The sequence below is a fragment of the Maribacter sp. 2-571 genome (assembly GCF_050589625.1).
Taxonomy (GTDB): Bacteria; Bacteroidota; Bacteroidia; order Flavobacteriales; family Flavobacteriaceae; genus Pelagihabitans.
Map to the genome: position 1 here is coordinate 1 of NZ_JBNGOP010000018.1, position 106,908 is coordinate 106,908.

Here is a 106,908-nt window from a genome sequence, read left to right on the forward strand (position 1 = left end):
CGAATTTCAAATTTCAAAGAACGACAATTGCAACCAATTGAAAATCTTTTAGTTACAACCGGACACTATTGAGTAGTGAGTAGTGAGTAGGTGAAAAAATAAATTCAAACGTCAAATTCAAAATTAGAGCAATACCCACTAACTACTTTTTACTCACCACTAATTACCGCCAACTGCTAATTGCTAATTGCTAATTGCTAATTGCTAATTGAAAAAAGACCGCTGCGCTGAAAGAACAAGGACAAAAGACAAGTTCAAGTGCAAGTGTCAAGTTCAAACTCAAATCTAGAAGAATTACCGCTAACCAATTTTTACCAATTACTTTTTACTCACCACTAATTACTGCCAACCGCAACTGCTAATTGCTAATTGCTAATTGCTAATTGCTAATTGCTAATTGCTAATTGAAAAAAGACCGCTACGCTTAAAGAACAAGGAACAAGGAACAAAGACTAAAAAAGTTCAAACTCAAGTATCAAATTCAAAAAAATCAGAAGCGTACCTGCTAACCGCTTTTTACTAATTGTACTTCCCTGATCAGGGTTGACCGTTTTAGGTTAATACTTCATTGTACACATTGTTTATTGCTAATTGTTCATTGTCAATTGAAAAAAGACCGCTACAGAAATTTAATACCCAGCGACCGCACTAAAACAGCTTTATTTTCGTTATGGATGGACCAAATTTAACCTACTTGCTGTTATGTTCCTTTCAAAAGAAAAAACCGACCTGTGTTTCAGGTTAAGTATTTCGGTTACCGTATTCGGTGCGCTGTTTAAAATCGTCCCTTCATTTCTTACCCTACTGGGTGTTATCGGAATGGTTGTTTTCCTGGGCATCCAATTGTATCAAAAAAATGAGAGGACCGCACTGGACTATAGCAGAATGCTCCTGATTATTTGTTTCGCAGGCAATTATTTGTCTCCCTTTTTCGGTTGGACAACTACCCATTTGTTCACCATTGCCACAAAATTGTCCCTTATTGTATTTTTGATCTTATATCTTAAAAAAATCATCGGCCCCCTGCTTGAAATGGGGCAGAACCGCCATCTGTTGTTCAGCGGCTTTGGAAGGGAAGAACTTTCCTATATCCTAGCCGATATGGCCACGGTATATATCGTAATCGCCTCTTTGTTTACCATTTTAGGATGGGAATTGGGCATTCTCAATGGCAGCTCCCTATTGATCGTGGGGCTCTTCGCCGCCGTACTTTCGATTGTGGCAAGTCCGAGAATGCAGAAATCCTAGGACTACCTGCTTCCGCTACTATCTAATACCCTTTTAACTTTGAAATAGCACTAATAAATGGTTTCTTTTTCAGTTATTCTTCGTTAAAAGCCTGTCCCCAGCTTGACTGGGGATCTAACCGTAGCTACGGCTATGCTTCCGTTTTTCGCCTTGAATACCCAAAAATAATTCAATTTCTATACGTACCGTTTCAAAGTTGAAAGGGTATAATATCTTCCCTACGCTTCGGATAATTGTTGGGACCCAGCAAGGGGTAACTACCCGTGATTCAACTTCTTTTTAAACTCTACATTTGTAGAATTAAAATATTTGCTCTATGTTTGTAGAACAATATCGAAATTTTCGAACCAAAACGCTGCTACATGCAATTGTCGAAATCGGAGGAAGAATTGATGAACATTTTATGGAAGCAACAAAAGGCTTTTATGAAAGACCTTTTGGAGGCATACCCCGACCCCAAACCGGCCACCACTACGGTCGCCACTTTGCTCAAACGCATGAGCGATAAGGGCTTTGTGGCCTACACCCGTTCGGGACGTTCCCGCGAGTACTACCCTTTGGTAAAAAAGAAGGATTATTTTTCCAAACATGTGAACGGACTCATCAAGAACTTTTTTAACAATAGCGCCTCTCAATTCGCTTCTTTTTTTACGGAAGAAACCGATTTAAGCAAGGCAGAATTGGAAGAACTAAAAAGCTTGATCGACAACCAAATCAAAAAGAAATAATATGCTGTTATATCTTCTAAAATCCGGGATTTGCCTTGCCGCACTCTTGGTGTTCTATAAGCTGTTTCTGGAGCGTGAAAGCCTACATACCTTTAAACGTTTTTATCTTTTGGGCGCGCTGGTTTTTTCCTTTATCATCCCCGCATTGGTGTTTACCGAACGTGTGGTGGTATATCCTTCGACCGAAACAGTGGCCACCCCGTTTGTTGGGGCAAGTCCGGCGCCGCAAGTACCACAAAAACTTACAGCGGACATCGTGGATATCGCTCCCTTGCTATGGGGTATTTATTTCTTGGGATTGGCCTTCTTCGGTATTCGGTTTTTCAAACAGCTGTTCCAAATCGTCAAAAGGATCCGTAGCAATCCTAAAGAGCGGACCGCGCCTTTTACCCGTGTTTTGTTGGAGGAGTATTTTCCACCCCATACCTTCTTCCATTACATTTTTTTGAACAGAGAGAAGTTGCGATCTGATGAAATTCCCGAAGCGGTGCTCTTGCACGAAGAAACCCATGCGAAACAAATACACAGCATCGATGTAGTACTTATTGAAGTGCTTTTGGTGCTGCTATGGTTCCACCCGTTGCTCTACTTTTTTAGAAAAGCCATAAAACTAAATCATGAATTTCTTGCCGATCGTGCGGTGTTAAAAAAAGGTGTGGCCTCATCGACCTATCAAAACACCTTACTGTCCTACATGGCGCCCAAAGGAAATCAGTCGTTCATCAACGCAATCAATTATTCATCAATCAAAAAACGTTTTACCGTCATGAAAACACAAACATCAAAAAAGGTCATTGTCCTTAAAAGCATCGTACTGCTGCCGCTCTTGGCACTCTTGTTCTTCAGTTTTACCGAATCCCGGGTTATAACCGTATTCGCTGAAAAAACAGCAGTGCCCCCGCTACACGAAAACGATCGGGAAAATGATCAGGAGAATAATTCAGAAACGGAGTCCTTGGATGTCCAAGATCCAAAAGCGGAGATTCCTTCAACGAGCGGGTTATCCGAAGAAGCTCTTGCCAACTATGGCGTTTTGGCCCAAAAATATTTAAAACAACCTAAGGAAGATAGAAAAATCCCCCTTGAAGACCTGCGACAACTTGAAGCTGCCTATCAAAAAATGACCCCGGCGCAAAAGGCGGCAGCACCCCCATTTCCTGAATGCGCGCAAACAAGCAAAAAAGAACTGGTGATCCTCATTGAAAACAATCGCATCGTCCTGAACGGTGAGGTGGTAACACTGGATGCATTTCCCAAAAAAATTGATGCCTACACCGCCAATTGGGAGGAGACCGATTATACGGAGGCCAGCACCCAAGTGCAGCTCCGTAACGTTTCCAACGATTTTTTGGATAAGGTGGATGCAGCCTTTAAAAAGACCCACTTTTCCAAAGCAAACGGTGGTACGGGCATCGTTCCTCCGCCCCCTCCACCTCCGGTAAGTCCGAGTATGGGGCATACTCAGGGCGTTCACCCAGTGGAACCACTACACTCCCCCGAAGTCGAGATCGTTGAGGATGAAATAACGGAAATTATTGAACATCAAGAGGTCTACAATGAACAATCCATTGTACATTCTCCCACAGCCCCTATAGCAGTTGGCGTATTAAACACTGGCCAAATAAAGAGCAGCTATACGAATAGTCCCCCTTCCCCTCCCGAACCGCAATCGCCGCTCGACCTCGTTATCGAATTGGCAAAAGAGGGAGCAGCGTTTTTTTATAAGGGAAACGGCATCACTTCGGACCGTGCGATCGATATCTTAAAAAACAATGAGAAACTGAGTATTGATGTATCCCGAAAAAATGGAAAAACGCCTGTCGTTAAAATCGATACGCATTTTTAGGATACTGCAAGCCAAAAAACTAAAGCCTTCAATTTGAAGGCTTTTTTTGTAACAAATGGCACCAATTAGCGTTCTAATAGCAATAGCCCCCTCTAATCAAGGACACGGTATAGTACATCATCAATCCATTCGCTATTGGCCCATCTGTTGGGTGTATGGCGTATCCATAAAACGAAACACTCATGTTACAACGCTTTTTCATTCTCTGCTCGGGAGCGGACACCACGCTCTTAAAAACCTGTTCCGAAGGGGAACAAAACAAGTATGCCGGTATCGGCGCTACCGTTTTCTTTACCGCGGTAATGGCATTCATCGCCAGTAGCTATGCCCTATATACTGTTTTTGACAATCCTTACACTGCCGTGTTTTTTGGTCTTATTTGGGGATTATTGATCTTTAACCTGGACCGATATATCGTTAGTACCATAAAGAAAAGCGGGAGTTTTGGCAATGAGCTGTTGCAGGCCTTTCCAAGGATCATATTGGCGGTCATCATCGCCGTTGTTATTTCCAAACCTTTGGAAATGAAGATTTTTGAAAAAGAGATCAACCAGGTATTGCTGACCCAAAAAAACGAGATGACCTTGGCGAACAAACAGCAATTGTCCTTGCAATACACCCCTACCGTTGAACAATTGAATCGGGACATTGCGGTACTGAAAGAAGAGGTAGCCACAAAAGAAGCCGCTACCGATGCGCTGTACGATATTTATATTTCGGAAGCGGAAGGAACGGCAGGCACCAAACTTTTGGGCAAAGGGCCGGTTTATACCGAAAAACGCGAAAAGCATGATGCCGCCTTGGCCGAACTGCAACTGTTAAAGGAGACAAATGCACAAAAAATTGCGGCCATCGAGTCCGAAATCACCAAATGGAATACGGAATACGAAACGGTGGTTGCCAACACGCAACCCGTAATCGATGGTTTTGATGGGTTAATGGCGCGTATCAACGCCCTGGAAGAACTGCCCTGGCTTCCCTCGTTCTTTATTTTCCTATTGTTTTTGGCCATTGAAACCGCCCCGATCATCGCAAAATTATTGGCACCGAAAGGAGAATATGATTTGAAGTTAGAAGATCAGGAATCGGCTATCGGTACGTGGATTACCCAAAAGGTTGAAGAACGAAAAAAAATACATGCTACCCATACCCAATTGAACGAAAAAATATACGCGGAAATAAGCGAGGAAGAGGAAGTTTACGCCTACAAAAAACAAAAAGCCGAAGCCTTGATGCGCCGTCAAGCGGATGCTTTTCACGACATGCAGGTGAACCGCTTGTAAAGTTCAAAAACAAGTGTCAAGTTCAAATTCAAAGTTAGAGGAATACCTACTAACTACTTTTTACTCACCACTAATTACTGTAAAACTGCTAATTGCTAATTGAAAAAAGACCGCTTCGCTGAAAGAAAAAGGAACAAAGACTGAAAAAATTCAAGCTCAAGTGTCAAGTTCAAGTGTCAAGCTCAAATACAAATGTCAAATTCAAACCCAAAACTAGTGCAGGGTTTGGAGTTATGAGTTAGGAGTGCAGTGCCTCCGTGCGAACTGCTAATTGAAAAAAGACCGCTGTGCCGAAAGAACAAAGCCTAAAAAAGTTCAAACTTTTTACTCACCACTAACTACTTTTTACTTACCACTAATTTACTGCAAACTGCTACGGTTAATTGCTAATTGCTATCACCCTTTAACCCGTCCAAGTCCTTCTTCTTTTGTCTTTTTGTCCTTCGTCCCAATCAAATTCGAATACAAAACCAATGCTTCTCCCACTACGTACCCCTTCCTTTCTATTTATTCCTGTTGACCAACTACCACCAGATAGGCTTTACTCCATACGTTTCACCAACACTACCCAATCCTGTTCTTCCACGGTCGAAGGCAAGCCAAGTGCCACAGTAGTTCCGGCCGCTACCTGTTTTACGGTTCCCGACAGTAGTTCCCCACCCTCAAGAGGGTTATACCAATGCACGCTGAATTTGCCTGTCTCATCCCCTAAATTAAGGGTCACGTTCTTTTGCGGACCGGGGACATACGCGGCATACACGGTACCCTTTTTGTAAAAACAATACCCTTCATCAATACCGATCAGATTGTGTCGGGGCTGCATTTCCCAATAGGGCAAATGTTGTTCAAAGAACTGCATGGCATGGTGCGTCAACTCCCATAACCGATCTGTAGTACGCCAATCTTCCGTATTCAGATCGTTGTAAGCATTATGGGCGCCATAATACCACTCTACCCCTGCAGCACCGGACATCAGGGTTCCCCATAACACGTAGCGCCTTAAGGTATCGTGCTGAGGGGTTACGCTGTCGGGTACCGCCCCGGTATGCCACATTCCGATCTCGTCCATCGTTATCAACCACTCTTTTCCGGACCGTTTGGATTTCGCCCGCCAGTCGGCGAGGATACCCGCTGCCGATTCCCGTTTGTCCACCTGTAGCGACAGGCCGTCCAGTTCCTTAAAACCTACAATAGAATCCAGCACGTTGCTTCGCGCGGGCTCATGGGAATGGGTATGCAATAGCACGGGATGGTTATAAGGGTCTATCTTTTTCAGATAGGTGGTCATTGCCTTGCGCTGAGCATCGTTTTGCGCAATGGGAGTAAAATCGGCCGGGCCATTTTCTTCCCCAAGATTGAATTTGAGGGCCAAATGATGTCCGAAACGCGCCATTAACTCCTGAAAATACAACTGGCGTAACGGTCCCGTATCCCCATCATGTAACATCGTTTCGTTCTCGGTTTCCTGGAGTACCATATGCAGCATCAGCCCTTTCTGTTGCATGTGTTGAAATACCAGTTCCCATTGGGCCAGTTTGCTCACATCAAAACGGGTGAAATCGTCCGGATCGTTATAGGGCCAAACATCCTTGCCGTCCCCTTTGATGTTCATCGTCAGAAAATAAACCACGTTCATTCCTTTGGAAGCCAAATAGTTCATCGCGCCGATAAGTCCTTTCCCCTTGCCGTTTTGCCAGCTAACATCGCCCTCTTCCCAGTCGCCCAAATGCGGCATAAAACTATGGATGGTATCGTTGGTATGAGCCTCACCGTCATTCCTGGAACTTTGCATACGATAGGTACCGTCAAAATCTTCAAAAGCTAGTAGGTTTTCCGGGCTATCGGCACCCCCCTTGATCCAATAAGCGCCATCCTCCCCAAACCTAAAATAGCCATTGGATACCACCAATCGGCCTTTTGCCCGAAAGTCGGGTAACCGTTTATCCGAAGGCACTACCTCGAACACCCCTTTAGCCCCTTTAATTTCAATACCGGTCCCATTTTCGGAATTCGGTTTCACAGCAATGGAATCGCCTTGTTCCAGTTGGGCCGTGTATGTCCATTCCCCTATTCTATCGGGGGTAAAGCGTACGCGCCAAACATTCCCCGAATCGGCCCCGGTTTCCCCGGCATTACCATCGGCGGCATAAAAACCACGTACTTTATACTGTTTTTCGGCGTGGGTAAAGGTAACCTGCAATCGATAATTTAAAAATGGATTGTTTTCAGCGGCCTCCGTTGTTTCCGGCCCCTCAAAATCCAATGTCACCGTATGCCATTGTTGATAATTGGTCAGGGCTTCGGGCGCTTTTTGCTCCTCTTTGCAAGCGGTTAATAGCAACACCAGGCCAAGAAGCGGTAGCAAACGATAACAATTTTTCACGGTTTCAGTTTTTGGATGATTTTAAAAAGAAGCTGGCACAGCACAAGGTCCAGCTTAAGATGCCCCCTTCGATGATCCTTTGGAACAGACCGATATACGGACCTTCGGGGTCGGCAAATAAAAGTACTACAAAAGTCAGTGACACACCACCGCACACCAGTGAAACTAGCCACAATTTTGATGGTATATCCTTTTTTTTAAGTTCAAAGCCTATTCCAAGCAAACAGAAAGGTACCGTAATATAAGTCAACAGACCCATAGTATTGTGTATCAATTGAGAAGCCGACGGATGTTCCTTATCCAAAACACAGCCAAAATCGCAAGGGAAATATGCCGTAACCATCGTTCCAACACCATAGCACAGGGCGAACGTAAAAAAGCACACCTTTAATCTCAAACTCCGTGGTAAACCGATAGGGGCCAAAAAACCAAAACTGGCAAGCAATATTCCCGCTATAAAAAAAGCCTTTTGAAAAATGTCGGCATTTGGCACCCCGTTGGCGTAACTTTCGCTAATAAATTGCGAAATAGGATCATAGCCCGGTATTTGCAATCCTGCCCAAACACTGGTGGTTACAAAAAGAAGCGCTCCAAAAAAACCTAACAGAAAAAGAAGATACCGCATACGAACAATTTTAGTTTCCCCAAATTCTTTTCCATAAGGAAGACAGGAGCCGTTTGGCATCCGTATCGTATTTGGGTGTTTCCATCACGGTTATTCCCGTTGCCGTGGGCCGTAATTCATAGCTGAACACAAACTGCGTTTCCTTGGGGTCTATACTGAGCAATCCAAAACGAAGGTCGTTGAAATACAAACGGTCTTCCCTTTTACTGATCGTATACCACCCTTCGGCTATGGTAATGAGGCGATTTACGTTGTCGTTCGTTTTTAAATCACCCAACAACTGATGGTTTTTGGGATAGGCCGTAAAATGGATCGGCTTGGAATCGAAAAACGAATAGTTCCCTATCAAATAGGCATCGCCGGCTTCTATATTGGCCGTCCAAAGCAAGGTGTTCATTGGTGTGGGCCGGGTATCTATTTGTTGATAGGCTATCCCTTGTTCCGTAAGGCTATCCGTAAATTTGGCATAGGCGATTCCCTTCAACAACAGCGTGAGCAACAGGTAAGCACTGCTGACCACTAAGCCCAACCGGTTGTACGTTCTCCTTTTTTCGGTGGTACGTTTATAGCACATTGCCAATAGTAGAAAGGTTAAAAAAGGTAGCGTATATAAGGGGTCGATTACAAAAATGTTCTGAAAGGCCAAACGTGTTTTAAAAGGCCAAAATAACTGGGTGCCCCAGGTCGTAAAGGCATCCAATACGGGATGGGTAAACAACCCCCAAAAGAAGAGCCAGGACCAGTCCTTCCAGCTCGCCTCACGACCGCGATGCAGCTTCCATACCAACCAGCCGAACACGGGCGCGAACAAAACGCTAAAAACAAGGGAATGGCTAAAGCCGCGATGCCATTCGATAGCGGTAACGGTATCGGTAACATAATTTACCAAAACATCAAGGTCAGGAATAGTACCCGCAATGGCACCGTACCATATGGCCTTATTACCTACTTTTTTACCTAAAACCGCTTCACCTACCGAAGCGCCGAGTACTATTTGGGTCAAAGAATCCATAAGGATAGGGTTAACGTTTCAAGTTCAAGTGTCAAGTTCAAGTATCAAATTCAAACACAAATGTCAAATTCAAGTCTAAATTTAATACACTATTTTTCACTAACGGTTCGGGTAAGCGTAGTGCGAAGGCTAGGAAACCTTTTGTTTTCGTCTTAGCACCAAGCAAAAGTTTTTGGTTTTACTTTTTCTTTTATTTTCCAAAGCTAAATCCTTAGGGTTTAGCGACATTATAAATATACTCAGACCTTTCGGTTTGGCCCTAAAGTCCGCATTATGTTTGGGCTTTGTTATAAAACGTTCTTAGTCAACCCCTAAATCATTTGCGAAAGAATGATGTAATTCAATTTCGCTTATTGGTACGCCAATTCTATCTTCCGTAATTCCGCAAATAATCCGCTCAACTTCATATTTGCTAGATACTTTTTCAATATCGATTAGTTTATCTCGGTTTAAAGATATTGTCCAATCGATTAACTGCCTGATTGTTCCTCTGGAAACAGGCATTGTCCGTTTAATGGTTTTAATTCCGAAAATTTTGACGTGAGAATCTAATTCTGGATTGAAATCTAAAGCAACCAAACAAGGTATTTCAAGTCCGAGTTCTGTTTCAAATTGACTCCATTTTTCTTTTAGTTCCGTTTGAGTAAGCAATTCTGATATTTTCGTATCAGATCCTATTTTCTTTTGGCTTGAACTCAAATTTCTTAACACTTTTCTTATTCGATAAAATACTATTTGGGTGAGGCATTTATCCGTAGGATTTTTAATAATTCTGCTGAAAACAATATCTGCGAAATCTTGAACCGTATATATGTTTTCCGCTTCGGAATCCTCAATTCGTATTCCGAATTTGTCCTCAATTGACATTACTAATTCGACTGAATCCAATCCCATTATCTACTTGGTTTAAATGTTTTACAACTACTAAATACTGACTACTGACTACTGACTACTGACTACCGCAAACTATCAATTCTCAACAAAAAACAACCACTCCTACCCCACGATCCCCATCTTTTTCAACAAAAACGAGGCGTTCATGTTTTGGCAAATCCCTTGTTTGAGAGTGTAATCGAAAAACAGTTCCCCGTCTACGATTTCGGCATCAAAATAGTAGTTCTGTATCCGGGGCCATTTTTCGGAAGCCTCGCAAAGACTTAAATCATGTGTAGCGATGATTCCCGTTGCCCCCGACCCTACCAATCGCTCTACAAACTGACGGGAACCTTTGGCCTTGTCGATACTATTGGTCCCTTTTAGAATTTCATCCAATACGATGAAATAACGATCCTGCTGAATATTGTCTACTACAAAACGGAGCCGTTTCAGTTCGGAAAAAAAGTAGGACTCGTCATCCGTTAGGGAATCCGTGGTACGCATGCTCGTAATGAGCTTTATGGGCGCGTAGCGTGCGGTTTCGGCACAAACGGGCAAGCCCATATTGGCCATAACGATGTGTAGCGATACGGTGCGCAAAAACGTACTTTTCCCTGCCATATTGGCCCCCGTGACAATAAAAAACGCCTCATTGTCGATCAAAAAATCGTTCTTGACACTTTTGGAAGGGTCCAACAAAGGGTGGGCCACCTGTTTTGCATCCAAAACGATATCGGCCTCCACAATTTCCGGGAAGGTATAGGTTGGATGGTTGTACGTAAAATTTCCCAACGTGTTATGGGCATCAAAAAAAGCCACAACATCGAACCATTTGGAGACTTCCGGACCATGGTCCCGTATCCATTGTTCTACCCGAAAAGCGTATGAAAGTCCCCCTAGGAAATATCCGTTGCCAAAAATCAAATAAAAGACATTGTTATTGCTATCGAGTCCGCCCAACAACTTGGCAAATTGTCGTAAGAACGTAGAGGTCTTTCCTTTTTGCAACAGGACTGTTTGCCGCATTTCCTCTAATTTTTGCGAAACGAAGGTTTCGTTTTCAATCAATACCAATAACTTATGGTACTGCCGAAAGGTGCTCTGTATTTTTGAGGCCTGACCGGCCAAATTCCTAATTCGCTTTAAATAGACTCCGGACAGACCAAGCCCTAAAAAAATCCAGGCTATTGGAAGCAAACCATGTACAAATCCGAAAAAATAGGCGATCAAAACCGTAATTGATATTCCGGAGAATGCCAATGGCACCCACTTCATAAGCTTCGGCACAAAAGGCGTATAATCGGCCATCCAACCAACGATCACTTCCGTAGTCGTTTCCGTTTTTACCAACTTGGCGATAGCCGTAAAGTGCTGCCGCCAATCCGGTTTTTCGGCCAATTCCCGTATGGCTTCCTGCTTTTTTGGAATATCCGTAATGGCATTTTCGAGCAACAGTGTTGCCAAGGTATCGTTCCCATGTTGTAAGGCCGTTCTATCGAGGTATTGGTAGAACGAACCTTTACCAAAAAGATCTACATCCTGACTGTAATAATGTAAGGGATGTTTATACTCGCTTCCATCGGGACGATCGTGAAAATCCCTTGCGAGCACTTTTATCTCGGTTTCATTGATCGTCACCAATTCTTGCAAGGTGTCCCTTTTGAGCCTGAGGTCGGTATGGCGCGACAAAAGATAGAGAAACAACGCGATGCCACCAAGCGGAATGATCGCGACCCATTTAGGCGCACCGGAAAGCGCAAATGTCCCTACCACAAAAACGCAAAAGACAAACAGCCGAAGCATGCTCGATGCAAAAAGACTTTGCTTAACCTCTTCCAATTTTTCTTGAAAGGATGCGACTCTATTTTTATAAAATGTGACAAGTGATGGGTCTGTGGACATTAAAAGAAACTTTGATATCAAAGATACTGGAAGCGGGGCGTCCGGCAAATGGTGTTTCTTAATTACCGCTCTTTAACTGGTTTGATGCGGAAACGCATCAAACTCGGCCTTTACTTTTTTGGTAAACTTGGAAACCACCAAATCGTACGAATGGTCGGTCAGTTCCAGAATCAATTTTGGGGGAAGGTCGTTGAAATACAGGGTATTCCAATGTACCTTGCTCATATGATAGCCCGGAATAATGGCACCATCATACTCCTCACGAAGTACAACGGCCCTTTCGGGATCACATTTTAAATTGGCCTGTGGCGGAACACGCTCCAAGCCACACAAGGCGAGCATCTTCCCCATCACCTTGAACACCAGGGTTTGTTCGTCAAATGGAAACGATTCAGTAACCCCTTTTTTGGAGAGACAGTATTCACGGAAAGCTTCGATGTTCATCAGTTCTTTTTTGAAAGTCGTTCAATAGGCCAACGCTAGCAACAAAAAGCCAGCACGGATGCGCATGCTCATGGTTTCGGTTCCTTCTTCAACATCCAACAAGAGCACGTTGAAATGGTATCAATTGACGCCTTTGGAATCGTAAACGATTACCTTGGTCCATAGCTTGCTCGATTCCGCTATAAACAGTTTGTGCGGTGCCTCGTCTTGATACTTTTGTTGGTCCTCCGCGGAAGCAAAGGTCACGATCAGGGAATACGTAAACGAGCCGTCCACAACATCACGACTGGCTTGGGGCGGTTTTCCTATAAATTTGGTTTTGGCATAGGCAGAGGTGTCCAAAAACTTTTGGAGCGAACGCTCAAAAGCGGCACAGTCCTCGGCATTGTCAGGGTGTTCCAACCAAAAGTATACGGTATGGGCAAAATTGGCATCAAATTCCTTCATATCTGTTGTGGTTTGACCATGAACGATCATGGTAAATAATAAAAGTACCAATACGGTCAATAGGTTTTTCAAAAGTTGTGTTTTAGTGATTATCGTCCCTTTTAAAGACGCTCTTTTTTTCTTCCAATAGTTTCGGCTTCACCGATCCCGCCTCTATTTCCAAAGCGGTATAGTCCAACTTCCACCCTATGGTTTCGGCAAGACTTTCAATCAACAAAATCGTATCCAATGCCTCTTTTCGGGCGGTCTGCATCAAACCGCTTTGCGGTATCTTCTCTCGAATATGCTTTCGCGCTTCTTGGTTCAGTAGATTAAGATCGCTTGGCGTAAAGGCATTGAACATGCCGTTTTTAATATCGTAAAACTCCAGTTCAGGTTCGATCGATAACACCTCGGGTTGCGGAAAATCGGTAAGGGTCACTTTTTTGTTCGCCACATCGGAGGTCATTCTAATTTTGGACAGGTCGTAGCCAATATGTGCCTTGGCATTGATGACGATAAGCGCTTTCTTCTTACTGCTGATCAAGCTCAAAAACCGTTCCTTGGTATTTTCATAGGTATAAATTTCGGCAAACTCCCCTTCTACCGAAACCAGTTTGCAAACACTCTTGATCTTTTCGAGAAGTACCGTAGACTGATGTTTGGTAACCTCTTTTCCCTTCTTCTTTCGGAAAACCGAAAAAACCCAATAGGTAGCGATAGCACCGAGGGCCAATCCTAAAATAGTGTCGAACACGTTATCCATACGCTAAATATAAGAAGATTTGTAGCGCCGCCGCTATTGGGATACCGTTTTGAAGAGCACCGGTCTGCTCGGACTGGCATCATTTTCAAAAGGGGCCACCTGTAGGTTTAAAAAATAAGTCCCGTCCGCAATATGGTTCCCCACGTACACCAACTCCGTTATAGTCGCATTGGCCCGTGGCGTTCCCTCCAAATCCCAAAAAGCACGGTGTGCCAACAATGCGCCGCTGTCCTTTTCCTTGTCCACAGAAGGAAGGTCGATCAATAAGTGTTGAATCCCCTTATCCACAAGCAACCGAGCGGCCTCCTCCAATACATAAGGTGGGTTGGTATTGGAATAGTGGCGCTGTCGTTTTTCGTCCAAATTGGGAAGGGTACGGATCACCACGGCCTCCCGTTTTTTATTTCCAAGGGCGTACTGTAACTGTTTTCGGGAAATCACAAAATCTTCCTGATACTTTTCAGGGGCAATGGTCACTACTTCCGTTAGAAAGAAAAACTGTTTCAGCTTTTGGTTTATGGAATGAAACTCCGCCGTAACATGCCCGAGACATTCGGTATGGGTACCATGGGCATGCGGATTGAAGGCAATATCGTTAAAGTTAATGGGAGCGCCTTCCGTGACCTTGCCCACAAACCCCTCCGAAATGTGGGGCGTTATTTTAGGGTGATCTACGTACCAGGCATTTACATTGGTAGCATCGCCCCGCAGGGATATGGAAATGTCCAAAGGTTCGGAAAGATCGAAAGTCCTATTTTTAATCTTGGCAATCACGAATTGCTATTTGTGCGTTAAACCTGTTTTCTGCATTACAAAATCTACCACGGCTCGAAAATGCTTCAAAACCGGATAAACGAATACGATTATCATCGCAAAACTACTAAATTCGATAGGAAGCTACGGTTCACCCCAAATTCACCATAAAAAGGTCCGCTGCCATACCGTCCGCCAAAAAGAGTCCTTTGCGTGTGGCGCGCAAGGTATCGCCATCGAGATACAACAGATGATCTTCGATGTACTTTTCGGCCCTGTCTAGGGCGTAGTCCGCATACTTCACTCCATATTCAGCGGAAATCTGATTCATAGAAACGCCCCAAATGGTGCGTAGTCCCGTCATTATGTACTCATTGTATTTATCGGTCGTAGAAAGCGTTTCTACTTCCATCGGTACCATCCCGTCGGCTATAGCCCTTATATATTTGGGATTGTTGTTCACGTTCCATCCCCTACGTGTACCATCGTACGAATGTGCGGACGGACCGATGCCAATATATTTTTTTTGTTGCCAGTACGCGGTATTGTTTTTGGAGAAGTATCCCGGTTTTCCAAAATTGGAAATTTCATAGTTATCATAACCCGCCTCCTCCAACATTTCAGCCAATAGCAGAAAATGTTGTTGGACCACGGCATCGTCCACCACGGTAACCAGCCCTTTTTTCACAAAATTTGCCAAGGGTGTTTTGGGCTCCACAGTTAGCGCATAACTGGAGATATGCGGCACTTGAAAGGAAAGCGCGCGCTCAATATTTTCACGCCATTGTCGCTCGTCCATACCGGGTATCCCATAAATCAAATCGATGGAAATATTATCGAAATAACGTAAGGCTTCTTCAATACAGGATATCGCTTCTTTGGCATCATGCGCCCGGTTCATCAACTTAAGATCTTTTTCATGGAACGACTGTACCCCAATACTCAGCCTGTTGATGGGGGATGCGGCCAATTCCGCTACTTTTTCCGATGTAAGGTCGTCCGGATTGGCCTCCAACGTAATTTCAGGTGCTTCGCTTACCCGATAATGTTCGTAAACCGAAGCAATGATCGCGTCAATTTCGGCCATAGATAACACGGATGGCGTACCTCCCCCAAAATAAATGGTCTCTACGAGCTCCTCCTTAAATTCCTCCTTCCGCAAACGCAGTTCTTCCCGCAACGCGGCGACCATGGCTTCCTTTTTCCCCAGAACGGTCGAAAAATGAAAATCACAATAGTGACACGCCTGTTTGCAAAATGGGATGTGGATGTAGATACCGCTCATTTATTCGCGGTTTGTACAATTAACAATGGACAATAATCAATGAACAAAATATATTATGGATTTGGTTTACTTCTTTTTCAAACGAGTAGCTTTAAGAATGGAAAACATAATACGGGAGAGCTCATCCGCATTTTGAATCAAATCCTTTGCTTTTTGCTTTTCAAGGTATTCGGCATCACTTAGCAGGCTAAGCCAGTACTTTGTTTCCAAACTTTCCTTATAAGCAATAGATATTTTGGCGGAAAAATCTGCAGGTGAAATTGCTCCATTAGCTTCTGAAATATTTGCCCCAATCGACGTTCCCGAACGTAACAATTGTTTGGAAAGAACATATTCTTTTTTGTCCCTAATCAATCCCTTGTAAAGTTTAACGATTTCCAAAGCAAAAGTATAGGATTTGGCAGCTAATGGGTTCTCCTTTTTACTCATAAAACCAATTGTTTATCTTCATTTTTAATTGATTATTGTTAATTGCTAATTGTCAATTGACCTTTTTAGGGTTCTGCTTCACAAACGCATCCCAACCCGAGTAGCTTTTTCCGATTTCCACGCGGCCGGAATTATAAAAATGGCATACGGCTGCGGCAAGACCATCGGTACCGTCCAAATTTTTGGGGAGTGTTTTGAGGGCCAGCATGCCCTGTAGCATTTTGGCCACCTGTTCCTTACTGGCATTTCCGTTTCCGGTAATCGCCATTTTTATTTTTTTGGGGAGGTATTCCGTTATGGGTATTTGACGGGAAAGTCCGGCGGCCATGGCCACACCCTGGGCACGTCCCAATTTCAGCATCGACTGCACGTTTTTACCGAAAAAAGGCGCCTCTATTGCAATTTCATCGGGATGGTAGGTGTCGATTAATTCGATGGTACGTTCAAAAATCAACTTTAACTTGGTATAAGGGTCGTTGTACTTTTTAAGCAGCAACTCGTTCATTTGCATAAACTGCATCTTTTTGTTGACTACCTTGATCAATCCGAACCCCATAATTGTAGTTCCGGGATCGATGCCCAATATGATTTTTTCGTTCTCCAAATCTTTTTTCTTCAAATTCGAACACCCAGCATGTCCGAAGTTTTTATCCACGCCACTCATAACTCTTGGCCCATAACTTATCAACTGGTTACCCCCAAAGAAACTGGATTACTTCACAGTACCCAAAACGATGGGAATCCGAAATCGGGCCTTTACCGGTATACCGCGTTTCAGGGCAGGTTGCAATTTGGGCATGTGCTCTAGCACATCGGCAATCATGGCATCAAAGTCAGGGAGTTGCTCATCGGTATCCGCAGTTTTTTGAATCTCCAAAATGGATACCTGTCCCTCCCGATCTACCAAAAAATCGACCTGTACCAAGGTATCCTGTCCAGAAACCGGTGTCAGCTTCACATGTTCCAAGGCTTTTGTAAAATAGGAGAGTACCTCCTGTTCAAAGCAAGCACGCTGCCCGGCTTTGGTAAGGGTTTCGTCGCAGTTGGCGAACAAGGGATAACTATCGACCTCGTTCCAATCGATAGCCACCATTTCCTGCTCTACCAATTCCCTTGTTTTTTTCTCTTGGGAAACGAACAGGTCACAGCCAGTCAATAAAACCATTAAACAAAGGAAAAACGTGTGTTTCATTCCAACGATATTCGCGTTGAAAATTACGATATTTTCGTCAGACAGGCCGTTTGGAGCGGCACCCTTTTTGGGAATAGGACCTGCCGTGGTCCCTTGGCATCATTTTTTGGCCCCGAAATGGATTTCTTCTTTTAGTTCCCGGCTACGTCTTTCGACCATACTGGATGCATAGGAGGTTTTTGTACCAAATTTCTTTTGAAAGTTTCGATAATACCCCAAACGTATTTCAGGGTCTTTGTAGTACTGGTCGGCCACTGTGCAGATTTGAAAATACGCTGTTTCATTTGTGGTATCTTCCGCATAGGCCTTTTGATAATATTCCAATGCCGTTTTTAAATCGTTCCGCTCCCGAGCGATCATGGCCAGGACGTTGTATTCCTTTATCAATGAAGGTTGTTGTACCGCAATAGCCTTTTTGTAGGCGACTTCGGCACTATCGAGCTGTTTAAGGTTTTGGTGAACGGTCCCGAGGCCAAAATAGGCATCGGCATCGGTGTTGTCCATGGACAGAAGTTTTGTATAGGTATCCTTTGCCTTGTCGAACTGCCAGTTTTTTTGATAGCAATGTGCAAGTTTCAGGTAAACGTATCGTTTTTCCTCTCCGTGCCCCAATACCCTTTCGAACCACGGAACGGCATTCTCGAACTGGTGGTCGTTGTATAAGATCAGTGCCTTTAAATTAATCATGGCCACGTCGTTACCATATAGCCGTAGGCCCTGATCTACATATTTCAGCGCAGCGTCCCGTTCTTGTTGCACGGTATGGTATTTGCCCAACTTAAAAAGACTTCGCAGATGGGTACTATCAATGGAAACCGCTTTTCGAAAAGCCACAAGACTGCTTGCGGTTTGGTCCATTTTTTCATGGAGCAGTCCCAAATAATAATGGTACTCGGCATTGGATCCGTCGCGTTTGACCAAATCGGTAAAAAGCTTTCTTCCCGTATCAAAACGGCCGGTCTTTAACAATAGCTTCCCCAATTCGAACCGTGCGATCTGCATCGTGGAATCTTCGCTTGTTAGCTGTTCGTATTGCGCAATGGCCTTATCATAATTACCGATTGCCCGATAGGCCCTTGCAATTTGAAGGTTTGCGCTTTTGGAAGAAACAGCTGCATACGCGTTTATCGCTCGGGCATAGTTCCCTAGCGCATATAAACTGTCGGCCACTTGAAGTTCCCGGGCAGCAGGTGTCTGGGCGACCGCGCCATAGGAACAGTGAAGGATCAAAAAAGCATGCCAAACCTTTCTCATTGTAGCTTAAATGTTATGGGTATCATGTACATCACACCTACCGCGTCGCCATTGGCCCTTTTACCTGGTTTCATTGTTGGCAACTCGGAAATGATCCGTTCGGCCTCGGCTTCTAGCACAGGGTCGGGACCTCTTTTGGCGATATGCGCTATGGTACCTTCTTTTGAAATAAGGAACATGACGCTTACCCGACCTTGGATTTTCGCTTCCTGGGCAGCTTTTGGGTATTGAAAGTGTTTTGTAATATGTGCCCGCATCATTTTTTGAAAACAGGCCCTTCCGTCCGAATCGTCCTCACAACCGGGAAACACCGGCACCTGTTCTACCATTTCAAAAGGAACCGAATTTTTTAAAAGCGCTATAACGTTCTGTGGAAGCGATGCAAGCCGTTCCGATTCTCTTTTCTCGTTTGCAATTACTTCCTGCGGACTCATACCTTGTCCTTCCAGACGAAAATGCACCGGTAAGGAGTACGACACATTGACCGCTTTACCGGATGCCTTTCCGGGGACCATAGGTGGGAGTCGGGACACATTACGGACTACCTCATCCTCCAAGAGCTGGTGCGGCCCCCGGGTTCGAAGGCCCTGTATCCGGCCTTCCGTATTGATAACGAACATTACCGAAACCCTACCCTCAATTCCTTTTTGTTGGGCTTCCAACGGATAACGGAAGTTTTTGCCGATGTGCTTTTGCATCATTTTTTGGAAACACTCCCTACCATTCGCGGCCCCTTCACAACCTGGAAAAACCGGAAACTGCTCAACGGTTCCAAAAGCCGCGCTATCACCGTCCAATGCTACCTTCAATTGTTCCGCCTTGGCATCAAAAAGACTAAAATCCGAACCCACCGTTTCAGAGTCGATGGTCATTTGTACAGGGAGCAGTTCCCCGCTCGGCCCTGAAATGAACGAACCTTCGGAAGCAGGCCGAAACGTAATGACGGTGGTGGCGTCCGAGAGTTTAAAATCATTATCCGTATCGGCCAACGACCGAAGACCGGAGATCAAGCTTTTTTCCTCGGAAGACGAAAGGTTTTCCACATCGGCCACCACTATACTAGCGGTGGAAGATCCGTTGGTTCCCGATTCCCGTTCACAGGAGGTATAACACAATATTCCGAATAAGAAAGGGAGCAGTAACAAATACTTTAATTGTAAAATGCGCTTTGATTTTGCTTTTGTTAACATGACGATTCGTTTTTTGATTAATGATGTTTTGAAAAAATGATTGATGAATGAAATATGATCTGTTTGGAACGCCTGGGAAAGGAGTTCTTGATACTGTTGCTTTTTGTTGGTCTTGGCCACCTTGGCATCGGCAATAAATTCATGTACCTCGGCAATACGGGCCTGATATACATATACCAACGGATCGAACCAGGCAACAATGCGCATCAACTCAAAAAACATAAGGTCCGCCGAATGCCATTGTTTAATATGGACCAACTCATGTTCAATGATGGTTTTATGTTCACGCGCCAAAACCTGGTCCCCCAAAAAAATGGATTTAAAAAAGGAGAAGGCCGCGTTACTGTCCGCGATGATGATCCGGGTGAAGTTCGGAAAAACCGATAGGGTTCCCTTTCTGCGAAGGCGATAGAGCCGTATCATTTTATATCCCAAGAACAAAGCGGCCAAAACCGTGCCCGCAATATAGACGACCTCCTGCCAAGAAAGGGAGACCATTGGAGCCTGAGCGGTCACTTCTACGATCTTAGTTTCCTGGAGGGGTATCAAAAATGCCGTATATCCCTCAATAGCTTTTGGAACCGTATTCCGAAAGGCTTCAAGCTTTACCCACGGTAGTACCAAGGATATGGAATAGGTAAACATCAGATACGCCCGGTTCCACTGAAAAAAGGTTTCCTTTTTTAACCAAAGGTCATAAATGACCAAAAAAACCAGTTGAAAGGCAATGCACTCCAATAGATACCGTATCATGCGTCGTCTTTTTTAATTTCCTTCATGATCGCCTCCAACTCGGAAAGGTCCAAATCATTTTTCTTCATAAAAAAAGAGACCATGCTTTTGAACGATCCTTGAAAATAACCATCGACCAATTTGTTGATCGATTGATTGCTATAGTCCCCTTTTTTCACCAAGGGATGGTAAATGTGCCCCTTCCCTTCTTTTTCATGACCAACAAAACCCTTGCTTTCCAGAATACGGACAATAGTAGAAACGGTATTATAAGCAGGTTTTGGTTCGGAGAGCGCTTCAATTATGGTGGCCACATTGGAGCGCTCCAATTGCCATAGTACCTGCATGACCTCCTCTTCGGCCTTTGTCAACTGTTTTACCTTTTTCATGGATAGCGGTTTAAAACTAAAATCTTAGTTCAAATATAACTAAATATTTAGTTTAAACTAATTTTTTAGTTGAAAAATAGTTCAACCGATATAATGCGATTGTCCGTTCGGTCCGTATCGTCACTATATGATCGCTAAAACCTATATTCGAAACCTACAGCACGAAACTGCTTTTCGGCCGAAGACTGTAACAAATCATTAGTACCTTCGTCAAACCACAAACATCTTTTATATGGACATTGCGTTATTGCTGATCGGATTGTTGTTCACCATCGTGGGGCTCATTGGAAGTTTTTTGCCGGTACTCCCCGGACCTCCCTTAAGCTGGGTCGGTCTGTTGCTTTTATACCTCACCGACGCGGTTCCCGATGATTGGTGGTTTTTGGGAATAACCGCCGCCGTGGCCCTGATTGTGTTTGCCCTGGACTATGTAATACCGGCAATAGGCACCAAGAAGTTCGGAGGTACCCGAGCGGGCGTCATCGGCACCACAATAGGATTGATCGTCGGACTATTGGCACCGATTCCAGGGGGGATCATTGTCGGTCCTTTCCTGGGAGCGCTTATAGGGGAACTCTCCAATAAGGCCGACAACAAAACGGCCCTCAAAGCGGCCTTTGGTTCTTTTTTAGGTTTCCTGACCGGTACTTTTATGAAGTTTGTGGTCGCCATTATTTTTATGGGACTCTTTCTATCGACTGCCTGGGAATATCGGGCGGCCATTTTTCCTTACTTTAATTGAAGCGCTATTCGATCCAATCGACTTTATGTTCGATAGCTCCTCTGATAACATCGGGAAGGTCGCCATCATAATGGCCCATATAAAAGAAACCCAAACAACGTTCGGCTTGGTCAAGTTGGAAGAACTCGTCCATATACCTTATAAGCCCCGGTGAGCTCCAATACGCCCCTATTCCCATTTGGGTGCAACAAAGCCACATGTTCTGTACTGCCATCGAAACCGCGGCCACCTCTTCCCATTCCGGAAGGCTTTCCTTTGGGTCGCGCTGCATACAAATCGCAATAACAGCGCCGGCCTTCACGGGGTTTTCCAGTAACTTTCGAATCTTGATCTGTTTTGGACGCGCTTCAACTTCCTGGTATTTGTTGGATAAAAACTGCCCCAACCGTGCTTGGGAAGGCCCATGCAACACCTTAAAACGCCATGGTTCGGTTTTCTTATGTGTAGGGGCCCAATTGGCCGCTTCCAAAATTTTTTCAATATCGGCCTTGGTAACTGCCTTATCGTTGTACTGCGCCGGAAATACCGAACGCCGATTCCTTATAATATCAAATACCATTTTAAACTTTATTTTTTTCGCTATCTCGCCCGAAATTTCACTTCTTTTTCATCACATTCTGTTCTATCCTTCCAAGATTCCTTTTGCAACTTCCCTTGGAACGGCCTACTCCAACCAACTCTTGTAATACCTTCCATCATCGATATCAAGGGCGGTTTGCGTAAGCTGCAGGGGCTTAAAGGTATCGACCATTACCGCCAACTCCTCCGTTTTCGACTTCCCGATACTGGCTTCATAGGTCCCCGGATGTGGTCCGTGCGGTATTCCCGCGGGATGTAATGAAATGTACCCCTTATCGATTCCCTTACGGCTCATAAAATCCCCATCGACATAATACAACACCTCGTCCGAATCGATGTTCGAATGGTTATACGGAGCCGGAATGGCCTGGGGGTGGTAATCATACAAACGCGGACAGAAAGAACAGACCACAAAGGCACTCGTCTCAAACGTTTGATGCACCGGTGGTGGCTGGTGCACCCGACCGGTAATCGGTTCAAAATTATGTATGGAAAAACCATAAGGAAAATTATAACCGTCCCAGCCTACCACATCGAACGGATGGGTTGCGTACTCCAAATGGTGCAGCTGCCCCTGTTTTTTCACCTTTATGGTAAATGATCCTCGCGCATCGTGCGTTTGTAAATTTTGAGGCAATTTGAAATCCCGCTCGCAGAATGGGGAGTGCTCCAAATGTTGTCCGAACCAATTCCGATAGCGCTTTGGCGTATATATCGGGTGGTAGCTTTCGGTCAGTAACAAACGGTTATCCTCGGTATCGAATTCCATCTGATAGATCATGCCCCTCGGAATAAGGAGGTAATCGCCATATTCGAACGGAATCTCACCCAACATGGTTTTGAGGGTACCCGTTCCTTGGTGGATAAAAAGCAGTTCATCGGCATCCGTATTCTTATAAAAGTAATCGGTCATCGATTGCCGTGGAGCCGCCAAACCTACATGTACGTCCGAATTGAAGAGTACCGTTTTCCTACTATCCAAAAAATCATCTTCCGGGCGTATGTCCAAACCTCTCAGCAACCGCGATTTAATATTGTGGGTCACCGCAGCCTTTGGAGCAATATCCAAGGTTTCCCCGACCGCCTTTACCTGTGTCGGGCGATGTAAATGATACATCAACGACGACATGCCATCGAAACCTATGGTCCCGAACAATTGCTCATAGTGCAGGGTACCGTCCTCCTTTTTAAAAATCGTATGTCTTTTGGAAGGTATGCTACCCAGTTTGTGATATAACGGCATAAAAATTCAGCTTTAAATACTTCCTAAAATTACGACAATTTTTTTCGCAAGGAAAGCTGACATCGTTCCTACAACGCCCTACATACGTAGCTTAAAATATGCCTTTCATCGGTAGCTTTGACAACTGGGCGAAAATATCGTACCGATTATCTTATGTTGTTTACCTTGCCTTCTATTACCGTATCGTTCGGTATAAATTACCAATTAATCCGTTTGTGCATACTAACCACAATAATAAAAGTGTTGAACACCTTTTGTTATTGGCCAAACCAAATTGAAAATGAAAGAACTCAGCACCAGCGCCAAGGCCAAAAAGGCCGCGGAGGAGTGGGAACGCCTACAGGATTCCCGAAAAATCAAAAAAATCATCACCGACATCACGCAGGAAGCCGCACCAAAAAACGACGACCTTACCCACGGAGACCAAGAACAAACAGAATTGAAGAAAAGTCAAAAAACTGATAAAGGTCAATTATTGGACAGTGCTTGAAAGCACAAGGCTTATACCATTTTAACTTTGAAATAGCACTAATAAATGGTTTCTTTTTCAGTTATTCTTCGTTAAAAAAAATAACCGTAGCTACGGCTATGCTTAGATTTTTCGCCTTGAATACCTAAAAAACAATTCAATTTCTATACGTACCATTTCAAAGTTAAAATGGTATTATATACCTATATTTCTAGCGTTCCGCTTGTAATACGGACACCTTGGGACTAGACAAGATACTTTAGAAAACAAAAAAAGCCTTCCGATTTGGAAAGCCTTTCATTGGCCCGCAACGTGTTCCGTTTCGGGTTACAACACAACGGCACAAATATAGTAAAGCTATTTTGATTACGCTGATTTTAGGGAACGAAATGCTTTTTTGAATCTGGTTATAAACGAAATTCAGTCCATATTTCTATAAGCCATCGGCGCATCCCTTGCAAAAATAAGTATGTCCTAGCGATGAACGACCATTTAAAACGACCATGCGTTCAAGCGTAAACGTTTGTCGAACTTATGGGTAGCGAAGCGTATATTTTTCCAACGCCCCTTACATTCTCCTAATTTTGTAATCGCTTATCACGTAATCGATAACCTACAAAATGAGGTTCGGAAAATACTTATCGGCAATGGTTCTTTTAATAGGGGTATCCTCATGTACCTTGGACGAACCTGATGAGGAAAGTCTGCCGCCAATGGATATCGTAGAAAGCGCGAACCTTCCCGTACCTGTGGACGAAACCTCCGAACCGACCGATGCCCTTATGACCTACCAATGGGTAAGCCAAATGCAATTACCGAACGGTTTGCTAGAAAGCGCCTCGGACACCGATTTTGTATCCCTTTACGATAATGCCCTCGCGGCCTTGGTGTATATCGGACATGGGGACTTTACCTCCGCAGAGCGTATTTTTGATTACTTTGAAAGCCATATCGAGGACGAACTACAACAGGAAACCGGCGGTTTTTTTCAATTCAGGAACACCGAAGGCATGGAAGGGGAACGCCGTTGGCTGGGCGATAACGCCTGGTTGCTTATTGCCTTGAACAACTACCACAATACCACGGGAACCGAACGGTACCAAAAACTGTCCACGGCATTGGAACGCTGGATCCGAAGTTTACAGGATGTCGATGGGGGACTCATGGGCGGAACCGAAGCCAACGGTAACGAAATACACAAGGTTACCGAAGGCATCATCACTGCCTTTAACGCAGTACCGGGCTATGACAATTTTCATAAAGGCATTTTACTTTTTTTAGAAGAAAACCGCTGGGACAACGTTTCGCGCACCCTTACGGCATGGCCGGAAAATCCCGCATACCTGCATGCGCTGGACCTTCATCCGCTCGGACAGGGTATTTTTGAAGAATTCCCAAAATCCCAGTTGTATCTGGCGGACGATTGGTACTTGACTACAAAGACCAATACCACGAACGGCGAACCGATCACCGGCTACTGTTTTGATGTCGATAAGGATGTGGTTTGGCTGGAGGGGACCGCACAAATGGCGATGGCCTTTGACCGGATAGGCGATATGGGAAAAGCTTCGGAACTGTTGAGCTCCCTTGAAAGGACCTTTATCCAAGCTACCGCGATGCAGGATGCCCAAGGCATCCCATACGCGACCAACCTTGGCAGCACTTACGGATCCGAAATGCTATGGGACCACGCAGATTTTACCCCGGCACTCTCGTCAACGGCCTGGTACCTGCTCGCCAAAAAAGGGTTCGATCCCCTTGCAGTAGGCAAGCAAAAAAATATTCCGGAAACCGATAGGTTCTGGATTCAGAATGAAACGGCAAAACTGCCCTAAGGCCGATAACAAAAACAGCGGCTCTTTTTCTTAAAAACCAATTGACCACAATGTCCTACCAGTTGGTACCATTGCTAGGCATGGGCCTTTGACCCCAACACCTCAACGATGCATTTACTGAAAAAACCCTTGTACCACCAACCCATTCCTTAGCCTTTTCCCCAGCGTTCCATTACCAAAAGCAGCAACCACCGTCCGCTTGCGCAACCCCTCGAAAAAGCGTACATTAAATAGCTTTAAAAACCCAAACCATGAAAAAGAAAGCTTCTAGAAGGACGTTCCTTAAAAAAGCCACCTTGGGATCTGCTGCGCTTTCCAGCGCTCCCTATGTTTTTGGCGCCCCTTATCACGAAACAAGGTTGCTCAAAAGAGATTACCGGAACGAATCCTTTGAGGCCAACGACCAGATTCAAATAGGGCTCATAGGAGCAGGCATTCAAGGCATACATGACACCAGTTCGGCCCTGCAGGTTCCGGGGGTAACCCTTGTGGCCGTTTGTGACCTTTACAACGGTAGGCTCGACAGGGCAAAAGAACTGTGGGGCAACGATCTTTTATTGACAAGGGACTACCGGGAACTGCTGGCACAAAAAAATATCGATGCCGTAATCGTTGCCACACCAGATCATTGGCATATGAAAATAACGGTCGATGCGCTGCGTGCCGGAAAAGCCGTCTACTGTGAAAAACCCATGGTACAACGTTTTGATGAAGGAAAGGACATCATCGAAGCCCAACGGAACACGGGCCGTATCTGCCAGATCGGTAGTCAGGGAATGGCATCCTTGGGCAACGAAAAAGCGAAACAGCTTTATGAGGAGGGCGCCATTGGAGAACTGGTCATGCTCGATATGTACTCGGACCGCTACTCTTCCGAAGGGGCATGGCAATACCCCATTCCTCCCGATGCCAGTATGGAAACCATTGACTTCGATACGTTCTTGGGAAAAGCGCCCACCGTTCCCTATGAGCCAAAACGCTTTTTTAGATGGCGTAATTATAGGGATTATGGTACCGGTGTTGCCGGCGACCTGTTCGTGCACGCTTTTTCCACCCTTAACTATGTGATAGGTTCGCACGGACCCAACAGGGCCATGGCGACCGGAGGGCTCCGCTACTGGGATGACGGACGGGACGTACCCGACGTCAACATTACCTTGTACGACTATCCAAAAACGGATACCCATGCCGCTTTTAACGCCGTATTTCGTATTAATTTCGTCGCCGGAAATGGAGGAGGTTCCGGTTTCAAACTCGTTGGTACGGAAGGGGTCATGGAAATCGGTCAAAACAGCCTTACGCTGGAACGGTCCAAACTAAACATGATCCCGGGCAAATACTCCATGATCGCCTATACCGAGGCTACCCAACAAAAGATAAGGGAGGAATATGCGGCGAAAATGGCGGAAGCAAGAACCGCGGACCTAAAAACTGGAACGCTTACTTGGAACGCGCAAAAAGACTACAAAGGCGCACGTTATGAACATTTTACCAACTTTTTCGAGGCCATTAGGGGTACTTCAAAAGTTATTCAGGACCCAATTTTCGGAATGCGTGCGGCGGGAGCCGCTTTATTGGCGAACGAGAGCTACTTTAAAGCGCGACCGGTTACCTGGGATGCTACAAAAATGCAACTGACCTAGAATCCGAAGGGTTTTTGGAACATTAAATTTTAAAGGTAATGACGGGTATTTTGGCCTGGTTCGCAACGTCCTCCCCTATACTTCCCATAAAAAAACGGGAGATCCCGGTTCGCCCATGAGTGGGTATGCCGATAAGGTCGGCACCAACGGATTTTCCATAATTCAAAATTCCCTTTTCGACCGAGTAATCGTTATAAATGACAACTTCGACCTGGGTACAGGCCTTCTGTAAAAAATGTTGTATCCTGTTTTGGAGCTCGGCCGTACTCCCGAACGTGTCGCCCGGGGTATTGATATACACCAAATACGGGGCTACCGAAAATAATTCGGCGAATGCCAACGCTTTTTGAAAGGCAGATAGGCTTTCGTCCTTAAAATCGCAGGCAAAAACAAACCGTTCGATGAGAAATTCCTCAAAATCCTTTTTCACTACCAATACTGGTATTTCGGCACTTCGCACCACTTTTTCGGCATTGGAGCCAATAAATAGGGCTTCCAGACCATCACTTCCGTTAGAACCCATCACTATGAGGTCCGATGCGTACTCCTCGGCAATTTTATTGAGCTCCACAAAAACCTTATAGGGCTTTACAATGGCCGTGACCGAAATCCCTTCCAAATAATCCTTGTCCAGAAAACCGCTCAACTTTTTTTCCGCAGCCTTTAAAAAAAATACCGCCTGCTGGGCTTGTTGGCTGTCCGTGGACGAGAAGACGGCATCGGAAAGTTCCAACATGTGCACCGTTATAATGGTAGCATTGTGTTTATTGCCCAGATATGCGGCAGCTTTTAAGGCAAATTCCGATTGTCTTGAAAAATCGATGGGGACAATAATGTTGTTCATGAGCCATTAGTTTCCCTGAAAGATACTACATATCCGGTTCTTGACTTAATCTAGACCAAAACGGTTGCCGCCCTAAAAACGCCTAGAAGGATTTAGGGCAAGCACCTATTGGTCGGTCCATTAAAGCGCCAGCGTACTAAAGGAAATCATGATATACAAGACCACCGCGATTACGAGTGCCGAAGCGACAATGTCCCAGATATTATAGCTTGCCTTATTGTTCTCCTTTTGTTCAGCACTAACGCTACCAAATGTAAGCCCTTGAAGCTGTGCCTCTGTTGGCTTCGGATAAAACATACTTACTGTTACGGCGATGGCCACACAAATGGCAAAAAAGTAGGCCCCAAAGACCAACCAATTGATATCGGCAATATTGAACATAAAACTACCCTCCGCGAAACTGGATTTCATAATCTCCAGGGTGAGTTTTGTAAATCCGATAATCAGTCCGCCTACCAAGGTAGCAATAGCGCCGTTGGCATTGATACGTTTATAGAAGATACCAAGAAGAAAAACGGCCGTTATCGGCGGGGAAATATACGCCTGAACGTTTTGCAGGTATTCATATAATCCGTCCGAGAGTTGGGTGATCACGGGGATCCATAAAAGTCCCAGTCCTACTACAAAAAAAGTAGCGATACGGCCTGTTTTCACCAATTCTTCCTCGGGCTTTTCCGGTTTTATCTTTTTGTAAATGTCCAAGGTGAACAAGGTGGAGCACGAATTGAATACCGAAGCCAGCGAACTCATTAAGGCGGCCAAAAGGCCAGCGGCCACCAAACCTCTCAATCCCGAGGGAAGAAGGTTGCTCATGAGTACCGGAAACGCCTCATCCGGACTGTCCCAATCGAGTTTTCCCTGCATTTTCAATCCAAGGGCCACAACCCCTGGTATCAGAAACAAGAAAATAGGCATGAGTTTTAAAAGTGCCCCAAAAATACTCCCCCTTCGTCCTTCTTTTATGTTCTTTGCGGTCAATACCCTTTGAACGATTACCTGATCGGTACACCAATACCAGATACCGACAATGGTACTGGTCAAAAACAAGGGCAACCATGGAAAATCCGGATCACTGTTCGGACGCCACATATTAAAATAATCGACACCTACGGTGGTTTTCAGCTCGCTCCATCCCCCAACGGCATCCAAGCCCATTACGGTAAGTACCCCCGCACCGATGACCAGAACTATGGCCTGAATGGTTTCGGTATATACTACGGCACGCATTCCACCCAAAACGGTGTAAAGACCGGTAAGGACCACCGTGGCCACGGCACCGATCCAGAAAGGAATTCCGAGCAATGCGGACACGACTACCCCACCGGCATAAATGGTAACCGAGACCTTGGTGAGTATATAGGCGATCAACGACACGACCGACAATACCCAACGGCTACGGGCATCGAACCGTTTTTCCAAGAACTCCGGCATGGTAAACACGCCACTACGTGCATAAAAAGGTAAAAACACCCAACCCAACATCAATACGATCCAGGCATGTAGCTCGTAGATCAGCAAGGGCATTTTATCGCCCGCTCCATTTCCTGCAAGGCCCACTACATGTTCCGAACCGATATTGGAAGCAAAGATGGAGGCCCCGACAATGAACCAGCCCATGTTGCGCCCGGCCAAAAAGTAATCCTCCGTATTTTTCTGTTTTTGCCGGATCACCCACCAGGCGACGCCCAAAAGAATTAAAAAGTAAAACGCGATAACCACCCAATCGAGCGTGTCCAGTCCTTTCATAATCTATGTTTATGTATTGGTTGTTGTTCTAATAAGTTAAACGATTAAACTGTTGGTGCTTCCACTTCACGGAAACACCTTCAACAAAATATATTCGTGCAAATTTCCCCAAATGTAAACCGAATACGATTCCATTCCCTTAGGCACCGTTTGCGTTTTAACAGCTTACACCATTTTAACTTTGAAATGGCGTTACTTTCGCTTTACTAGATTTCCAAATAGCGTTTATTCGGAAACGAAGGGTCAAAATATAAAAATTTTAGCGATTGCCGGTTCCTACAAGCACATTTCTTGGAATGTATTTCCCCACCTAGTCCCTTTTTGTCATAAAAACCTATTTTTGCAACATAAAAAATAAAACACATGACCTTATTATTGATGGCCGCGGGAAGCGGAAGCCGCTACGGAAAATTAAAACAGTTTGACGACCTTGGACCAAAAGGGGAATTTCTTATGGAGTTCGCCATGTACGATGCCATTAAAAACGGGTTCGACCATGTGGTCGTCATCACCAAAAAGGAAAATGTCGTTTTTTTAAAGGACCATTTGACAGGGAGGCTTCCGGAATCGGTACGATTGGACGTTCTTGCCCAAGAACTTACCGACCTTCCCGAAGGGGTTACCTTTACCGGGGAACGACCAAAACCTTGGGGTACCGCACATGCCGTTTGGACCGCCCGTAATGTCATCAACGATCCTTTTTGTGTGATCAATGCCGATGATTTCTACGGACAATCGGCCTACGCCAATGCGGCAACCTTTATCAAGGAAAATCCACAGGAAGATCATTATGCCTTGGTGGGATATACCTTAAAGGACACCTTATCCGAACACGGATCGGTTTCCCGAGGCGTATGCAAAACCGATGGCGATGCCTTGATTTCGGTCGATGAACGATTGAAATTGGAACAAAAAGGCGATAAGGTAGTCGACGCCGATTCCGGATTGGAATATACCGGGGACGAATTGGCCAGTATGAATTTCTGGATCTGCAGGCCATCAATTTTTAACGTTATCGAAGAAGAGTTCCGTACATTTTTACAGGACGATCATCTGATCAAGACCAGTGAACTCTACATTCCGAAAACCATTCAGACCATGTTGAAGGACGGGCTTGCAAAAGTAAAGGTAGTACCTACCAAAGATCAGTGGTTCGGGGTTACCTACGCGAGTGACCGTGAAGTCGCGGTGGAAAGCCTGCAACAAAAAACGGATGCCGGCCAATACGTTTCACCCTTATGGCCCTAAAGCCATATTCCGAAAAAACCTTAAGGGCGCTGTTGGAAGCATTCAACGTTCCCGAGCAAAACTATCGCTTTCGGCCCCTAACGAACGGTCTCATTAACGAAACCTTTCTGGCGCAGGGCGAAAAAGGGAACGCCTATGTACTGCAACGGATCAACACATCGGTTTTCCCGAACGTATCGGGCCTTATGAACAATATGGAACGAGGGCTATCTTTTCTAAAGGATAGCTCCTATCCCCCACCGCTACTTTTAAAGACTGCAGCTCATAAACATTTTATTTTCCATAGCGGGCTGGGGTACTGGAGGGCAATGCGCTATGTGCCGGACAGTATTAGCTTCGATACCCCCCAGAAACCGGAAATCGCTTTTGAGTGCGGAAAAGTAATCGCAAACTTTCACCGTCGACTGCGACAGGCCGATCCGGAAGCATTTACCGACACTATTCCCGATTTTCATCGACTGGACGCCAGAATCGAACAATTTGAAAAGGCCTTGGGCGGGGCAAAGACCGAAAGGTTAAAAAATGCAACGGAAGCCATTGCGTTTGCCAAGGATACCGCCACAACTTTGATCGGGGCGCTGCCAAAAGGACTTCCCGATCGCATATGCCACAACGACACCAAACTGAACAACATTCTTTTTTCCAAAAAGACGGGAAAAGCACTTTGTTTGATCGATCTGGATACTTTGATGAAAGGGTATTTTCACTATGATTTTGGCGATGCGGTACGTACGCTAGCGAACCCCGCACCGGAAGACGGGCAAGATCATGGAAACATTACCTTGGACCTAAAAATGGTCGCGGCTTTCGCAAAGGGCTTGGCGCATAGCGGACCATTTTTGAACGATAACGAACTAAAAGCAGCCTCTTTCGGAGCCCTTTTGATGCCTTTTTTACATGGCATCCGGGCTTTGACCGATTACCTTAATAACGACCTGTACTACAAAACAGTTTATAAAGAGCAAAACCTGGACCGTTGCCGGAGTCTTTTTAATTTTACCGCAAAGGCACAGTCCCATATGAATGCCATGTCGCATATTGTAACAACCACCTTAAAATCGGTATGACCTCCCCTGACCGGGTCCTGATTTAAAGTCGTACTTCCTATAAAATGAAGGCCTTTAACCGCTCATGCCTTTTCCAAATTTAGTATTTTAGTTCTCTACTACAACGGAAGATACATGCTAAAGAAGTTTCTGGGTTTATTGGTATTGATGATGGTCGCCGCTTGCGGTAAGGAAGCGCGTTCCAAACGGTTCGTTCATTTGGATGCCGACAAAACGGGTATCGATTTTGTCAACCGTATCGTTGAAAACGACAGCATCAATGTTGTTCATTTTCAATATTGCTACAACGGTGGCGGTGTGGGTATCGGCGATTTTGATCAGGACGGAAGACCCGATGTGGTCCTTACCGGAAATCAGGTCAGTTCACGAGTCTATTTGAACAAGGGTCAGATGACGTTCGAAGATATTTCGGAAAAGGCCGGTTTTAACACGGATAGTTGGGTGACAGGGGTGTCCATAGTGGATATCAACGCCGATGGCCGTGACGATATCTATCTAAATGTCGGTGGTGCCAACTGCGACGGAAATTGTGAAAATCTGTTGTTCATCAACCAAGGTAATGGACCAAATGGAATTCCACACTTTACCGAACAGGCCGAGGCGTATGGCCTTAATGACGGCAATTATGCCCAACAGGCCGTTTTTTTTGATTACGATAACGATGGGGACCTCGATGTGTATATCCTACATAACGGAAATTCCATAATCGATAAAAACAATCCGATACCCAAACAACACATACCACCACATTTAAAGGATTGGCTGTTGCGGAACGATGCGGTAGCTGGTAAGGACCATCCTGTATTTACGAACATATCGGAAGCGGCCGGCATTGTGCACGGAGGGTTCGGGCTCGGGATCGGCATCAATGACTTCAATTCGGACGGGCTCATCGACATTTACGTGGCGAACGATTTTATTACCGAAGACCTCCTGTACCTCCAAAAAAGACATCCCGACAGTCTAAGTCCGTGGTTCGAGGAACGCAGCAAGCAGTTTTTAGGGCATGAGACCTATAATGCCATGGGAATGGACTTTCAGGACATCAATAACGATTCCAGGCCCGATATTATGGTGGTCGACATGCTCCCCAAGGAATACGAGCGACAAAAAAAGATGTTGGGCATGACCAACTATGACAAATACCTTTTGGCGCAGCGGAACGGGTACAGTTCGCAATACGTGCACAATACCCTTCAATTGAACAATGGAAAACTTCATGAAAAACAGTTGAGCACTAGTGAGGTAGGTTTTATGAAAGGGATTTCCAGTACGGACTGGAGCTGGGCGCCTTTGATGATCGATCTTGATAACGATGCCGACAAGGATCTTTATATTTCTAATGGCTATGTAAAGGATGTTGCCGATCTGGACTATATCAACTATGCGTCAAAAAACAATATGTTCGGCACCAAGGAGGAGCGAACAGAAAAGCAGATACAATTTACCAAAGATCTGGATAGCATTTACCTACCGAACTTTATCTATGAAAACGACGGTGCCCTGAACTTTACCGATGTATCAAACGACTGGGCCTTAAAAAAACCTTCCTACTCCAACGGTGTAGCCTATGCCGATCTGGATGCCGATGGAGATTTGGACCTGATCGTAAACAACATCAACCAACCCGCGTTCGTATTGGAAAACAACACTTCTAACGACCCCGACAACCGTTTTCTAAGAATCGTACTGGAGGGAACGGTCAAAAACCCGGACGCCCTGGGCAGCAAAATTACCGTTTGGAACAACGGGACACCGCAGTATCATTTTCAATCCGTAGTCCGGGGATATCTTTCCTCTATGGAACCCATAGCGCATTTTGGGGTGAAGGACAGTATTATCGATTCCGTGCAGGTCACCTGGCCAAATGGTTTGGCCACCGTACTAAGGAACGTACCCGCGAACCAAACGCTCACCACCTCCATTACCAAAGCGCAAAAACGGAGCGCTCCTTCGATTGCCGCTACCTTGCTATTCAACCCTATAGATAGTCTGATTCCATATCGGCATACCGAGAATGAATTTAACGAATACAACAAACAGCGGCTTTTGATGCGGCAGCACTCCCAAAGCGGACCTTGCCTTGCGGTAGCCGACATCGACGGGAACAAGGGAGACGAACTTTTTATCGGCGGCAGCGTGGGAAGACCCGGGCAGGTTTGGAAACAGAACAAAGCGGGTGTTTATGAAGTTTCGCAGAGCTTGGACACCGATTTTGAGGATGCCGATGCGCTATGGTTCGATGCGGATGGTGATGGCGATCCCGATCTATATGTTGCCAGCGGCAGTACAGAATTTCCAAAAGGGTCGGAAAAGTATCAAGACCGGCTATATTTAAATGATGGTAAAGGGATATTGACAAGAACGACCGAAAGCCTGCCGAAAAATTTTGATAGCAACCAATGTGTCCGAGGGACCGATGTGGACCATGACGGCGATATCGACCTTTTCATTGGTGCTAGGGTACTTCCCGGCCATTATCCCGAAGCACCCAAAAGCCGTCTGTTGCTTAATGAAAACGGTATCTTTAAGGAACAACCTGGCGTATTCCCTACACTTGGTATGGTTACCGATGCCGTTTGGGAGGATATTGATGATGATGGCTGGAAAGATTTGATCATCGTCGGAGAGTGGATGCCCATCCAGGCTTACAAAAACAACAAGGGTACCCTCCAAACCATGGCACTCGCTGTGGTAGATGACAAAGCATCCAATATTCGGACCGAAGGCTGGTGGAACTGCATTTCCGCAATCGATTTTGATAAGGACGGCGATACCGACTTTTTGTTGGGCAACCAGGGAATGAACGGATTTTTAAGACCCCAACAGGAACGCCCCCTGTACGTATACGATGGTGATTATGATAACAATGGCAGTCCCGACCCCATTCTTGGACAGTATATGGATACGGAAAAAGGACGTCAGTTATTACCGGTACACACGCGCGATGATATTGTCGCACAGCTGGTTCCCCTAAAAAAACGCTATCGTACCTATGAAGACTTTGTACAGGTCGATTTTGAAGGACTCCTCGGCATCAAGGACCTTAACAAGGAAACCATGCAGGCCTTTATCTTTACCAGTAGCTATCTGGAAAATATGGGTGGGGGCCGCTTTAAGTTAAGTTCGTTACCGGGAGCATGCCAGTCCGCACCGATCAACGATATCCTCGTTCGGGATTTTGATAATGACGGTACTGCGGATGCGGTACTGGTAGGGAACGATTTTTCGGCCGAAACCTTATACGGTAAATTGGACGCCCTTACGGGACTGTTTTTAAAAGGTTCGGAAAAAGAATTTCAGGTGATTCCCAGTGCCACCTCCGGCTTTTATGTACCAGGGCAGTCCCACAATATCCGAACGATTCAAAGCAATACCGGAGCAACTTACCTTTTAGCTACCCAGAACAACGATTTCCCAAAAGCCTTCACCATATCACAATAATTTTTTTTGCGGTACCTAGGCCTTTACTGCCGTCTTGAGTTGTAGGGTGAACAGTTCGCGGTAGCCGTTTACGGTTGGTAGTGGTCAGTGGTCAGTGGTCAGTGGTCAGTGGTCAGTGGTTAGTGGTTAGTGGTTAGTGGTTAGTGGTTAGTGGTTAGTGGTTAGTAAAAAGTATTGTTTTAAACTTGTGTTTTATCCCTTTTCTGTTCTCCTTTTTCTGTTCTCCTTTTTCTTTCAGCGAAGCGGTCTTTTTTCAATGAACGATGAACAATTAGCAATTAGCAATTAGCAATTAACAATGAGTAGGAAGTAACTAGTGTTAAGTAAAAAGTAATTAGTGGTAATTCTTCTAATTTTGAGCTTGCACTTGACACTTGAGCTTGAACTTTCTTTCAGCGAAGCGGTCTTTTTTCAATTAACAATTAACAATGGCCGATTAGCAATTAGCAATTAGCAATTAACAATGTGTTTTTTTCTAGAGGGAATGACAAGAGCGGTAACGTGTAAAAAGTATGTAGTGGCAATGTTTGAACTTGAACTTGTCTATGGTCTTTGTTCCTTTTTCTTTCAGCGAAGCGGTCTTTTTTTTTAAAAAGCATCTATAAAAAAAGGCGACAACACAGTGGTCGTCGCCTTTTCCAATTAAACTAACTTCAAATTAAAATTATTCTTCCTCTTCGCCCATTGCAGTAATAAAATCAACGGCCGACTGTGGAAGCAATACTTTATCGACAACATGCGCCACGCCATTCTTGGCCGTAAGGTCGGTAAGTAAAAGGCCTGCATTTATGTCATTGGAGGCATCTCCGATAACAAGTGCATCCAGCGTCAAACTTTGAATGATATCCAACGCACCACCATTACTGGTAGCTATCACATCCCCAGCACTTAGATCTTCCGCCAATACACTTCCTCCCGCCACATGGTACAGCAAGATATCTTTGAGTAAATCAATTTCTTCATCGGTGTCAAAATCGTCCAAAGAGTTATAGTCATCACCCAAAAGATCGAGCAGTGCTACAAACGCATCATTGTTAGGTGCAAAAACGGTAGCAGTATTGTAATAGGTGAAATTTGCAGGTACCCTTCTGGCGGCAAAGTCCTCATCCGATTCGCCGTCTTCTTGAACAAAACTTTCGTTCATATCGTCTACGAACAACGCTGCCAATTCCGTTTTCACCAAGGCCTCTTCCAGGATGGACAGCGATGGGGTAGCACCTACAAGCGCTGCCAAATCATCGGAGGCCAACAGGTCCAGAAATTCGAACACCGCAGGAGGCAATAACACCTTATCGATGGTATGTACCACACCGTTAGATCCATCGATATCCGTGGCCGTAATATTGGCATTGTCATCGGAAGCGTCATCCAGTGCAAAAGAGGCACCCGATGCTACAATACCCAAGTCAACCTCGGCCAATGTAGCCTGATCTCCAGCGGCAAGTCCGGCAGCCGCTACACGTACGGGGAGAACATGGTAAGTAAGTATGGTACTGAGCAAACTCATTTCCAAATCGTTGTCAAAATCGTCCAGTGAATTGTAATCGTCACCCAATGACTCAAGAAGTGCTACAAAGGCATCATCCGTAGGGGCAAAAACGGTATAACCCAACTCATTATTATCTTCATCGTTATTCGTACCGCTCAAAGCACCGTCCAAACCGGCCTTCAACACCGCGGCCTCCAAAATGGACAATCCTTCGGAAGCAACCGCAAGTTGCAGAATGGTAGGTCGGGTATCGATAGCCAACGCGTCGATTATGGACTGTGGCAAAAGCACTTTATCTATAATATGGATCACCCCATTGGAGGCAAGATCATCGGCCTCGGTAACCGTGGCGGAAGTCGAGGTTTCGGGACGCTCCGTTTTATCCAGCACTTTAACGCCATCGGCCAAACTGATCTGCACCGTTTCTCCCTGTACGGTAGCCAATTCGCCACCATCTTCCAAGGCACCGGAAGTAACCCTTTCCGGAACTACGTGATAGGTAAGAATGGTTGCCAATGTAGCGCCATCAACACCCTCCAGTAGGGCCCCGGCATCACTAAAGCCCAAAGCTCCGGCCAAATCGGCAAATGCCGCGTCACTGGGAGCAAAAAGGGTAAAAGGTCCGGCACCGCCCAAAACATCGTATAGGTTTCCGTCCGCCGCACGAAGCGCCGCGATCAAACTGGAAAGTTCGGTTCTTCTATCGGCGGCTTCCGCCACCGTTCTGTCGCTGTTATCGGTGATAAGCACGCCGACATCATCATCCTCGTTACAACCCACGCTCAAGAACAGCATAAAGAGGCAACCGAGCAAAAATTTATAATTTTTTGATAGATACATAATCTTCTTATTAAATTGATTTTTATTAATATCCAGGATTCTGATCGGCATTGGTCAGGTCTGGATTTGCATCGATTTCCCTTTGTGGAATCGGTAAAAACTCATGTTTCCCTACCTGGAACCCTTCGATAACATCTGCAGCCAGGCCCCAACGTTTTAAATCAAGGAAACGAATCTGTTCTCCGGACAGTTCTACGGCACGTTCGTGGACCAAGGCGTCAAAAATTTGACTTGAGTTCCCAACCGGAAAACCTCTTCCATTCATTTCGGCAGTTCCATACAAAGGCATCCCGGCCCTTGTACGCACTTCGTTCATGAGGCTGATGGCACGCGCTGTATTTCCTAGCTCGTTCTCCGCTTCGGCCAACATCAATAATACATCCGCATAGCGAAGTACCCGAAAGTTGATTCCGCTATAATCAAAACCATCTTGAGGTTGTACGTCTAAATTCTGGTACTTCCTCCATACCACAGCAGTCAAATTACTAAACGTCAACTCCCCATTGTTATACGAATCCCCATTTTGATAAAAATAGGCTTGGATACGTGGATCATCGGACTCGTATTCCCCGAACAATGAAGGTCGGACGATGATATTGGCAAAGTTTGTAGGAGCGTATTCAATTCCTCTAAAAGTCGTTTCTGCGATACCATTACCGGTGGAGTTCCATTGGTTCCCCCCGATCTGCTTGTCGTAGTTGATCTCAAAAATAGACTCATTGTTAAACTCGCCCGCTTCGTTACCGTTATCCCTAAGATCAACACCTTCGATGCTGTATCCGGTAATAGCGTCAAATTCCGCTTTTGCTTCTGCCCATTCGCCTCGGAACAAGTGCGCTTTCCCTTTTAAGGCCTGCGCCGCACCTTTGGTCGCCCTTCCGTTTTCGGTATCTCCCTTTGCAGGAAGATTGGCAACGGCAAAGGTCAGGTCGTCAAAAATGATGTTATAGATTTCTTCCTGCGTGGCCTTGGCCCCGGAAGAATCACTGGAGGTGGTCGTCTGAAGCGGTACATCTCCCCAAAGGTTGGTCAAATTAAAGTAGTAGAGCGCTCTTAAAAAACGAACTTCTCCCAAACGTTGGTCGATTTCCCCTTGATCGATGTTCTCGATAATACCGTTCTCGGCAGCTTCCAAAACAAAGTTACAACCGGCAATACCGCGGTAGGCCGACTGCCAAAAGGTGAAAAACTCTCCCACGGACGGATCGTAAGTATAGTCCATGAACGCTTTAAGTCCGCCTTGTAAGGCATCGGTCCCCAAATTTTCCTGAGACAGGTTATCGTACAGAAAGAATCCGATCCGACCGTACATTCCCTGGGATTGCAAAAACGCGTAGGCCCCATTTACCGCAGAGCGCAGTTCTCCCGAATTCTTAAAGAAGGTTTCGGTAACGATCACGTTGGGATCCTGAAGATCTAACTCTTCTTCCTTACAGCCGATGATGCTAAACAGCACGGCCATACATGTTAAAGTGATTTTCTTAGTATTCATAATTTTTTTTTTAAAATTGAACTTGAAGTCCCGCTAAAATAGTTCTAGGCTGTGGGTATACTCCCTGATCGATATTCAAACCTACCGTTGTACCACTCTGAAGGGTCGGTGCAACTTCTGGATCATATCCCGAATAATCGGTAAATGTAAAGAGGTTTTGCCCACTAACGTAGAAACGTAGGTTACTGACCAAGCCGTTTACAAATTTACCCAAAACATCATCAGGTATGGAATATCCCAATGTAATATCACGTATTCTGGTATACGACCCATCTTCGATAAACCTATCGGAAGTCAATTCGTTTCCTGTAAAACCAGGTGTTGCCTTCGGAACGGTTTGGGAAGGATTGGTCGGCGACCATCTGTTCAAGATCGCAGTAGTCGTGTTGAACAATCGTGCCTGCTGCTCCAATTGTGCACGAAGACCATTGTAAATATCCACTCCGTATACGCCATTCATGATAATGGACAGGTCGATGTTTTTATAACTGAGGTTTACGTCGAAGTTCAACGTAAAGTCCGGGTTCGGATTTCCGATAACTACACGATCTTCAGCATTGACCACACCATCGTTATTGGTATCGACAAACCTTACGTTACCTGGTTCGGCACCGTTCTGTGTGGCATGGGCCGCTACTTCCGTATTGGTTTGGAAGATACCGTCCGTCTGGTATCCAAAAAAGTGTAGCGGTGCCTCGCCCACAAACAATCTGTTCACATTTTGCTGTAGTACGTTCCCCTGAAGCACGGCTTCGACCGGACCCAAAGAAGTAACTTCTTGAGAAAGGTTTACCGTAGCATTGGCATTGGCGCCCCAGTTGAAATCTCCGCTACTACCGCGGTAACCTAGGTTAAATTCCATACCGGAAAACTCGGTTCCCCCAACGTTTTGTATCTGATTTGCATCGGTTGCCCCTAATGAGGAACGCAATGGAACGGAAAGCAACAACCCGTCACTTTCGTTATTAAAGTAGTCTACGGAAGCGGTTAAAGCGTTGTTCCAAAAACCAAGATCGATACCGAGGTTCAATGATGTGGACTCTTCCCATTGCAACAGTTCGTTAGGGATACGTGCAGGTCGTGTACCACTGACCAACGCCCCGTCGATCACATAGTTGAAATCCGTTAACAATCCGGTCTGGAACCTGTAATCACCAATGTTATTGTTTCCGGTAATACCCCAGCTACCACGTAACTTTAAGGCCGATATCAATTCGTTACCCTCTAAAAAAGGAAGATTGGCGAAGTTCACACCTGCCGAAGCGGAAGGAAAATAACCCCATTGCCGATCGGTAGGGAACCTAGAGGAACCATCGGCCCTGATGGAACCGGACAGTAAAAAGGTTTTGTCAAAATCATAATCGACCCGACCGAATACGGATTGTAGATTGTTTTCACTCTCGAAACTCGATAAATCCCGAACATCTCCCGGATTAAAGTTCTCTACAACATCGGTAAGACTGTTTGCGGTAAAGCCAAATACTTGGTTAAAGTTGGACTTGTTGCGCTCGTAACCGGCCAAAATGCCAATATTGTGTTTTTCGCTGATCGTCCTATTATAGTTCAAGGTATTGGTAATCACCGTAGTCAAAGACTTTTGTCTTCTTTTACGTGTTTCCGATTCCAATCGTTGACGCGATCCCGTTGGAATCGATTTGAAAAATTGGTCTTGCTCATTATGCGACAGGTCCAAACCTACTGTAAGTTTATAGGTAAGTCCGGGTAAAATTTCATAAGAACCGAAAATAGATCCAACAATTTGGGTAGTTGCAAAAACAGAACTACCGTTGCTTAAAATACGAACCGGGTTTTCTGCATCCTGCCCATCTACGGAAGTCGTAATCTCGGAAAAGAAATTCGTTTCGTTGTCAAATACCGGTTTGGTAGGATCAAAACGCAATGCGTTGACCAATACGGAACTGGCACCCGCGCTTCCCTGTTGGTTCTGGGTGGAAAGACCAAGGTTCATCGTTTGGCCCACACTGATCTTATCACTAAGGTTCAAGGTGGAATTTACACCGACGGTATATCGTTCAAAATCGGTTTGAAGTGTGGTTCCTTCTTGCTTCAAGTAACCTGTACGAACACTGTATTTCGCATTTTCGTTACCACCGGAGGCCTCAAGGTCATAATTTTGCCATAATCCGGTTCGTAATACGGCATCTTGCCAATCGGTATCGACCGCCGGATTAACAACATCGGGCTGCAAGGTTTGCGGCAACTGCCTTCCCGGGGTACCGGCATCGGCATCGTATGAAGTCCTGGCATATTCGATATACTCCCTGGCATTCAAAACGTCCAATGTTTTGGTATTGGTAGAAAGTCCTGAAAAAGTCGTAAACGATAAACGAGGCTTACCGGACCTACCGGCCTTTGTTTTGATCAATACTACCCCGTTGGAGGCTCGGGAACCATAAATCGCGGCACTCGAGGCATCCTTTAAAATTTCCACGGATTCTATGGAACTGGGAGGGATACTGTTCAAACTATTCGTTGGAACTCCGTCTACCACAAAAAGTGGCTGGTTGTTCCCAAACGTCCCCAATCCCCTGATGGTGACCAATGGATTGGAACCCGGCGCACCACTATTGGTTACCTGTACCCCTGCGGCACGTCCTTGCAATGCTTGCTGGACACCGACGGCAGGCGTTTGCACAAGGTCTTCACTACTTACCGATGAAATGGCATTGGTTACCGAAGCCCTGCTTTGTGTTCCGTACCCTACCAGAACCACTTCTTCCAACACGTTGGCGTCTTCCGCCAAACTAATGTTGACGGTGGTCTGTCCGTTTACGGCAACCTCTTGTGTTGCATATCCGATATAGCTGACCACCAAGGTGGCATTGCTATCGGCATCGATGGTAAAATTTCCATCAAAATCGGTTTGGGTACCGTTAGTAGTGCCCTTAACAACGATACTTGCACCAGGCAAAGGCGTTCCCGTTTCATCGACGACCGTACCGGTGATCGTGCTTTGCAATTCGATTTCCTTCTCGAAATGCCCCTCATTTTCTAGAGCATTCGCATTGGCGCCATAAACCCCAAAACAAACACACATGGATGCTAACGCCACAGAACGGAACAGCATTCCTTTCTTAAATCGCGTAGTCCACTGATAATAGTGGTTCTTAATCATAATGAATTGAATTAGTTAGTAATTGTGATTGATTTCATGTATTCCTTAAACAAAATAATACACAGTTGGTAAATTTATGTTAAAACACCATGCTACGGTGATCAAATTTTTTCATTTATCTATCACGAATCTTCTATTTTATTCGCAATTTTAAAAGATTTCATCAAAATACACCTAAACAAAACTACTAAAATTTATATTATTTTTAAAAATAGCACTCATTTTTAGCCATTTACTAAGCAAATACGGCTTTTCATTTTGTTTACCGTTAATTTTTATGATAATCTTCCAACTGATACTATTTCTTCTCAATTAATGTTAAGATTCATCAAAACATATTTCATATTGTTTAACACCCATCATAATTACAAGCTTAGGGCGTTAGAATGTACTACCGACCTATAAACTATATGTTCGCTTCAACGTTTTTCCCGAGCACCCCTTTACGACTACCGGTTTCCTATAAACGAAAAGCCATTGATGGAACTTAAAAAGGGATACCCTGAAAATTAAAGTGGCATGACCAAACCGGACCATGCCATAGACGGGGTGGTCTACCGATGCCATCCTTGGGAGCAGTACCTACTTCATTCCATACTTTTTACTAGCGTTTATCATGAAAAGAAGGGCCCTACCAGTGAGGAAGCAGGACCCAAACAAACAAAAGGTTTTTTACAGTGCTTTTTCGGAAACTACTTTTGAACGACCATTTTAAAACGTTGCCCCCCGACCTTTAAAGCATATATTCCTGTCTTAAGGGATACCACGTTCACCTTTGTTTCCTTTCCATCCCCGTTCAACCTACCGGATTTCACCTTACGACCTGCCATATCGAAAATACTATAGAAAGCTGCATTCGAAGGACCAACAATAGAAAAGGAATTTTTGACCGGGTTTGGAAAAAGTTGTATTTCCGATGACCGTTGCTCGGGTAATAGGGCGGTAAAACTGGCAATACCCAAATTGACCGGGTCGGTCTCCACCCAAACAGAGCCACCCTGAGAATTTACGGCCTTGATCCTAAAGGTATATGTAGTGCCGCTCAACCCTGATAATACAATGGCCTCATCGTTTACTCCTGCATCGGGCAAACCGCCTCCGCGATACTGATCTCCGGCCCGAAATGCCTGAATGTCGAAGCCGGTCTCGTTATTGGCATTATCCTTCCACAACAACCGCACACTTGAGGACGATAGCACTTCTGCCCGGACTTGACAAGGCGGGTCGGGTTTCCCTGCCGGACTCGTGGCATTACAATCACCATTGCCCAGACCGTTCCCTTCCAAAACTATAACAGTGGCCGTATCGGTGAAGCCACCTTCATCGGTGGTTACCGATATTGTAGCATTCCCCTCAGAAACGGCGGTTACCCTACCAAAGGCATTTACCGTTGCAACCGCCGTATTGGAGGAACTATAGGATAGGTTTTGGTTACTGGCGTTGGTAGGACTTATCGCAGCAACAAGGTCGATGGAATTCCCGATATCCAAACTGGTACTTCCCGGGGAAAGGCTCACCCCGGATACCGCGACATTGGAATTCCCATCTTCTAGGACGAACACCCATTTGTTCAGGTTTCCATTATCGGCAGCTCCGGAAATCAGGTTGGTCCCGGAATTGGAAGCGGGCCTCATCTGGTAATCGGTAGCTTTGTTGGTCAGAAAAACAGAGCCATCGCCGTCTCCCGTATCCGTTGCGATCCACTGAGATCTGTTGGCACTATTGGTTGCCGTAAACTGCCGCACGTTGGAATTGAGACCGCTTCTGCCCCGAATACGCCTCCCCTCGGCAAACACACTCCCCAAAAACAAGTACCCGTCTCCGGCGTCCGTCTTGGACCATTTTAATGCATCCCCATTTCCACTGTTGCGGTCTGCCCTTAAATTTGAATTCGCATTCGCATTGGTCGACCGTATGAATTTCCCGGTGGCCTTGTTTTGAATGGTATATATGCCATTGGGAATGTTCACCACCGCTCCGGCAGGTTCTTGAACGACCACTTCGATCGTGTCAAAAACATTTGGATTTGACTGGCTTGCAACCGTTATGGTAGCCGTTCCGGAAGCATTTGCGGTCAATACCTTTCCGTTTACCGAAACATTCAATGAACTATTGGTAGCCACCGAGGTATTTCTATTGGGCGCATTATTTGGTAACACGGTAATATCGGTAATGGTAAACGTTTCCCCTTCCACCAACGTTAGCGTATTCGGATTTACGGCAACGCTTTCCACTTGGATCGATCCCGTAGTGCTATAGGCGATGCCTTCACCTTCGATAAGAATGTTATCGATATACAAACGATCGGTAGCTTCGTTTCCAAAAGTTTCGATCTGTATCCTATTAAATTCATCGGGGTTTAATGTACCTCCGCTGATAGGAACCCTAAACGTTTCGAATCGGTTGGCCGGTGCGGTAATCAAAGCGTTTAGATCGACCGACCCGTTAAACTTGTCCAACAACTTAATGTTGATCAGGTTCATGGCCGAACCTATTCCCTGGAGGTCGATCAACACCGTTCCACCGGAAGCCTTTATCGGGTCGAAGCCAACCACTAAAGCCGGACGATCTCCCGGCCGACTCTTATTGAGGCCCAACACAAACTGTGAAGTGTTGCCTTCGGAAGCTTGAGCGTTGCTGGCCGATGTTTGAACATCACTAGTAGCACTATCCACTCCTTCCCACAAAAGGTTCCGGGCTGGAAAATTATCGGTAAAAATCGGAAATTCCGACGGGGGGAGCACCAGCTGGATATCATCGCGGATGGCGGGTTTGGTGTCGCCACGCTGGCCATTTGTTTTTCGTGCCGCTACGCCGTTCCCGCGCGTGGCCATTAGAATTTTTGGCGTCCCATTGGTATTTTCATAATACTTTACCTGCCGAACTACGGGATATTCCACATCGGCGGACCAATCTTCCCATACTACATCACCATTGTTTTGAACGGTACCCCGTACCACCCCATATCCTACTTTAAACTGTTCCCATTTTTGCAAGGGCACGTACAACCGGTCGCCTACCGCTACAAAATCCCCGATCTGCACCTGTCTCTCATCGGTAGCGGTAAAATCGGCCCACCAAGCGGGCTGACCCGTCACGGCCACGGCATCCGCTTGGCTCAAGGCTACTTTCTCAAATACGTTGGCATTGCCGTTGGTCCTAACAAGACCGTCATCCCTAGTAACCGTATAGGTATAGGTCGTACCACCCTTATTAACGGAAGCGACCCCACCGCGCTGCAACAAATTGGTTTGGCTACCATTGCCAATATCCCCTCCGCGGGTCATCTGTGTCCAGGAATAATCGGTACCGGACCGCACCCCACGCCATACCCCGGTACCACATTGATAATACAGGATATTGCTATTATCGGCCTGAAACGTAAACCCTTCTACAAAACTACGGGTGTTTGCCGCACCGTTCGAACCATTGATATCGCGAAAAGTAGTATTCCCACCAGCGATCAAATCGAAAAAATCGTCACAAACATAAATTCCTTTTTCCGTACCGACGTATAATCGGCTCAGGTTGTTGGGGTCTTGATGGAATTGCCAAATTCTACTGTTGGGCAGGCCTACCGCACTTGCGGAACTTGTTGCGGCCGTTTTAATGACCTCAAACCCGTCATTGGTTCCATCGGGACCGCTAAGGTCTAAATCCTTGTATAGAAAATAGGCCCCTTCGGCACGATTGCCGCCACCAAAACCTTTGGAGGCGCTAACCAAAACGACGCGACCTCCATTGGGCCGCTCAATAACCTCTACCCCATGCGCATCGGTGAGTCCTGCGGGGTCTTGAAACATAATCGTTTGCCGCCACGACATTCCACCGTCCCAGCTTTCGACAACGCCATTATCGGCCTGTCCCTGTATCATATAATTCTGGTATGCGGCCACGTCATAGGTAAACGTGGAAGCCGCTCCCCGGTCCCTGTGAAAATTCTGACCCCCAATATTTTTCGTATATCCGGTGTTGATCACTTTCCAATCGGTGTTTCCATTTGCGGCGTCACCCTTAAAAAAGCTTTGTTGCGACATTGCAAAAACACCTCGAACAAAAGGATTGTCGGCGTTGAAGGGCCAGTTGTCAGGAAAATAGGCAGTATGCCTTACCCCACTTCGATATGGGTTCCAGCCAATATCATATGACACTCCGCCATTTGCGATATCACGGCCGTCGTCATAACCGAAAACAATATTATATTCCCCTTGCGACACCGTGTTTCCAGAAACCGTAAAACGTGCTTCGATCAGCTTGTTTGCAGGATTTTGGGTAAGCTGCGAAAACATTACAAAATGTTCGCCGACACTGCTCCCCTGATATACCTGTGGACGCCACATATAAACCGGTTGCGCGGTATTGCCGTTGTTAAAGTCGCTCCAAGGCCCTTTTCCCACATCTTGCCATGCCCCATTGGGATACGCTTTTACAAAAACCCTTGAAAAGTTGTTCTTTCGAAAGATGGCATAGATAAAGTTGCCATCAGGGGTGAAATCGGCTCCCCAACACGTTTCCACATCCACTCCCGATGGGCCATTGATCTTTGACCAACTAGAGGCCTTGTTCGCGGAACGGTACAGACCGTCGGCATTCGCCATAAGCACATCATTTGAATTGGTAGGGTCTACTTCTATGGAATACACCCTACCGTCCCCTGGTGTGGAGGCCCAATTGCTCACCTGCCAGCTGGAACCCCCGTTAGTAGTATAATAGACCGCACGAGGGGTATTGGCCTTTACATAGGCCTCCCCTCCACCGTTCCAAGTTTTAAAATCGGCCCAAGGATAGAGCCTTGTGGTACCGTTGTTGTCTTGGTTCCCGAACCCTGCATAAACATTGTTTGCGTCGTTAGGGTCGATTTCAATAGCAGAAATAATAAGGTTCTTGGTTTGGGGAACCAATTGGTAGTTGCTGCCGCCGTTCGTACTAAAACTAAGACCCAATCCATGCCCGACATAAATGGTATTGCCCCGGCCGATAGCCTTTTGAATAAAAGCGGAAGGAAGTTCGCGATTTTTATCACCGTATATCCAATTCTCGCCATAATCGTCGCTGACATAAAACCCTTCCACATCGGAAGCGAAGAACAAACGACCAGGATCCGAATCGTCCGCGCTCAACGCCTGTACCCTGCCACCGGCCCCCGGATTTAAGGATTGCCAGAAAGGATTTTGTGCAAAGGAAAAGGTGGCTACACCCAGACATAACCAAAAAAATAGTAATTTTTTCATATCCGCATTATTTAGATTGTTTAATTATCGTATTATCGATTTTCAGCCCTAAAACAGGTCGAAAACTAAATAATCTGCAATGCAAACACTATCGGAGCGATGAAATAAAACTCAGGAATCAAAATTAAAACTCAGGACAAACCTTTAAAATATTGTATATCAATTTATTGACTAAACTTTATCCGAATTTCAAGGCTTAGTTACCACCTCTGATGCTTCCTTAAAACATACATTACCATAGCAGTTTATCGGAGGTCGTGATTATTGCCGGGAATTGATACCGTTACACTTTTTCATGGGATGTTTTATAACGTACCCGTCATTCCCATAGAAAACCTATTCGATCGAGGGAAGAGCGATTTAAAAGCGCAGACTAAAAAATAGTCTTGAACCGATAGTAAGGCGAAAACAAAAAAACAATATGAACACTACACCGCTTTTGAAGACATGTTCTTTTTGAACTGCATGGGGGTATACCCGGTATTTTTTTTGAAGTTGACATAAAAAACCGATTCTGACCGAAAACCGCTATCGACCGCAACGGCGTATGCGGTCAGATCATCTTTTCCCTTATCCAACAGCAGGCGCTTCGCTTCTTCGATCCGATAATGGTTGATGTATTCACTGAACGATTTCCCCATGTGCTCGTTTAAAAGTCGCGAGAGGGAATGGGTAGGGATACCCATCGCTTCGGCCAGTTTTTTCTCGTTCAACTCGGTGTTCAAGTATATTTTTTGATTTTCGATCAACGAAACCAAGGTTTTACGATGTGCCTCCACTTCCATAATATCTGCCTCCTCTACCTGTTTTACAATCGGGTTTCCCGTAAGGATCTTAGGATACTTGAACGCAAAATAGATTGTGATCAAAATAATGGAGCATGTAAACACCACGTAGTTAAGACCTACAAGTATTCGGATGTTTTCGCGGGCGACATCGTTCAAATAAGCGGGGTCTACCAACAACACATTTAAGGTGTTTGCCAATGCGATATAACAAAGGATAAAAAGAAAGAACAACAGAATTTTTGGCCATGCGATGAGTACCCGCTGTTTTTTGGTTAGGTACATCACCCGCTTTTTAAAAAACATGTACCCCGTGTAGCCAATGGAACACTTCCAGAAAAAAAGCAGCGATAAATTAAACGCATGGAACGCACTACCGATATAGGAGTCAAAACTATAGGCGGGATTTGTAAGCATATAAAGTAACATGCAGGCCATCCACAATAGTGGCGGTATAAAGTATCGCAGTTTTTTGGGTTCAAAAAAATCCCCAAGAATGTTCTGTAAATAAATGAGTACCAAGGGTGGCAACAACCAATCCAAGGCATCGGGCAAGGCAAGAAGTTCGGGGTTTCGGTACTTTAAATCGGTAAACCTCAGCAAATACTGAAACAAAATATTGAATGCCGTTGCTATAAAAATGGAGGACAACCAATAATTGTTCCTGTTGCGCTTTACCACCGGAATAAGCACCCCGACCACAAAACATTGAATAAAGCCCCAAGTAAACAAGCCTACTTCCATCTCATAAAAATAACAGACCTTAAACGGATCAGCATGCCAAAAAGATAATCAATTTCCGAAGAAGGCAGCGGGCAATACTATAAAATCCATATGGAATTTGAGGACATTTTTCACTTTTTCACTTTGAAATTATAAAGCAAGAACACAAATCGCGTGGAAACCAATACTTTTAAAGTAAAGGACACATTCTGAAGTAAACGCTCTATGATAACCATTGCCCGCCATTTTAGAAGAAAAACCAACCGCCTTACCGCACTTATATCAACTTTGCTCCTACTGGGTGTTCTGGGGTGTGGGCCGCAGCCACAAACCAAGGAAACCAAAATAGAACGCCCGAACATCGTTCTCATCCTAGCGGATGATATGGGATTTTCGGACCTGGGCGCCTATGGTAGCGAAATAGCAACACCGGCCTTAGACAATTTAGCGGCAAATGGACTGCGGATGACGCAATTTTACAACGCATCGCGTTGTTGCCCTACCCGCGCATCGTTGCTTACCGGGCTGTATCCGCACCAAGCGAACATGGGTTTTATGCAAGAAGATTGCAAACTTCCGGGATATGGCGGATTTATTCCCAAGAATGCCATTACCATAGCGGAACTGTTAAGGGCAAACGGGTATTCGACCGCCATGTCGGGAAAATGGCATGTTGGCAATGCCCCTGAAAACTGGCCTACCAAAAAAGGATTTGACCGTTTTTTTGGCTTTCCGCACCATGGCGGTGCTTATTTTTACCCTTTTCCTGGAGATCAGGTCATCGCCGTGGGCGATAGCATCATAACACCACCGGACGATTTTTATTCTACAGATGCCATAAACGACCATGCCAGTGCGTTTGTTACCGAAATGGTACAGGAAGAGGCTCCATTTTTTCTGTATTTGGCGCATGTGGCCCCACATTTTCCTTTACAGGCCAAGGAAGAGGACATAAAGAAATACCGTGGAAAGTACCGACAGGGATTCGAAGCGGTTCGAAACCGGCGGTTCGAAAAACAAAAAAAGCTGGGAATCCTTTCCAAAAACCACCCTATTTCACCAATTGACCCAAAAGTGCCCGAATGGGATGCCCTATCGGAAGGGGAAAAGGATGATTTTGACCTGCGAATGGCCGTATATGCAGCGCAGATCGATGCCATGGACCAAGGGATCGGTAGGCTTGTAGCTACCTTGAAGAAACATGGGGAATTGGACAATACCATGATTATTTTCCTGTCGGACAATGGGGGCACCCGAGAAGATTATTCCAATCCCGACCTCAACGCACCCATTGGCGAAGTAGGTTCTTTTGGGTGTTACAAACTGCCTTGGGCGAACGTAAGCAACAGCCCCTATCGCATGTTCAAACATTGGGGCTATGAAGGCGGTATAAAAACCCCTTTTATCGTACACTATCCCCAGATGATTTCAAAGGGCAGTTTTGATGATCAGCCCGCCCATATCATCGATGTAATGACCACCATTTCGGAACTTGCCCAAGCGGATTATCCCGAAACCTATAACGCCAACACCATCACCCCTATGGAGGGAAAAAGTCTCCTTCCGGTGTTCAGGGGAGCGCAACGGAAGCCACACGCCGGACTCTTTTGGGAACATGAGGGCAACCACGCCGCCCGTATCGGCGATTGGAAATGGGTAAGCTTATATCCAGATTATGTAGATGAACTTTACGACCTATCGACCGACGCGGTAGAAAACCATAACCTTGCCACCGACAATCCAGAACAGTTGCGCCTTATAAAACAACAGTGGCAAGTATGGGCCGATCGCACCGGCGTGCGTCCTTGGGACGAAGTTTTGAAGGCGGAACCCGATCAGGGGCGATTACAAATCTACTATTGAGGCCCGTTAGTTTTCACGTTCCAAGGTATCGGTATAGATAATGACCGTACTATTTTCCGAAGTAAGAACATTATGGTCCTGCCAAAAGTTGAAAGGTATTCCGTTCCGTGTCATTTTGGAAATACGCCCGAATTTGGGGCCCTTCCTGTAAAGCTGAATGGACTCCCCTTGATAATATTCCGGATCTAACTGCAAAACGGCCTTCTCAAAAGTAGGAACGGTAAGCGTGTATTCCGGGCTCCCCGGGGTATGCGGGTATATGCCCAACATGGCAAAGACCACCCAGGCCGACATGGTACCTGCATCATCGTTTCCGGGAAGCCCGTTATGCGCATTGCGGAAATAAGTCTGTAGGCATTGGTGCAAAGAGGAAGCGGTTTTGGTTTGTTTTAATGCCGTATGATTATACATAAACGGGAATCCCAGTCCCGGTTCATTGGTCATATCAAAATGACCTTCGTCAAAAATGGCGTTCAATTGTTTTAAAAACCGGTCGTTGCCCATCGTTTTTTGCAGGGTATCGATCGCATGGGGGATGGAAAATAGATAATTCCATGCGGCGCCTTCAACGTAACCGGGGCCACCACGCAATCCAAAGTTCATTTTGTCCCAAAGCGCCCGCTTCGGATCAAAAGGTTCGTACCAACTGCCATCCCTATTTTTGGGCCGTATAAAACCGGTATCGGCATCATAAAGTTTCAGAAAAGAATGCGCCCTTTTCCAATACCGTTGGTAATCATCCTTTTTTTGCAAACGTTTTGCCATTTGGGCTATTCCATAATCCGCTAGGTTAAACTCCATGGTTGTCGATACCGTGCCCCATACCACACCATTTTTCCATTCAAAATCGGCCACATTGCCAAAATCACCGTCCATGGCAATATAACCTAGATCCAAATACTCCCGTAGTCCCCTTCGCATCATGTTATTTTCCGTTCTATCGGCCTGATCCGTCATCGCCTTATAGGCCAATGCTACATCAAAATCGGCAATTCCCTTTGCATGGGTATCTGCAATTACGATTGCCGCGGGATCACCGACCATAATATTGGGTTCTTGTGCAAAAACTTCCCATTTGGGCAGTCGGCCGGCTTCTTGGTACATCCCGAGCATGGAGCGCACCATGTCCGACTGTCTTTTAGGATAGGCCAATGACAATAACGGATGTACGGTCCGGTAGGTGTCCCATAACGAGAAACCGGTATAGCGTACATAACCTTCCGCCTTTCCAATCTCGTTTCGAGAACCTTGTTTTACAAATTCGCCATCGGCATCGCTAAAGGTCATCGGCATTAACAAGCTATGATATAATGCCGTGTAAAAAACGGTTTCATCGGCGGCCCTACCTCCCGAAACCCGAATTTTTCCCAGTTCGTTTTCCCAAAGGGTCCCTGCCTTTTCACGAACCGAATCAAAAGCAAAACCGCTTTGTTCCGTATTCAAATTTTTTTTTGCCTTGGTTTCCGACACAAAGGAAACCCCTACTTTCAGCTGTAACGTGGTGGGACCCTTGTTTTGATATTCAAAAACGATTCCGCTGGGTTTCTCGCTCAGGTCGTGCCCGAACTTATCATCCCGTTTATTGTTGTACACTACATAAACCGTATCCGCTTCCCGTTCCATTTCGGTATAAAAGAAGGTTTTACTCATGGTATTGGCCCCGCAGAAATAGCCTTCCAGCTGATACCCTTGTACGGCATTGGCCGTATAATCGAGTACCTCCCCTCCCTTAACATGACCTTGTTGCGCGGTCAGGTCCAAAAACACATTGCTCTGTCCTTCTGGCAATTGCAATCGAAAAATTGCAGAACGTACGGTAGTGGTCGTTTCAACCGAAATGGCCGCATCGGTCAATCGAACACTATAGTACCCGGGCAGCGCACCCTGTTCGGAAAAGGTGGAACCGATACTACCGCCTGCAAACGGCCCTGAAGAAAATTTGAGCGGTACGCTTCCCCCAGCAGGACATCCGATGCCCGAAAAGTTCACACAGCTGAAACCATAAATACTGTCCATTCCATCCCGATAGCCCGTTGCCAATTGCGTTTTGGTAAAGTCGAACGTTTGTGGAACGGTCGCCACCATGCCCCATGGAACGGTAGCCCCCGGATGGGTATTTCCCCTAGCGCCCGGATGCTCGTCGGCGCCGCGCTCCGTTCCGATAAAAACATTGACCAAAGGGGTCAATTGCCGTTTTTTCGACAGCGTTTTTTCGTTCCCGACATTCCTGTCCGGACTACAGGAACCCAAGACCAGAATGGCTAAAAGAAAAAGAAGAAGCGTACTGCTATAAGTTGTTTTTGGCATGGTACAATGGATGAAGGCCAAAGCTAGTCCATAACCATAATAGCGGCCTTCTATTTTTAAAAATAACAGTCCTTCAAAGGAGTTAAACCGTATTATTGCATATCGCCGAACCCTATTGAGGTCCCTGTTTTCATTTCGGTATAAACGTAACATGATATGACGATCCTTTTTAAAAATGCTGTTTTCATTTTTTTATTGCCTGTGACTTTGCTCGTTTCCTGCAAAGAACCGACTGAAAGACCCACAGAGAAAAAAGTTTCCGGTCCGGTAGCATGGAAAACCTACAGAGGTGTGAACATTGGATGTAACATTGAAGAGGACGACGTTGCCGATCTGGCCATTAGCGGTGCCAATCTGATGCGATTGAGCATGCCCATGTGCACCCTAATGAATCTGGAACCGCCGTATGCCCTGCAACAAAATGCCTTTCAAAAACTCGACTCCGTATTGTATTGGGCCGAAAAACACCAGCTTTCCGTGTTGATCGACCCACACCGTTATCCCGGCACAAAACACCAATGGACAATGCTCGGAAACGACCCTTTCTGGCAGGATTTCAAATGGCACAATATCTTAATCCGTTTTTGGAGCGAGCTTGCTGAAAGATATGCCGATCGCGGAAACGTCATTGCCGGGTATGACCTATTGAACGAACCGGAAATACCTATCGATCTTAAAAAAGGGAGCCCTCGGGATGTAGGACTGCTCTATGCAAAACTGACCAAGGCCATTCGCGAAAAAGATTCGGTACACACCATCGTTTATGCCCTGCCCCGAGTTTATGATTCCGTTACCAAAAAAATGATGGGCTACCATAAAGGGATAAACTTGATCGAAATTCCGCAAGACGACAATCGTTGTATCGAGACCCACACTTATTTCCCAAAGGAATTTACACATCAGAACATATGGGAACCCGGTGATCCTATTCCATACCCCTCGACCCTAAACAACGTGGAATGGAACAAAACACAATTGGAAAGAGAACAGCAACAGCTGATCGAGTTTAGTAAAGACCATCCGAACACCCCCATTTTGGTAGGAGAGTTCAGCTGTCCCAGATGGACGGGTGAAGACGGACTGGAATACCTTAAAGATGTCATCGATATCGCTGAGAAGTACGGTTGGTCGTGGGCATATCATTCCTATCGAGAAGCCAGCGTATGGGATGCCGAGATGTCGATAACCGATAGAAACGATAGCCTTAGAACAACAAATGCCCCTCGCTGGAAACTTCTAAAAGACTATTTTAAAAAAAATGATGGCGTTCGATAGGGAATGCCCGTTCTTCGACATCTTTAAAACCTTTAGCTTCCAATATGGTCGCCCAATTACATGGTCAGTAGGGGACCAATGTGCCAAATACCTTTCCGAAATCTGAAAAATCAGTACTTAACAGAAACCTTTAGCTAGCGGCATCCTTGGTACCGTTGATCCAAAATGGGGCCGAAAAAAGCCATAAGAGCGTACCCACCAACATCATGGTCTTGTAGTGCGAGATGGACAACATTTCGGCGAAAACGAAAAAACTGGGTATCACGGTCAAACCAAGACCTAAAAACGAAACAATTTGTATTACTTTTTTCATAAAACGATCAATTGGTGGACGCCCCTTGTTTTTGAAACAGCCTTTTTTGAAAGGCCAAGGAAAGCAACAGATAAAAAACACCCCCGGCCAAAAATCCAGGAATGGCCATAAAGAAATAGAAATCCGCATGGGTCATTTCATAAAGCATATAGCTCGTCGCTATCGAGAGTGCCCAGGCCAGTATAAAAATTCCGTTAAAACGGCTACCGGTCGTAAAGGCAACATTCTCTTGAAGGCCCATTTTTGGGAACAGGTAAATATCCGCAAGTACAATAGCTCCCACGGGAGAGGCGCAGAGCGCATAAATACCTAAAAACTGGTCTAGCTTGCTTACGATTGCCGGAAAACACGCCAAAAGTGTCGCCGTGGTACCGACGACCACGGTAACCTTCCATCTTTTAAATCGGGGCATAAGCGCCTGTACCGCCAGTCCTGCACGGTAAATGGTCGGGTTAGCAGTGGTCCACCCGGCGATTACCACACAAATTGCCCCGGCAATACCCGCACCCATAAAAGCGATCTGCCCCGGGGAAGGGTTGTCCACACCATTTTGCAAGGCCACCGCACAAAGGATACCGGAGGCCAACCACGCCATAAAATGGCCGATGAACATTCCAAAAGCCGAGGCCAAGCCATAGCTGGCTTTCTTGGCATACCGATAGATGGACATATCGCCCAAACCAATATGCATGGCGCTGTTGCAAAGCCAAGCAAAAATCAAAATATGCCAAAAAGAATATTGGGTAGCTCCGGCCACGGGCGTTCCTGTCCATATTTTGGTTTCGGCCACCGACCAAAATTCCGAAATGTGGGTGACTCCCAAGGTCGGCAACATGGCGATTCCGGCAGCCAAAAAAATCAAGGGCATCCAAGGGGCAAAAATATTGGCAAAGCGCGATACCCGATCAAAGCCAAAGGTGGCCACTACGGTAATAACGATACCGATACCAAAAATGATCATGATCCACAGTGGATCCGAAGTGTAGAAATCCGTTAGGCCCGGAGCATCAATATTCATCAGCAGACCGATAGAAGAGGCCGAAACCCCGATCATGGCTGCGGCGGCAACGCAATACAACAGGCCATTGACGAAGTTGTAGATAGCGACGGGCACTGCCCCACTTATCTTTTCGAGTTGATAAAAAATGGTCAATCGTGTTTTTACGGCCGCTGGGGCACAAACGAGTGCCCAGCTCAAGGTGGCCAAAATATTTCCGAACAGCAGTCCCCAAAAAACGTCGGTGGCAGCTGCGCCGTGCAATACAAACAATGGACCGATAACAAATTCCGTACCCGCAATATGTTCTCCGGCGACCATGCCCACAAAACTCTTGAATCCTTTTACCGCTTTTTTTGGAACCGGCTCCCTTTCATACTCGTTTACCGCTTCCATCTGTTCGGCAAGAGATCTTTTGCTTTTCGCCATCAACTATTTTGTTTGGTTCGTATTTGTATAACAGGCGGTAATTTGATGAAAATACCCCTGTAAATTCTCCCAATTTATAAAATCATAGCCCTTAACGGTCGTTATGGCGAAATAAATAAAGGTGTTCCCCATTTTTCAAAATACATATGGCGCACCTTGCAACAGCCTAATATTTTAAGGCTACCGAAAACCAAAGGCTCGGCGCGGGTTACAAACACCGTGACAACAACAATTTTGGTCGTGGATTCCTGCAAAAAGACCTCAGGGGTCGTTTTTACCGGTAAACGGTGCGATTAAAAACTTCATATTTACAATTTAAGAGTACCTTAATCCTAAAATAGGAGATATTGTAACCCAATAAAAAGCCATGTTCGATGCAAAAAATGGAATACAATACATATTATGATAAAGTTTTGGGCGGATGGGTCGGTAAATGCGCCGGGGGCATTCTTGGAGCACCGATCGAAGGATTCAAACGCTTTAATACGATCGCGCTCACCGATAGCCTGTTCGAAAACAATTTTCCCAACGATGATCTGGACCTACAGATCTTGTGGTTGGACATGGTGTTAAAAAAGGGAAGCCTTTTAATGCCCCGAGATTTTTCCGAACATTGGAAAAATCATGTTGATTTTCCATGGAACGAATATGGCGTCGCAACAAGAAACATTATGTTGGGCCTTCACAATCCCGATTCGGGAAAACACAACAATCGGTATTGGAACGAAAGCATGGGGTCGCCCATACGCAGCGAACTTTGGGGCATGCTATGCCCCGGACAACCGGAACGTGCCGCCGCCTACGCAAAAATGGATTCCACGGTCGACCATACCGGTTTTTCCGTGGCCGCGGAGGAATACCTTAGTGCCTGTGCCGCACTGGCCTTTTTTGAAACCGATATTCCTACTCTTTTAAAACAAAGTTTAGCGTTTATCGATGCGGATAGCAGTTGCTATCACATGATAGCGAGGGTAATGGATTGGAATACAAAATATTCCTATGAGGTTGTGGCCGGAAAGATAAAAAGTGCCTACGGTGACGCCGATTTTACTTCCGCGCCGATGAACATTGCCTTTACCGTGCTGTCCCTATTGCATAGCGGAAAATCATTCGACTCGCTGATCGATGCCTTACGTTTAGGGCATGATAGCGATTGCATCGTAGCGACCGCGGGAGCGCTATTGGGTATTATGGTCGGCTATGAAAAGCTTCCGGAGGCATGGAAAGAACGGGTCGGCAATGAGCTTATGGTAAGCCCGGAAATCGTAGGCATTTCGTGCCCCGATACCATCACCGAACTCACCGAACTTACCTGCAAGGCGGGTATGCACTTTAATGAAGTTGGCACGCATTTGGCTTTGGGCGATGGGCCCGCCGACAATAGCTTCACCGTGCCCGCACGGCAATTTTTGATTGCCAATGAAGTACTGGAGACGCCCGATCTACGGCAAAATATGCCCGGAAAACTCGCTATCGCATACACCAACGTTACCGATGCGGAACATGAGGTTTTCCTGGCATGCACTTCGCCATACCTCAACGAGGCCTCAGAGGCGTTCCGTATACCGGCCGGACAAACAAAACAGCTCACATTGCCCCTTGTCGGAAACCAACAAACCTTACCAAAACATGCGACCACCTTGCCCTACACGCTTAGCGTAAGTATCAACGGATCCGAAATTGACGAACAAGAAAACGGAATTCCACAATACGGAAGTTGGCTGCTATTAGGCCCATTTATAGCGGACGACCCCGGTTTGGAGCCGCATCACCCCATCTATCCCGATCATGGACTATCGGCATTGCCCTCGGCACGCTATATGAACCATGATAAGGTGGCCTTGGATACCGAATATCTTACACCATCCAAAATAAGGGACTATCTAAGCGAAAAAAGTCTTTTTCACCAAGCTTTTATGGCTACCAAAGTCCGACCCAACGAAATGAACATCCCACTAGGCAACCATTTTTACGGAAAAGGGGAGCGCACCGTATACCTCTACACGGAAATTACATGCGAAAAAAATGAAAAGCAATGGCTCTGCCTGGGAACTACGGCATACACCAAAATATGGCATGAAGATGAGTTGGTATATACATCGGAAGACCAAAAACGCAAATGGCCCGGAACCCATTTTACGGAACTGTCCCTGAAAAAAGGTAAAAACGGCATTCTGATACGATTGGACTTTGCTACCGATACCTTCGATGTGGAAATCGGCTTAAAGGATCACTTGGAAAAGCATCCGCATCAAAGCCAATGGAATACGACCTTACAGTTTACAGCGCCTTAACCGATATACTGGGCATTTGAAGTGCTTGGACGTAAAGAAAAGAATGAAATCTTTTCTCAATGTTTCGCCAAGGTTGCCAAAAAAGGTGGGCGGTAAACGGACCTATTTTCATGACAGGTCAAATGCATTCCACGACTTGTTGAAAATCGTTTGCTCTGTTTATTTGGGGCAAACCGTTGTACTTGGGCACATCCTTTAAACTAACAATAGAGGCAAAGTGGATTTTAGCTTTTTTCCCGATATTTTTTAGGGGTCGTTCCGGTAAACCGACGAAAGTTGGCGTAAAAGGCCGATTCGGATTTGAAGCCACAATCCATGGAAATGCTCAGCATTTTTATGGGGGCGCTATTTTGCCGTTGTAAAAGACGCTTGGCCTCGTTCACCTTAAAATAATTGATAAACTCGTTGAAATTCGTTTGAAAATAAAAATTTAGCAGCCGTGTAATATGCCGAGAGGGCATTTTAATGGCGGCCGCTAAGGCCTTTTGGTCCAAATCGGGACGTACATATACTTTTTCCTTATAAATAAGAGGGTACAAGGCTTCCGAACATTGTCGAATATGCTTTTCGTCTATCGTAGAAGAAATGGTCAGAAAATTGTGTTCCGACAATTGCCCCAACCTTTCGAACTGACCGATATCCGACGTTTTAAACCGTAAAAAACGCCTGAAAAACGAGGTATTTTCTTGAGCCATCAAAACCATGGCCAACGACAAAAAGAACAATAGATCTACCGCCGTTCTAAGCACCGTATTACCAAACCACAATTCGTTGTAATACACCTTGAAAAAAAAGAGCACCAACAAATGGACCGACTTGAGCAACAAGAAAATGAAAAAAATATTCAGCCATGCCCCGGAAAGAAAGGAAATCGGCATTCCCCGCTGCCGTATCTGTTTTATTTTTCGAAAAGTGGCAAAGGTGTAAAACAAAAAGGAAAACAATATAAAATACACCAAGGTGGTATGTTCGTTACTGGCAACATAGGCCGCGAGATCAAAAGAAGGTGCCACTTGTAACTTCACGCCCACAAAGTAGAGCAAATACGCCAAAGGTGGGGCAAAATGGGCGAACAAGGAGGTAAGGATACGTTCCTTATAGCAATAGGAGCTCAAGACGTATATCAACGGGCCAAAACAAAGCTCGATCACATCATGAAAAAAAGCAAATTGCGGAGCAGTGATAAAAAAGCCGGTAAAACGATAGGTATAGTGTACTACCGCCAAACCTCCAGCAAGGAAAAAAAAGAAGCATAGCAAACGTTTTAAAACGTTTCGTTTTCCCATTGCATAACCGACCGCCACCAGAAAACACTGAATGGCCACCCACGAATACAGGCATAAAAAAATCAGCTTCATTTATAACAGTTTTGCGAACGTTCGACGACACCTCTTTCTCCTTAAAACGTGTTGCACCTTCTAAATATAGAAATCTACCGGGGTGAAATACTTTCAAATTATAGTTTCAAAGACATAAATAGCGTCTTGGATCCAATTCACTTATTATTTTAACCTCCTTCACACTTATAAGCTAAAAATCTAAATATCAGTTATTTATCAGCACAGAACAAAGAATGGTGTTCAACATAGTTCACCATTTGGACGATACTGTTTAGCATTTTGTCATTTTTAATAAACATTTAACTATAGTTGCACCTGCAACCTTTTACGATTTTAGCTAGCTTCGTACCGTGAAAAGTGATGAAATCCATTTTGAACAATCCATTGGCCCTTGCATCGGCAAAACATCCAAAATTATGGATTACTATCTCCAAGAGGCGATGGTACGCCATAAGCTCGACCTCACCAAAGAACAGATGATCGTACTAAAGAAGCTGCATGATAACAATGGCATTACCCAAAATGAATTGGCATCCCTTACGTACCGCGACAAGTCTTCCCTTGCCAGACTGCTTACCAAAATGGAGGACAAAGGTTATATCAAGAGGAAACAATCCGAAAAAGACCGAAGGAGCAACAGCGTTTTTTTAACCCCAAAGGGACGTGACATCTTTAAGAAATCCCGTCCTGTGATACGGGAATTGCTTACCATTATGGAGCAGGACATGTCGAAAGAGGAAAAACAAAAGATCATTCAACTGCTCCAAAAAGTACAACAGAATTTCACCCATCAAACCAAAACCCCTTAAACCAGAGCATGAGAAAAATAATCCTATCGGTGATAGCCATTTTGGTCCTTGTTGGCGGCTATTTCGGCGCTAAAAAAATAATAGCAAGTAAAAAAAGTTTCAAGCCCAGGGCGGAAAAAGTAGTAAAGACCGTCTTTGCATCAGTGGTAAAAAACGAGACGGTCAAAATTGTGGTTCCCGCCAACGGTAATTTACAAGCAAAGCGAAGGGTAGCCCTTTTTTCCGAGGTGCAGGGCGTATTCCGGGGAAGCAACAAGCTTTTTAAAACGGGAACGGCCTACAACAGGGGAGAGACCATCATTCGCATTGACGCCGCCGAGTATACCGCCAACGTGCAATCGGCAAAAAGCAACCTGTACAATCAATTGACTTCCATTATGCCGGACCTGCGTTTGGATTATCCCGATATTTTCCCAAAGTGGGAGACCTATCTCAATAGCTTCGATCTGAACAAAAGCACTCCCGAACTTCCGGAATTGGTGACCGAAAAAGAAAAGTTCTTTATTACGGGCCGCGGAATACTTACCAGTTATTATAACGTAAAAAACCTGGAACAACGGCTTTCCAAGTACCGTATTTCCGCGCCTTTTAAAGGTGTGCTTACCGAGGCACTGGTTACCGAGGGCACCTTGGTACGTTCGGGCCAAAAATTGGGCGAGTTCATCAACACGGACGCCTATGAACTGGAAGTGGCCATTAGCAAAACCTTTAGCGACCTGCTCACTATTGGAAAACGTGTGGCGCTCAGCAGTTTGGACGATTCCAAAACCTATGAGGGCAAAGTGGTGCGCATCAATGGAAACGTCGATCAGGCTACCCAAACCATAAAGGCCTTTATAGAGGTAAAGGACAAAAACCTCAAAGAGGGCATGTATCTAGAGGCCCGTTTGGACGCCAAGGAAGAGACAAATGCCATTGAAATAGACCGCAACCTATTGTTGGAGAGCAATCAGATTTTTGTGGTGCGCGATTCCATCTTGGACCTCATCGATGTACGACCCGTGTATTTTAGCGATAAGAAAGTAGTGGTCAAAAACGTTCCCGACGGCACCACCATCATGGCAAAACCGCTTATCGGTGCATATACCGGTATGGCCGTAAAAGTCTTTAAAGAAAAAGCCGTCACCGATAGCCAAGGATCATGAGAAAACTAATTTCCTATTTTATAAAATACCATGTAGCGGTCGATGTGATCGTTATCTCCTTTCTTATTTTTGGTACTGTAGGGGCGTTATCGCTCAAATCCTCTTTTTTTCCGCTTACCGAATCGAAGAATATTTTGATTACGGTCACCTATCCCGGGGCATCTCCCTTGGAAATCGAAGAAGGTATCGTTCTCAAAATAGAGGACAATCTAAAAGGATTGGAAGGCGTAGATCGGGTTACGGCCACCTCCCGCGAAAATAGCGGAAGTATTAATGTTGAGATCGAAAAAGGGCGCGATATCGATTTCATGTTGCTCGAAGTAAAAAATGCGGTGGATCGGGTACCGACCTTTCCCGGCGGCATGGAACCCTTGATCGTTTCCAAACTGGAAGCCGTACGGCCTACCATCAGTTTTGCCGTTAGCGGTGAGAACATTCCCTTGGCCACCCTAAAACAAATTGGACGGCAAATAGAGAACGACATTCGGGCCATCGACGGCATCTCGCAAATAGCGATCAGTGGATATCCGGAAGAGGAAATTGAAATTGCAGTGGACGAAAACGATCTATTGGCCTACGACATCTCCTTTAACGAAGTGGCCACGGCGGTCGGAAACGCCAATATACTTGTTACCGGGGGTAACATAAAGACCGATGCGGAGGAATACCTTATCCGCGCCAATAACCGATCTTATTATGGGGATGAACTTTCCAACATCGTAGTACGGGCCGATCCTTCGGGAAGAACGGTTCGCTTAAAGGATATCGCCCGCATTCGGGACCGTTTTTCGGAAACGCCGAACGCCACTTATTTCAACGGGAACCTTTCGGTAAACGCCACCATAACCAGTACCAATACCGAAGATCTGATCGACTCTGCCGAAAAGGTAAAGGCCTATATTGACGAGTTCAATCAAAAATACGACAACGTACAACTGAACGTTGTGCGCGACCTATCTACCACGCTCACCCAGCGAACCGCCTTACTCACCGAAAATGCGCTTGTGGGAATGTTGTTGGTCCTTATTTTTCTATCGCTGTTCCTGAACATCCGATTGGCTTTTTGGGTCGCCTTCGGGCTGCCGATTGCCTTTTTGGGAATGTTCGTTTTTGCCGGATTTTTCAACGTCACCATAAATGTACTTTCCCTCTTTGGGATGATTATCGTTATCGGTATTTTGGTAGATGACGGTATTGTGATCGCAGAAAATATTTACCAACATTCCGAAAGGGGAAAATCTCCGATACGGGCCGCTATTGACGGTACCATGGAAGTTATACCGCCTATCGTTTCGGCAATCATAACGACGCTTTTGGCGTTTTCCATTTTTTTGTTCCTCGACGGTAGGATCGGTGATTTCTTTGGAGAGGTATCGGTCATCGTTATTTTGACCCTGGTGGTTTCCCTGGTGGAGGCCTTGATCATTTTACCGGCACACCTTGCCCATTCCAAGGCATTGAAAAAACAAGAGGAACCCAAATCCAGTATGGCTAGGGCATTTGCCAAACTGCGCGTCATCAACCGCTCCGGCGATCGTTTTATGGGTTGGATGCGCGACCGCGTGTACAGCCCCGTACTGAAGTTCGCCCTACAGTACAAACTGCTGATGTTCGCCCTGTTCGCTACGGCCCTGATGTTGACTTTCGGTTCCATCGGTGGCGGGATCATCCGTACCGCTTTTTTTCCGAGAATCGCCAGTGATCGCGTACAGGTAGAGCTTTTAATGCCCAACGGCACCAACGAAAAAGTGACCGATTCCATCATTAGCTTGATCGAGGAGAAATCGGAAATCGTTAACCAAGAACTGACCAAAAAGTACCTTAAAGGTACCGGAAAGGTGCTTTTTGAAAATGTTATCCGTACGGTAGGTCCGGGGTCTTCCGCGGCCACACTGACCATTAACCTGTTGCCCGGGGAAGAACGGCCCGATGCCATACGTTCCGATCTGGTAACCAATAGATTGCGAGAACTTATGGGGCCTGTAGTGGGCGTAGAGAGCTTGATATATGGTTCCGGGGGTAATTTCGGCGGCGATCCGGTATCGGTATCCCTGCTGGGAAACAACATTAATGAGCTAAAAGCCGCAAAAAAGGAATTAAAGGATGCGCTGCTGAACAATGCCGCTTTAAAGGATATTGCCGATAACGACCCTGCCGGCATCAAGGAAATACGCCTAGTCCTAAAAGAGAACGCATACCTATTGGGGCTCGACCTGCGGACCATTATGAGCCAGGTAAGGGCAGGCTTTTTTGGGGCACAGGCCCAGCGGTTTCAACGGGGCCAGGACGAGATAAGGGTGTGGGTCCGTTACGATAGGGAAAACCGTTCTTCCATTACCGATTTGGACGAGATGCGTATCGTTACCCCGACCGGGAGCCGAGTCCCCTTAAAGGAAATTGCCGAATATTCGATAGAACGGGGCGATGTGGCCATCAACCGTTTGGAGGGGCAACGGGAGATACAGATTTCGGCGGACCTAAAGGATATAAAGGCTACCAGCCCGGTAGATGTCATGAACGAAATAAAAACGGAGATCATGCCGGAAATACAGTCACGATATCCTACAGTGACCGCCTCCTACGAAGGGCAAAACCGGGAACGCAACAAACTCTTCGATTCTTTAAATTTTGTTGGGCTCTCCGTTTTGGCATTGATCTATATCACCATTGCCTTTACCTTTAGAAGCTTTAGCCAACCCTTTTTACTGTTGTTACTGGTACCCTTTAGTCTTACCGCCGTGGCATGGGGCCATTGGATACATGATTTCCCAATAAATATTCTATCCATGTTGGGTATTATCGCCTTGATCGGAATTATGGTAAACGATGGGCTGGTGTTGATCGGTAAGTTCAACAGCAACCTAAGGGAGGGAATGACTTTCGACGATGCTATTTTTGAGGCGGGACGCTCCCGGTTCAGGGCAATTTTCCTTACCTCCATTACCACCATTGCCGGGTTGGCACCCTTGATGCTAGAGACCAGCAGACAGGCACAGTTTCTGATCCCTATGGCCATTTCCATCGCCTATGGTATCGGTTTTGCTACCTTGTTGACCCTTATCATGCTTCCGCTATTCCTATCCTTTAGCAACTATCTAAAAGTAAATGTAAAGTGGTTGAAGACCGGGGAATCGATTTCGAAAGAAGAGGTAGAGCGCGCCATAAAGGAACAAAAAGAGGAAGCCTCTATGCTAATGCAGCCCGATCTCGACGAACCGATATCAACAAAACTCTTGGAATCGGACCTTGAAGAAACCAACAAAAAGTACCGTTCGATCCCCTCGGAAACCCCTACAGCCAATTCCTAAGAACATGAACAAATTTTTTACGACTACTGTTTTTCTGACCTTACTGGCCACAAACTTGGTACGTTCCCAAGAACCCTTGCTTACCAAGCAGGAGGCCGTATCATTGGCCCTGGAAAATAATTTTGGCATTAAAGTGGCCAAAAACCAGGTAGCGATCGCTGACAATAATTCGGGGATATTGAACTCGGGCTACCTACCGACACTGACCGCAAATGCAAGCGCCGATTACAATCGCGACGATTCTACCATCGAATTTCCGGGACAGTTTCTTCAGGACAGTCTTGGGCTACCCTTGTTAGACCCTACATCGGGAAATCCCGTTTCACGCCCCGATATTGAACTTGATAAGGCCGAGGCGCAACGCTATAACGGTGGCCTTACCGCCAACTACACGCTATTCGACGGCCTCGGGCGCCTATACAACTATAAACGACTAAAGGAGCAGTACCAACTTAGCGAGTTACAGGCCCGCGAAACCATTGAAAATACCATGCTCCAATTGTTCAGTATCTATTTTGAAGTGGCCCGACTTACCGAGAACGAGAATGTGTTGCAACAAGCATTGGAAATATCCACCCAACGTATTACACGGGCGGAATATGCGTTCGAATATGGTCAGAATACGAAATTGGACATCCTCAATGCACAGGTGGACGTTACCAACGATAGCATCAACCTCCTAAATACACGTCAACAATTGGCCAATGTAAAACGGGATCTTAATGTGGTGCTCAGTCAAAATTTAAATGAAACGTTCGCCGTGGATACCTTGGTGCAGTTCACCCCAAAATTACAGTTGGTGACGTTTGTATCCCAAGCGGTCCTGAACAATGTGGCCGTATTGCAGACCGAAAAAAACCTAAATATCACCGCCTATGACATTAAGGTGAACCAGTCGGGTTATTTACCGACCATCGGCCTCAACGGCTCTTACGGGTGGAACTTGAACCAAAGTGCCGCTTCAGCCTTTTTTCCCGGTACCAACAATGAAACCTGGAATTTTGGCCTCGGTGCCAGTTTAACCTGGAACCTTTTCGACGGTGGTGGAACCATGGTGCGGGTCAAGAATGCAAAAATTGCCTATGAGAATCAAGAACTGTTAAAACAACAGGTGCTTTTGGAAGTGGAACGCGATATCCAAAATGCCATGGCCATATACGAGAACAGATTGACCATCTTTGAAATACAGGAACAAAACGTACGGACCAATCAGAACAATTTTATTCGTTCAAAGGAACAGTTTCAATTGGGAAGGATCACTTCCATCGAATTTAGACAGGCACAGATCAACCTATTGAACGCGCAGACCAATAAAAATTTGGCCAAATACGATGCGAAACTGGCCGAAATACAGCTACTACAGCTTACCGGGCAACTATTGAACGTTACCCTTTGACCAATTCATATGAACAACGATTTCACTTTGACACCTAATCCATTTTTGCGATAATGTTCGAACACTTCTTCCAATGCCCGTACTGTTGGGAAGAAATTTCCATGTTATTGGACCCCTCGGTGGGCAGGCAAACCTATGTTGAAGACTGCGAGGTCTGCTGTAATCCCATTGAACTCACCCCGGAATTCGAAGCGAACGAATTGATCGGTTTTGGGGCACGGGACATTGAACAATAGGGCAATCGCCCCAAGGCTCCTCTTTTTCGCCGACAACTCCCATACCAAGTAAAAACTGTTGTTTTTCTACCGATGAATAATAAGGGTAACCCGTAGGTTTAATACCATTTTTGCTTAGGCGGAAAAGAAAATTTAAGCATAGCATTGGCTACGGTTATATTTTATTTTGAAGTATACACGGGAAAGACCCATTTTTTAAAGGGTAAATTAACATCAGCAATGGTACAACATGCCCAATCAACGTGTAAATCAGCATCTTTCCGCATTTTAGATACGAAGTCCTCTTAAATTTCGTTAATCGATTAACCCTTTTTAACTTAAACACGATTTTGTGAGAATTCCATTCCCCCTAATTTTACTCTGCTTAAGCTCCAGTGTACTATTTGGTCAACGCAACACCGATGGTGACGGTATTATCGACCGTGATGACCTAGATGATGATAATGACGGTATATCGGATTACTACGAATCGCAAAACTACAATGCCCTGTTCGGGTGGTTCTTTAATACCCCTCAAGGGACCCTATCCATGGACTATGTGGACGCCAATGTTGCGGACACCGACTATTCCGGGACCGATTTTAGCGTTAGGGATGCCGTTTTTTCCACTACTGGGAACGTTTTTATCAGCGGTATTTCGGCAACCACTACCAACGGAAATATTGCTATTGGCAGCATGACTTCCAATACCTTGGCAGATGCGATGGCCAACAATGATTTTGTGGAGATGTCCTTTACCTTGGGACCTGACATTTCCTATGCGGAACTGTGGGATATTGAATCGGGCTGGTTAACCCCTTCCCGTGGCGATTCATTTTCCAGTAGTACGTTTTTTGCTGTAGATAGCGGTCCGATGACCCAAATTTCCTCGGACGTTTTTCATACCGATGACGGCAGTTCCTATGCCAAATTTGACCTAATGGACATTCCGTTCATTACCTTATACCCTAACACGACCTATACCTTCAGGATCTATATGTATGGACAGCTGGACGACGATGCCGATGACTTCTCGACCATCGACGATCTCCGATTTTTTGTACGCACCTCCCTAAATACGGATACGGACGGTGATGGCGTATTCAACCATTTAGATCTGGACTCGGACAACGATGGTATTTTTGACGCCGAAGAAGCAGGACATGGGGCAGTAGCGAACAATGGAACCATCACCACAAGCGTCGGTTCGGATGGTATACCGGACGTTGTCCAGAACGATCCAGACGACCGAAGGATAAACTACCTGCCCAATGAACTGGCGAATGACGCAGATGCGCTTCCCAATTTCCTTGACCTGGATAGCGACGGTGATGGCATACCCGATAACGTTGAGGCACAAAGTACCTTAGGGTACAATGCCCCCAATCCCGACACCCCGGCGAACTATAGCGCCAATGACGGTGTAAACAGTGCGTACCTCAGCGGTCTACTTCCAGAAAACACGGATGCAGCCGATCTGCCCGATTATTTGGACAGCGATTCCGACAACGATGGAAGCAACGATACCTTTGAAGCGGGATTGCTCTTAAGGGGCACTGACGCCGACAATGACGGCCTAGACAATGAAACGGACGCTACGGTAAACTATGATGTTCCCGGAGGAAACATCCAAAGCCCGGTATCCGGAACACGTTTACTACCCGACCTCGATAACGATGCCCTTACCACCGGCGATGTCGATTTTAGGGATGCTAGTGATGATCGGCCCGATAACGATGGCGATACGGTGGTAAACGATCTCGACTATGATGATGACAACGACGGTATTTTAGACTTTGATGAATCGGAGCGAAACCTGAACGGGCGTTTTGGATGGACGTTCTCCAACCCGTCCGGAACCCTAGGAATGGATCATGAAGACGATGATGTTACCGATACGGACAACACTGGTACCGGTATTCAAATATCCGATTGGGTACTGAGCGCAGCGGAGGACATCACCCTCAATGGGTTGACCGCGACCGGCACGGCAAATGGACTCAACATCAGCAACATCAGCTCCCCTACCCTTGCCGATGCCATAGCAAACGACCATTTTGTCGAAATTACCTTTCGGACCGGAAACACCGTTTCCTTCATGGAATTGGTGAACGTGACCTCGGTCTTGGAAAATCCGGCCCAAGGAGATTCTTTTCTTAGCACTACTTTTTATGCAAGGGAAACGGCGGCAATGGTACAACTCGCTTCAGATGTATCCCATACCGATACCGGAACCGCATCTGCCACTTACGAGTTGATGGACATTGATCCGCAGCCGTTGGCAAGCAACACCAACTACACCTTTAGAATCTATGTATATGGAAGTACGGACGATAGCCCGGACAGTTTTTCCAGACTGGATGACCTGTTTTTTGATATACGGGCAAGTAGTATTGAAAATGTTGACGGCGATACCCTTCCCAACCATTTGGACGGGGATAGTGATGGGGACGGTTGCGGCGATGCCGACGAAGGTTACGCGGACGCACAGGCCGATGTCGACAACAATGGAAGGTATGGAAGCGGATCGCCTGCAACCAACGCCGATGGAACCGTTATAGCGGCATCCTACCAAAACCCGGCAGATGTGGATAGGAACGACATACCGGAATTTTTGGAACTACAAAACCCTCCTACCATTGCCATGCAACCAACGGACATTCAAATTTGCCCCGAGAGCGCAGCGGTCTTTACGGTAAGTACGGAAAATTCGGATACCTATCAATGGCAAACTTTTGACGGAACGGTATGGACAGACCTTTCCAACAATGCCCTATACGATGGGGTCGACACCGAAACGCTTTCCGTAAACGGGGCGACCAACACCGAAAACGGAACACGGTACCGCGTTTTGGCACGTAATGCCACATACGTCTGCCAATCGGTAATTAGCGATGAAGTGGTGCTAAACGTACAAGAGGTACCACGTATGGAAATTGAAAGCGCAAGTGCGTTGGAAGGAGACACCATTGCTTTTCCGATCACCCTTAGCAACAGTGTTTGTGAAAACATAGACATTTCGATAACGCTAGGTCTGCAAAACGGAACTGCCGATGCGGAAGACTATCAAAATACCGAAATCCAATTTACTATTCCGGCCGGTGAGACCAATATGAGCATCCTGGTACCGACTTTTCCGGATAGCATACTCGAACCGGACGAGACCTTTACGATAGCCATCACCGAAACCACGGCGGAGCAACTCAATATTATACAGGATACCGCCACGGGCACCATACTGAATGATGACCAACGACCACCGAACGACGGTCTGGAAGTGTTCAATTTGATATCACCGAACGACGACGGACTAAATGATGTTCTCTTTATAGCGGGGCTTGAAAATTTCCCTACCAATACCGTTTCCATTTATAACCGTTGGGGCGTTTTGGTTTACAATGCCAATGGCTATGATTCCGATACGGTTGCATTCAGAGGTATTTCCCTGGGAAGGGCAACGGTATCCGAGGAAGAAAAGCTCCCGGTAGGCACCTATTACTACATTTTAACCTATGAAAGAGACGATGGTACGAAGGGAGAATTGACCGGTTTCGTTTACATCAACTGAGTCGGAAACCCAGCAAGGCCTTTTTCGCGGGAAGAATAAAAAAATTGCTTTTGGCCAACATAAGCAAAGCTACGCCGCGGTACGTTCGGAGCGGCGGGGCAACGACCCACCATTATCTTACAGATCGGTATTAAAAATTACCGATTCCAGTATCCATGATTGCTCCTATTCGATGTACTTTGTAAGAAGACCCGTTCGGAAAAGTGCTACATGGTCCAATGGGCGTGAATTACCCGTATATCATAGTGTCACCCCCAAATAATGACGATCATGAGCAATGGATACGTGCGTTTTGCACTGGTTATCGGTATTTTCTTTTTTACATTTTCGACATCCGCCCAGATTCCGGCCTTTCCCGGAGCTGAGGGCTTTGGGGCCTCCGCCAAAGGCGGTCGTGGCGGTGAGGTACTCTATGTAACCAACCTGAGGGATTCCGGCGAGGGCAGTTTTAGGGCCGCTTGTGAAGCTTCCGGTCCAAGGATCGTAATGTTCAAATTGGGAGGGACCATCACTTTGGAAACCAGTGTTAAAATCTTAGATCCTTATATTACCATTGCCGGACAGTCCGCTCCCGGGGGAGGAATCTGTCTTAGGACCAAAAACGATGAAATTCCGCTTGTCATGAAAACCCATGACATTGTTATGCGCTACATCAGAATACGGCCCGGCTCGGGAGTGACTGCGGAAGGATCCGAAAACAAGGACGCCTTGAGCATCAAAACAGAAGAAGCCCACGACATTATCATCGACCACTGTTCCATTACTTGGGGGGTCGATGAAACCGTTGCGACCTACACCGGAGATCCGGATAAAAATGTGACCAACCTCACTTTTCAATGGAACATTATCGCAGATGCGTTGGACTGTAATTCCCATCCGGAAGGTTGTCATAGCAAAGGGCTATTACTCCAAAATGCAGAGCAGGTATCCATGCACCACAACCTTTTTGCCAACAATGGTGCACGTAACCCCATGATCCTTTCCGGGGAACACGATCTGGTAAACAATGTGACCTACAATTGGGGAGGATCTGTGGTCAAAATAGAGAATCGCTATGGGGACGTATTTATGAATTACGTAAAAAACTATTTGATTCCGGGAGCGGATAGCGACATGACCGAAAATGGAATTCAGGTAAAAACGCCTGGAATACACTTGTTTTTAAAGGAAAACATTGCGGAACATGTGAGACCGGACAATAGCTTTCCCGAAGATGCGATCGTCAACTTTAGGGAACCCGGCACCGTAGTCGATACCAGGTATCCGTTTCCCTCCATAACCACTACCTCGGCAAGCCAAGCCTATGAGGAGGTACTGACCGATGTTGGCGCTAACCTGCCGGCGCGTGATACAGCCGATAAGGGTACTATAGATGGTGTACGGAACAGGACCGGACGCATTATCGATAATCCCTCGGCGGTGGGCGGATATCCCGTTCTAGAAGAAGGGGTCGCCCCGTTGGACAGCGATTGCGATGGAATGCCCGATGCATGGGAAAGGGCAAAGGGACTAAATGCCAACGATATTACCGACGGGCCTAAAGACCGTAACAGTGATGGCTACACCAATATTGAAGAGTATTTAAATAGTTTGACCGAAACACCATCGGCACCAACTACCGATTGCAATGGCGATGTGGACGGATCGGCCTATGTAGACGATTGCGAAAATTGCGTTGGTGGCAATACGGGTAACGATGCATGCATCCCGATCGAAGAAATCGTTTTTGAGAATTGTCCGGCTTCGGCTTTGGAAGTGGGCACTACCTATACCCTATTGCCCACAATACTTCCCGATAATACTACGGATCCCAGCGTTAATTGGAGCTCCTCCGCCACGGCGGTTGCTAGTGTAGCCTCCGATGGAACCGTTACAACCATTTCCCCGGGCAGCACGATAATAACGGCCACGACCGACGATGATCGTTTTACTGCAAGCTGTAGTATTGAGGTGGTGGACCCGAACAATGAGGGTTCCGAAGAAAACACGCTGCGTATCCCCATTGTTACTAAAAAAGATGATGCGGAAGAAGGTCCTAATGGAACTGTTGACCTCAACAGTTCCGACATAGAGCTAGTGGAAGATCAGGATGCACAAACCATTGGTCTGCGGTTCCGGAACATCACTATTCCCAAAGGTGCGACCGTTACAAAAGCCTATATCCAATTTACTACGGATGAAGAAAAATCCGGTACGACCAGTTTGCAGATCAAAGGGCAGCAAATAGGCGATGCCCCAATATTCAGGACTATCGATACGGATATTTCCGAACGCGCAACTACTGATGCGAGTGTATCCTGGAATCCCAAAGCATGGGAGTTGGTCGGCGAAGCACGGGCCGCGCAACGCACACCCAACCTAAAAACCATCGTTCAAGAAATCATCAACGGAACGGATTGGGCGCCTGCCAATGCCATGGCCTTTATCATCCGGGGCAGCGGAGAACGTACCGCGGAGTCGTATGACGGGGATCGCGACAAGGCGGCGGTTTTGCATATCACATTTAAATCGCCAGAAAATAATTCCGAAACGAACCAGGATACTGCTTTTGTAGCGGAAACAACCGAAAACTCCGATACCAGATTTTTCCCTAACCCGGCCTACGACGCACTGAATGTCTCCAGTTCAAGAGAAATGGTAAAAGCGGTGCTGTTCATAGGTACAACGGGCAAAGTAGCGGTAACAAAGGATATCGATAAAGAAAGTAAGGCAGAAATCGGTATTTCGGGTCTTTCCAGTGGCCATTACCTTTTACAGCTGCGCTATACAAACGGTGAGGCGGAATACCATAAGGTCATTATAGGTTCCGGTACGGAATAAGGTGATGACTTAGAGCGAAACACTGTTTTCGGCTTCCATAACAGATGCCTTTTAGGTAATCTGAAACATGCTACCTTACCGGAAATTCTAAAGTATACCTAAGGGTCACCAACCGATGGCCCTAAAGCAATGGTACTACGGTACCAAATTGTAGATACCCCTCCATAACACCCTTCAGAAAACGTATCGCTAAATAGGGGTTTCCTATGGCTTACCAAGCAGTCCTGTCCCCCTTGGAACATGGAAATCAAATGATATTATAGTCGGATATCACTGGCTTTCAGTACTAAAAATAGGAATTCAGTAGCATTACTATCGATATGAATAGTAATACTATTAAATATTTGTTAATCGTAGTGAAAGAACAAGACCATACCCCTATTTTTGTTCAGGATTTACAAATAAAAATTAAACAGTATGTGGCGATACCTCCTTACTTCATTTCTCTTTTCACTGACAACCATTGGGGTTATGGCACAAGGGCCGGACGAGGAGCAACTGGGTGCGTGGTACATGTATTTCTATAACACCACGTTCGAGAACTCCAACTGGGGAATACAGGGCGATTTCCAATATCGCGACTGGCGTGGCCTAGGGGATCGGGAACAGCTTTTACTGCGTTCCGGACTAACCTATAGCCCGACCGGCTCCAATGTCAAGTTCACCATGGGATATGCAAACATTTCGTCCGGCCGGTTCGGCACCGAAATTGACGACCCCGTTGTGGAAAACCGTATCTATCAAGAAGCTCTTTTTTCGAACACCATTTTAAAAAGGCTGCTGTTGACCCACCGATTTCGGTATGAACAACGTTGGGTGGCCGAGCAGGATTTTAGAACGCGTTATCGCTACAACCTCTTCATCAATGTACCCTTGAACAATTCAACCATAGTGAAGAACACCTATTATACCGCTTTTTATAATGAGCTTTTCATAAACGGGGAGCGCAACATCGGTAACGGTGGAACGGTACCATTTTTTGATCGGAACCGAACCTATTTGGGCCTGGGCTACGCCCTTAGCAGCAAACTTAGGATTCAGTTGGGCTGGATGCAGCAGACCACTTCCAATTGGCAAAAAGGACAATTACAATTTAGTTTACACCATACATTTTAACTTTAAACATTATACAAATGAAAAACGTAAAATCACTTTTTACCGGAATTACACTAATGGCGGTTATGATTGGGTGCAAAGACACTTACAAGAATTCCGAACCGACTCAAACAAAGGTTGTAGCAACCAAAACAGCATCCATAGAAAAGCCCGTAGTCAGTATTTTGACCGCTGAGGAACAGGCAGGGATGTCCCCTGACGAAATTGTGGGAAGACTAAAAAAGGGAAATGAAAATTTCATGAACAACAACCTTACGCGTCGCGACCATTCCGAACAACGTAGAAAAGCCATGATAGGCCAATTTCCCAAGGCGATCGTACTCTCGTGTGTGGATAGTCGGGTTCCCGTAGAAGATGTTTTTGATCTGGGCATCGGCGATATTTTTGTAGCCCGGGTTGCCGGTAACATCGAAAACGAGGACATTGTGGGATCTATGGAATTCGCTACGGCGGTCGCGGGATCAAAGGTGGTCATTGTAATGGGGCATACGGAATGTGGTGCCGTCAAATCGACCATTGACAATGTTGACGCCCGCGCATTGAACATGAATTCATTAGCAAATCTCATCGATGAAATACGGCCCGCGGTAACGGAAACGAAAACAGATGGCGAAGTCAGTTCTAAAAACACCGTTTTCACCAATGCCGTCATTACCAATAACGCCATACGTACCGTAAAAAACATAAGGGAAGCTTCCCCTACCATGGCCGAAATGGAGGATAAGGGAGAAATAAAAATCGTTTCCGCAGTGTACGATATGGAAAGTGGAAAAGTAAGCTTTAACCACGATTGATTACGTCTTGACCCCGTAACATAAGGAAATCCCTTCACGCCAATGTGAAGGGTTTTTTTTGGTCCGTACCTTACTTCCATCATACGCAAGTGAAATGGACCGTTCGCCAGGCCATTTTCATCAAAATTCACACGGACCGTATCGCGATCGGTCTTAAGGACCGTGTTTTTACGGTCCAAAAGACTTCAAAAGAACACGTAATTTTTGGAATCGCATCAATGCCCTTGAGCGCATGTCGCTACTTTTATACAGCGATATCGAGGATACAAAAAACAGCCGGGAAATCTCGGCCCTCATATCCTAACGCAACATTATAACGATACCTATGGGAATTATAGCAAAGGACGACCGCCAACTCACTTTAATTTACAGTTCCAAATCCAACTTGGGAAAACAACTCCTGGCATATGCCGAAAGTCTCCCCATGGAGGTCATCACCAAGGATATCGACAAGGAAAATCTGGGGGATACCCTGTGGACGGAACTTTCGGAACTGTTACAGTTGGAACTAAGCGAAATCCTATCTCCCGAACACCCCGATGCACCTGCTGGATTCGACAGTGGAGCATATGACGTTACGGGCTGGTTAAAGATACTGAACAAGAACCCTGCACTGCTACAAAACGCTATTGCCATAAGAGGAAATACGGCCAAAATGTTGATCTCGCAGGCCGATATCATGTCATTTTTCGGTCAAGATTCCGCAGGTCTGGAACAAAGTCCGACCGGAACGAAGAAACCGGATATCGCCCCCAATTCGGAAGAAGGGAAATTTGTGCCTTAAACAGGGAAACCTTCACCTCTACATTAAGCAAACAATGGTTGTTTCATGAATACGGTTTATAAATCGATGATTACACTATTCTATTTTGATCGAAATGCGGGCAAACGAGGTAAACACCCCATATATTATCGGTCAACTACCGGCGCCCCCTTTCAAATGTCCTAGACCAAATCGCATGGGTTGTTTCCAACAGCGAAATTCCCGCTTCCCTTAACATCCGTGAGATCATACTTTTTGGACTAAATGACCAAAAAAAACCCGTTTCCAACATATACACTTTATTTGTATCGCTGGCTATCCTAAAATCGAACATCGAGTAATCTCGGCAATCCAATGCAACATGGGCGATTTTCATTGCGGAGACCAACTTTTCCTTTAAGGAATCGTCTAATTCGGCGGGACACATGGCAGGTACATTCTCTTTTTTTGATTGGCCCATCAGTTTCCCTGAATCGTTGAACAGCAATTTGTCCTCTGGATTCCGAATAGGATGATCATTATCGACCAAATATTCAATGAAGGGGGGTATTATTAAACCTTCTCCGGATTCAATAAGCGCCCCTCTGATTTCTCTACCCGGAATATACGTCTCAACAAGAATGGAGTCATCGAATTGACCCGCTTTTTTAAATGCGGCGGGCATCTCATTTTTCTCAAATACCAATGATAGTCCATCGGAATTATCGGCATTGTTAGGTTTGATAATCACCGGAAATTGGTCAACACGAACATTGGAAATGATCGTTGGCCCATACTTTAACTTTTGTCCCAGAGGCACAGCTACGCCAGCCTCCGCGACCAAGCTTTTAGCAAGGAACTTATTTTGAGCGACCGCCAAGCTATGACCCGAAGAACCAACGACCGGAATATCCAATACGTCCTCCAAAAGGATTCGAATCGATATCATTCCCTTTTTACAGAACATATGGCATATGGCAATATCGACGGCTCCTATCAAATCCAACATTTCTTTAAAAGATATTTTGGTCAATGGCCCGGATAGTTTTTTAGAAACCGACCAGCGTCCATCAGGATGTGCCACAGCGAAGAGCGATTGAAATCCCATTGGTGTTACGACCTCTCTCGCATACAAAAATGAAAGTTCGTAAAAGAATTTTGACGTAGGCGATCCCACGAGTTGTAAGGCCGTCAGGATCGTCTTTGTATTTTTAGTCTCCACCTGGAACGATTATTTTACCAATGTTAAAGTCAATTCGGGTCCATAGCGCTCCTTTACGGAACTTTTTAATGATTTGATAGGGTATGCTTATATGATTGTTGAACCAAAACGGCCAAGGGTCATACCATTGAAAAACAGCCTCTTTCCCGGTAAACATTCGGATAATCAGCATTTTAGCACTCGAAAGATTCCTACATGTAAGCAGTCGATAGAGTTCGTGATACCACCAATAGGTGTGACCGGAATTTTTCCCCGGTTCAAAATAGTCAGTGGACCTTTCCGATTTCCTATATGCAGCTATTGCCCTTTTGTGGTCGTGCAACAGCGTTATGGCGGAATGGGTCCTCGGATTACATTCGATGGGAATTACGGTACCGTTCTCCTTTAAAATAAAGTCAAAGGATATTTGGCCCGTGGCCCCAAGGCTTTTCACAAAGGAACGAACCCATTCTTTTACCTTTGGGAGATGTAACATTTCGTAATTTACTTGAAACGGTGACGATGCGGAGCAGATGTATAGGTTCAATTCGCCCCATCGTGAAGTTGTGTGGGTACATACCTCATCACCTTCTATAAATTCCTGAAGGACCCACCTGTTGTCGGAGTCGATAGGAAGTGCCATCACACGGTCTTGCCATCCGGCATGTGGCAGTGTTCGTAAGTCCAAACGATACACTGGATCATATGCTATCTTTTTTAAAACATACCTTTTGTCGGAATTAAAATCAAAACGCAACAACTCTTGCTTATTTTCAAAGAGATGGGACTCAGGAACGGACAGTCCAAACGCTTTGGCAATACCTATAAATCGGTGTTTGTCATCCAAGATATCGACCAGATCGAGGTCAAAATGGAATACCTCGGTATTTTTCGGAAAACCAGGTTTGGCCAAGGCATCAAAATAGGCGGATTTAGGTGTGGCCACGGGTACGAACAAATCCACATTTTCCCTTTCCGCAAGGGCTATAAGATCTTCACAATATCCCTCACCTTGTCCTTCGATGTCCGAAATAATATAAAACTTTGATATCGCGTTAGAAAATCGTGTTCCGCACCACCGGTATAAAGGTGTTTCCGCAACGATGACCCTGTCGCCGGCAGCTTGGAACATACGTGCAAGCTGTAAACATTTGGTCATTTTGGCCCCTGTCAAAAGAACCGTTCTGCCCGACCTTCCTGCTTTTGGGTAGGATCGGAAACGGGATATGACAGATAGCAGCAAAGTAGGAATCAACCATAACATACCCAGCGACCAGAGGACCAAGGGCACCACTCCGACTTTCACAAGCTTTTCAAGATTATCCGACACGTCTCACGATTGTAACGCCGTCCCGGAGCGGCAACATCACCTGACGCACTCTTTCGTCGGCCGCCACCATTGCATTGAATGATTTTATGGCACGGCCATTTTCCGTAATTTCAGTCGAGGAAAAGGTCTCTCCCATATAAAGCGTATTGTCGATACAAAGTATGCCTCCCTTTTGGATAAGTTCACCATCCATGAGTGCCGAATAATACTGCGCGTACCCTTTTTTATCGGCATCCAAGAAAACAAAATCGAAGGTTTCGCCCTTCTTCTTAAGATCGTTCATCGATTCCAGGGCATCGCCCTGAACGATTTCGATCTTGTGTGCGTGATTCGACGCTAAAATCTGTTCGCGTGCGAAATTAGCGGTGTACCGGTCATATTCACAGGCATAAAGCTTCCCGTTTTCCGGGAGACCTTCTGCCATTGCTAGAGAGGCGTATCCCGTAAAGGATCCGATTTCCAATATGTTCTTCGCTCCGGAAATTTCCACTAGCATTTTTAGAAATTGGCCTTCCAATGCCCCACTGAGCATTTCTTTTTCCAGAGGTAGGGCCGTAAGGGAGGTATCAAATGCCGATTCCCAATTTAGGGTATTTGTATTCTCCTCGAGGCGCATTAGTTCGTCCGAGGCAGGAGTTGTGTTCAGCTTAAGATAACCTTCCATTGGTACGATAAGGCCGAGGCATTCGTCAACTAAATTTAAAACGTCGGAAGCCTGCCCGCCTTCGGAAAGTTGCCGGCGCAAAAGCATCAATTTTTCACCGAGAATGGTATGGGGCGTTACGGCCCGGTGACCCGATTCCTCTTTTCCAATAGTATTTTCGGTAGTTTTCATTTCGTTAGGCGACTTTGGCGTAAGTAGCAGATCGGTGTGCCGTTTTAAGCTTGTTCCAATTCATATCATCCAAGGAATCGACCACTAAATCGGCAATGTTCTCAACGTGTTCATCGTGGTATTGGCCCAAGGTCGCCACGGTATAGATGCCCGCGGCCTTTGAGGAAAGAATTGAATTTAGCGAATCCTCGATGGCAATACACTCTTCGGGACGTGCATCAAAATGCTTTAGGGCTACCGTATAAATATCCGGTTCAGGCTTACCATTCGCTGCATCCTCCCTATGGAAGATATGACTAAAATCGTTAGCGCTTATGGATGCTTTACAGGCGTCCAAAATGGCACCGGTATTTTCTTTTCCCGTAGTGGTAACCCAAGCGACCTGTATATTGTCATCGATCGCTTCCTTGATCAATTGTGCAACGCCCGCGCGAGGGCCCGTCACTTTTGATCTTACCAAATCACAGGCCAATTGGGTCTTTCTAGAATGTATTTTTTCGATCTGCCCGGCGGACAGTCGATGTCCAGTGGCCATAGCCAACATATCCAGACGGTCCTGACCACCGCTACGTTGCAATAGCCGCTTATATACTCCTTTGTTCCAGTTCCAATCAACCCCATTTTCCTTAAGCGCCTGATTATAAGCCTGCCGCTGTAATTCCGAAGTTTCCGCCACTACACCGATAGACCCGATAAATAAGACTTTTGTTTTCATAATTTCGTTTGGATTAAATTATTTAAAAGTTGAATACATGTTATGGTGGTTTGCAACCGCATATCAGTTTACCCTGTTTGCCAGGTTTAAGTTCACCACCGTGGATGGGTCCTCAAGCCCTACTTCATGACAGTGTGCATCGACTCCCAGTCCGTTACGTTTGAAGGTTTTACAAAGGACCTTGTACTCTAAAAGGGATAATTTTAGCTCTTCGTAAGAAAGTTTGTTCAGATAGCCGCAATCACCAATTTTACCTTTGGGCAAAGGCGCAACAAGATTGCCACCTCTTTTCTCGATAACCTTTATTTGTGCTTGGTAGACCAAATCCGTATTGTCAAGGATCGGATGCCAAAGACTAAGCTCAAATTCGCCGATCAGCGAAAGTATCCGATTTCTATCGTGCTCCGAAATCCATCCCTCCCGATAACTTAGGTAGGCCCCAAAACCCATTCCGCAGGCAACGGCGTGTCCGTGGAGCATTCCGGAAGGTATTTCGTAGCCGGGAGACCACGTATGACCGTAAGCATGGGGTCTACATTGATGGGTCTCGTATAGGTTATCATATTCGGCCTGCACATAACTTCGCATTGCCAAGGCCAGAATGCGTTGACTCCGATCTCCAAGCGCATTATCATCTACCAATGTCCCAAATTGGGAATAGACCAAATCTATGCCGGTTTCTTCCAACAGTTCAAAAAGTTCGGAATCCTTGACTACGGCCATTTTTATTATTTCTGCGATTCCATGACGTACCCATCCGGTGCGCAAGGTTTTGAAAAAGGTACGGTCGGTGAGGGTCATTACGGGAGCGTGGTAAGCGCCAAATAAGTTTTTAAAACCAAACCCGTCACAGCAAGTTCTGGGAGATGGTCCCGCATCGATACCGGACACAATGGACGTGGCCAGCATTACGTAGGGCGTATTCCGATGGTAGAGTGAGCAGGCCAAACCACCAATATCGGCAATAACGCCTCCCCCCACTATGAGCACAGGTTCTTGTCGGGAGACACCGACCCTTTTAAAATCACTTAAGAGTTCCTCCACCATCCCGATACCCTTATCGACTTCCATTGCTCGGTATACCAGTAGGTTCAACGCGATATCGAAGTGTCTAAAATAACGGACAATGTCGTCTCTGTAATGTTCACTTATGTTAGAATCCAACACACAGATACATCTTCCCAAAGGCTGATAAAGGTTTTTTAATATGGTATTTTCAACTTGCAGAACCCCTTCCGAGATATGTATTTCCGTCATAGTGGAAGTGGTCATAACGGCTTCTATATGTTTATCGTCCAAGCTAGTGCTCACGGTACCTTTCGATTCCCGATAGGGCGAGGTAGGATAAATGGCATGGGGGTCGGATTTTTCCAATTCCGCTATTAAGGACTTGGTTTCATTTTGTAGCCCATATTTTAAAATAAGGCTTGCAACACTTGAAGCGCCTTCCGGTTCGGTGGACACCAAATTTTTAAGATATGTCCAGGTATCCGAAGATTTCGGATTAACGATATCTGCAAACTGGGATACCAAAGGAATCAACAATCGTATGGGCATTGCGTAAGCGCTCCTTAATTTTCGCAAAAGAAAAATGGCGTTACTACCGAAGTGATGCCCTAATTCGGTAGCCAAGCTTAAGGAAAAGGCATCAATTTTACGAAATTGTTCCAAAAGCCCCAGAAACGAGGCATCATTGACCAAAACACTGATATTTGCCGTTTCTTCTACCTGTCCCAATAAATTTTGGATGTTGAGACCAACAGTATTCCCTTCCATAGAGTGTTCTTTAGTTAAATAAGAAAAATTAAAGTGAGAAATGTGATTAAAATTCGATTTTGAACGAAAAGTAGTCCTAAAACCCATCGATAATTAACCCGATAAAATGAAAAATTAATAGAATCCGTATAGTGTTAAGGTTTGGCCCGATACTGATATATGCAGCTACGGTGCATGGTATTTTATTTAGGATCGACCAACGAAACGAGAATTTTTGAGAGCTACGTATCGCGTGTACATGTCGTGCAGATGGATAACGTCTTCCTGGGCACTCCGGTAATAAGGGAGTACCGCGACAGCGCGGAATTAGTGCCGCTGGCACCCTTTGTACGTGATCATGAAGGAGATTGTCAAGTTCGAGAACTCTTTATATCCTTAACCTTCCAAAATTCTATAGAGGATTATTGACAATAGGTAAACGGTAAACATTATAACCGTTTTAGTATCCGTAGGAATGTTTGTGCGAAACGGTTTAAGGGTATAAATGTCAAAATGAGACGGAAATCTACCGGTGCTTGCCAATCCGGTTTTTTTAAAGTAGGATCGAGATGCACTGATGATAAACTTCTTGAACACATCGTTTACCCAATCCTTGGGCAACCGGACCAATAGAAGAAATACCCGATCGGTTCGCCTCAGTTTATTGGATTTTTCGACCAAAAACCGATTTCTGTTAAGGTCCAGTATTCGCTTTGTCAAACGGTTGAGTTTCCGGTCGAACAATTTTGAATTGGCCCTTTCCAAGTTTCTCCTGATCCCCGGATCTAAGTTTCCTTTGTTCAGCAAGTAACACACTGTGGCCGTATCGGTTTTCTCGATTAGCAAATGTTCCTTGAGAAACAGATAGTCTTGAGGGTTTCGGAGTATAAGTTCATGATCTTGGAAGTCCGTATGGCCAAAATATAATTTCTCAAGTTCCATATTTAGATACTTGCTATACCCGCCATCCTTAGCATCAAAATACTGGTCGAACAATAGTCTTTTCATAAACACGATATTCAATATCCGTTTTGGTATCCCGTGAGATGCCTTCTGCATCCCGTGCCGGTAATACGCCAAGTTATCCTTGTTTCTCAAGAGTATTGAACCGACAGCATTGGATGGTGTTGTATCTTGAAAGGACATCTATCTGATTAAGACGTTCAAATTATTCCATTTTGCAAAATTTTAAGGATGCTTTTGTTTCAATAATTGACGCTATCGCAAGAACGATATCTTTTGTTTTTATTTTGTCATTTAATTGGACAAAAGGCGTATCGTTATCTGGTGCACAAATAAAAAGCGACCCAAAAAGGGTCGCCCTTGTTATTTATAGGTATGCTATGTTATTTTCCCATATTTTCTTCGCCTTGGAACGGAGCATACTTAAATTTCTGTCCTGCGACCGAAGCGTCGGCCATTAATCCGGTCTTTGGCATCGCAAAGACAGCGGTACCATCCGTAAATTTCAAGTTAACGGAAACTCCCTTTTTAATTGCAATTGCGGAAGCTTCCGCCCCAAGCTCAAAAGATCCATTTTTAAACGCCTCCAAATCCGTTTCCGATTCAAAGAAGATTACCTCGGCAACCGCTTTTCCACCTGCCTTAAAACCTACACTTAATTCTTTGAGATTTGCCATTCCCACTGCGGTCCCGTTATCATATAGCACTCCGTTCCCCGAAGCTCCTCCGATAATGAGCCCTCCCTTACCTACGTTAGGAAAAATTGCGTAGCCTGCCGATTTGGAGAAGTATTCCTGTAATCCCTCTGCCCTATCCAACATTTCTGTTTTCATCCTTTCGGCATCTTCCATAATTCGAATTTCCTTGTCCGTTTGGGCGAAGGTGGATGAAACGAATACCATAAACAATGTGAACGATAAAAATTTAATTTTTTTCATAATGTACAATTTAGATTTTACTTCTTTTTTTGATAACGTTAGTATCGGTAACGATGTAAAATTAAATTACGACTACATCAAGGGTTATTGCTTTTGGCAAAAACCTTGATTCTTTTGAAAAAACCGGTAACGACATGCAGTCGATTTTAACGTGTTAAAAATTTTAGGGACCATGGTACCTCTATTCAATCCTTAACAAAACCTTTGAACCAGATCAATGGCAAACTTTTTCAAGAAAACGTTCTTACGGAAATGGAACTTTTTACTTCGAGCGGTCTAAACTCTTTCTCCCTTACCGTCGCGAGGCTAAAATGACGCTTTTTCACACTTTTTTTGACTTTTCCCTGCCATAGCCCTGCCAGGCGGCTCAAAAAAGACTTCAAAGAGCAGAAAAATCATGTCCCGAAGCATCGGTATCGCTCCGATCCAAAAAGTGAAAACCGCTTCTTCCTTTATTCAATTCTTTATGTACCTATTTCCTTAAACCTTCTAAGCTTCGGTACAAAATGTTATTCATTTTCCTTTAACCATTGTTCGGCTTCATGCGTATACCAATTTTCAGAAAAATTCTTGGAATTTACGATATCCTCAAAATGTTTCCTGGCTTTGGCAATATGTCCTTTTCTACTATAGAAAGTGCCCAAATACGCATGAACATAAGGATTGTTCGGCGCTTCTTCCAATAGTTTTTGCGCTATACGTTCTATATAAATGTCAAAATCGTTAAACGCATCAAGTTCCATGTGAAAGATAACGTCCTTTAAAAAAGTGAGGTTATGTAATAGATTTAAATCGGAATATTGTAAATAATCCGGGTATTTGGAAAAAACATAATTCAATAACCTTATACTCGACTTCAGTTTTTTTTGATCAAATCTGGCCATATAGGATTCCGCCAACGCTTGTCCCAACAGTTTTCGCCTAAAAAAATCTTCGTTCGAAGTCGTTTCAGATATGGCATCCGACTTTTCGAACAAGGGCATCTCGGTCAGTCCGAGCAAATAGTTTTTGATGAAACTAATGGCAAACAAGGATGATGTGACATCGCCATTGATAAGCCTAGCCGAATCACTCGGCAAATTATTATTGGCCAGAATTGTTAAGGTCAGGTTTTCAGACGGAACTTTTAACAACAAACCGGAATAGCAATCATATTGTCCATAGGCCCATATCATGTTCAAATTTTGAAATTGCTGATTAAAGACCCCATACCCATATGGTAAACTATTATAGGCACGAAACATCAACATTTTTGATTTTTCGTTTATGATCAGGTTATTGTCCAATGCATTATTAAAAATCCTCAAATCTTCCAAATTTGAAACGATTCCGGCCGAAGACGAATAGCCATAGTCAATAAAACCACTTTCTATACCATTTTCAACGATATAAGGTTTGGCCAATTTTTTCGTTTGAGTAGAATCTTTCAGTAAAAAGGTATTTTTAAGCTGCAATGGCATCAAAATTTCCTCGTCCATTACTTCAGAAAAAGATTTACCTGTAGCCCGCTCAATGATATTGGTCAGAAACCCGAACCTTGAGCTATAATAAAATTTCTCACCTACCCTTCCCTGTGAAGTATGTGATAAAATGTGCTTTACCAAAATTGAGTCGCCAAATATGGGTTTCTGCAAAATTTCATCTACTGGGGCATCTAGCGACAGTTTTTTTTGCTCTACGAGTTTCATTACCAAAACTCCGGAAAAAACTTTGGTTATCGATGCTATCGGAAATAAGTTGGTTGAATCTAGATTTGTACCGTTTTCCATATCGGACACTCCAAAAAAACGTCGATAAACATTTTTTCCCTCTTTATCGATAGAAACCGCAAGCCCGGGAATTTTAAAATAATCTTTTAATTCTAAAAGTTCAGAAGTGAATTTTTCCTCTTGTTTGCTTTGCGGTTCTGTTTCCGCGATGAAGCCTGAAATCACTATGACCAGGATTACAATTATTGAAGAGCATACAGCTTTCTTAGTGGCAATGTGCATTAGGCCGGTCATTTTCACCTTTTTAAATTATCAGAATTAAAGGATTATCCCTTGTAACCAATTGTTCGTTAACCCTTTCCATCCGTCGTTCTACGCTATTCGTGACTCAAATCCACGTTGTAGATGAAACAACGGAAGGATACTATTTGCGGGCCTGTTCCAAAAAAATCATGCTATCTACCAGGCTGATCGCTCCGAAACCTCTATCATGCCTACTTCACCTCCAGATAAAATTGAAGCGTACGATAGGTGTCGACATCCGGGTACCCGTCACTGGTGGGCTCCAGTCCCTTAAAATGATTTTTCGGGAATAGGGACTGCCCTAAAAGAGCTTTCTTAAGTTTTTTATTCTCTGGTGGTTCGGAATTACCCAGCATCATTGGAGGGTTATCACCATTACCCTCTCTACGTACGCCCCATCTGATATTTCCGGAGGAGTCCCTTAGAAAGTCTCCCTTTTCCTTGGTGTGAACCTCGGATGAAATTGCCAAAGCCAAACCCCTTGAACTTGCCGCCTCGGTAAACCCGATGAGAAACGCATAGGTCTTGCCCGCTTTCAGCACGATTTCCGAACGCTCTGAAAAGTCACATCTAAAAAATATCAGGTGCCCTTCCTGCTCACCAAAAGGTTCGCCCTTTCCATTATCGTAAACAAACTGGCTCGTGGTACCGATATCGGGAAACGATCCACCGATCGAATGATGTAAAAACGTATATGTAGCGCCCTCTATGTAATCGTCCGCTCGATTAAACTGATGATCAAAACCGTGAGTTGCGCTATCCCCTTTTGTTGTACCGTTCTCATTTATCGATAATCCTTTCCCGCTGCGCTTCACTTCGAAAAAAACTATATTCATCTTTGCGCCGATGGCCCCTTTCATTACGGCATTATTTCCCCTTGAGGTTCGCAAAACCAGCGCATCCAATATTACATCCTCCGTGCCACCTACGGTGAATACCTGTCCCAAGTCCCTATTTCTTTGAAAATAACCATAACCATTTTCGTTGGGGTTTCCCTTCCAAACCAAATTTTCGGCATTCACATTGCGTATGCTCGTATTCCCTCCGACTACATCATCTTTTTTCTCGATATGATGGTACATGCCAGGTACCAACTTTTCATGATTCGTCCTATAATTTTTACCTAGATTATGGACGCTAAAAGATCCTTCACTTGTACTACAGCCATAGGCCACCATTGTGCAGCATATTAGGGCGAAAATTTTAGGGATATCGGTTTTCATGTTTTAAATAAATATCATTACGGCCTGGCCGATCTACTATTTGGCAAAGGACAACATGAACGCATAGCGAACTACGGACATATCCGTTTTTTTGTTCTTACGGTCAATGCATAAAATTAAGGTATTTTGGCATTCTTTTAAATGCCGTACAAGATAACGTTATAGAAAATTTTAGTTGTCCGTTAAGGCATAAGCGATAGTGCACATATAGAGTTGAACAGAACGGAACGATACCCCTTTGATTCAAAAAAAGCATACCTTTATATTGGGCACATAGCCTTCGGTTCCGTTAATTTTGTTCCGCCCCGATCATAGGTGCTTAATCCACAAACACATACAAAGGATAAAACATTGGAGCTCACACTATCATTATTTTTAATGATATTTGAATAGGGTCCTAGCCCAACTCTGTTTCTGCCGCATCACGCGAATTTGTACTAATAGAAATATCGATTTTATGTTCAAACATTTTTTTTTAAGTCTTTTATGCCATTTCAGTTTCTCCTTCTCGCTAGCACAAGAAGATGTAAAGAAAAACAACCCGATTTTTGGAGGGTGGTACGCCGATCCGGAAGGAGCCGTCTTTAACAATACGTACTGGGTATTCCCGACCTTCTCGGATGACTTTACCGATCAATTACACTTCGATGCATTTTCCTCCAAGGATTTGGTAAACTGGAAGAAACACGAACGTATTTTGGACAAGAGCAAAATAAAATGGTTGCGCCAAGCTCTATGGGCTCCATCCGTTATAGAGAAAGCGGGCAAATACTATCTTTTCTTTGGGGCCAATGACATCCAGCGACCGGGTAGGGATTCCTTTGACCCTAATAATGACATCAATCATTATGGGGGAATAGGTATTGCCGTGGCGGATGATCCCGGAGGACCATATGAGGATTATTTGGGCAGACCCTTAATCTCCGATTTCTATAATGATGCCCAACCCATCGACCAGTTCGTGTTTAGGGATACCGATGATACCCATTATTTTTTTTATGGTGGATGGGGCCATTGCAATCTAGGCAAACTCAAGGATGATTTCACTGATTTTATCCCTTGGGAGGATGGTAGCAAGTTCAAGGAAATTACTCCAAAGGGCTATGTTGAAGGACCGTTTATGTTCCTGCGAAAAGGTATTTACTATTTTATGTGGTCAGAGGGTGAGTGGACCAACGGAAGTTATAAGGTAGCCTATGCCATGTCCGATAAGGCTACTGGCCCTTATAAACGTGTCGGTACCATACTCCAATCCAAAGAAGGGGATATTGCAACTGGTGCCGGTCATCATTCTGTAATCAACAAACCAAATACCGATGAGTATATAATTGTATACCATCGTAGACCGGTACCCAATGAAGACCGCGACCATAGGGTGACTTGTATGGAGATTATGGAATTCAATCAAGATGGTACCATAAAACCAATTCGAATGACCTTTGAAGGAGTCGGGAATAGTGCTATAGCGGAATGAGTATAAAACCGCAGCCGTGCCTTCCTTGGATTTTGTATCAATTTAGTTTGGTGATTGGAGGATAATCGTTTTAAAAAATTGAGGAGTCGACATTCACCGGTCTACCATCTCGCCAATCTATTTCAAATCAGCAAAGGATCTTCGTTTATGCATCAAACATAACAGCTGGTTCAACCTAAGTTTGTCATATATTAATTATTAATAACGACCATTAAGGTCACAAAAATATTATATTATGAGCACAACTTATGAAAAGGTTACCGATCAATTGGAGGAAATTTTAGAAAAAAACGTAGATGCCGAGAAAGGTTACAAAAAAGCGGCCGAGAACGCCACTGATTTAAATTTAAAAAATTTCTTTGAAAGAAAAGCGAAAGATCGTGGTAAGTTTAACGCCGAGCTAAGGCGTGAACTAAGCTCCAATTATGAGGAAATCGATGAAGATGGGTCATTTGCTGGAACCGTACACAGATCATGGATGGATGTAAAAGCTTTTTTCTCCGGTGATAACGACGAGGCAATGTTGGAAGAAGCAATTAAGGGTGATAAAGCAGCAGTCGAGGAGTACGAGGAAGTTTTGGAAGATAGCACTTTGCCACAATCTTTGGCGACGTTGGTAAGAAACCAGCTAATTTCTATCCGCACGGACCTAAACAACGTCAGAAGATTAGAGGATTTGAAATAAATGAATTAACGAAACCATTCACCGAGTGGTTAGATGTAAACAAAAAAGGGTTTGACTTTAGAAAAAGTCAAACCCTTTTTTAGTAAATTAAGAACAACTCATTTAAGATAACCTGCCCTCCACTACATCGGAACACATTGGCGATATCAGGTTTTCATATCATATTCAGATTTAAGGTCGGTTCAGAAAAAACCCGCTCTAACGTGAATTCGAGATAAGAAATCCAACGATTACCAAGAGAAATAGGCAATAATTTACTATATTCAAGTATCTGGAATTCATATATTTGAGCAAAAAATCGCTTGTGGTTTCCAAAGATGAAATTACCGACCCTGAGATTTCGGGGCTGTCATATCGATGATCTTTGTAAAGAAATGGACCGTGTTCCGGTCCAAATTCGATTCAAAGCGATAATCCCAAGAGGAAAAGGCATGGAAAGTCCAAAATGAGCGATAGCGGGGTAATCACTATCATGATACTGTTTCAGTTGAAAGGTTACCGTTGCCTGAAACATTTTTATATCGATCATGTCAAACGGCACATGAAAGATGACTTTCCCGATACGGTATCCTATTACCGTTTTGTCGAGCTTCAAAAAAAGGCAATGCTGCCAATGGCCATATTTCTTCAAACCTTGTTGTTCGGGAGAATGTTCCGGGATATCCTTTTTGGATTCCACGGTAATCAAGGCGTGCCATTAAAAAAGCGAAAAACGGAACAAGGTCTTCAAAGGTATCGCGACCAAGGGAAGGGGCACCATGGGATGGTTCTTCGGTTTTAAACTATACATGGTAATCAACGAAAGGGGCGAGATACCGGATTTCGTTATGGCACGGGGCAATGTGGACGATAGGCAACCCTTGAGGGACAGGCCCTTCCGCGATAAGGTCTTCGGAAAGATATTCGCCGATAGGGGGTATATCGGGAAAGAACTATTCGAAAAACTGTTCGTGGACGGGATACATCATCCGGTGACCAAGATCTGAAAGAACATGAAAAACGCACTATGCACATTCATGATAAAATATTATTGAGAAAGAGGGCCGTCATCGCATGTGTCAACAACATCCTGAAAGACCAATGCCACATAGAACACACAGGACATAGAAGTTTCGACAACTTCATTAGCAATATGATATCGGGACCGATAGCATACTCCCTCTGTCCGACCAAACCCAATATCAACATCCATAACTTTAGGGCAATACAATAATCCTTATGTTGATCTCACGTTAGTTTAAATCATTAGATAACCTGCACTACAACAACCTAGAATTTAATAGCACCATTTTGAATAGGACAGAAATAGAAAGGAGCGATCATAGCGATAAAGTTGGATGAAGCTCGGAATACGGTCCAGGCAGGTATGACCATTGCCTTCAGTTTTACGACCGCTAATCCTTCAATGCTGTGCTACCAAAACGTTATCCCGGTAGTCAGTACAAACCGGCCTTGACTTTTTACCCCTTTTGGTTCTTTTGTAACCCCGACGGTGCTAGATTTCCGCTCTTTGTTCAAAAATGCGTTTCATCATTTTAAACGGGTGCCAATAGGGATGATGGCCCTATGTTCAAACAAAATTCTTTTCAAGGCACCTTGCACCGGGCATATGTAGGATAGCAGGTAGCTAAGCCTGAATGTTTTGAGAAACATCCTTCTCACCACTTCTCCCGGAACAAGTACGTTGATTCGCCGCAAATTACACTATTGTTTTTCCCGTAATCTGGAAAGAACGCCCTGCGCCCATAGTTCCGAACGTTCGCCAAAGCATTCGGCGATTGCATCGACTCCGATGAGCGTTCCTTTTGCCAATCGCCCCAATACCGACAAACGGTAGGATTTCTCAGAATTGGCAAATTTGACCGAACCATTTTCTTCCGTTCGGATACCCAGATCATCATGTAAGGCTTCAACCTTATCATCCTCCAATAATCGTCGGACAATGGGCGATGCGACCTTCTTTAGCTCAGGGGAATCCAATACGGAGTTGACCATTACTTGTACCTTAATGCTACTGTTCTTGTTGGTCAACCGCCAACCGCTTTCGGTCGTTTCAATATCAGGGTCTCTAATATAGTCCAAAGTCAGCCTTTTCGCAGCTACCAAAGCCAATAGCTGTTGCAGACTATCCACAGGTGGCCCATAAGAGTATCGTTTTAAGCGCTCGTCCAACGCTACTATAGCGGCAATTAGTTCGTCGGATAGCGGGGCGAACGATAGAAGCTCGTACATCGTCGGCTGACAATGTCGCCAAATATGGCCGATGCAAAAATCCAAGCTTACCGCTTTTGTGCCGGTTGCCATACCTACAAAAAAAGCTATCATTTCATTTACCGGTAATTTTTTCGATACGATGAGCGGATGAGAAAAATTTTCGTCCAGTAACCAAGACTTTACCAAGGAACGTATCTCATTATTTTTTAGATTATGTGGACGAGAAATGAGTCTTGACGATGAAAATTTCTCTACAATTAATGGAGCGATGGCATCCATCAAAAACTCCGGAGATTTCAGTTCAATGTCGGATTCAATGGATTTGCGTACCGCCTTTCTAAACTTTTCCAATTGACTATCGGTCGGAACGTAATTTTGGTCGATTTTTTTATTCAAAGGTTTTGGAGCCATCGGAAGACCATCCAAGGAAAATGGAACGAGTACATCGGCCTCCTTTCCCGATGGAAGGTATTTCATTGCTCTGGTCGATTCATCGATAACTTTGAACCGTCCGCCCAATTTTTGGCTTAATGCACGGACAACATCTATCATGGCCAATCCAAAACCTCTTATCCCAATATTTCTCTCGGGCTTTATAGTTCCCGATCGAAGGATGTTTTCAACTGGGTAGGTATCACGGAAAAGTTTGACGTGTCGATTTTGTGCGGCATAGGATTGCCAAGCCTTTAACTGTCCATCAACTTCAGTTGGCTGATGCCCAATGGTCAAGACCGCTTCCGTTGTAGTGAATGTAGTACCATCGTTCAAACAAATGGCTACCGCTCCGTTTTTTGGGGCCACCTGTACTACTTCGCCCTGAACGACCTCCAACAGCCCTTTACTTAATAACGTTTTGGCCATTCCACTATAACGTTCGTTCAGGTATCCCCCCATCTGCGATCGCAGTGGAAACCGATCCAAACTTGAATCGTCCTTATCCGTGTCATACTCGATCCATTCCTGAAAATCTGGAAACGATGGTATCTGGAAATCGTCAAAAACGATGCTACGTCTAGGCCAGATTGCCACTGCCCGCTCGGCAATGTTCAACCAGTTGCTTTTACTCTGATCTGGACCATAAACCCAGCTTGAACCAAGTTGGCCGGATTTTTCAAAAATCAATATTTTGATAAGCGTATTGGTCTTAGCGGCTTCCAAAAATATACTTTCCAACGCGGAAAGTCCTCTAGGTCCAAATCCGATGATAGCAATGGTCTCTTGTTTCATTCCTTTATGTATATCCAATCGATCGTAGTACGCTACTAATACCATTTTAACTATGAAAGAACACTAATAAATCGTTACTTTTTCGGCCGTTCTTCGTTAAAAAGCCTCGAACAACTAAAAAATAATTCAATTTCTATACGCGCGATTTCAAAGTTAAAATGGTATAAGCACTAGGGTAATTTTATTTTTTGATAACTTAATATCGTGAAATCCGTTTTGGTCCCGATAATAGTGATGCCTACTCCGCGGCGGACCGAATTTCTTTTTTACTAGCGATCATCGTGCTCTTTTTTTATTTTAGTGATGGCCCTTGTCCATTTCTTGAAAATAGTATTGGGGCTGGGATATCCTTCGATGTCATATTCCCATGGAATTAGCACCTCCCTATCATTGGTGTGGCGAAGTTCGGGAACCCATTTTCTGATAAATTCGTGTGCTTTATATTTATTTGCCTGATTGACCGGATTTGTATACCATATTTGATATGCCTGGGCATGCCAGTTCATCCAATTGGAAGCAACGTCATAATCGATCAATTTTGATTCAAAATATGCCGCCCCCCAGGTCCAATCGATCTGGTAATCATAGACTAAAAAACTGGAACAGTTTACCCGACCGCGATTACTCATAAATCCGGTAGCGTTTAGTTGTCTCATATGGGCGTCCACGAACGGGATACCGGTTTCGCCCGCGCACCATCGATGAAACAGCTCAACACTGTTCTTAAAATTATAGGTTTTATCGGTATAACCCTGAGTATGGTACACTTTATTTTGAAATCGCATCAGTTTGAACGTAAAGTAATCGCGCCATATCAACTCGAAAATTAGCCACCAGGTACTCTGGTTTTTCTTTACCTCGGCCTCATATCGTTTTACGGTCTCGTAAATCGTTCTTGCAGAGAGGCAGCCCAAAGCTAGGTATGGGGAAAACTTTGAGCTATACTCCATCCCCAGGGATCGGTTTCTCGACCAACGATAACCGGTCAACTGCTCACTTTTAAAAGTATAAAATTCCAAACGCTCCAAAGCCGCTGTCTCTCCCCCTGGAACGTAGGTTTCGGTAAAATTGATACCTTCCCGGAAACCCAACCGCTTATCATCGGGCAGTGTCGACCATGCCCTTGGTTCCAAGGCGATACAGCTCATCTTTTTCGGTTTACGGAAGGTACCTCGCACAACGGCATTCTTTGTCGTATTGATACGATAAGCCTTGGAGGTCAGAGGGATATCGTTAATGGCATAGGGAATATCCTTTAGATGATATAGCGTTCGGCCCCAGGCAAAATCAAAGGTACAACTTGCCTCTACTTCCTTGCCGATCTGACGTATTTGTACCAACTCTTCAGTAGCAAATTCCTGTTCGGCGAAAACAGTATGGCAATTGTACTCTTTTATCAATTTAGGAATGATTATTTCGGGCCTTCCCGTCAAAATCATGAGATTTCCCCCTATCCCCTTTAAGTTTTCACGCAAGTTGGACACACATTGTTTTAGAAAGTGAAGCCGCACCAAATCGGTTTTCGGAAGGCCTAATGGAAGTTTACGGTAACGCTCCGTGTCGAAGATATATACCGGAAGGATAGTTGCCCCGGTTGCGATAGCTTTGACCAAGGATTCATTGTCATGAAGTCGAAGGTCATTTTTAAACCATAGTAGTACATTTTTTTTCATTTCTTGCTTTTACGAGGTATGGTATGCCTTTCTAAAATACGTTCTTTCTCGGCTCGCGCCAGATCGCTTTTTCGATGCCCATAAAGCTTCTGAAGTGCTATTCTACGTGTTTCGGCAATGTCTACTATTCGTTCTGGGTAATCGATTCCATAGCTGAAACCATAAAACGTTTCTTCCATTTCACTAATGGTCCACGGTTCGATAGCAAGGTGTACTGGAAGACGACGGAGCTCGGGAACATATTTTTTGATAAAGACGGCCTCGTTATCATGGTCATGCGCATTTTTTACCGGGTTGTATACCCTAACGGTATTTGTACCTGTAAAGCCGGATTGCATTTGAATTTGACCATAATGGATACCAGGTTCGAAGTCCAAGAATTGTCGTGCAAGCCACGCGCTTATAGTCGTAAAGTGTTGAAATAAATGATGGGTGAGGAAGGACACGATCATGGATCGCATACGGAAATTGATATATCCGGTCTCCACGACACATCGAATGCTTGCATCTACCAAAGGATAACCGGTACTTCCCGCTTTCCATCTTGTCACGAATTCATCGTTCAAGGGTTGCTCCAAATTTAGGAAACCTTTATTGATCGCTTCAAATTCCATACGATGCTCCATCTCAAATTTTTGTATAAAATGACTTTGCCATCTTAAGCGTGATATAAATGCGTTATACTGCTTTTTAAAATTTGTGTTTTTCTTCAGTACGAGCGCTCTTTGGTAAACCTCACGGATCGACAGATTTCCCCATGCGAAATATGGGGAGAGACGGCTACATCCGGTGCGGGCAAGCTCAGGTTTGGAAATGTAGTCGCTATAATGCGCTATACGGTCCTCAAAAAATGAGTTTAGCCATTTATAAGCCTGGAAAATTCCACCTATTTGATACTGATGTACATCGGTTTGTGTTGGGAAGCACTTAAAATGGGCTTTTAGATGTTCGATCTCCTCAATACACGCCAGGTTCGATCGCTCTAATTTTGGTCGAGCCATTTCTGCCGTCATATAAGAATACCAGTTTTCACGCCAAGTCGCCCTGTTTTTGATACCTCTAATGACCCCATTATTCTGAAACTCTTTCCAAGTAATCGTATTCGTATCGCAAAAGGTCGCGAAATTCAAATCTCTAGTATAGGTAATTTCAAGTCCTGTCTCCTCGGTACTGTAGACCGTTGCAATATCATACTTTTGTAAGAGGTTCTTGAAGAAGGATATTATTTCAGATTCGACACACAGGATTTCCGTGTTGTATTTCAGAAAACCTTTATTGAGATCTGCCAGGCTTTCCTTTATAAAATTCTGATGGCGTTCCGCGTAGTGGGCATCATCCCAAATGGTCGGCTCATAGGCGTAAACTAATAAAAGTTTTAGAGGGTCGTTCAGGGCGGCACCTAAAGCCGGGTTATCCATAATTCTTAAATCCCGCTTGAACCAAAATACATTTAGTTTATCCTTTGCCATCCCTCAAACTAAGAATTGTGAACCCCCTCCAGCAACCATGGTTCGACCGATTTTTCTGAATCGCAGGTATGCAGCACTGCAATGTCACCAGTGGTTTCGAACACCACGGCCCTTACTTCGGACAATTCTATTACATTCGCCTCTCTTAATTTTGCTTTAAGATCATCCTCTGTCACGTTCGCCGATTTAAGGTTGTCCCACAATACTTTAGTACCCTCCATTAATAACAGCGGCTCATTATCGACAATATTCTGAAACGCTTTGAATCTCCTTAAGTAAGAAATGAGCCATTGCAAAACGTATACCGATGTCAGACCTAAAACTCCTTTAGAGATACTGACCGAAGAAGAAAGAAGTGTAGATGCAATGATGGAGCCTATGGCTATGGTTACGGCAAAATCGAAACTGGACATTTTAGAAAAGCTACGCTTTCCGAACAACCTGGTCAGCCCTATTACTGCCAAGTAAACCGCAATTACAGAAATCAATAACCAAAACAATGATGCTGCAGACGACAATACCCATTTTTCCATAAGATTACTTTTAAATTCCTTGGAACCTTTCTACTGATGATGCCAATATGGAAAGGTAGCGAGGTTAATTTTAGCGCAGTAACGAAATACGGAAAAAAGCTGCCATTTTTGGAGCCTTGTCAAGTTTATCCAGCACAATGACCGACCGATTTTATACCATCGCCCTAGGAATTTGGGAAGGGAGCCCGCTATTTGGGCACTTTCTTGGCGAAATCTCTATTCTTCGCTCAAACAGGTCACTTATTAAACCATATCGGTCAAGCATGACCTCGAATAATAAATAGGTTTGTACTCTAATCTTAAAATCAAATCGTATGTCGGCACCATGGAAAGATAAGCTTAAAGGCAATTGGAATATTGCAAAGGGAAAGATCAAACAGGAATGGGGGGACCTCACCGAGGATGATCTCGACTATCAAGAAGGAAAAGAAGACGAGTTGGTCGGACGTATTCAAAAGAAGACCGGGGAAAGCAAGGAACGCGTCAATGAGTTTCTCGATAACCTGAAATATTGAATTCATTGATAATGATTGAAATCCCGCTAAAGCGGGATTTTTTGTTTTTACCCCTCAATAGAAATGGCACCTTGTTATTTTGGAAAACCTTACGATACCAAGAAGTCCAATACGGCTAAAAATCAGCTAAAATCCATACCGGACGACAAATCGATTTTATTTGGTGTCCCAACATCTTTTACCTTTCCAAATTTACTTTCCACGGTACTTTGTTCAACGAGGTTCTCCGGCAATTCATTAAGAAAATAGGAACTGGCATCATCACGATTCTCAAGGCCGTTATCGCGCGTTCGGCTTTGGTAAACGGCCGATATAGACGCGGTATTACGTGTCAATATCAGCCGACTCTTTGCCCGGGTCATCGCTACGTAAAGCACGCGTCGGTCCTCTTCAATGGCATCGATACTATCCAACGACCTTGATGAGGGATAAGCCTTAGGAGAAACATTAAGGACGATACATACCTCTGCTTCAAGTCCCTTTGCCGAATGGACGGTAGAGATGATAACATGGTCCTTTTTTTCGTCGGTGTCGAGCTTTGATTCGTTTAGAACATTAAGGCCATTCATGTTCTCGGAATTATCGAGCAGCCCTTCTCCTATGAATTCTCCGAGCGTGGGATAACTTTTTGCAAGCAACTTGAGAACAGGAAAGTCCGCTTTTCTTTTTTCGTTCCAGTCTTTCCTATACCGAAATGCCAAACGGAGCGCCATAGCTTCGTAAGCTGTCTCGACCATTTGACCGACATCCTTCTGCCTATGGATCGTTTCGTATAATTTGGCAATTTTGGTGCCGTCTTCCCCTGGCATGGCGTTTTGAAGGATTTCAGGAATCGCCTCTTTTCCCACATTTTCAATAATATGCTGAAGAATGCGCGACGCGCGTACCTCTCCTACTCCCTCCTGAAAGGTCAGAAAACGAATCCATGCGATTTCATCATACGGATTGTTTACAATACGTAATAGGGAAACCAAATCCTTGATGTGCGCTGCTTGCATAAATTTTCGACCCCCGTAGGTCACATAGGGAATCTTGCGCCTGATGAAAACTGCCTGTAACGATTTGGAGTAATATTGCGATCTTGCCAAAACCAAGTGGTCGGAGAAAGTTCTGTCCTCGTGCGTAAAGTTTTTGAGTATTTCGTCGGCGACCCAATTGGCCTCCTGCCACTCATCACTGACATTTACAAGCTTGGGCAATTCACCTCCCTCACGGCTAGATCGTAGTTTTTTACTATAAGGTACCGGTGACTTTTCCAATAGCCAATTGGATAGGTCCAAAATTTCTTGGGTAGATCGGTAATTTTTTTCTAGTTTAAAGACTTCGGAGTCGGGGACACGCTCCTTGAACAAATGTACGTTTCTAAAATCGGCACCACGAAAAGAGTAGATGGACTGCGCATCATCGCCGACACAAAAAAGTTTACAAATACTGAGAAAAGGGTCTAATAAATCTCATTGTAACGGGTTGGTGTCCTGCATTTCATCAACCAACAGATAATCAAGATGTCCAGATAGAATTTCACGAGCTTCGTCATTCCTTCGTAGCTGCGTAGTAACCACTAAGAGCAAATCGTCATAATCCAAATAACGTTGCTCACCTTTTTTCTGTTGGAATGCCCTTAAGATATTCTCTACGTTTGGTTTTATACTCGAAATCTCAAAATCGGTATCCGCATCTTTTTTATCCTTAAAAAGCTTGAACCGCAAACTTTCTGTTAAACTTTTTTTTGTATTTCGAGCAAAAGAATAAATATCGATGAGCTGCTGTGGTTTAATTCGAAGCTTACCAAAATCGAGGTTTCGATTCCCACAGACCATCTTCATGATACTTAGCTGGTCGTCAGGATCTATAACAGTATATGAAGCTGCTCCGAATAGGTTTGGGAAACGCACGATCAATTGGTTGCACCATGAGTGAAAAGTGGCACCGCTGAGAGCATTGCCCTCGGACCGGGGCAATGTTGCCTTTACCCGTTCAACGATTTCATTGGCAGCTTTTTTTGTGAAGGTGAGTATCTGTATTTTTTTCGGGTCGACTCCTGACCGTATTAAATGTGCGGCCCTCGCTATTATCGTCTTGGTCTTTCCCGTTCCGGCACCGGCAAGCACCAAAAGGTGTTGACCATCGAACTCAACTGCTCTTTTCTGACCCTCGTTCAGGGTTTCGGGGATTTTGATCATACCACTAAGGTAAAATTTTAATCATTCATTTTATAGCTCTCCCGGCCCTAAAACCGATTACTTTTTAACTTATAAAACCATATTAAAATGGCCTTTCATCTTTAAGGGACCTTCTGCCCGAATCAAACCGACATATCCTCCGGGACCATAATCTTCACAGCCGTTTTATTGGTATTTAAATGGCTTGCAATGATGCTCATGGTATGATATGTATTTTTTTTGGTGCTTAGGAACGTTTCTAAATCGATCATACCGATTATACTTTCTTCCTTATCAAAAAAACCGAATCCTTGATAGACGCCGTTCCGCACCAGCACAAATCCATGTTCATTGACGGTACGCCCTTTGCACACGATGGCGTAGTTGTCCCGTTTCTTGTATAACTCGGAAATTGCCCTTTTGGCACGGATATTATAGATCGCTGCGGACTCTCTACCCTCACATACCTTATTACAGCCCTTAAAATCATAGTTGGAACAACACTCATCGCCGCGCCGTAATCCGGCAAATCTGGGGCAAAGCGTAAACTCTTCACAAATATTCTTAAGCTTGCTAACCGCTTCCTCTCGCTTGAAATAGGATATTGCTCCCAAATCCGTAGCGGACTTTCTATCGATCGCAAATTGAATTATTCCTTTTCTATTGATATAGTGGATGATGGTATAAGGTGCCCTCAATTTCTTTTGGGCGATATTGTATTTTGGAAAATGATTCTGAATTTCGTCAGCTTCGAGCAATAAAGCGATGAGCTCATTTCCCGTCTCAATGAAGTCTATTGCTTGGGTCGCTTGGCACATTTCATATTCCTTGCTTCGTTTGTCATAGAAATGGCTTAGCACTCGTTCTTTTATTCGAAGGGCCTTCCCGACGTAAAGGATTTTCCCCTTTGAATCTTTGAAATAATAGACTCCGGGCCGTTGGGGCAGACGACCGAGAATCTCCCGATCTATGTTCAAAGACAGTGCTGTTTTTCGTGCTTTTAAAAAAGAATCGAAAACAATACCGTCATCATCCAGACTTAACAGTCGTTGGAAAAGGATTACCGTAGCGTCTGTGTCCCCTTCTGCCCGATGGCGATTTATTAATGGGATACCGAGTGTAGCACAAAGTCGACCAAGGCTATAGGACAATTTTCCCGGTATGAGTTGCTTGGCAAGTTTAACAGTACACAATTTTTGTCGGTGGAACTTATATCCTAAAAATCGAAATTCCGATTTTAGCACTGTGTAATCAAATGTGACATTATGGGCCACGAAAACCGCATCGTGGGTAATGTCGATGATCTTCGCGGCAATCTCCTCAAAAGGCGGAGCGGTCCTCACCATGTCATTATCGATTCCCGTAAGCTCCGTAATAAATTCAGGAATGCGTACTTGAGGGTTAACGAGCGAAACGAATTTATCCGTAACTACCTCTTCGTTCATTCGAACAATACATATCTCGGTAATACGATTGTTCCTGATACCCTTACCGGCCGTTTCAATATCCACAACGACATATTCCATTCTGTAAAATTTAAATCTCAAACGGTAAAAATACCACACTAAATGGAATAAATCCATACTTTTGGATATATTCCAATTCTCTACAAATTAATTCGAAGTATGAACTACCCAAACCTATTACGCTTAGAAGATGAAATTAAGGCCTTACTTGCTTATAGACTTACCGCGTATCGGTATAAACATATAACGGTAGAGGCATACTACGCAATGAATGAAACCGTGATGTGTCGTATCGAGATTTTTAGTACGGACATCACGATTGCAAATAGGATAGCCAAGTACGAAGCACAAGTAAAAGAAGGGTTTTACCAAGAGGCAGAACGAAACTTGATTGCGAAAATGAAACTTAAAGCAATCAAAGAAGCGATTTAAGTATTTCAGTTTCTTAAATAGATAGTTTAAAATTCGATATGTAATGTCTCCTATAATTAATCGAATCAATGTTTTTAAAATTACTTTTCTTTCCAAAAAATTTGTAGGCCAATAACAAAGCCTTTTTGTGGAAATGGTGGGGTTCTTTAACTATTAAGTTTTCGAAAGGTATTTCCGGGCATTGACCGGTTTCTTTAGTAATTTCAATTCAAACCGTCTCTTTTTCCTTTATAGCGCATAGCATGTGCCGACGCTTTCATCCCGAGCTAGAAGTTTTCTATAAATTTAATGTGCGGTCTCGCCGGTATAATTATCATTTTTCGCCCTAAGACCAAATGGTAAGGATTTAGTCATTACAAACCTAGTAGCGGATAATCACAAGTTTAATTTAAAAATGCTGGGGCGATAACGGTCCTTGGGCCGGAGCCCTTTTAGAATCCGTTCTATTTCTATTTCGTTGACCGAGTGAACTATTTTCTCGATGTAATTTATTTATGGGGCGTGTTGCTACCGTTTTCAAGTTAATAAATTACGAATCGTTTGATCAACTCTTGATGGGGTGAGCAGCATCCTTGGACATGTACACCATTTGCTGCCCAAAGGGAAAACTTTAAAGGCAGGAAATGTTGTTATGGATCAATACTAAAAGTGATGAAGCAAACAAACACCGTGTATTAACATCATATTTGCCAATATAAACATTGAACTCATTTAGACTTTTTGGATTGAAGCGAAAATTTGTGATTTAAAGGCCTGTAGAAGACTTTTTTGAGTTTCATAGCAGGGCTACGAGAGGAAAAAAGGCAAAAACAGGGCTGTAAAGGACAATTTTTCAGCCCCCCGACAGTTCGGGGAAAAAAGTCTAAATGAGTTCATTATAAACCAATCATTATGTCGCTCGTGACCATTATTTTGAACATTTTATTGCCGCCACTGGCCGTTTTTTTGAAACATGGTGTAGGCACCACGCTCTTGATTAGTATACTATTGACCCTTTTAGCATGGCTGCCAGGGGTAATCCATGCATTTATCGTTAACCAATAAATATTGAAAAAATGAAAAAAGTATTATTATTTGTATTCCTGATAGGTTTAGCCTCCAGTTGTAAAGTAGATAAAGAAAAGTCCGGTTCGCTTCCCGAAGTGGACATCGATGTGGACACCGAGGCCGGATCGTTGCCCGAATATGACGTAGATTGGGTCGACATCAATGTTGGCACTAAAACAAAAACGGTAAAAATCCCAAAGGTCGTCGTTGTAATGGAGGAAGAAGAGGTGGAAGTACCCTTTTTGGACTTCAACATGCCGGGAGAAGAAAACAAGGAGCGAACCCTGCTAGTGGAAGCAGAAGTTTCAGGAAAGCAACACAAGCTTGAAATCAAGGAAATAAGGGCCTCACAGAAGAAACTATTTGTTATTTCTACTTTAGAAGAACTTGAAACGGATTTGGGAGAACAGACGTTACGAATACAGGACCAAGTGCAATTAAATGCACCAGAACTAGATGTAAAGCACATTATAGTTGGAGAAAAAGCAGATCGGGTATTGAACAATAGCTACGATTATGTGTCCAGTATGAACGCGCTTCCCGAGCATATTAAAAACGCTCAAGTCATTTATAGCAAATAAACCATGAACATTGGGAAGATTCTTTACATATTTCTACTAACAAAAGGCTAACGGTTAGGGCGATAAGTAAAGAATCTTTTCAATTTTTCAAGTGCGCTCCAAAAGGTGGCTATCGTATTTCTCATATAGCTTTAAAAGGGAAATAGCATCATCTTGAAAAAAGATGGTTCAGCAATTTTCATATCCATATTCTAATCAATGGGCTTTTAAAGGTTTTACCTATTGGTCCGAACACCCGAAAACTTGCTGGGTCTGACCAAGACCCAAGATTCGTTTACCGTCCAGTTCGTCCTTGCTTTCAAGGTCCAAAATAAAACGTTTGGGTCGCTCATAATTAGAGGCCTCTTAGCTCGATTCATGTGGGACCACCAGTAAAACAATCGCTTTCGAGATTATTTTCTTGAAAGCCTTTTTTATTTGGACACGATTTGCTTACAAAAAGTCATTTTTCTCTAATAATTTAATTTGATGTCAAAACCAACTAAATGATTTCATAATACTGTTAATCTGAGTGTCCCTCGTTCGATTCCAAGAGGGGAAGCGGTAACGATAAGGCTTCGGTGGGTTCTGCTCCCGGAGCTTTTTTTATTTGCACATAATTTGAATATAAAATGGAATTTTATTGACTGATTTAATTTACTTTCAATTAGTCTTAAATTATGGTATCCTATTAGTTGTGACGAAGCAACCCCGAAGCGTTGGGGCCGAAGATTTTTGCGGACCCCATAAATACAATCAATCCAACGGATTCAGCACTTAACGCCCTATCTGTTATTGCCATTGTAGCCATTAGTTTTTTCCGCTGTCACTTATCCAATTTATTGTTCCGTCCGATTCAGTCTGCGTTCGCAATTATTATTTTACGTTCTAAAATCCATAAATAGTAGTGTGCATTCCAGCAATTTTCCATTTGCCATTTTCTTTTTCCATAAGCCTTGTTTCCCTTTTTAGTCCACGTAATGAGTCCATTTGTTCAAAACTAACAGATGCCCCATTTCCGTAAAGGCGAACATCTATATCATCGACTAATTTTGGTGTAGGCTCCGGCTCGGGATGTTCTTCTATAAAGGTTTTGACAAACTGGCTTATTTCGTTCCAACCTACAGACTCGGAAAATGTGCTATCTACAAAATTCATATACGTTTTTGACATATTCGGGTCGTGTACCCAATGCTCAGTCCACTTTTCATAGTCTCGTTGGAAAGCATCTTTAGTTTCATTATTCAAAGTTTTCAAAATTGCCGTTTTTTCTTGCTCAAAGCTTACTGTTAGAGTAGTTTCAACTTGAGTTTTTTCATTTGTTACTTCTTTACAACTAACAGCAAAATGTAAAATTGCAAGAAGAACTATAAATAATATTTTTTCTCTCATATGATGTTTTTTTTTGTGGTTAAATGGACTTTTTTATAATTAATGGCAGCAGTTGGATATAGATAATATGATCTATATTTCATTTAAGTGTGGAACTAAATCAGGATTATTTTCAGATAGGAACGGAAGCAATCGCCAGCATCGGTTATTTGAACTTTCAACGCTATCGGTCACCGTGTGCATATTCCTATCGGTCTATTTTCGGTCGTGAGGTATTCTACTTTAATTCTCCTTAAAATTTTCTACTGCCGCCTTTTCTATCGTTAGGCCCGATTTGTAATGCTCCAAGAAAACGTTAAAACCATCCACATCCGTGATATCGGGAGAAATTTCTTGTCTCCGTACATTTGCAAACACCTTCGTCGAAAGGTAGCTGGCGAGATTAACGTTAGTTTCCTTGTTTTTCATGTAATTTGCTAGAATCGCCATCCCCCAGGCTCCACCCTCGCCAGCGGTCGACATAACCGAAACGGGTACGTTCAATGCTGCGGCCAACATCTTTTGGGCGACAAGTGGGGTTTTAAATAGGCCGCCATGTGCTAAAACCCCATCGATCTTCAGCTTTTCCTTCTTGGTAAAAATATCCATACCTATTCTTAACGCGGCAAATGCGGCAAAGAGATGCGTTCTCATAAAATTTGCCAGATTGAAATTGCTTTTCGGCGAACGGACGAACAGGGGCCTACCTTCTGCAAGTCCGGTAATATTCTCGCCGGAATAGTAGCCGTAGCTTAACAGTCCGCCGCCGTCGGCATCCGCTTCAAGAGCCTTATTGAACAGCATGTTAAATAGTTCCGCGCTATCGGTTTTCTGCCCCATCGCTTCGTAGAATTCACCAAACAATCCGACCCATGCATTAATATCGCTCGAGCAATTGTTCGCCAAAACCATTCCTGCGGGACTTCCATCGGGAGTAGCTATAATGTCGATTTCAGGATATACGGTGGACAGACCTTTCTCGAGTACGAACATGGCGAATATCGACGTGCCCACCGAAATATTTCCGGTGCGCTTTTTTACACTGTTCGTAGCGACCATGCCCGTGCCCGCATCTCCCTCGGGCGGGCATAATGGGATACCCGCTTGCAAGCTATCGGATGAATCCAAAAGGTGGGCGCCTGCCTTACTGAGATATCCGGCGTTTTCACCCGCTACATGTACCTTGGGCAAAATATCTCTAAGATTCCAATGGTAGTTTCTGTCGGATATTAAATCCTCAAACTTGTCCAACATAATTTCATCATACCGCCGAGCGCTCTCATCGATGGGAAACATACCGGAGGCATCTCCGATGCCTATTGCCTTGGTTCCGGTCAATCTCCAATGGATATACCCCGACAAGGTGGTTAGGTAGCCGATATTTGCTACATGTTCCTCGTCGTTCAAGATTGATTGGTACAAATGCGCGATACTCCAACGTTGGGGAATTTTAAACTTGAACTGTTCGGTCAATTCCGATGCGGCTTCACCTGTTGTGGCATTACGCCATGTCCGGAACGGAACCAGTAAGTTCCCTTTTGTATCTAGGGCAATGTAGCCCTGCATCATTGCGGAACATCCGATCGAGCCAATATTTTGGATAGTTACCTTATGGTCTCTTTCAATCTGACTTTTTAGATTGCCATAAGCTTCTTCGATTCCAATAATCATTTTATCCAGGTCATAGGTCCAATAACCGTCGATCAATTGATTTTCCCATTCATAGCTGCTTGAATCGATTGTTTCAAATTTGTTATCTATTAGGACGACCTTGATTCGTGTTGAGCCCAGTTCTATTCCTAGCGAAGTTTCACCATTAATGATCCGTTGTTTGATTCTATGATTCATAAATATTTAAATAATCGTTTTTTTGAACTTTACATTATTTCCCTCGTTGGCCAGACAACCACTTTTGATAATCAGCTTTGCCCTTAGCAAACTCACTCGCACTAGAGTAAAAGTGATGTGAACCATCGTTGGCCTCTACATTTAGAACATAATAAATATTTTCCGTCTTTGCCGGATTTAGGGCCGCTTCAATAGCCGTCTTGCTAGGCGAGCTGATAGGGCCCGGTGGTAATCCACGAATCTTTCGAGTATTGTAAGAATGGTCCACTTCAACATCACTTTTGTGAATTATGCCATCCCAACGGCCTAGCAGTTTGGCAATGTATACATTGGTTGCATCAATTCCCAAGGGAATTCCCCGTTCAAGACGATTGTAAATTACAGAAGCAACCAAATCGCGTTCAGCATCTATTTTCGATTCATTTTCAATGAGACTGGCAATGATTATTATCTCCGGTTTTGTTCTTCCAATCTCTAGTGCTAATCCATCCCATTCCGTAAGCCAAACTGACTTAAATTGTTGCACTATTTTAGCAATTACCTCCTTGGGGTGAGCATCCAATTTAAACTCGTAAGTTGTAGGGTAAAGATAGCCTTCAAGATTTTGTGCCTTTGAATCAATATCTTCAATTAAGCTAGTATCATCCATCAATAACAGCACCTGCTTTTCAGTCATCAATGGTTCTACCGGAAATTCTTTAACAATACGTTTGGCAATCTCGAAACGCGTCCAGCCTTCTGGAATAGTAAGTGTTTTCGCGCGTTCTCTTCCGGTCTTAAGTAGGTTAATCACTTCTATAGGGCTTATTGGAGATGGGAATTGGTAATCACCTGCTTCCATCCTAGCATCCCTATTAAAGAATCGTAAATATATCTTAGTTGCAAGAGGTGCTTGGAGAATATTTTGCTCGCCCAACATTTCAAGGATACTATTAGAAGGAGTGCCTTGTTTGATTGTAATATAATTATCAGAATTACTATGGCTTATAGGGCTATTTAGGATATTGTAAAACCAAAAAAAGAATCCACCAGCAATTAAGACGATCAATATTGAAATTACCTTCAGAGGGCGAGTGAATTTCATCTCAGGCTATTTTTACTATCCTTTATTTGAACTTTGGTAACGGTTGAGCGTCGAGTAGACAAGGGGAGTTTCACCCCAAGCCTCTCACAGAACCGTACGTGATAGTCTCCCATCATACGGCTCTTG

Annotated in this window: 77 protein-coding genes and 2 pseudogenes; 31 read left to right on the plus strand and 48 right to left on the minus strand. The window is 44.6% G+C overall.

Features of this window, described 5'->3' with window-relative positions; all coding sequences use genetic code 11:
- Positions 1-702: 702 nt before the first annotated feature.
- The 4 genes from ACRD7P_RS13445 (at position 703) to ACRD7P_RS13460 (ending at position 5,105) form a co-directional block, all read left to right on the plus strand.
- Positions 703-1,248, plus strand: a complete 546-nt coding sequence (locus tag ACRD7P_RS13445) for a hypothetical protein (protein WP_430908150.1) — start codon at positions 703-705, stop codon at positions 1,246-1,248.
- Between the two features lie 362 nt (positions 1,249-1,610).
- Positions 1,611-1,976, plus strand: coding sequence for a BlaI/MecI/CopY family transcriptional regulator (locus ACRD7P_RS13450; protein ID WP_430908151.1), 366 nt, complete (start codon positions 1,611-1,613; stop codon positions 1,974-1,976).
- A gap of 1 nt (position 1,977) precedes the next feature.
- Positions 1,978-3,822: a M56 family metallopeptidase gene (locus ACRD7P_RS13455; protein WP_430908152.1), complete on the plus strand. Its 1,845-nt coding sequence runs from the start codon at positions 1,978-1,980 to the stop codon at positions 3,820-3,822.
- 182 nt (positions 3,823-4,004) lie between these two features.
- On the plus strand, positions 4,005-5,105 hold the full coding sequence (locus ACRD7P_RS13460) for a DUF4407 domain-containing protein (protein ID WP_430908153.1): 1,101 nt from the start codon (positions 4,005-4,007) through the stop codon (positions 5,103-5,105).
- Between the two features lie 541 nt (positions 5,106-5,646).
- Here the strand turns inward: ACRD7P_RS13460 and ACRD7P_RS13465 are convergent.
- From ACRD7P_RS13465 to ACRD7P_RS13540, 16 genes are all read right to left on the minus strand, one after another.
- Complete coding sequence (locus tag ACRD7P_RS13465) at positions 5,647-7,488, minus strand: DUF5060 domain-containing protein (protein ID WP_430908154.1); 1,842 nt, start codon at positions 7,486-7,488, stop codon at positions 5,647-5,649.
- 4 nt (positions 7,489-7,492) lie between these two features.
- A complete protein-coding gene (locus ACRD7P_RS13470) occupies positions 7,493-8,113 on the minus strand; it encodes a DUF998 domain-containing protein (protein ID WP_430908155.1) in 621 nt (206 codons plus the stop codon).
- Positions 8,114-8,123: 10 nt separating this feature from the next.
- Positions 8,124-9,125, minus strand: coding sequence for a metal-dependent hydrolase (locus tag ACRD7P_RS13475; protein WP_430908156.1), 1,002 nt, complete (start codon positions 9,123-9,125; stop codon positions 8,124-8,126).
- 300 nt (positions 9,126-9,425) lie between these two features.
- Positions 9,426-10,019, minus strand: coding sequence for a phosphopantetheine-binding protein (locus ACRD7P_RS13480; RefSeq protein WP_430908157.1), 594 nt, complete (start codon positions 10,017-10,019; stop codon positions 9,426-9,428).
- A 102-nt stretch (positions 10,020-10,121) separates the two neighbouring features.
- A complete protein-coding gene (locus ACRD7P_RS13485; protein WP_430908158.1) occupies positions 10,122-11,903 on the minus strand; it encodes a MutS-related protein in 1,782 nt (593 codons plus the stop codon).
- Positions 11,904-11,975: 72 nt separating this feature from the next.
- On the minus strand, positions 11,976-12,347 hold the full coding sequence (locus tag ACRD7P_RS13490) for an MmcQ/YjbR family DNA-binding protein (RefSeq protein ID WP_430908159.1): 372 nt from the start codon (positions 12,345-12,347) through the stop codon (positions 11,976-11,978).
- A 120-nt stretch (positions 12,348-12,467) separates the two neighbouring features.
- On the minus strand, positions 12,468-12,824 hold the full coding sequence (locus ACRD7P_RS13495; protein WP_430908225.1) for a Dabb family protein: 357 nt from the start codon (positions 12,822-12,824) through the stop codon (positions 12,468-12,470).
- Between the two features lie 52 nt (positions 12,825-12,876).
- On the minus strand, positions 12,877-13,539 hold the full coding sequence (locus ACRD7P_RS13500; RefSeq protein ID WP_430908160.1) for a DUF4230 domain-containing protein: 663 nt from the start codon (positions 13,537-13,539) through the stop codon (positions 12,877-12,879).
- Between the two features lie 33 nt (positions 13,540-13,572).
- Positions 13,573-14,313 (minus strand): cyclase family protein, encoded by a 741-nt coding sequence (locus tag ACRD7P_RS13505; RefSeq protein WP_430908161.1) that lies wholly within the window; start codon positions 14,311-14,313, stop codon positions 13,573-13,575.
- Between the two features lie 130 nt (positions 14,314-14,443).
- Positions 14,444-15,577 (minus strand): radical SAM family heme chaperone HemW, encoded by a 1,134-nt coding sequence (hemW, locus tag ACRD7P_RS13510; RefSeq protein WP_430908162.1) that lies wholly within the window; start codon positions 15,575-15,577, stop codon positions 14,444-14,446.
- A gap of 66 nt (positions 15,578-15,643) precedes the next feature.
- Positions 15,644-16,006, minus strand: a complete 363-nt coding sequence (locus ACRD7P_RS13515) for a four helix bundle protein (protein WP_430908163.1) — start codon at positions 16,004-16,006, stop codon at positions 15,644-15,646.
- A 52-nt stretch (positions 16,007-16,058) separates the two neighbouring features.
- On the minus strand, positions 16,059-16,610 hold the full coding sequence (gene ruvC, locus ACRD7P_RS13520; protein ID WP_430908164.1) for a crossover junction endodeoxyribonuclease RuvC: 552 nt from the start codon (positions 16,608-16,610) through the stop codon (positions 16,059-16,061).
- A gap of 108 nt (positions 16,611-16,718) precedes the next feature.
- A complete protein-coding gene (locus ACRD7P_RS13525; RefSeq protein ID WP_430908165.1) occupies positions 16,719-17,198 on the minus strand; it encodes an energy transducer TonB in 480 nt (159 codons plus the stop codon).
- Positions 17,199-17,297: 99 nt separating this feature from the next.
- On the minus strand, positions 17,298-18,452 hold the full coding sequence (locus ACRD7P_RS13530) for a tetratricopeptide repeat protein (RefSeq protein WP_430908166.1): 1,155 nt from the start codon (positions 18,450-18,452) through the stop codon (positions 17,298-17,300).
- On the minus strand, positions 18,449-20,395 hold the full coding sequence (locus ACRD7P_RS13535) for a TonB family protein (RefSeq protein ID WP_430908167.1): 1,947 nt from the start codon (positions 20,393-20,395) through the stop codon (positions 18,449-18,451). The genes ACRD7P_RS13530 and ACRD7P_RS13535 overlap by 4 nt, the downstream gene beginning before the upstream one ends.
- Positions 20,392-20,763 (minus strand): BlaI/MecI/CopY family transcriptional regulator, encoded by a 372-nt coding sequence (locus ACRD7P_RS13540; protein WP_430908168.1) that lies wholly within the window; start codon positions 20,761-20,763, stop codon positions 20,392-20,394. Before ACRD7P_RS13540 ends, ACRD7P_RS13535 begins: the two co-directional genes overlap by 4 nt.
- Positions 20,764-20,995: 232 nt before the next feature.
- Here ACRD7P_RS13540 and ACRD7P_RS13545 point away from each other — a divergent pair, with 232 nt between their 5' ends.
- Positions 20,996-21,505, plus strand: a complete 510-nt coding sequence (locus tag ACRD7P_RS13545; RefSeq protein WP_430908169.1) for a DUF456 domain-containing protein — start codon at positions 20,996-20,998, stop codon at positions 21,503-21,505.
- 4 nt (positions 21,506-21,509) lie between these two features.
- Here the strand turns inward: ACRD7P_RS13545 and ACRD7P_RS13550 are convergent, their stop codons facing one another.
- Together ACRD7P_RS13550 and ACRD7P_RS13555 are read right to left on the minus strand one after the other, a co-directional pair.
- A complete protein-coding gene (locus tag ACRD7P_RS13550) occupies positions 21,510-22,064 on the minus strand; it encodes a nitroreductase family protein (protein ID WP_430908170.1) in 555 nt (184 codons plus the stop codon).
- A 105-nt stretch (positions 22,065-22,169) separates the two neighbouring features.
- Complete coding sequence (locus tag ACRD7P_RS13555) at positions 22,170-23,327, minus strand: homogentisate 1,2-dioxygenase (protein WP_430908171.1); 1,158 nt, start codon at positions 23,325-23,327, stop codon at positions 22,170-22,172.
- Between the two features lie 280 nt (positions 23,328-23,607).
- On the opposite strand from ACRD7P_RS13555, the gene ACRD7P_RS13560 reads away from it, so the two are divergent.
- The 3 genes from ACRD7P_RS13560 to ACRD7P_RS13570 all read left to right on the plus strand — a co-directional run bounded on the left by ACRD7P_RS13560 (position 23,608) and on the right by ACRD7P_RS13570 (position 27,274).
- Positions 23,608-23,817, plus strand: coding sequence for a hypothetical protein (locus tag ACRD7P_RS13560; RefSeq protein WP_430908172.1), 210 nt, complete (start codon positions 23,608-23,610; stop codon positions 23,815-23,817).
- 599 nt (positions 23,818-24,416) lie between these two features.
- Positions 24,417-25,631 carry a hypothetical protein gene (locus ACRD7P_RS13565; RefSeq protein ID WP_430908173.1) on the plus strand — a complete coding sequence of 405 codons (1,215 nt, stop codon included), beginning with the start codon at positions 24,417-24,419 and terminating at the stop codon, positions 25,629-25,631.
- A gap of 251 nt (positions 25,632-25,882) precedes the next feature.
- On the plus strand, positions 25,883-27,274 hold the full coding sequence (locus tag ACRD7P_RS13570; RefSeq protein ID WP_430908174.1) for a Gfo/Idh/MocA family protein: 1,392 nt from the start codon (positions 25,883-25,885) through the stop codon (positions 27,272-27,274).
- A 22-nt stretch (positions 27,275-27,296) separates the two neighbouring features.
- On the opposite strand, the gene ACRD7P_RS13575 is transcribed toward ACRD7P_RS13570, so the two are convergent.
- Positions 27,297-28,118 carry a universal stress protein gene (locus tag ACRD7P_RS13575; protein WP_430908175.1) on the minus strand — a complete coding sequence of 274 codons (822 nt, stop codon included), beginning with the start codon at positions 28,116-28,118 and terminating at the stop codon, positions 27,297-27,299.
- A gap of 120 nt (positions 28,119-28,238) precedes the next feature.
- The gene (locus ACRD7P_RS13580) at positions 28,239-29,864 is read right to left on the minus strand and encodes a sodium:solute symporter (protein ID WP_430908176.1); all 1,626 of its coding nucleotides are present in this window, start codon (positions 29,862-29,864) and stop codon (positions 28,239-28,241) included.
- Between the two features lie 363 nt (positions 29,865-30,227).
- Here ACRD7P_RS13580 and ACRD7P_RS13585 point away from each other — a divergent pair, with 363 nt between their 5' ends.
- The 3 genes from ACRD7P_RS13585 to ACRD7P_RS13595 all read left to right on the plus strand — a co-directional run bounded on the left by ACRD7P_RS13585 (position 30,228) and on the right by ACRD7P_RS13595 (position 35,623).
- Positions 30,228-31,112 (plus strand): nucleotidyltransferase family protein, encoded by an 885-nt coding sequence (locus tag ACRD7P_RS13585; RefSeq protein WP_430908177.1) that lies wholly within the window; start codon positions 30,228-30,230, stop codon positions 31,110-31,112.
- Positions 31,103-32,179 carry a phosphotransferase enzyme family protein gene (locus ACRD7P_RS13590; protein ID WP_430908178.1) on the plus strand — a complete coding sequence of 359 codons (1,077 nt, stop codon included), beginning with the start codon at positions 31,103-31,105 and terminating at the stop codon, positions 32,177-32,179. The genes ACRD7P_RS13585 and ACRD7P_RS13590 overlap by 10 nt, the downstream gene beginning before the upstream one ends.
- 114 nt (positions 32,180-32,293) lie before the next feature.
- Entirely contained in the window at positions 32,294-35,623 is a 3,330-nt protein-coding gene (locus ACRD7P_RS13595; protein WP_430908179.1) for a VCBS repeat-containing protein, read from the plus strand.
- A gap of 664 nt (positions 35,624-36,287) precedes the next feature.
- On the opposite strand, the gene ACRD7P_RS13600 is transcribed toward ACRD7P_RS13595, so the two are convergent.
- The 5 genes from ACRD7P_RS13600 to ACRD7P_RS13620 all read right to left on the minus strand — a co-directional run bounded on the left by ACRD7P_RS13600 (position 36,288) and on the right by ACRD7P_RS13620 (position 49,340).
- On the minus strand, positions 36,288-37,952 hold the full coding sequence (locus tag ACRD7P_RS13600; RefSeq protein ID WP_430908180.1) for a fasciclin domain-containing protein: 1,665 nt from the start codon (positions 37,950-37,952) through the stop codon (positions 36,288-36,290).
- Positions 37,953-37,977: 25 nt separating this feature from the next.
- Complete coding sequence (locus ACRD7P_RS13605) at positions 37,978-39,444, minus strand: RagB/SusD family nutrient uptake outer membrane protein (RefSeq protein WP_430908181.1); 1,467 nt, start codon at positions 39,442-39,444, stop codon at positions 37,978-37,980.
- A 10-nt stretch (positions 39,445-39,454) separates the two neighbouring features.
- Positions 39,455-42,580, minus strand: a complete 3,126-nt coding sequence (locus ACRD7P_RS13610; protein ID WP_430908182.1) for a SusC/RagA family TonB-linked outer membrane protein — start codon at positions 42,578-42,580, stop codon at positions 39,455-39,457.
- A 692-nt stretch (positions 42,581-43,272) separates the two neighbouring features.
- A complete protein-coding gene (locus ACRD7P_RS13615; RefSeq protein WP_430908183.1) occupies positions 43,273-47,811 on the minus strand; it encodes an Ig-like domain-containing protein in 4,539 nt (1,512 codons plus the stop codon).
- Positions 47,812-48,239: 428 nt separating this feature from the next.
- The gene (locus ACRD7P_RS13620) at positions 48,240-49,340 is read right to left on the minus strand and encodes a helix-turn-helix domain-containing protein (protein WP_430908184.1); all 1,101 of its coding nucleotides are present in this window, start codon (positions 49,338-49,340) and stop codon (positions 48,240-48,242) included.
- A gap of 204 nt (positions 49,341-49,544) precedes the next feature.
- On the opposite strand from ACRD7P_RS13620, the gene ACRD7P_RS13625 reads away from it, so the two are divergent.
- Positions 49,545-51,182, plus strand: a complete 1,638-nt coding sequence (locus ACRD7P_RS13625; protein ID WP_430908185.1) for an arylsulfatase — start codon at positions 49,545-49,547, stop codon at positions 51,180-51,182.
- A gap of 6 nt (positions 51,183-51,188) precedes the next feature.
- On the opposite strand, the gene ACRD7P_RS13630 is transcribed toward ACRD7P_RS13625, so the two are convergent.
- Positions 51,189-53,642, minus strand: a complete 2,454-nt coding sequence (locus ACRD7P_RS13630) for a GH92 family glycosyl hydrolase (RefSeq protein ID WP_430908186.1) — start codon at positions 53,640-53,642, stop codon at positions 51,189-51,191.
- A gap of 3 nt (positions 53,643-53,645) precedes the next feature.
- Between ACRD7P_RS13630 and ACRD7P_RS13635 the strand changes: the two genes are divergently transcribed.
- Positions 53,646-54,764, plus strand: coding sequence for a glycoside hydrolase family 5 protein (locus ACRD7P_RS13635; RefSeq protein WP_430908187.1), 1,119 nt, complete (start codon positions 53,646-53,648; stop codon positions 54,762-54,764).
- 130 nt (positions 54,765-54,894) lie between these two features.
- Here ACRD7P_RS13635 and ACRD7P_RS13640 read toward each other — a convergent pair whose 3' ends face one another.
- Both ACRD7P_RS13640 and ACRD7P_RS13645 read right to left on the minus strand, forming a co-directional pair.
- Complete coding sequence (locus ACRD7P_RS13640; protein WP_430908188.1) at positions 54,895-55,077, minus strand: hypothetical protein; 183 nt, start codon at positions 55,075-55,077, stop codon at positions 54,895-54,897.
- A gap of 7 nt (positions 55,078-55,084) precedes the next feature.
- Entirely contained in the window at positions 55,085-56,503 is a 1,419-nt protein-coding gene (locus ACRD7P_RS13645; protein WP_430908189.1) for a purine-cytosine permease family protein, read from the minus strand.
- Positions 56,504-56,886: 383 nt separating this feature from the next.
- On the opposite strand from ACRD7P_RS13645, the gene ACRD7P_RS13650 reads away from it, so the two are divergent.
- Positions 56,887-58,797 carry an ADP-ribosylglycohydrolase family protein gene (locus ACRD7P_RS13650; protein WP_430908190.1) on the plus strand — a complete coding sequence of 637 codons (1,911 nt, stop codon included), beginning with the start codon at positions 56,887-56,889 and terminating at the stop codon, positions 58,795-58,797.
- Between the two features lie 224 nt (positions 58,798-59,021).
- Here ACRD7P_RS13650 and ACRD7P_RS13655 read toward each other — a convergent pair whose 3' ends face one another.
- Positions 59,022-60,155 carry a helix-turn-helix domain-containing protein gene (locus ACRD7P_RS13655; protein ID WP_430908191.1) on the minus strand — a complete coding sequence of 378 codons (1,134 nt, stop codon included), beginning with the start codon at positions 60,153-60,155 and terminating at the stop codon, positions 59,022-59,024.
- Between the two features lie 398 nt (positions 60,156-60,553).
- Here ACRD7P_RS13655 and ACRD7P_RS13660 point away from each other — a divergent pair, with 398 nt between their 5' ends.
- The 10 genes from ACRD7P_RS13660 to ACRD7P_RS13705 all read left to right on the plus strand — a co-directional run bounded on the left by ACRD7P_RS13660 (position 60,554) and on the right by ACRD7P_RS13705 (position 76,092).
- Positions 60,554-60,946, plus strand: a complete 393-nt coding sequence (locus tag ACRD7P_RS13660) for a MarR family winged helix-turn-helix transcriptional regulator (RefSeq protein ID WP_430908192.1) — start codon at positions 60,554-60,556, stop codon at positions 60,944-60,946.
- Positions 60,947-60,954: 8 nt separating this feature from the next.
- Positions 60,955-62,091, plus strand: coding sequence for an efflux RND transporter periplasmic adaptor subunit (locus ACRD7P_RS13665; RefSeq protein ID WP_430908193.1), 1,137 nt, complete (start codon positions 60,955-60,957; stop codon positions 62,089-62,091).
- A complete protein-coding gene (locus ACRD7P_RS13670; RefSeq protein ID WP_430908194.1) occupies positions 62,088-65,399 on the plus strand; it encodes an efflux RND transporter permease subunit in 3,312 nt (1,103 codons plus the stop codon). Before ACRD7P_RS13665 ends, ACRD7P_RS13670 begins: the two co-directional genes overlap by 4 nt.
- 4 nt (positions 65,400-65,403) lie before the next feature.
- Positions 65,404-66,795, plus strand: a complete 1,392-nt coding sequence (locus ACRD7P_RS13675; RefSeq protein WP_430908195.1) for a TolC family protein — start codon at positions 65,404-65,406, stop codon at positions 66,793-66,795.
- A gap of 53 nt (positions 66,796-66,848) precedes the next feature.
- Positions 66,849-67,031 (plus strand): CPXCG motif-containing cysteine-rich protein, encoded by a 183-nt coding sequence (locus ACRD7P_RS13680; protein ID WP_430908196.1) that lies wholly within the window; start codon positions 66,849-66,851, stop codon positions 67,029-67,031.
- Between the two features lie 331 nt (positions 67,032-67,362).
- Positions 67,363-70,578 (plus strand): gliding motility-associated C-terminal domain-containing protein, encoded by a 3,216-nt coding sequence (locus ACRD7P_RS13685; protein ID WP_430908197.1) that lies wholly within the window; start codon positions 67,363-67,365, stop codon positions 70,576-70,578.
- A 270-nt stretch (positions 70,579-70,848) separates the two neighbouring features.
- Positions 70,849-73,398, plus strand: coding sequence for an Ig-like domain-containing protein (locus ACRD7P_RS13690; protein WP_430908198.1), 2,550 nt, complete (start codon positions 70,849-70,851; stop codon positions 73,396-73,398).
- Positions 73,399-73,815: 417 nt separating this feature from the next.
- The gene (locus ACRD7P_RS13695) at positions 73,816-74,514 is read left to right on the plus strand and encodes a DUF2490 domain-containing protein (RefSeq protein ID WP_430908199.1); all 699 of its coding nucleotides are present in this window, start codon (positions 73,816-73,818) and stop codon (positions 74,512-74,514) included.
- A 17-nt stretch (positions 74,515-74,531) separates the two neighbouring features.
- The gene (locus ACRD7P_RS13700; RefSeq protein ID WP_430908200.1) at positions 74,532-75,308 is read left to right on the plus strand and encodes a carbonic anhydrase family protein; all 777 of its coding nucleotides are present in this window, start codon (positions 74,532-74,534) and stop codon (positions 75,306-75,308) included.
- Positions 75,309-75,633: 325 nt separating this feature from the next.
- Entirely contained in the window at positions 75,634-76,092 is a 459-nt protein-coding gene (locus ACRD7P_RS13705) for a hypothetical protein (protein ID WP_430908201.1), read from the plus strand.
- 136 nt (positions 76,093-76,228) lie between these two features.
- Here ACRD7P_RS13705 and ACRD7P_RS13710 read toward each other — a convergent pair whose 3' ends face one another.
- From ACRD7P_RS13710 to ACRD7P_RS13750, 9 genes are all read right to left on the minus strand, one after another.
- Positions 76,229-77,158 (minus strand): D-alanine--D-alanine ligase family protein, encoded by a 930-nt coding sequence (locus ACRD7P_RS13710; RefSeq protein WP_430908202.1) that lies wholly within the window; start codon positions 77,156-77,158, stop codon positions 76,229-76,231.
- 103 nt (positions 77,159-77,261) lie between these two features.
- Positions 77,262-78,581 carry a hypothetical protein gene (locus ACRD7P_RS13715; RefSeq protein ID WP_430908203.1) on the minus strand — a complete coding sequence of 440 codons (1,320 nt, stop codon included), beginning with the start codon at positions 78,579-78,581 and terminating at the stop codon, positions 77,262-77,264.
- Positions 78,571-79,416 (minus strand): O-methyltransferase, encoded by an 846-nt coding sequence (locus ACRD7P_RS13720; protein WP_430908204.1) that lies wholly within the window; start codon positions 79,414-79,416, stop codon positions 78,571-78,573. Before ACRD7P_RS13720 ends, ACRD7P_RS13715 begins: the two co-directional genes overlap by 11 nt.
- A gap of 4 nt (positions 79,417-79,420) precedes the next feature.
- Positions 79,421-80,131: an HAD-IA family hydrolase gene (locus ACRD7P_RS13725; RefSeq protein ID WP_430908205.1), complete on the minus strand. Its 711-nt coding sequence runs from the start codon at positions 80,129-80,131 to the stop codon at positions 79,421-79,423.
- Positions 80,132-80,194: 63 nt separating this feature from the next.
- On the minus strand, positions 80,195-81,907 hold the full coding sequence (locus tag ACRD7P_RS13730) for a sedoheptulose 7-phosphate cyclase (RefSeq protein ID WP_430908206.1): 1,713 nt from the start codon (positions 81,905-81,907) through the stop codon (positions 80,195-80,197).
- 375 nt (positions 81,908-82,282) lie between these two features.
- The gene (locus ACRD7P_RS13735; RefSeq protein WP_430908207.1) at positions 82,283-83,032 is read right to left on the minus strand and encodes a hypothetical protein; all 750 of its coding nucleotides are present in this window, start codon (positions 83,030-83,032) and stop codon (positions 82,283-82,285) included.
- Positions 83,033-83,232: 200 nt separating this feature from the next.
- Positions 83,233-83,787 (minus strand): YSC84-related protein, encoded by a 555-nt coding sequence (locus tag ACRD7P_RS13740; RefSeq protein ID WP_430908208.1) that lies wholly within the window; start codon positions 83,785-83,787, stop codon positions 83,233-83,235.
- A 509-nt stretch (positions 83,788-84,296) separates the two neighbouring features.
- Positions 84,297-85,790: a serine hydrolase gene (locus ACRD7P_RS13745; protein WP_430908209.1), complete on the minus strand. Its 1,494-nt coding sequence runs from the start codon at positions 85,788-85,790 to the stop codon at positions 84,297-84,299.
- Between the two features lie 200 nt (positions 85,791-85,990).
- Positions 85,991-87,022, minus strand: coding sequence for a hypothetical protein (locus ACRD7P_RS13750; RefSeq protein WP_430908210.1), 1,032 nt, complete (start codon positions 87,020-87,022; stop codon positions 85,991-85,993).
- Between the two features lie 457 nt (positions 87,023-87,479).
- On the opposite strand from ACRD7P_RS13750, the gene ACRD7P_RS13755 reads away from it, so the two are divergent.
- The 3 genes and pseudogenes from ACRD7P_RS13755 (at position 87,480) to ACRD7P_RS13765 (ending at position 90,394) form a co-directional block, all read left to right on the plus strand.
- On the plus strand, positions 87,480-88,496 hold the full coding sequence (locus ACRD7P_RS13755; protein ID WP_430908211.1) for a glycoside hydrolase family 43 protein: 1,017 nt from the start codon (positions 87,480-87,482) through the stop codon (positions 88,494-88,496).
- Positions 88,497-88,731: 235 nt separating this feature from the next.
- Positions 88,732-89,181 carry a ferritin-like domain-containing protein gene (locus ACRD7P_RS13760; protein ID WP_430908212.1) on the plus strand — a complete coding sequence of 150 codons (450 nt, stop codon included), beginning with the start codon at positions 88,732-88,734 and terminating at the stop codon, positions 89,179-89,181.
- Positions 89,182-89,498: 317 nt separating this feature from the next.
- Positions 89,499-90,394: pseudogene (locus ACRD7P_RS13765) on the plus strand (IS982 family transposase).
- Positions 90,395-90,885: 491 nt separating this feature from the next.
- On the opposite strand, the gene ACRD7P_RS13770 reads toward ACRD7P_RS13765, so the two are convergent.
- From ACRD7P_RS13770 to ACRD7P_RS13785, 4 genes are all read right to left on the minus strand, one after another.
- Positions 90,886-92,622 carry an FAD/NAD(P)-binding protein gene (locus tag ACRD7P_RS13770; RefSeq protein ID WP_430908213.1) on the minus strand — a complete coding sequence of 579 codons (1,737 nt, stop codon included), beginning with the start codon at positions 92,620-92,622 and terminating at the stop codon, positions 90,886-90,888.
- Positions 92,623-92,891: 269 nt separating this feature from the next.
- A complete protein-coding gene (locus tag ACRD7P_RS13775; protein WP_430908214.1) occupies positions 92,892-94,295 on the minus strand; it encodes a DASH family cryptochrome in 1,404 nt (467 codons plus the stop codon).
- Positions 94,292-95,764, minus strand: a complete 1,473-nt coding sequence (locus tag ACRD7P_RS13780; RefSeq protein ID WP_430908215.1) for a deoxyribodipyrimidine photo-lyase/cryptochrome family protein — start codon at positions 95,762-95,764, stop codon at positions 94,292-94,294. Before ACRD7P_RS13780 ends, ACRD7P_RS13775 begins: the two co-directional genes overlap by 4 nt.
- 8 nt (positions 95,765-95,772) lie before the next feature.
- A complete protein-coding gene (locus ACRD7P_RS13785; protein WP_430908216.1) occupies positions 95,773-96,297 on the minus strand; it encodes a DUF421 domain-containing protein in 525 nt (174 codons plus the stop codon).
- Between the two features lie 314 nt (positions 96,298-96,611).
- Between ACRD7P_RS13785 and ACRD7P_RS13790 the strand changes: the two genes are divergently transcribed.
- Entirely contained in the window at positions 96,612-96,812 is a 201-nt protein-coding gene (locus ACRD7P_RS13790; RefSeq protein ID WP_430908217.1) for a CsbD family protein, read from the plus strand.
- A gap of 122 nt (positions 96,813-96,934) precedes the next feature.
- Here the strand turns inward: ACRD7P_RS13790 and ACRD7P_RS13795 are convergent, their stop codons facing one another.
- The 3 genes and pseudogenes from ACRD7P_RS13795 to ACRD7P_RS13805 all read right to left on the minus strand — a co-directional run bounded on the left by ACRD7P_RS13795 (position 96,935) and on the right by ACRD7P_RS13805 (position 100,500).
- On the minus strand, positions 96,935-98,164 hold the full coding sequence (locus tag ACRD7P_RS13795; RefSeq protein ID WP_430908226.1) for an ATP-dependent helicase: 1,230 nt from the start codon (positions 98,162-98,164) through the stop codon (positions 96,935-96,937).
- Positions 98,159-98,995: pseudogene (locus ACRD7P_RS13800) on the minus strand (ATP-dependent helicase); the annotation flags it as partial. The gene ACRD7P_RS13795 and the pseudogene ACRD7P_RS13800, both read right to left, overlap by 6 nt.
- Before the next feature lie 122 nt (positions 98,996-99,117).
- Entirely contained in the window at positions 99,118-100,500 is a 1,383-nt protein-coding gene (locus ACRD7P_RS13805; RefSeq protein WP_430908218.1) for an exonuclease domain-containing protein, read from the minus strand.
- A 99-nt stretch (positions 100,501-100,599) separates the two neighbouring features.
- Between ACRD7P_RS13805 and ACRD7P_RS13810 the strand changes: the two genes are divergently transcribed.
- The 3 genes from ACRD7P_RS13810 to ACRD7P_RS13820 all read left to right on the plus strand — a co-directional run bounded on the left by ACRD7P_RS13810 (position 100,600) and on the right by ACRD7P_RS13820 (position 102,500).
- The gene (locus tag ACRD7P_RS13810) at positions 100,600-100,872 is read left to right on the plus strand and encodes a hypothetical protein (RefSeq protein WP_430908219.1); all 273 of its coding nucleotides are present in this window, start codon (positions 100,600-100,602) and stop codon (positions 100,870-100,872) included.
- Between the two features lie 891 nt (positions 100,873-101,763).
- Positions 101,764-101,916: a YqaE/Pmp3 family membrane protein gene (locus ACRD7P_RS13815; protein ID WP_430908220.1), complete on the plus strand. Its 153-nt coding sequence runs from the start codon at positions 101,764-101,766 to the stop codon at positions 101,914-101,916.
- 11 nt (positions 101,917-101,927) lie between these two features.
- Positions 101,928-102,500 carry a hypothetical protein gene (locus tag ACRD7P_RS13820; protein ID WP_430908221.1) on the plus strand — a complete coding sequence of 191 codons (573 nt, stop codon included), beginning with the start codon at positions 101,928-101,930 and terminating at the stop codon, positions 102,498-102,500.
- A gap of 867 nt (positions 102,501-103,367) precedes the next feature.
- On the opposite strand, the gene ACRD7P_RS13825 is transcribed toward ACRD7P_RS13820, so the two are convergent.
- The 3 genes from ACRD7P_RS13825 to mltG all read right to left on the minus strand — a co-directional run bounded on the left by ACRD7P_RS13825 (position 103,368) and on the right by mltG (position 106,782).
- Positions 103,368-103,871 carry a hypothetical protein gene (locus ACRD7P_RS13825; RefSeq protein WP_430908222.1) on the minus strand — a complete coding sequence of 168 codons (504 nt, stop codon included), beginning with the start codon at positions 103,869-103,871 and terminating at the stop codon, positions 103,368-103,370.
- A 222-nt stretch (positions 103,872-104,093) separates the two neighbouring features.
- Entirely contained in the window at positions 104,094-105,698 is a 1,605-nt protein-coding gene (locus ACRD7P_RS13830; protein WP_430908223.1) for a xylulokinase, read from the minus strand.
- Between the two features lie 34 nt (positions 105,699-105,732).
- Complete coding sequence (mltG, locus tag ACRD7P_RS13835) at positions 105,733-106,782, minus strand: endolytic transglycosylase MltG (RefSeq protein WP_430908224.1); 1,050 nt, start codon at positions 106,780-106,782, stop codon at positions 105,733-105,735.
- Positions 106,783-106,908: the final 126 nt, after the last annotated feature.

Excerpts from the sequence above, each read along its gene's own strand:
- ACRD7P_RS13445 (WP_430908150.1), top strand. The coding sequence starts at position 703 with ATGTTCCTTTCAAAAGAAAAAACCGACCTGTGTTTCAGGTTAAGTATT.
- ACRD7P_RS13450 (WP_430908151.1), top strand. The coding sequence starts at position 1,611 with ATGCAATTGTCGAAATCGGAGGAAGAATTGATGAACATTTTATGGAAG.
- ACRD7P_RS13455 (WP_430908152.1), top strand. The coding sequence starts at position 1,978 with ATGCTGTTATATCTTCTAAAATCCGGGATTTGCCTTGCCGCACTCTTG.
- ACRD7P_RS13460 (WP_430908153.1), top strand. The coding sequence starts at position 4,005 with ATGTTACAACGCTTTTTCATTCTCTGCTCGGGAGCGGACACCACGCTC.
- ACRD7P_RS13470 (WP_430908155.1), bottom strand. The coding sequence starts at position 8,113 with ATGCGGTATCTTCTTTTTCTGTTAGGTTTTTTTGGAGCGCTTCTTTTT.
- ACRD7P_RS13475 (WP_430908156.1), bottom strand. The coding sequence starts at position 9,125 with ATGGATTCTTTGACCCAAATAGTACTCGGCGCTTCGGTAGGTGAAGCG.
- ACRD7P_RS13480 (WP_430908157.1), bottom strand. The coding sequence starts at position 10,019 with ATGGGATTGGATTCAGTCGAATTAGTAATGTCAATTGAGGACAAATTC.
- ACRD7P_RS13485 (WP_430908158.1), bottom strand. The coding sequence starts at position 11,903 with ATGTCCACAGACCCATCACTTGTCACATTTTATAAAAATAGAGTCGCA.
- ACRD7P_RS13490 (WP_430908159.1), bottom strand. The coding sequence starts at position 12,347 with ATGAACATCGAAGCTTTCCGTGAATACTGTCTCTCCAAAAAAGGGGTT.
- ACRD7P_RS13495 (WP_430908225.1), bottom strand. The coding sequence starts at position 12,824 with ATGATCGTTCATGGTCAAACCACAACAGATATGAAGGAATTTGATGCC.
- ACRD7P_RS13500 (WP_430908160.1), bottom strand. The coding sequence starts at position 13,539 with ATGGATAACGTGTTCGACACTATTTTAGGATTGGCCCTCGGTGCTATC.
- hemW (WP_430908162.1), bottom strand. The coding sequence starts at position 15,577 with ATGAGCGGTATCTACATCCACATCCCATTTTGCAAACAGGCGTGTCAC.
- ACRD7P_RS13515 (WP_430908163.1), bottom strand. The coding sequence starts at position 16,006 with ATGAGTAAAAAGGAGAACCCATTAGCTGCCAAATCCTATACTTTTGCT.
- ACRD7P_RS13525 (WP_430908165.1), bottom strand. The coding sequence starts at position 17,198 with ATGAAACACACGTTTTTCCTTTGTTTAATGGTTTTATTGACTGGCTGT.
- ACRD7P_RS13530 (WP_430908166.1), bottom strand. The coding sequence starts at position 18,452 with ATGAGAAAGGTTTGGCATGCTTTTTTGATCCTTCACTGTTCCTATGGC.
- ACRD7P_RS13535 (WP_430908167.1), bottom strand. The coding sequence starts at position 20,395 with ATGATACGGTATCTATTGGAGTGCATTGCCTTTCAACTGGTTTTTTTG.
- ACRD7P_RS13540 (WP_430908168.1), bottom strand. The coding sequence starts at position 20,763 with ATGAAAAAGGTAAAACAGTTGACAAAGGCCGAAGAGGAGGTCATGCAG.
- ACRD7P_RS13545 (WP_430908169.1), top strand. The coding sequence starts at position 20,996 with ATGGACATTGCGTTATTGCTGATCGGATTGTTGTTCACCATCGTGGGG.
- ACRD7P_RS13550 (WP_430908170.1), bottom strand. The coding sequence starts at position 22,064 with ATGGTATTTGATATTATAAGGAATCGGCGTTCGGTATTTCCGGCGCAG.
- ACRD7P_RS13555 (WP_430908171.1), bottom strand. The coding sequence starts at position 23,327 with ATGCCGTTATATCACAAACTGGGTAGCATACCTTCCAAAAGACATACG.
- ACRD7P_RS13560 (WP_430908172.1), top strand. The coding sequence starts at position 23,608 with ATGAAAGAACTCAGCACCAGCGCCAAGGCCAAAAAGGCCGCGGAGGAG.
- ACRD7P_RS13565 (WP_430908173.1), top strand. The coding sequence starts at position 24,417 with ATGAGGTTCGGAAAATACTTATCGGCAATGGTTCTTTTAATAGGGGTA.
- ACRD7P_RS13570 (WP_430908174.1), top strand. The coding sequence starts at position 25,883 with ATGAAAAAGAAAGCTTCTAGAAGGACGTTCCTTAAAAAAGCCACCTTG.
- ACRD7P_RS13575 (WP_430908175.1), bottom strand. The coding sequence starts at position 28,118 with ATGAACAACATTATTGTCCCCATCGATTTTTCAAGACAATCGGAATTT.
- ACRD7P_RS13580 (WP_430908176.1), bottom strand. The coding sequence starts at position 29,864 with ATGAAAGGACTGGACACGCTCGATTGGGTGGTTATCGCGTTTTACTTT.
- ACRD7P_RS13585 (WP_430908177.1), top strand. The coding sequence starts at position 30,228 with ATGACCTTATTATTGATGGCCGCGGGAAGCGGAAGCCGCTACGGAAAA.
- ACRD7P_RS13590 (WP_430908178.1), top strand. The coding sequence starts at position 31,103 with ATGGCCCTAAAGCCATATTCCGAAAAAACCTTAAGGGCGCTGTTGGAA.
- ACRD7P_RS13595 (WP_430908179.1), top strand. The coding sequence starts at position 32,294 with ATGCTAAAGAAGTTTCTGGGTTTATTGGTATTGATGATGGTCGCCGCT.
- ACRD7P_RS13600 (WP_430908180.1), bottom strand. The coding sequence starts at position 37,952 with ATGTATCTATCAAAAAATTATAAATTTTTGCTCGGTTGCCTCTTTATG.
- ACRD7P_RS13605 (WP_430908181.1), bottom strand. The coding sequence starts at position 39,444 with ATGAATACTAAGAAAATCACTTTAACATGTATGGCCGTGCTGTTTAGC.
- ACRD7P_RS13610 (WP_430908182.1), bottom strand. The coding sequence starts at position 42,580 with ATGATTAAGAACCACTATTATCAGTGGACTACGCGATTTAAGAAAGGA.
- ACRD7P_RS13615 (WP_430908183.1), bottom strand. The coding sequence starts at position 47,811 with ATGAAAAAATTACTATTTTTTTGGTTATGTCTGGGTGTAGCCACCTTT.
- ACRD7P_RS13620 (WP_430908184.1), bottom strand. The coding sequence starts at position 49,340 with ATGGAAGTAGGCTTGTTTACTTGGGGCTTTATTCAATGTTTTGTGGTC.
- ACRD7P_RS13625 (WP_430908185.1), top strand. The coding sequence starts at position 49,545 with ATGATAACCATTGCCCGCCATTTTAGAAGAAAAACCAACCGCCTTACC.
- ACRD7P_RS13630 (WP_430908186.1), bottom strand. The coding sequence starts at position 53,642 with ATGTTACGTTTATACCGAAATGAAAACAGGGACCTCAATAGGGTTCGG.
- ACRD7P_RS13635 (WP_430908187.1), top strand. The coding sequence starts at position 53,646 with ATGACGATCCTTTTTAAAAATGCTGTTTTCATTTTTTTATTGCCTGTG.
- ACRD7P_RS13640 (WP_430908188.1), bottom strand. The coding sequence starts at position 55,077 with ATGAAAAAAGTAATACAAATTGTTTCGTTTTTAGGTCTTGGTTTGACC.
- ACRD7P_RS13645 (WP_430908189.1), bottom strand. The coding sequence starts at position 56,503 with ATGGCGAAAAGCAAAAGATCTCTTGCCGAACAGATGGAAGCGGTAAAC.
- ACRD7P_RS13650 (WP_430908190.1), top strand. The coding sequence starts at position 56,887 with ATGGAATACAATACATATTATGATAAAGTTTTGGGCGGATGGGTCGGT.
- ACRD7P_RS13655 (WP_430908191.1), bottom strand. The coding sequence starts at position 60,155 with ATGAAGCTGATTTTTTTATGCCTGTATTCGTGGGTGGCCATTCAGTGT.
- ACRD7P_RS13660 (WP_430908192.1), top strand. The coding sequence starts at position 60,554 with ATGGATTACTATCTCCAAGAGGCGATGGTACGCCATAAGCTCGACCTC.
- ACRD7P_RS13665 (WP_430908193.1), top strand. The coding sequence starts at position 60,955 with ATGAGAAAAATAATCCTATCGGTGATAGCCATTTTGGTCCTTGTTGGC.
- ACRD7P_RS13670 (WP_430908194.1), top strand. The coding sequence starts at position 62,088 with ATGAGAAAACTAATTTCCTATTTTATAAAATACCATGTAGCGGTCGAT.
- ACRD7P_RS13675 (WP_430908195.1), top strand. The coding sequence starts at position 65,404 with ATGAACAAATTTTTTACGACTACTGTTTTTCTGACCTTACTGGCCACA.
- ACRD7P_RS13680 (WP_430908196.1), top strand. The coding sequence starts at position 66,849 with ATGTTCGAACACTTCTTCCAATGCCCGTACTGTTGGGAAGAAATTTCC.
- ACRD7P_RS13690 (WP_430908198.1), top strand. The coding sequence starts at position 70,849 with ATGAGCAATGGATACGTGCGTTTTGCACTGGTTATCGGTATTTTCTTT.
- ACRD7P_RS13695 (WP_430908199.1), top strand. The coding sequence starts at position 73,816 with ATGTGGCGATACCTCCTTACTTCATTTCTCTTTTCACTGACAACCATT.
- ACRD7P_RS13700 (WP_430908200.1), top strand. The coding sequence starts at position 74,532 with ATGAAAAACGTAAAATCACTTTTTACCGGAATTACACTAATGGCGGTT.
- ACRD7P_RS13705 (WP_430908201.1), top strand. The coding sequence starts at position 75,634 with ATGGGAATTATAGCAAAGGACGACCGCCAACTCACTTTAATTTACAGT.
- ACRD7P_RS13710 (WP_430908202.1), bottom strand. The coding sequence starts at position 77,158 with ATGGGATTTCAATCGCTCTTCGCTGTGGCACATCCTGATGGACGCTGG.
- ACRD7P_RS13720 (WP_430908204.1), bottom strand. The coding sequence starts at position 79,416 with ATGAAAACTACCGAAAATACTATTGGAAAAGAGGAATCGGGTCACCGG.
- ACRD7P_RS13725 (WP_430908205.1), bottom strand. The coding sequence starts at position 80,131 with ATGAAAACAAAAGTCTTATTTATCGGGTCTATCGGTGTAGTGGCGGAA.
- ACRD7P_RS13730 (WP_430908206.1), bottom strand. The coding sequence starts at position 81,907 with ATGGAAGGGAATACTGTTGGTCTCAACATCCAAAATTTATTGGGACAG.
- ACRD7P_RS13735 (WP_430908207.1), bottom strand. The coding sequence starts at position 83,032 with ATGTCCTTTCAAGATACAACACCATCCAATGCTGTCGGTTCAATACTC.
- ACRD7P_RS13740 (WP_430908208.1), bottom strand. The coding sequence starts at position 83,787 with ATGAAAAAAATTAAATTTTTATCGTTCACATTGTTTATGGTATTCGTT.
- ACRD7P_RS13745 (WP_430908209.1), bottom strand. The coding sequence starts at position 85,790 with ATGACCGGCCTAATGCACATTGCCACTAAGAAAGCTGTATGCTCTTCA.
- ACRD7P_RS13750 (WP_430908210.1), bottom strand. The coding sequence starts at position 87,022 with ATGAAAACCGATATCCCTAAAATTTTCGCCCTAATATGCTGCACAATG.
- ACRD7P_RS13755 (WP_430908211.1), top strand. The coding sequence starts at position 87,480 with ATGTTCAAACATTTTTTTTTAAGTCTTTTATGCCATTTCAGTTTCTCC.
- ACRD7P_RS13760 (WP_430908212.1), top strand. The coding sequence starts at position 88,732 with ATGAGCACAACTTATGAAAAGGTTACCGATCAATTGGAGGAAATTTTA.
- ACRD7P_RS13770 (WP_430908213.1), bottom strand. The coding sequence starts at position 92,622 with ATGAAACAAGAGACCATTGCTATCATCGGATTTGGACCTAGAGGACTT.
- ACRD7P_RS13775 (WP_430908214.1), bottom strand. The coding sequence starts at position 94,295 with ATGAAAAAAAATGTACTACTATGGTTTAAAAATGACCTTCGACTTCAT.
- ACRD7P_RS13780 (WP_430908215.1), bottom strand. The coding sequence starts at position 95,764 with ATGGCAAAGGATAAACTAAATGTATTTTGGTTCAAGCGGGATTTAAGA.
- ACRD7P_RS13785 (WP_430908216.1), bottom strand. The coding sequence starts at position 96,297 with ATGGAAAAATGGGTATTGTCGTCTGCAGCATCATTGTTTTGGTTATTG.
- ACRD7P_RS13790 (WP_430908217.1), top strand. The coding sequence starts at position 96,612 with ATGTCGGCACCATGGAAAGATAAGCTTAAAGGCAATTGGAATATTGCA.
- ACRD7P_RS13805 (WP_430908218.1), bottom strand. The coding sequence starts at position 100,500 with ATGGAATATGTCGTTGTGGATATTGAAACGGCCGGTAAGGGTATCAGG.
- ACRD7P_RS13810 (WP_430908219.1), top strand. The coding sequence starts at position 100,600 with ATGAACTACCCAAACCTATTACGCTTAGAAGATGAAATTAAGGCCTTA.
- ACRD7P_RS13815 (WP_430908220.1), top strand. The coding sequence starts at position 101,764 with ATGTCGCTCGTGACCATTATTTTGAACATTTTATTGCCGCCACTGGCC.
- ACRD7P_RS13820 (WP_430908221.1), top strand. The coding sequence starts at position 101,928 with ATGAAAAAAGTATTATTATTTGTATTCCTGATAGGTTTAGCCTCCAGT.
- ACRD7P_RS13825 (WP_430908222.1), bottom strand. The coding sequence starts at position 103,871 with ATGAGAGAAAAAATATTATTTATAGTTCTTCTTGCAATTTTACATTTT.
- ACRD7P_RS13830 (WP_430908223.1), bottom strand. The coding sequence starts at position 105,698 with ATGAATCATAGAATCAAACAACGGATCATTAATGGTGAAACTTCGCTA.
- mltG (WP_430908224.1), bottom strand. The coding sequence starts at position 106,782 with ATGAAATTCACTCGCCCTCTGAAGGTAATTTCAATATTGATCGTCTTA.